This is a genomic window from Pigmentiphaga aceris (genome assembly GCF_008119665.1).
Lineage (GTDB): Bacteria > Pseudomonadota > Gammaproteobacteria > Burkholderiales > Burkholderiaceae_B > Pigmentiphaga > Pigmentiphaga aceris.
Window position 1 is genome coordinate 4,025,784 of record NZ_CP043046.1, and the last position, 115,343, is coordinate 4,141,126.

General features: G+C 61.7%; 100 protein-coding genes (2 of these 100 cut by a window edge). 56 read left to right on the forward strand and 44 right to left on the reverse strand.

Features of this window, described 5'->3' with window-relative positions; all coding sequences use genetic code 11:
- The 12 genes from FXN63_RS17420 to FXN63_RS17475 form a co-directional block, all read left to right on the forward strand.
- Nucleotides 1–114, forward strand: the 3' end of a protein-coding gene (locus FXN63_RS17420; protein ID WP_148816469.1) for a DeoR/GlpR family DNA-binding transcription regulator. The gene continues 663 nt to the left of window position 1, outside the view; 114 of the gene's 777 nt are visible here — the last part of the coding sequence; its start codon lies off the left edge, out of view; its stop codon occupies nt 112–114.
- A 20-nt stretch (nt 115–134) separates the two neighbouring features.
- On the forward strand, nt 135–1,544 hold the full coding sequence (locus FXN63_RS17425; protein ID WP_148819489.1) for an ethanolamine ammonia-lyase subunit EutB: 1,410 nt from the start codon (nt 135–137) through the stop codon (nt 1,542–1,544).
- Nucleotides 1,545–1,556: 12 nt separating this feature from the next.
- Nucleotides 1,557–2,456 carry an ethanolamine ammonia-lyase subunit EutC gene (gene eutC / locus FXN63_RS17430; protein WP_246164870.1) on the forward strand — a complete coding sequence of 300 codons (900 nt, stop codon included), beginning with the start codon at nt 1,557–1,559 and terminating at the stop codon, nt 2,454–2,456.
- 171 nt (nt 2,457–2,627) lie between these two features.
- Nucleotides 2,628–3,554, forward strand: a complete 927-nt coding sequence (locus FXN63_RS17435) for a LysR substrate-binding domain-containing protein (RefSeq protein ID WP_187394933.1) — start codon at nt 2,628–2,630, stop codon at nt 3,552–3,554.
- A gap of 189 nt (nt 3,555–3,743) precedes the next feature.
- Nucleotides 3,744–4,778 carry an ABC transporter substrate-binding protein gene (locus tag FXN63_RS17440; protein ID WP_148816471.1) on the forward strand — a complete coding sequence of 345 codons (1,035 nt, stop codon included), beginning with the start codon at nt 3,744–3,746 and terminating at the stop codon, nt 4,776–4,778.
- Nucleotides 4,779–4,871: 93 nt separating this feature from the next.
- Nucleotides 4,872–5,972, forward strand: a complete 1,101-nt coding sequence (locus FXN63_RS17445; protein ID WP_148816472.1) for an ABC transporter ATP-binding protein — start codon at nt 4,872–4,874, stop codon at nt 5,970–5,972.
- Entirely contained in the window at nt 5,969–6,838 is an 870-nt protein-coding gene (locus tag FXN63_RS17450) for an ABC transporter permease (RefSeq protein WP_148816473.1), read from the forward strand. Before FXN63_RS17445 ends, FXN63_RS17450 begins: the two co-directional genes overlap by 4 nt.
- A gap of 8 nt (nt 6,839–6,846) precedes the next feature.
- Nucleotides 6,847–7,641 (forward strand): ABC transporter permease, encoded by a 795-nt coding sequence (locus tag FXN63_RS17455; protein ID WP_148819493.1) that lies wholly within the window; start codon nt 6,847–6,849, stop codon nt 7,639–7,641.
- 119 nt (nt 7,642–7,760) lie between these two features.
- Nucleotides 7,761–8,897 carry an NAD(P)/FAD-dependent oxidoreductase gene (locus FXN63_RS17460; protein ID WP_148816474.1) on the forward strand — a complete coding sequence of 379 codons (1,137 nt, stop codon included), beginning with the start codon at nt 7,761–7,763 and terminating at the stop codon, nt 8,895–8,897.
- On the forward strand, nt 8,887–9,225 hold the full coding sequence (locus FXN63_RS17465; protein ID WP_148816475.1) for a (2Fe-2S)-binding protein: 339 nt from the start codon (nt 8,887–8,889) through the stop codon (nt 9,223–9,225). Before FXN63_RS17460 ends, FXN63_RS17465 begins: the two co-directional genes overlap by 11 nt.
- Nucleotides 9,215–10,591, forward strand: coding sequence for an FAD/NAD(P)-dependent oxidoreductase (locus FXN63_RS17470; RefSeq protein WP_148816476.1), 1,377 nt, complete (start codon nt 9,215–9,217; stop codon nt 10,589–10,591). The genes FXN63_RS17465 and FXN63_RS17470 overlap by 11 nt, the downstream gene beginning before the upstream one ends.
- A 31-nt stretch (nt 10,592–10,622) precedes the next feature.
- A complete protein-coding gene (locus FXN63_RS17475; protein WP_148816477.1) occupies nt 10,623–10,991 on the forward strand; it encodes a RidA family protein in 369 nt (122 codons plus the stop codon).
- A 53-nt stretch (nt 10,992–11,044) separates the two neighbouring features.
- Here the strand turns inward: FXN63_RS17475 and FXN63_RS17480 are convergent, their stop codons facing one another.
- Nucleotides 11,045–11,875 (reverse strand): haloacid dehalogenase type II, encoded by an 831-nt coding sequence (locus tag FXN63_RS17480; RefSeq protein WP_246164871.1) that lies wholly within the window; start codon nt 11,873–11,875, stop codon nt 11,045–11,047.
- 67 nt (nt 11,876–11,942) lie between these two features.
- Here FXN63_RS17480 and FXN63_RS17485 point away from each other — a divergent pair, with 67 nt between their 5' ends.
- The 3 genes from FXN63_RS17485 to FXN63_RS17495 all read left to right on the forward strand — a co-directional run bounded on the left by FXN63_RS17485 (nt 11,943) and on the right by FXN63_RS17495 (nt 15,010).
- On the forward strand, nt 11,943–12,776 hold the full coding sequence (locus tag FXN63_RS17485) for an aldo/keto reductase (RefSeq protein ID WP_148816478.1): 834 nt from the start codon (nt 11,943–11,945) through the stop codon (nt 12,774–12,776).
- Between the two features lie 7 nt (nt 12,777–12,783).
- The gene (locus FXN63_RS17490; RefSeq protein ID WP_148816479.1) at nt 12,784–14,013 is read left to right on the forward strand and encodes an MFS transporter; all 1,230 of its coding nucleotides are present in this window, start codon (nt 12,784–12,786) and stop codon (nt 14,011–14,013) included.
- Between the two features lie 178 nt (nt 14,014–14,191).
- Nucleotides 14,192–15,010, forward strand: a complete 819-nt coding sequence (locus tag FXN63_RS17495; protein ID WP_148816480.1) for a DUF72 domain-containing protein — start codon at nt 14,192–14,194, stop codon at nt 15,008–15,010.
- 143 nt (nt 15,011–15,153) lie between these two features.
- Here the strand turns inward: FXN63_RS17495 and FXN63_RS17500 are convergent, their stop codons facing one another.
- Both FXN63_RS17500 and FXN63_RS17505 read right to left on the reverse strand, forming a co-directional pair.
- Nucleotides 15,154–16,461 carry a hydantoinase/carbamoylase family amidase gene (locus FXN63_RS17500; RefSeq protein WP_425468623.1) on the reverse strand — a complete coding sequence of 436 codons (1,308 nt, stop codon included), beginning with the start codon at nt 16,459–16,461 and terminating at the stop codon, nt 15,154–15,156.
- Nucleotides 16,458–17,129 carry an orotate phosphoribosyltransferase gene (locus FXN63_RS17505; RefSeq protein WP_148816481.1) on the reverse strand — a complete coding sequence of 224 codons (672 nt, stop codon included), beginning with the start codon at nt 17,127–17,129 and terminating at the stop codon, nt 16,458–16,460. Before FXN63_RS17505 ends, FXN63_RS17500 begins: the two co-directional genes overlap by 4 nt.
- A 215-nt stretch (nt 17,130–17,344) precedes the next feature.
- Here FXN63_RS17505 and FXN63_RS17510 point away from each other — a divergent pair, with 215 nt between their 5' ends.
- Nucleotides 17,345–18,262, forward strand: a complete 918-nt coding sequence (locus tag FXN63_RS17510) for a LysR family transcriptional regulator (protein ID WP_148816482.1) — start codon at nt 17,345–17,347, stop codon at nt 18,260–18,262.
- A gap of 86 nt (nt 18,263–18,348) precedes the next feature.
- Here the strand turns inward: FXN63_RS17510 and FXN63_RS17515 are convergent, their stop codons facing one another.
- Nucleotides 18,349–19,869 (reverse strand): Fic family protein, encoded by a 1,521-nt coding sequence (locus FXN63_RS17515; protein WP_148816483.1) that lies wholly within the window; start codon nt 19,867–19,869, stop codon nt 18,349–18,351.
- Nucleotides 19,870–20,069: 200 nt separating this feature from the next.
- Between FXN63_RS17515 and FXN63_RS17520 the strand changes: the two genes are divergently transcribed.
- A complete protein-coding gene (locus FXN63_RS17520; RefSeq protein ID WP_148816484.1) occupies nt 20,070–21,266 on the forward strand; it encodes an MFS transporter in 1,197 nt (398 codons plus the stop codon).
- A gap of 112 nt (nt 21,267–21,378) precedes the next feature.
- Here the strand turns inward: FXN63_RS17520 and FXN63_RS17525 are convergent, their stop codons facing one another.
- Nucleotides 21,379–21,711, reverse strand: a complete 333-nt coding sequence (locus FXN63_RS17525) for a DUF4175 domain-containing protein (protein ID WP_148816485.1) — start codon at nt 21,709–21,711, stop codon at nt 21,379–21,381.
- Nucleotides 21,712–21,940: 229 nt separating this feature from the next.
- Between FXN63_RS17525 and FXN63_RS17530 the strand changes: the two genes are divergently transcribed.
- Entirely contained in the window at nt 21,941–22,513 is a 573-nt protein-coding gene (locus tag FXN63_RS17530) for a peroxidase-related enzyme (RefSeq protein WP_148819500.1), read from the forward strand.
- 152 nt (nt 22,514–22,665) lie between these two features.
- On the opposite strand, the gene FXN63_RS17535 is transcribed toward FXN63_RS17530, so the two are convergent.
- The 9 genes from FXN63_RS17535 to FXN63_RS17575 form a co-directional block, all read right to left on the reverse strand.
- Nucleotides 22,666–24,225, reverse strand: coding sequence for an efflux transporter outer membrane subunit (locus tag FXN63_RS17535; RefSeq protein ID WP_246164872.1), 1,560 nt, complete (start codon nt 24,223–24,225; stop codon nt 22,666–22,668).
- A gap of 13 nt (nt 24,226–24,238) precedes the next feature.
- Complete coding sequence (locus tag FXN63_RS17540) at nt 24,239–26,203, reverse strand: MacB family efflux pump subunit (RefSeq protein ID WP_148816486.1); 1,965 nt, start codon at nt 26,201–26,203, stop codon at nt 24,239–24,241.
- Complete coding sequence (locus FXN63_RS17545; protein WP_148816487.1) at nt 26,203–27,423, reverse strand: efflux RND transporter periplasmic adaptor subunit; 1,221 nt, start codon at nt 27,421–27,423, stop codon at nt 26,203–26,205. The genes FXN63_RS17540 and FXN63_RS17545 overlap by 1 nt, the downstream gene beginning before the upstream one ends.
- Before the next feature lie 169 nt (nt 27,424–27,592).
- Nucleotides 27,593–28,048: a cyanase gene (gene cynS, locus FXN63_RS17550; protein ID WP_148816488.1), complete on the reverse strand. Its 456-nt coding sequence runs from the start codon at nt 28,046–28,048 to the stop codon at nt 27,593–27,595.
- Nucleotides 28,049–28,159: 111 nt separating this feature from the next.
- Nucleotides 28,160–29,002, reverse strand: coding sequence for an ABC transporter ATP-binding protein (locus tag FXN63_RS17555; protein WP_148816489.1), 843 nt, complete (start codon nt 29,000–29,002; stop codon nt 28,160–28,162).
- A 60-nt stretch (nt 29,003–29,062) separates the two neighbouring features.
- Nucleotides 29,063–29,932, reverse strand: coding sequence for a nitrate ABC transporter permease (gene ntrB / locus FXN63_RS17560; protein ID WP_148816490.1), 870 nt, complete (start codon nt 29,930–29,932; stop codon nt 29,063–29,065).
- A gap of 73 nt (nt 29,933–30,005) precedes the next feature.
- A complete protein-coding gene (locus FXN63_RS17565) occupies nt 30,006–31,394 on the reverse strand; it encodes a CmpA/NrtA family ABC transporter substrate-binding protein (RefSeq protein WP_148816491.1) in 1,389 nt (462 codons plus the stop codon).
- Between the two features lie 124 nt (nt 31,395–31,518).
- Nucleotides 31,519–32,154, reverse strand: coding sequence for a response regulator (locus FXN63_RS17570; RefSeq protein WP_148816492.1), 636 nt, complete (start codon nt 32,152–32,154; stop codon nt 31,519–31,521).
- 89 nt (nt 32,155–32,243) lie between these two features.
- Nucleotides 32,244–33,443 (reverse strand): PAS domain-containing sensor histidine kinase, encoded by a 1,200-nt coding sequence (locus FXN63_RS17575; protein WP_246164873.1) that lies wholly within the window; start codon nt 33,441–33,443, stop codon nt 32,244–32,246.
- A 335-nt stretch (nt 33,444–33,778) separates the two neighbouring features.
- On the opposite strand from FXN63_RS17575, the gene FXN63_RS17580 reads away from it, so the two are divergent.
- Nucleotides 33,779–35,197, forward strand: coding sequence for a tetratricopeptide repeat protein (locus tag FXN63_RS17580; protein WP_148816493.1), 1,419 nt, complete (start codon nt 33,779–33,781; stop codon nt 35,195–35,197).
- Nucleotides 35,198–36,319: 1,122 nt separating this feature from the next.
- Here the strand turns inward: FXN63_RS17580 and msbA are convergent.
- Nucleotides 36,320–38,200 carry a lipid A export permease/ATP-binding protein MsbA gene (gene msbA / locus FXN63_RS17585; protein ID WP_148816494.1) on the reverse strand — a complete coding sequence of 627 codons (1,881 nt, stop codon included), beginning with the start codon at nt 38,198–38,200 and terminating at the stop codon, nt 36,320–36,322.
- 213 nt (nt 38,201–38,413) lie between these two features.
- On the opposite strand from msbA, the gene FXN63_RS17590 reads away from it, so the two are divergent.
- The 4 genes from FXN63_RS17590 to FXN63_RS17605 are packed head-to-tail and all read left to right on the forward strand — an operon-like array spanning nt 38,414 to nt 42,919.
- A complete protein-coding gene (locus tag FXN63_RS17590) occupies nt 38,414–39,391 on the forward strand; it encodes a glycosyltransferase family 9 protein (protein ID WP_148816495.1) in 978 nt (325 codons plus the stop codon).
- Nucleotides 39,388–40,533: a glycosyltransferase family 9 protein gene (locus tag FXN63_RS17595; protein WP_148816496.1), complete on the forward strand. Its 1,146-nt coding sequence runs from the start codon at nt 39,388–39,390 to the stop codon at nt 40,531–40,533. Before FXN63_RS17590 ends, FXN63_RS17595 begins: the two co-directional genes overlap by 4 nt.
- Nucleotides 40,530–41,600, forward strand: coding sequence for a glycosyltransferase family 4 protein (locus FXN63_RS17600; protein ID WP_148816497.1), 1,071 nt, complete (start codon nt 40,530–40,532; stop codon nt 41,598–41,600). The genes FXN63_RS17595 and FXN63_RS17600 overlap by 4 nt, the downstream gene beginning before the upstream one ends.
- Before the next feature lie 17 nt (nt 41,601–41,617).
- On the forward strand, nt 41,618–42,919 hold the full coding sequence (locus tag FXN63_RS17605; protein ID WP_148816498.1) for an O-antigen ligase family protein: 1,302 nt from the start codon (nt 41,618–41,620) through the stop codon (nt 42,917–42,919).
- Between the two features lie 116 nt (nt 42,920–43,035).
- Here FXN63_RS17605 and FXN63_RS17610 read toward each other — a convergent pair whose 3' ends face one another.
- From FXN63_RS17610 to FXN63_RS17625, 4 genes are all read right to left on the reverse strand, one after another.
- Entirely contained in the window at nt 43,036–43,899 is an 864-nt protein-coding gene (locus FXN63_RS17610) for a glycosyltransferase family 2 protein (RefSeq protein ID WP_148816499.1), read from the reverse strand.
- A complete protein-coding gene (locus tag FXN63_RS17615; RefSeq protein ID WP_148819506.1) occupies nt 43,896–44,699 on the reverse strand; it encodes a glycosyltransferase family 2 protein in 804 nt (267 codons plus the stop codon). Before FXN63_RS17615 ends, FXN63_RS17610 begins: the two co-directional genes overlap by 4 nt.
- A gap of 26 nt (nt 44,700–44,725) precedes the next feature.
- Nucleotides 44,726–48,217, reverse strand: a complete 3,492-nt coding sequence (dnaE, locus tag FXN63_RS17620; protein ID WP_148816500.1) for a DNA polymerase III subunit alpha — start codon at nt 48,215–48,217, stop codon at nt 44,726–44,728.
- A gap of 223 nt (nt 48,218–48,440) precedes the next feature.
- Complete coding sequence (locus tag FXN63_RS17625) at nt 48,441–48,743, reverse strand: DUF4148 domain-containing protein (protein WP_187394934.1); 303 nt, start codon at nt 48,741–48,743, stop codon at nt 48,441–48,443.
- 163 nt (nt 48,744–48,906) lie between these two features.
- Here FXN63_RS17625 and FXN63_RS17630 point away from each other — a divergent pair, with 163 nt between their 5' ends.
- The 6 genes from FXN63_RS17630 to FXN63_RS17655 all read left to right on the forward strand — a co-directional run bounded on the left by FXN63_RS17630 (nt 48,907) and on the right by FXN63_RS17655 (nt 54,436).
- Entirely contained in the window at nt 48,907–49,869 is a 963-nt protein-coding gene (locus FXN63_RS17630; RefSeq protein WP_148816502.1) for a LysR family transcriptional regulator, read from the forward strand.
- A 3-nt stretch (nt 49,870–49,872) separates the two neighbouring features.
- Nucleotides 49,873–50,778, forward strand: a complete 906-nt coding sequence (gene gluQRS, locus FXN63_RS17635; protein WP_148816503.1) for a tRNA glutamyl-Q(34) synthetase GluQRS — start codon at nt 49,873–49,875, stop codon at nt 50,776–50,778.
- A 75-nt stretch (nt 50,779–50,853) separates the two neighbouring features.
- On the forward strand, nt 50,854–51,471 hold the full coding sequence (locus FXN63_RS17640; RefSeq protein ID WP_148816504.1) for a flavin reductase family protein: 618 nt from the start codon (nt 50,854–50,856) through the stop codon (nt 51,469–51,471).
- A 141-nt stretch (nt 51,472–51,612) separates the two neighbouring features.
- On the forward strand, nt 51,613–52,650 hold the full coding sequence (locus FXN63_RS17645; RefSeq protein ID WP_187394935.1) for a DUF2157 domain-containing protein: 1,038 nt from the start codon (nt 51,613–51,615) through the stop codon (nt 52,648–52,650).
- Between the two features lie 23 nt (nt 52,651–52,673).
- The gene (locus tag FXN63_RS17650) at nt 52,674–53,849 is read left to right on the forward strand and encodes a DUF4401 domain-containing protein (RefSeq protein ID WP_187394936.1); all 1,176 of its coding nucleotides are present in this window, start codon (nt 52,674–52,676) and stop codon (nt 53,847–53,849) included.
- Entirely contained in the window at nt 53,846–54,436 is a 591-nt protein-coding gene (locus FXN63_RS17655) for a GDYXXLXY domain-containing protein (protein ID WP_148816507.1), read from the forward strand. The genes FXN63_RS17650 and FXN63_RS17655 overlap by 4 nt, the downstream gene beginning before the upstream one ends.
- A 199-nt stretch (nt 54,437–54,635) precedes the next feature.
- On the opposite strand, the gene FXN63_RS17660 is transcribed toward FXN63_RS17655, so the two are convergent.
- The 3 genes from FXN63_RS17660 to FXN63_RS26740 all read right to left on the reverse strand — a co-directional run bounded on the left by FXN63_RS17660 (nt 54,636) and on the right by FXN63_RS26740 (nt 57,779).
- Nucleotides 54,636–56,219 carry a DEAD/DEAH box helicase gene (locus FXN63_RS17660; RefSeq protein WP_148816508.1) on the reverse strand — a complete coding sequence of 528 codons (1,584 nt, stop codon included), beginning with the start codon at nt 56,217–56,219 and terminating at the stop codon, nt 54,636–54,638.
- A gap of 632 nt (nt 56,220–56,851) precedes the next feature.
- A complete protein-coding gene (gene cadR / locus FXN63_RS17665) occupies nt 56,852–57,313 on the reverse strand; it encodes a Cd(II)/Pb(II)-responsive transcriptional regulator (protein ID WP_148816509.1) in 462 nt (153 codons plus the stop codon).
- Between the two features lie 70 nt (nt 57,314–57,383).
- Nucleotides 57,384–57,779 carry a hypothetical protein gene (locus FXN63_RS26740; RefSeq protein ID WP_187394937.1) on the reverse strand — a complete coding sequence of 132 codons (396 nt, stop codon included), beginning with the start codon at nt 57,777–57,779 and terminating at the stop codon, nt 57,384–57,386.
- Between the two features lie 33 nt (nt 57,780–57,812).
- On the opposite strand from FXN63_RS26740, the gene FXN63_RS17670 reads away from it, so the two are divergent.
- Nucleotides 57,813–60,152, forward strand: a complete 2,340-nt coding sequence (locus FXN63_RS17670; protein WP_187394938.1) for a heavy metal translocating P-type ATPase — start codon at nt 57,813–57,815, stop codon at nt 60,150–60,152.
- 25 nt (nt 60,153–60,177) lie between these two features.
- Here FXN63_RS17670 and yaaA read toward each other — a convergent pair whose 3' ends face one another.
- On the reverse strand, nt 60,178–60,954 hold the full coding sequence (yaaA, locus tag FXN63_RS17675) for a peroxide stress protein YaaA (RefSeq protein WP_148816511.1): 777 nt from the start codon (nt 60,952–60,954) through the stop codon (nt 60,178–60,180).
- Between the two features lie 56 nt (nt 60,955–61,010).
- Between yaaA and FXN63_RS17680 the strand changes: the two genes are divergently transcribed.
- Entirely contained in the window at nt 61,011–61,457 is a 447-nt protein-coding gene (locus FXN63_RS17680; protein WP_148816512.1) for a YchJ family protein, read from the forward strand.
- 244 nt (nt 61,458–61,701) lie between these two features.
- Here the strand turns inward: FXN63_RS17680 and FXN63_RS17685 are convergent, their stop codons facing one another.
- Nucleotides 61,702–61,992 carry a hypothetical protein gene (locus tag FXN63_RS17685; protein ID WP_148816513.1) on the reverse strand — a complete coding sequence of 97 codons (291 nt, stop codon included), beginning with the start codon at nt 61,990–61,992 and terminating at the stop codon, nt 61,702–61,704.
- A gap of 297 nt (nt 61,993–62,289) precedes the next feature.
- Here FXN63_RS17685 and FXN63_RS17690 point away from each other — a divergent pair, with 297 nt between their 5' ends.
- On the forward strand, nt 62,290–62,895 hold the full coding sequence (locus FXN63_RS17690; RefSeq protein WP_148816514.1) for a M23 family metallopeptidase: 606 nt from the start codon (nt 62,290–62,292) through the stop codon (nt 62,893–62,895).
- Here FXN63_RS17690 and FXN63_RS17695 read toward each other — a convergent pair.
- The 4 genes from FXN63_RS17695 to FXN63_RS17710 are packed head-to-tail and all read right to left on the reverse strand — an operon-like array spanning nt 62,810 to nt 65,917.
- Nucleotides 62,810–63,514: a glycosyltransferase family 2 protein gene (locus FXN63_RS17695; RefSeq protein WP_148816515.1), complete on the reverse strand. Its 705-nt coding sequence runs from the start codon at nt 63,512–63,514 to the stop codon at nt 62,810–62,812. The genes FXN63_RS17690 and FXN63_RS17695 overlap by 86 nt on opposite strands.
- Nucleotides 63,511–64,140, reverse strand: coding sequence for an SAM-dependent methyltransferase (locus FXN63_RS17700; RefSeq protein ID WP_246164875.1), 630 nt, complete (start codon nt 64,138–64,140; stop codon nt 63,511–63,513). The genes FXN63_RS17695 and FXN63_RS17700 overlap by 4 nt, the downstream gene beginning before the upstream one ends.
- Nucleotides 64,137–64,898: a PIG-L deacetylase family protein gene (locus FXN63_RS17705; protein WP_148816516.1), complete on the reverse strand. Its 762-nt coding sequence runs from the start codon at nt 64,896–64,898 to the stop codon at nt 64,137–64,139. The genes FXN63_RS17700 and FXN63_RS17705 overlap by 4 nt, the downstream gene beginning before the upstream one ends.
- Before the next feature lie 17 nt (nt 64,899–64,915).
- Nucleotides 64,916–65,917, reverse strand: a complete 1,002-nt coding sequence (locus FXN63_RS17710) for an acyl-CoA dehydrogenase (RefSeq protein ID WP_148816517.1) — start codon at nt 65,915–65,917, stop codon at nt 64,916–64,918.
- Nucleotides 65,918–66,319: 402 nt separating this feature from the next.
- On the opposite strand from FXN63_RS17710, the gene FXN63_RS17715 reads away from it, so the two are divergent.
- Nucleotides 66,320–66,769 carry a PA2169 family four-helix-bundle protein gene (locus FXN63_RS17715; RefSeq protein WP_148816518.1) on the forward strand — a complete coding sequence of 150 codons (450 nt, stop codon included), beginning with the start codon at nt 66,320–66,322 and terminating at the stop codon, nt 66,767–66,769.
- Between the two features lie 493 nt (nt 66,770–67,262).
- Nucleotides 67,263–69,146 carry a DUF4214 domain-containing protein gene (locus tag FXN63_RS17720; RefSeq protein ID WP_148816519.1) on the forward strand — a complete coding sequence of 628 codons (1,884 nt, stop codon included), beginning with the start codon at nt 67,263–67,265 and terminating at the stop codon, nt 69,144–69,146.
- A 235-nt stretch (nt 69,147–69,381) separates the two neighbouring features.
- On the opposite strand, the gene FXN63_RS17725 is transcribed toward FXN63_RS17720, so the two are convergent.
- From FXN63_RS17725 to siaA, 8 genes are all read right to left on the reverse strand, one after another.
- The gene (locus FXN63_RS17725) at nt 69,382–71,466 is read right to left on the reverse strand and encodes a DUF6351 family protein (protein ID WP_148816520.1); all 2,085 of its coding nucleotides are present in this window, start codon (nt 71,464–71,466) and stop codon (nt 69,382–69,384) included.
- Between the two features lie 176 nt (nt 71,467–71,642).
- Nucleotides 71,643–72,881, reverse strand: a complete 1,239-nt coding sequence (locus FXN63_RS17730; protein WP_148816521.1) for an OpgC domain-containing protein — start codon at nt 72,879–72,881, stop codon at nt 71,643–71,645.
- Between the two features lie 235 nt (nt 72,882–73,116).
- Nucleotides 73,117–74,586 carry an AcvB/VirJ family lysyl-phosphatidylglycerol hydrolase gene (locus tag FXN63_RS17735; RefSeq protein WP_148816522.1) on the reverse strand — a complete coding sequence of 490 codons (1,470 nt, stop codon included), beginning with the start codon at nt 74,584–74,586 and terminating at the stop codon, nt 73,117–73,119.
- Entirely contained in the window at nt 74,583–77,198 is a 2,616-nt protein-coding gene (gene mprF, locus FXN63_RS17740; RefSeq protein ID WP_148816523.1) for a bifunctional lysylphosphatidylglycerol flippase/synthetase MprF, read from the reverse strand. The genes FXN63_RS17735 and mprF overlap by 4 nt, the downstream gene beginning before the upstream one ends.
- A gap of 149 nt (nt 77,199–77,347) precedes the next feature.
- Nucleotides 77,348–78,136, reverse strand: a complete 789-nt coding sequence (siaD, locus tag FXN63_RS17745) for a biofilm regulation diguanylate cyclase SiaD (protein WP_222863935.1) — start codon at nt 78,134–78,136, stop codon at nt 77,348–77,350.
- Nucleotides 78,136–78,516, reverse strand: coding sequence for a biofilm regulation phosphoprotein SiaC (gene siaC / locus FXN63_RS17750; protein WP_148816524.1), 381 nt, complete (start codon nt 78,514–78,516; stop codon nt 78,136–78,138). The genes siaD and siaC overlap by 1 nt, the downstream gene beginning before the upstream one ends.
- An 11-nt stretch (nt 78,517–78,527) precedes the next feature.
- Nucleotides 78,528–79,070, reverse strand: coding sequence for a biofilm regulation protein kinase SiaB (gene siaB, locus FXN63_RS17755; RefSeq protein WP_148816525.1), 543 nt, complete (start codon nt 79,068–79,070; stop codon nt 78,528–78,530).
- A 29-nt stretch (nt 79,071–79,099) separates the two neighbouring features.
- Nucleotides 79,100–81,097: a biofilm regulation protein phosphatase SiaA gene (siaA, locus tag FXN63_RS17760; protein ID WP_148816526.1), complete on the reverse strand. Its 1,998-nt coding sequence runs from the start codon at nt 81,095–81,097 to the stop codon at nt 79,100–79,102.
- A gap of 327 nt (nt 81,098–81,424) precedes the next feature.
- Here siaA and FXN63_RS17765 point away from each other — a divergent pair, with 327 nt between their 5' ends.
- Nucleotides 81,425–81,619, forward strand: coding sequence for a hypothetical protein (locus FXN63_RS17765; protein WP_148816527.1), 195 nt, complete (start codon nt 81,425–81,427; stop codon nt 81,617–81,619).
- Nucleotides 81,620–81,718: 99 nt separating this feature from the next.
- The gene (locus tag FXN63_RS17770) at nt 81,719–82,900 is read left to right on the forward strand and encodes an alpha/beta hydrolase (protein WP_148816528.1); all 1,182 of its coding nucleotides are present in this window, start codon (nt 81,719–81,721) and stop codon (nt 82,898–82,900) included.
- Nucleotides 82,901–83,011: 111 nt separating this feature from the next.
- Here the strand turns inward: FXN63_RS17770 and FXN63_RS17775 are convergent, their stop codons facing one another.
- From FXN63_RS17775 to FXN63_RS17785, 3 genes are all read right to left on the reverse strand, one after another.
- On the reverse strand, nt 83,012–85,444 hold the full coding sequence (locus FXN63_RS17775) for a TonB-dependent siderophore receptor (RefSeq protein ID WP_148816529.1): 2,433 nt from the start codon (nt 85,442–85,444) through the stop codon (nt 83,012–83,014).
- A gap of 129 nt (nt 85,445–85,573) precedes the next feature.
- Nucleotides 85,574–86,644 (reverse strand): FecR family protein, encoded by a 1,071-nt coding sequence (locus tag FXN63_RS17780; protein ID WP_148816530.1) that lies wholly within the window; start codon nt 86,642–86,644, stop codon nt 85,574–85,576.
- Nucleotides 86,645–86,759: 115 nt separating this feature from the next.
- Complete coding sequence (locus FXN63_RS17785; RefSeq protein WP_342791178.1) at nt 86,760–87,413, reverse strand: RNA polymerase sigma factor; 654 nt, start codon at nt 87,411–87,413, stop codon at nt 86,760–86,762.
- 188 nt (nt 87,414–87,601) lie between these two features.
- Between FXN63_RS17785 and FXN63_RS17790 the strand changes: the two genes are divergently transcribed.
- From FXN63_RS17790 to FXN63_RS17800, 3 genes are all read left to right on the forward strand, one after another.
- Nucleotides 87,602–88,111 carry a sigma-70 family RNA polymerase sigma factor gene (locus tag FXN63_RS17790; RefSeq protein ID WP_148816531.1) on the forward strand — a complete coding sequence of 170 codons (510 nt, stop codon included), beginning with the start codon at nt 87,602–87,604 and terminating at the stop codon, nt 88,109–88,111.
- A gap of 7 nt (nt 88,112–88,118) precedes the next feature.
- Complete coding sequence (locus FXN63_RS17795; RefSeq protein ID WP_148816532.1) at nt 88,119–89,174, forward strand: FecR domain-containing protein; 1,056 nt, start codon at nt 88,119–88,121, stop codon at nt 89,172–89,174.
- Between the two features lie 228 nt (nt 89,175–89,402).
- Nucleotides 89,403–91,811, forward strand: coding sequence for a TonB-dependent receptor (locus tag FXN63_RS17800; RefSeq protein ID WP_187394939.1), 2,409 nt, complete (start codon nt 89,403–89,405; stop codon nt 91,809–91,811).
- Nucleotides 91,812–91,875: 64 nt separating this feature from the next.
- Here FXN63_RS17800 and FXN63_RS17805 read toward each other — a convergent pair whose 3' ends face one another.
- From FXN63_RS17805 to FXN63_RS17815, 3 genes are all read right to left on the reverse strand, one after another.
- Nucleotides 91,876–93,816 carry a methyl-accepting chemotaxis protein gene (locus FXN63_RS17805; RefSeq protein WP_148816533.1) on the reverse strand — a complete coding sequence of 647 codons (1,941 nt, stop codon included), beginning with the start codon at nt 93,814–93,816 and terminating at the stop codon, nt 91,876–91,878.
- Between the two features lie 328 nt (nt 93,817–94,144).
- Complete coding sequence (locus FXN63_RS17810; protein WP_148816534.1) at nt 94,145–95,596, reverse strand: NAD-dependent succinate-semialdehyde dehydrogenase; 1,452 nt, start codon at nt 95,594–95,596, stop codon at nt 94,145–94,147.
- A gap of 194 nt (nt 95,597–95,790) precedes the next feature.
- Nucleotides 95,791–97,191, reverse strand: a complete 1,401-nt coding sequence (locus FXN63_RS17815) for a CoA transferase (RefSeq protein ID WP_148816535.1) — start codon at nt 97,189–97,191, stop codon at nt 95,791–95,793.
- Between the two features lie 165 nt (nt 97,192–97,356).
- Between FXN63_RS17815 and FXN63_RS17820 the strand changes: the two genes are divergently transcribed.
- The 14 genes from FXN63_RS17820 to FXN63_RS17885 all read left to right on the forward strand — a co-directional run bounded on the left by FXN63_RS17820 (nt 97,357) and on the right by FXN63_RS17885 (nt 112,608).
- Nucleotides 97,357–97,896 (forward strand): DUF6496 domain-containing protein, encoded by a 540-nt coding sequence (locus FXN63_RS17820; RefSeq protein ID WP_148816536.1) that lies wholly within the window; start codon nt 97,357–97,359, stop codon nt 97,894–97,896.
- Nucleotides 97,897–97,922: 26 nt separating this feature from the next.
- Entirely contained in the window at nt 97,923–98,126 is a 204-nt protein-coding gene (locus FXN63_RS17825) for a hypothetical protein (protein WP_148816537.1), read from the forward strand.
- 132 nt (nt 98,127–98,258) lie between these two features.
- Nucleotides 98,259–98,504, forward strand: coding sequence for a hypothetical protein (locus FXN63_RS17830; protein WP_148816538.1), 246 nt, complete (start codon nt 98,259–98,261; stop codon nt 98,502–98,504).
- A gap of 325 nt (nt 98,505–98,829) precedes the next feature.
- Nucleotides 98,830–100,143 (forward strand): MFS transporter, encoded by a 1,314-nt coding sequence (locus FXN63_RS17835; protein WP_148816539.1) that lies wholly within the window; start codon nt 98,830–98,832, stop codon nt 100,141–100,143.
- Between the two features lie 346 nt (nt 100,144–100,489).
- Nucleotides 100,490–100,579: a K(+)-transporting ATPase subunit F gene (gene kdpF, locus FXN63_RS17840; protein WP_148816540.1), complete on the forward strand. Its 90-nt coding sequence runs from the start codon at nt 100,490–100,492 to the stop codon at nt 100,577–100,579.
- The gene (gene kdpA, locus FXN63_RS17845; protein WP_148816541.1) at nt 100,579–102,387 is read left to right on the forward strand and encodes a potassium-transporting ATPase subunit KdpA; all 1,809 of its coding nucleotides are present in this window, start codon (nt 100,579–100,581) and stop codon (nt 102,385–102,387) included. The genes kdpF and kdpA overlap by 1 nt, the downstream gene beginning before the upstream one ends.
- A gap of 75 nt (nt 102,388–102,462) precedes the next feature.
- Nucleotides 102,463–104,568, forward strand: a complete 2,106-nt coding sequence (gene kdpB, locus FXN63_RS17850) for a potassium-transporting ATPase subunit KdpB (protein WP_148819517.1) — start codon at nt 102,463–102,465, stop codon at nt 104,566–104,568.
- Between the two features lie 104 nt (nt 104,569–104,672).
- The gene (kdpC, locus tag FXN63_RS17855; protein WP_148816542.1) at nt 104,673–105,332 is read left to right on the forward strand and encodes a potassium-transporting ATPase subunit KdpC; all 660 of its coding nucleotides are present in this window, start codon (nt 104,673–104,675) and stop codon (nt 105,330–105,332) included.
- A gap of 91 nt (nt 105,333–105,423) precedes the next feature.
- Complete coding sequence (locus tag FXN63_RS17860) at nt 105,424–108,222, forward strand: sensor histidine kinase (RefSeq protein WP_148816543.1); 2,799 nt, start codon at nt 105,424–105,426, stop codon at nt 108,220–108,222.
- A 231-nt stretch (nt 108,223–108,453) separates the two neighbouring features.
- Nucleotides 108,454–109,146 (forward strand): two-component system response regulator KdpE, encoded by a 693-nt coding sequence (gene kdpE / locus FXN63_RS17865; protein WP_148819519.1) that lies wholly within the window; start codon nt 108,454–108,456, stop codon nt 109,144–109,146.
- Between the two features lie 136 nt (nt 109,147–109,282).
- A complete protein-coding gene (locus FXN63_RS17870) occupies nt 109,283–110,083 on the forward strand; it encodes a TorF family putative porin (protein ID WP_148816544.1) in 801 nt (266 codons plus the stop codon).
- Between the two features lie 172 nt (nt 110,084–110,255).
- Entirely contained in the window at nt 110,256–110,588 is a 333-nt protein-coding gene (locus FXN63_RS17875; protein ID WP_246164876.1) for a hypothetical protein, read from the forward strand.
- Between the two features lie 15 nt (nt 110,589–110,603).
- Nucleotides 110,604–111,602, forward strand: a complete 999-nt coding sequence (dapA, locus tag FXN63_RS17880) for a 4-hydroxy-tetrahydrodipicolinate synthase (RefSeq protein ID WP_148816545.1) — start codon at nt 110,604–110,606, stop codon at nt 111,600–111,602.
- A 97-nt stretch (nt 111,603–111,699) separates the two neighbouring features.
- Entirely contained in the window at nt 111,700–112,608 is a 909-nt protein-coding gene (locus tag FXN63_RS17885; RefSeq protein ID WP_148816546.1) for a pirin family protein, read from the forward strand.
- 63 nt (nt 112,609–112,671) lie between these two features.
- Here the strand turns inward: FXN63_RS17885 and FXN63_RS17890 are convergent, their stop codons facing one another.
- Together FXN63_RS17890 and FXN63_RS17895 are read right to left on the reverse strand one after the other, a co-directional pair.
- A complete protein-coding gene (locus FXN63_RS17890; RefSeq protein WP_148816547.1) occupies nt 112,672–113,391 on the reverse strand; it encodes a hypothetical protein in 720 nt (239 codons plus the stop codon).
- Between the two features lie 35 nt (nt 113,392–113,426).
- The gene (locus FXN63_RS17895) at nt 113,427–113,933 is read right to left on the reverse strand and encodes a DUF1993 domain-containing protein (protein ID WP_148816548.1); all 507 of its coding nucleotides are present in this window, start codon (nt 113,931–113,933) and stop codon (nt 113,427–113,429) included.
- 163 nt (nt 113,934–114,096) lie between these two features.
- Here FXN63_RS17895 and FXN63_RS17900 point away from each other — a divergent pair, with 163 nt between their 5' ends.
- The 3 genes in view from FXN63_RS17900 to arsC are tightly spaced (at most 47 nt apart) and all read left to right on the forward strand, a layout consistent with a single transcriptional unit that may run on beyond the window.
- Nucleotides 114,097–114,651, forward strand: a complete 555-nt coding sequence (locus tag FXN63_RS17900; RefSeq protein WP_148816549.1) for a DUF7822 domain-containing protein — start codon at nt 114,097–114,099, stop codon at nt 114,649–114,651.
- 20 nt (nt 114,652–114,671) lie between these two features.
- Nucleotides 114,672–115,283 carry a glutathione S-transferase family protein gene (locus FXN63_RS17905; protein WP_148816550.1) on the forward strand — a complete coding sequence of 204 codons (612 nt, stop codon included), beginning with the start codon at nt 114,672–114,674 and terminating at the stop codon, nt 115,281–115,283.
- Nucleotides 115,284–115,330: 47 nt separating this feature from the next.
- Nucleotides 115,331–115,343 carry the beginning of an arsenate reductase (glutaredoxin) gene (arsC, locus tag FXN63_RS17910; RefSeq protein WP_148816551.1) on the forward strand. Its footprint extends 359 nt past the window's final position, so 13 of the gene's 372 nt are visible here — the first part of the coding sequence; it begins with the start codon at nt 115,331–115,333; its stop codon lies off the right edge, out of view.

Genomic DNA, 115,343 nt, shown 5'->3' on the forward strand with positions numbered 1-115,343 from the left:
ATCGCCTACTGCCCGGTGGAACGCATTCACACCCTTGTCACCGACAAGGGCGCACGTCGCATTGCTGCATTCGACACCTTGCGCAGCGTGATCCCGGACACCGTGATCGCGTGAGCCAACTCAAGGAACCCGGCATGTCGCACCGTCGCACCGCTTACCGCCACACTTTCGGCACCCAGACCTGGGCCTTCCAAGACCTGCGGGAAGTCATGGCAAAGGCCACGCCTGCCCGCTCGGGCGACTACCTGGCGGGCCTGGGCGCAACGTCTTCCGTGGAACGCATGGCCGCGCGCATGTGCCTGGCCGAATTGCCCTTGACGGTGTTCCTGAACGAAGCGCTGATTCCTTATGAAACCGATGAAATCACCCGCCTGATCATAGACAGCCACGACCGCGCAGCCTTTGCGCCGATCAGCAGCATGACGGTGGGCGACTTCCGCAACTGGCTGCTGTCGGATGCAGCCGACTCAGTCACCCTGGCCCGTGTCTGCAAAGGCATCACGCCCGAGATGGCCGCCGCGGTCAGCAAGATCATGCGCAATCAGGACTTGATTCTGGTGGCACGCAAATGTCGGGTGGTCACGCGCTTCAGAAACACCATCGGCCTGCCCGGTCGCCTGTCGGTGCGACTGCAACCGAACCACCCTACCGACGATCTTCAGGGCATCGCCGCGTCGATGGTGGATGGCCTGCTCTACGGTGCTGGCGACGCCACCATCGGCATCAACCCGGCGACCGACAGCATTCCGGCGTTGGTTCGACTGGTGCACATGATGGACGAGGTCATCAGCGGGCTGGAAATCCCGACCCAGTCTTGTGTGTTGACCCACGTGACCAACACCATCCAGATGATCGAACAAGGCGCGCCGGTAGACCTGGTGTTCCAGTCGGTTGCGGGCACGGAACAAGCCAACACCAGCTTCGGCATCAACCTGGCGGTGCTGCGTGAAGCACACGAGGCTGCGCGTTCACTGCGACGCGGTACGGTGGGCGACAACCTGATGTATTTCGAGACCGGCCAAGGCAGCGCGCTGTCGGCCAACGCCAACTTTGGCGTCGATCAGCAGACCTGCGAGGCCCGCGCTTATGCCGTGGCACGGGAATTTTCCCCGTTGCTGACCAATACGGTCGTGGGCTTCATCGGCCCCGAATACCTGTACGACGGCAAACAGATCATCCGTGCCGGCCTGGAAGACCACTTCTGCGGCAAGCTGCTGGGCGTGCCGCTTGGCTGCGACGTCTGCTACACCAACCATGCAGAAGCCGATTCCGACGACATGGACACACTGATGACCTTGCTGGGTGTGGCCGGGCTGACCTTCATCATGGGTGTGCCCGGTGCCGACGACATCATGCTGAATTATCAAAGCACGTCGTTCCACGACTCGCTGTATCTGCGCGAAGCATTGGGGTTGAAACGCGCGCCCGAGTTCGAAGCCTGGCTGGAGAAAATGCAATTGGCGGATGCACAAGGACGCGTGCAACCGGTCGCACCCGAGCACCCGGCGCTGCGTGCCATGCGCCAGCTGCGGCTGACGGCGTGAAGGGGAAACAGCATGGCAAACGCGCGCGAACAGAAAGACATGACAGGGTCAGCCCCCGTGATTGATTCCATCGGCATCGAATCGGGCACCCCGGACATCGACACCCAATCGCACACCAAAGCAGCTGGCCGGACCACCGCCGACCCGTGGCAAGACCTGCGTCGCCATACCGCTGCCCGCCTGGCCCTGGGCCGTGCCGGGGCCAGCATGCCCACCGATGAAATCCTGCGCTTCGGCTACGCCCATGCGCAGGCCCGCGATGCGGTCCACGTGGCATTGCAGGTAGACGAACTGACCAAGGCCTTGCAGGACGCAGGCATACCCAGCTTGCGTGTGCACAGCGCGGCCACCGACCGCGCGCAGTACCTGCTGCGCCCTGACCTGGGCCGGCGGCTGGACACCAACAGCGTCACACAGCTGCAAACCAGCGCTGCCGAACTGCCCGCCTGCGATCTGTTGATCGTCGTGGCCGATGGCCTGTCCTCGCTCGCCATTCACCGCAACGCCCTGCCCCTGATCCACGAGATTCGCGCCCAAGCCCCCGCTGGCTGGACGCTCGGCCCGGTGGTGATCGCCGAGCAAGGGCGTGTGGCCCTGGGCGATGAAGTTGGGGAATTGCTCGGCGCACGCATGGTGGCGGTCTTGATCGGCGAGCGGCCGGGCTTAAGTTCACCAGACAGCCTGGGTATCTACCTGACCTCGGCACCACGCGTAGGCCGACACGACGCCGAGCGCAATTGCATTTCCAACGTCAGGCCGGAAGGTCTGGATATTCCGCTGGCTGCCCGCAAGCTGTGGTGGCTGATCACCGCAGCCAAGGCGTTGGGTACGACGGGCGTGGCCTTGAAAGATCGCAGTGACGAGACCGCACTGCCGGCTGACGCCATGACTGCGCTGCCCGACCCCACGTAGGCGGTATTCCGCAGCAGGGAACGATTGCCACCAGCCACAGACAGACTGTCTGCGGTAAGTGATGCCTTCAACCCCAGCTGATCACCGCATTGATGCGCTGAGAAACGCAGACGATTACAGTGAGTTCTTACCCGCACTCACTTACCCGCCACTCAGCGAGCTCAATCCGTGATGAATCTCTCGCAGGTAGAAGCCTTTCGCGCGGTCATGCTGTCCGGTTCCACCACGGCGGCCGCGCGTGTTCTGCATACCTCGCAGCCCAATGTCAGCCGCTCGATTTCCCAACTTGAAAAGGCGATCGGGCTGCAGCTCTTCGAGCGCTCTCCCGGCAAGCTGACGCCAACCGAGGAAGGCCTGGCTTTTTTCGATGAGGTGCAGCGCAGTTTCCTGGGCCTGGAAAAGCTGGATGAAGCAGCTGGCAAGATCAAACGTTTCGGCACGGGTCTGCTGCGGATTGCGGCGGTGTCCACCATTGCGCTGGGTTTGTTGCCGCGTGCGATCAAGCGATTCACGCAAGTGTACCCGGATGTCGGCATCTCCATTCACATGGGGCATTCGTCGGTGATCGCACAGTGGATCGATGCACACATGTGCGACATGGGCATCGTGTCGCAGTTATCGAACCAGGCCATATCAGGCGAGCCAGATGTGCTGTATCGCATCAACAGCGTCTGCATGATGGCAAAAGGTCACAGGCTGGCCCAGAAGGCACTGATCACACCCGCCGATCTGGCTGGCGAGACGTTTCTGTCGGTGGCCAAACCCGACTGGGGACGCGCGCATGTAGACCGTATATTCGATGAGGCTGGCGTCACGCGAAAAATGAATGTCGAGACCTCATACGGCTCGATTATCTGTTCGCTGGTGGCGATCGACATGGGGGTAAGCATCGGCAACCCGCTGGCGACTCTCGACTATCAGAAAGACGCCATCGTCACGCGGCCTTTCGAGCCGGCAGTCACTTGCGAAGGTCTGCTGATCTACCCCAAAGGAAGACCGACCAATCGCCTGGTGGGCGAGTTCACCAAGGTGCTTCGCCAGCTTGCGCAGGAAGAGTGCGACGCGGTGCAAAAAAGACAGGACACAGCAGGCGTCTGAGGAGGAGCCTTGCCCCGTATATCCTCCGTGAATAGGCCGGCCCCAGATATCTATTGGACCGCATAGTGCCCCCCTCGATACAGTCACTTCACACCGCACCTCGCGGTGCCACTGTGTCGAAGAACATAGCTGAAACGACCCTCGACGCCGATGCCGGCAGGGGTTCTTTTTAATGTGGCGGGGACAAACATGAATAACAAAACATCGATCTGTGTGGCGTTTGCGCTGATGCTTGCGGGCGGCCACGCCATGGCACAACAGCAGAAAATCCTTTACGTAGGCGGCTCCGGCGGCAGTGTCCAGAAACTGTTCCAGGAAAAGATCATCCCCGCCTTCGAAGCGACGCATCCAGTCAAGATCAGCTATGTGCCAGGCATCTCAAGCGAGCTGGTCGCCAAGCTGCAAGCCCAGCGAGGCAGACAGGAACTGAACGTCGTGATGGTCGACGACGGCCCGATGTATCAGGCCCTGCAATATGGTTTTTGTGAGCCGCTGAGCAATCCTGCGGCCTATGCCGATATCTACGATACGGCGCGCTTCGGCCCCAACGCCATCGGCATCGGCCTGATTGCCACCGGCATTGCCTACAACAAGGCCACCTTCGACAAGAACGGCTGGGCCGCACCCAAGTCCTGGAACGACCTGACGGATGCGAAGTACAAACAGCGGCTCACGGCATCGTCCTTGTCCGGCACTTACGGCGTGCACACCTTGCTGATGTTCGCGCGCATCAATGGCGGCAGCGAAACGAACATCGAGCCGGGTTTCGACGCGATCGGAAAGAAAGTGGCCCCCAATGTGCTGAGCTGGTCATCGTCGCCTGCCAAGCTGGCCGAAATGTTCCAGAACCGCGATGTGGACGTCGCCGTCTGGGGAAGCAGCCGCACTCTCGCGCTGAAGAACACCGGTTTCCCGGTTGAATTCGTCTACCCCGCCGAAGGTGCTGCGGCGCTGGTCACCGCGGCTTGCGTCGTCGTGCAAAACAATGCGCCAGAGGCGTCGCAGGCCTTCGTGCAATTTCTGGTGACGCCCCAGGTGCAGCAGTGGCTGGCATCTGAAGGTTGGGGCCCCACCAACAGCAAAACCAAGCTTGCAGATGACGTAGCCAAGAACGTTCCCTATGGCCCCGATGACATCAAGAAACTCGTGAAAGTCGACTGGCAGGTCGTAAATCAGAAACGCGCGGAGTGGACCAATCGCTGGAATCGAACGATAGAACGTTGAACCGCTTGCTGATGCTCGTTTTGGTCAGCCGTTCCTCGTTCGCACGTTTCCCGTTCCCTCATTTTGCGGAAGGGGCCTCGGTCCCTGTATTCCATGAGCTTCCTGTCACTTCGATCCCTGAGCAAGACCTACGGCGGTGACGCCCAGGTCGTGCGTGGGCTGAACCTCGATGTCGAACGAGGCGAATTCGTGTCCTTGCTCGGCCCCTCGGGCTGCGGCAAGACCACCACCTTGCAGATGGTCGCTGGTTTCGCCGCGCCTACTGCAGGTCGCGTTTTCCTCGACGGTGTCGACATCACCGAGATGCGCCCGGAAAAGCGCGACATGGGCCTGGTGTTTCAAGGCTATGCCCTGTTCCCCCACATGAACGTCGCCGACAACGTTGGCTTCGGGCTTGAAATGCGCAAGCTGCCCCGAGCCGAAGCCGCCAAGCGCATTGCGGAGGCGCTGGAGATGGTCAGGCTGGACGGTCTGGGCAAGCGTTATCCCAGCGAGCTTTCGGGCGGTCAGCGCCAGCGCGTGGCAATTGCCCGCGCGCTGGCCATCCGTCCTCAAGTCTTGTTGCTGGACGAACCCATGTCCAACCTCGACGCAAAACTGCGCGGCGAAATGCACGTCGAATTGCGTGCCTTGCAGCGGCAGTTGGGCATCACCACCATTCTGGTGACGCACGACCAGGTCGAGGCCATGACCATGAGCGATCGCATCGCGGTAATGAGTCAGGGCAAGATCGCGCAACTGGGCACGCCCTTCGACGTGTACGACCGGCCCGCCTCGGGCTTTGCATCGAGCTTCCTGGGGCAGACCAATGTGATTGCCGGCCGCGTCACGGAAATGCGCGAGCACTGTGCAATCGTGCAGGCTGGCCCGTGCAGCTTGCGTATTCCGCACGCGGGCCACGCCGGGCAAGCCATCAGCGGCGAAGTCGGCGTGTATATCCGGCCCGAACGGCTGCGCCTGGCCCCCGCCGGTCAGGGCAGCCTCGCCGGCCGTGTGAAGACCCGGCTGTTCCTTGGCAACCTGTGGCTCTACGAAGTCGACAGCGTCCTTGGCAAGCTGCGCCTGACCTCGGCCAATCTGGGCGATCAATTGCCCGAAGAAGGCGAAAACGTCGGCCTGATCTGGCGCGATGAAGACTTGCGCGCGATTGCGAACGAAGTTTCTGGCCAAGTTCCAAGCGAGCGTGCCCAATGACTGACACTTCCGCCCGCGCAAGCGCGCCCTGGAGCCTGTCTTCACCCGCGCTGCTGCTGTTCATTGGCATCCTGCTGGTGCCGTTGCTGCTGACGGCCGTGCTGTCCTTCAATGCCTTCGATGGCATGCGTGGCATCCAGCCCGGCTACACCTGGGCCAACTACGTCGAGATTCTTGGCGACGGTTACTACCACGAGATATTCATTCGGACCGGCTTGATGGCCCTGGGCGTCACCGCCTTGTGCGTGCTGTTCGGGGTACCGGAGACAATCATCCTGGCCCGCATCCGCGCACCGTGGCGTGGCATGTTCCTGATCGTGATTCTGGGGCCCTTGCTGATCTCGGTGGTGGTGCGCACGCTGGGCTGGTCGATCTTGCTGGGCAACCAGGGCACCATCAACAATGCCTTGCAAAGCCTGGGCATCATCAACGAACCCTTGCGTTTTCTGTTCTCGATGCTGGGTGTGGTGATTGCGCTGACGCACGTGTTCCTGCCCTTCATGGTCATCGCCGTGTGGAGTGCGCTGCAGAAGCTTGACCCGCAGGTGGAGCATGCCGGCCGGTCGCTGGGCGCATCCTCAGTCACCTCGTTCCTGCGCATCGTGTTTCCGCAACTGCTGCCGGGCGTGCTGTCGGGAAGCATCATCGTGTTTGCCCTGGCGGCATCGGCTTTTGCCACGCCTTCGATTATCGGCGGGCGACGTGTGAAGGTAGTCGCCACCGCGACTTATGACGAGTTCCTCAATTCCTTGAACTGGCCGCTGGGCGCGGCAATCGCAGTCTTGCTGCTGCTGGCCAATATCGCGGTCATCGTGGGCTGCAATCGCATGCTCGAGCGCCGCTTCAAACAGGTGTTTTCAGCATGAAAGACGACATCGGACAAAACAGTTGGCTGGCGTTGCTGTACCACGCGTGCTTCGTGATCTTCATCATCGCCCCGCTGCTGGTCGTAACCCTGGTTTCCTTCTCGGACAAGGACTACATCTCCATGCCGTTTTCTGGCGCATCGCTGCGCTGGTTCCGGGCGATCTGGGATGCACCCGACATCATCAGCGCCTTCTGGCTGTCTCTGTGGCTGGGGCTCGGCTCGGCCACGATTGCGGCCGCCGTGGCGGTACCCAGCGCGATTGCCCTGGCACGTTATCGCTTCCGTGGACGCGACACGCTGACGGCCATGCTGATGTCGCCGCTGATGATTCCCCACATCGTCCTGGGGGTGGCCTTCCTGCGCTTCTTCTCGCTGACGGGTTTGAGCGGTTCCTTCATCGCCCTGACGCTGGTGCATGCCGTAATCGTTGTGCCCTATGCGCTACGCCTGACGCTGGCCGCGCTGATCGGCATGGACCGCGACGCGGAAAAAGCAGCCATGTCGCTGGGCGCAACGCGGCTCACCACCTTCAGGCGCATCTTGCTGCCCATGATCGTGCCTGGTGTGGCGGGCGGCTGGATGCTGGCTTTCATCCAGAGTTTCGACGAAGTCACCATGACGATTTTTGTGGCCACGCCAGGCACCAATACCTTGCCGGTCGCCATGTACAACCGGATCTCGCAGATGACCGACCCGCTGGTCACCTCGATATCCACGGTGATGATCTTCGGCACCCTGATTCTGATGGTTTTGCTGGACCGCACCGTCGGGCTTGACCGGGTATTGATCGGCAAGAAGTAGTCGGCAAGCCGCCACTCCCTTCCCAATTCATTCATCAATTACTTAACAGGCCAAGCCTGTGAACGGACCGCGTTCGTCCAAAACGAACGCAACCCGCCCCCACAGGCAAGGAGAACACCGTGCAAGCAGAAGAATTGATCGTCGTCGGCGGCGGCCTGGTCGGTGCTGCCATCGCCTACGGCGCAGCCCGGGCCGGTGCCCCCGTGACCTTGCTGGATCAAGGAGACATCGCCCACCGTGCCTCCCGAGGCAACTTCGGTCTGGTATGGGTACAAAGCAAAGGCGAGAAGCTGCCGCGTTATGCGCGCTGGAGTCGCGACGCCGTGACGCTGTGGCCTGCACTCGCCAAAGAGCTGCTCGACCTTACCGGCGTAGACGTGGCGCTGCGTCAGCAAGGCGGTTTCTGGATCGGCTTCAGCGATGCGGAAGTGCAAGCGCGCCAGGTCATGTTGGAGAAGATCAATACAGCGGTCGGCGGCATTCCTTATGAAATCCTCGACCACGCTGCACTGAAAGCGCGTCTGCCCGCCATCGGCAAAGGCGTTGCGGGCGGCAGCTTCTGCCCACTGGATGGCGATGCCAATCCGCTGTTGCTGCTACACGCACTACACGCCGGCCTGAAAGCGCGTGGTGCGCGTGTGATCTCGAGTGTCGACGTCACGCAGATCAAGCACCGCCCACAAAGCAGCGACTTCGAGATCACCAGCCAGGACGGCCAACGCTGGCATGCGCCCCGGGTGGCACTGGCTGCCGGACTGAGCAACACCACACTTGCTGCTCAAGTCGGCCTTCACGCACCGGTCTCGCCCAATCGCGGCCAGGTGCTGATCACCGAGCGCCTCAAACCATTTCTGCCCTACCCCACCAACAAAGCACGGCAGACCAACGAGGGCAGCGTGCAATTGGGCTACTCGGTCGAGGATGTCGGCCTTGACGATGGCACCACGGTGTCGGCCATCGAGGCGATCGCCAAACGCGCCATCACCACCTTCCCCATTCTTGGCAGTGTGCGCCTGGTGCGCGCCTGGGGGGCGCTGCGGGTGCTGACCCCGGACGGTTTCCCGATTTACCAGGAGTCCGCCTCGTGCCCCGGTGCCTTTGTGGCCACCAGTCACAGCGGCGTGTCTCTGGCGGCCGCCCACGCCCATGTGATCGGCCCCTGGATGGCGGGCCTGGCTCCCACGCCCGACGAGTTCGACTATTTTGCTGGGGAACGCTTCCTCGACCCCACGCGGAGTTTCTCAAATGCCCACTAAACCCTTGTTCAGTTCGGATGAGGCAACCGCCACCAGTCGCGTCACGGTGCAATTCGAGGACCGTTCGCTCAGCGTGCCCACTGGCATCAGCGTTGCCGCAGCCTTGCTGCTGAACGGCGTGGAGCCGTTCCGAACCACGCCCGTGAGCGCAGCGCCGCGCGCCGCCTATTGCATGATGGGTGTCTGTTTCGAATGCCTGGTCGAGGTAGACGGCATGCCCAGCCGCCAAGCCTGCCTGACCCCGGTAAAAGACGGCATGGTCGTCAGGCGTCAACACGGGGCGTCGGCGGTGGCCTTGCCCGAAGCAGGAGAAGACCATGGACGCTGACATCATTGATCTTGTCATCGTGGGAGCAGGTCCGGCCGGACTGGCCGCCGCTTGCGAAGCGCGCCAGTGGGGGCTGAGCGTGTGCCTGCTTGACGAACAAAGTGCCACAGGCGGACAGATCTACCGCGCGGTGGACGCCGCCAGTGCCAAGCGCCGCTCGGTGCTGGGCGAGGACTACGCGGCCGGGGCAGCGCTGACCGCTGCCTTCGCCAGCAGCGGTGCACAACACATTGCCGGGGCGGCGGTATGGAACGTCAGTCGCGACCGGAAGGTGAGCTTTCTTCGTCAAGGGGCCGCGCACTCGCTGCAAGCGCGACACCTCGTCCTGGCAAGTGGTGCCATGGAGCGCCCCTTCCCCATCCCCGGCTGGACGCTGCCTGGCGTGATGGGTGCAGGTGCCGCGCAGATTCTTTACAAGAGCGCAGGTGCCTTGCCCGCCGAACCCGTCGTGCTGGCAGGCTGCGGACCTTTGCTGTACCTGCTGGCAAGCCAATACCTGCAAGCCGGCGTCAAGCTGAAGGCAGTGATCCACACCACGCAGCACAGCGATTACCTGCGCGCGTCCTCGCATTTGGCCGGTGCCCTGCGTGGATGGCGCGACCTGCGCAAAGGCATGCGCATGCTGGGCCAGTTGCGGCAACACGGCGTGGCGGTCTACGCCGGTGCCGAGGCGCTTGCCATCGAAGGCACGGATCACGCCCAAGCCATCCGCTTCCGTCACAAGGGGCAATACCACCGCATTGAGTCGTCGCTGGTGTTGTTGCATCAGGGGGTGGTCCCCAACACCCAGCTCAGCTGGGCGCTGCGCGCGAAACATCACTGGGACGATGCGCAGCTGTGCTGGGTACCCGACACCGATGCCGACGGTCAGATCGAACAGACAGGCATCTACATCGCTGGTGACAGTCGCGGCATCGTGGGTGCCAAAGCCTCGGCCTCACAAGGTCGGCTGGCGGCGATTGCGATTGCCAACACCTTGGCGCGACCAGGAAACACCGCACGCGATGAGCGCGAGCGTGTGGTGCGCGCGGAACTGCAAAGCCAACTTCACATCCGTCCCTTCTTGGACGCGCTGTATCGCCCGCCAGCAATGCACCGCATGCCAGTAGAAGACTCGGTAGTTGTCTGTCGCTGTGAAGAAGTCACCGCCGGACAGATCAGAAAGTATGCCGAACTGGGCTGCCAAGGCCCGAACCAGACCAAGGCATTCGGGCGCTGCGGCATGGGGCCATGCCAAGGGCGACTCTGCGGCCTGACGGTGACCGAACTCATCGCCGATGCCCGGGGCGTATCGCCAGACACAGTTGGCTATTACCGCATTCGCCCGCCGATCAAACCCGTGACGCTTGGCGAACTAGGCAGCTGAGCTTTTTCTTAACTCGACGCAAGGAAATCAGATGAACGACATCACTCGCATTGCCACCGACAAGCGCCGCAGCCGCGCCGTGGTCTACAACGGCATGGTCTTCGTGGGTGGCCAGACCGCCGACGACCGCAGCCAGGATATTCGTGGTCAAACCCAACAGACGCTGGCCAAGATCGAGAAATTTCTGGCCGAGGCCGGCACCGACAAAAGCCGTCTGCTGACCGCCCAGATCTGGATCAAGGACTTGAAAGCTGACTTCGCCGGCATGAATGAAGTCTGGGATGCCTGGACGGCACCGGGTGCGGCATCCACCCGCGCCACGGCGCAGTGCGAAATGGGCGCACCAGATGTGCTGGTGGAAATCATTGTCACCGCCGCCGTCGGCAAGACGGCAGCCTGACAGCCAAGGTGTTTTAGTACTGGCTCAGTCGACCGGATCAGTGGCTGGGCCAGTCAGGCTGATTTACCGACCAGCAGCTGGTCTGCCAGATCAGTGAAGTCCGTCGCGATCACATCCCACTCGCTGTCCGCTTTCAAATCGGCTTTTTCATGTGACCCATATTCATCGGGTCGCGGCACAAATGCGGTGCTCAAGCCGCAAGACCGCGCTGCGCGCAGGTCGCTGTTGTGTGCCGCCACCAGGCAGACTTCAGCATGCGGCAAGTCCAACGCCTCGACCGCGCGCAGGTAGGCCTGCGGCGACGGTTTGTACGCGTGTGTGATCTCGGCTCCCAGCACCACTTCCCAAGGCAGCTTGGCATGGCGCGCCAGGTTCACCATCAGGGAAATATTGCCGTTGGACAGCGGCCCCAGAATGTAGTGCGGCTTCAAGCGGTCAAGCGCCGCCACCACGTCGGGCCATGCGTCCAGCCTATGCCATGCCTTGTTCAGTGACACCAGTTCCTGCTCGGAAATCGCGGCTTCTTCAATGCCGAAATACTGCAGCACGTAGGAAAGGTTTTCTCGGTGCAGCACGTCCAGACGGCAGTACGGCCGACGCCCGCTGCGAATTTCTTCCATCGACGGCTGATAACGTCCGCGCCACGCATCTGAAAACGCAATCGGATCGATGTCGGTGCGGCCCCACTTCTTCAGGAATGGCGCGGCTTCGCGGGCGATGCCGTTGCGCCAGTCGACCACCGTGCCAAAGACGTCAAAGACAAGGGCGCGGATCTGGGTCATGACGAGGCTCGGCTGGGGATTGGGGTCGAAGAATCTTAGCGTAGCGTGTGGTAGTCCCTCCACGCCTGTCGCATTAACGCCGCGTAAAACCAGCTTATTCATAGGGTTTTCCCGCAAACTTGCCTGTAAACGGCGTTACTCTTCACCCTGCAGCTTTTTGCCCCAGCCCATGACCTTCCCTACTCCCGACGTGCATCTGAACGACGGCCACCGGCTGCCCACGCTGGGTTTCGGTACGTGGCGGCTGAACGACGACGAGTCCTGTAGTTCGGTACAGCGCGCGCTTGCCGCAGGCTATCGCCTGATCGACACCGCCACCCGTTATGAAAACGAGGTCGGTGTGGGACGTGGCATCGAGGCCAGCGGCTTGCCACGTACCTCAATAGTGGTGACAACCAAGCTGCACGATGCCGATCACGGCTACGATGCCGCGCTGCGTGCCTTCGACGCCAGTGCAGCGCGACTGGGCCTGGATTACGTCGATCTCTATCTGATCCACTGGCCCCTGGCCGAACGCGATCTATATATAGACACCTGGCGTGCATTCATTCGGCTTCGCGAGGAAGGCCGGGTGCGTTCGATTGGCGTGTCCAATTTCGAAGCGCCGCATCTGGAACGCTTGATCGCGGAAACCGACGTCGCCCCTGCGGTGAATCAGATCGAACTGCACGTAGACTTCTCGCAGCCCGCGTTGCGCGCCTTTCATGCCCGCCACGGCATCGTTACGCAGTCCTGGCGTCCCTTGGGCAAAGGCAATCTGTTCGACCACCCGGTCGTCACCGCCCTGGCGCAGAAACATCAACGCAGTCCCGCGCAGATTCTGCTGCGCTGGCACGTCGAGCTTGGTTTGGTGCCTATCCCCAAATCAGGCAACCCGGCGCGTATCGCAGAAAATCTGGACATCTTCGGTTTCTCGCTAACCAGCGAAGACCTACGCACCCTTGCCACGCTCGACGGCGATCATCGCCAGGGCGAACACCCCGACCGCCATCTGGCTTTCTAGGATTTTCATGCACGGCCCCTTGCCCCAAGACACTTCCACCACCGACACCTCGGCACTTTCGCCGCGTGCCGTAGGCCTCGCCACGCTGGCGCTTTCCGTTGGCAGCTTCGGCATCGGCACCGGCGAATTCGCGATCATGGGTTTGCTGCCTCAGGTTTCTGGCGACCTGAACGTGTCCGCGCCCGACGTGGGCCACCTGATCAGCGCCTACGCCATGGGCGTGGTGGTGGGTGCGCCGCTGATTACCGTGCTGGCTGCCCGGGCTTCGCGCCGCATCTTGCTGTTTGCGCTGATGGCGGTGTTCGTGCTGGGCAATCTCGCCAGTGCGTTGGCACCTGGCTACCTGTCGCTGACTTTTTTCCGCTTCCTGACCGGGCTGCCGCATGGTGCCTATTTCGGCATTGCCGCGCTGGTGGCGGCATCGATGGTAGGACCGAAGAAACGTGGGCAGGCCATCGGCCACGTCATGTTGGGGCTGACGGTGGCCGCGCTGATCGGCAACCCCGTGGCAACCTGGCTGGGTCAGTGGCTGGGCTGGCGCTCGGCCTTTGCCACGGTGGCCATCATCGGGGCTGCCACCATCGGCATGCTGGCGGTTTATCTGCCTCGGCAAATCGGCCTGGAAACCAGCAACGCCGCCCGTGAACTGAGCGGGTTCGCGCGTGGCCAGGTGTGGCTGACGCTGGCCACCGGCGCCATCGGCTTCGGGGGCCTGTTCGCCGTGTTCAGTTATGTAGCGCCTACCGTCACGGAAGTGACCGGTCTGTCGTCGTCTGCCGTGCCAGTTGCACTGGCCGCCATCGGCGTCGGCATGATCCTGGGCAACCTCGCGGGCGGCTGGCTGGCCGACCGGGCGCTGATGCCCGGCATTGCGGCCATTCTGGTATGGAGCGCACTGGTGCTGGCCGCCTTCCCGTTCACCGCCCATCATGCCTGGCTGGCGATGATCAACCTGGTGTTGATCGGCACCACCGTGGGCCTGGGTCCGGCCTTGCAAATCCGCTTGATGGACGTGGCGGCTGATGCACAGACGCTTGCCGCCGCCATGAACCACTCGGCATTCAACCTGGCCAACGCGCTGGGTGCGTGGCTGGGTGGTGTGGTGATCACCGCAAACTATGGCTGGACGTCCACCGCGTGGGTGGGTGCAGTCTTGGCCGTGGGTGGGCTGCTGGTCTTCGGGGTAAGCGCCATGCTGCATGCAGGCGGCCGAGCGTCGAACCGCGTGGCAGCCTGATTAAGGTAGCGGGGCTGATGGGTATCGGCCCTTGCCTACTGTGATTTGCTCGATGTGTCTGATCGAAAAAAGCCTGCTGCGCATAGAAGCGAGAGCGTAAAACGCACAGGCAGGCGCAGGGAAAACCGATCACCGGTAGACGCCTGGGGATCAGTGCCAAGATCAGACGGAGCACATCATGGTCGCACGCAGCAAAGCGCGCACGCACATACGGGTGGGCATTGGCGGATGGACGTTTGCGCCGTGGCGCGACAACTTCTACCCCGCTGATTTAGCCCAGTCGCGCGAGTTGGAATACGCCAGCACGCAGGTAACCGCCATCGAAATCAACGGCACCTACTACGGCACGCAAAAGCCCAGCACCTTCGCACGCTGGCGTGACGAAACACCCGAGGATTTTGTGTTCTCAGTAAAAGCATCGCGTTACGCCACCAACCGCAAGGTGTTGGGCGATGCGGGTGAATCGATTGCAAAGTTCATCGGCAGCGGGCTGGCAGAGCTTGGCCCCAAACTTGGGCCGATTCTGTGGGAACTGGCTCCCACCAAGGTCTTCGACCCTGACGACCTACGCGCCTTCTTTGCGCTGCTGCCCGACAAAGTAGACGGCCTGCCGCTGCGCCACGTGCTGGAAGTACGCCACGAGAGTTTCATGTGTGCGGACTATGTGGCGCTGGCCCGCAAGTACCGGGTTGCCACCGTATTCACCGACTCGCCCAAATTCCCATCGTTTGCCGACGTGACCGGCGACTTTGTGTATGCCCGCCTGATGGACGCGAAGTCGAGATTGAAGGCAGGTTATGCGCCCAAGGCGCTGGACGCCTGGGCAGACACGGCACGCAGCTGGGCGCAGGGAAACTTGCCCGATGCGTTGACCTACGCAGCCCAGCCAGGCAAGACTACCAAGCCGCGCGACGTTTTTGTGTTCTTCATCAACGGCGCAAAGGAACGCGCGCCGGCCGCAGCGATGGCCTTGCTGACTCGGCTGGCGAAGGGTTGATGCCACAAACTGGATGATGCTGCCCCACGTATCAGGGCGGGTTTCCCGAGGGGCTTCGGCCCCAGTATCTGCGCAAGACGCTTGGTGCACCTTGGTGCGTCCAACGGCATATCGGCGTCGGCGCAGCCAAGGTGTCCTCCTAATCAACGTGCGATCAACGCCTCATGCAGCAGATCCACGCCTTGCATGAAATCGGCAACTTCCATGGCTTCATGCACATTGTGCGATCCATGCTCGTTGCGCACGAACACCATCGCAGACGGCACGCCGGCGTTGGCAAACACGGCGGCGTCGTGGCCCGCACCGCTGGGCAGGCGTTCGATAGGCGCACCCAAGGTCTGCCCGGCAGTTTCGATACGCGCGATCCAATCCGGGTCCATTGCGGCCGGTTCTGAGCGAATCAAGCCATCGAACTCAAACCGCACGCCCCGGCTCTTTTCCACTGCCCGGCATTCTTCCTGCATCAACTGATAAAAGCGCTCCAGCGTATCCACACTCTGGCTGCGCACTTCAAAGCTGAATTCCACCTCGCCCGGTATCACCGACACCGCGTGTGACCGGGCCGGCGTGCTGCACATGCCGGTGGTCATTACCAGGTCCATGCCCATCTGCAACAGCACACGCCAGTGTTCGTCCAGGCGCGACAGCAAGTCGGCCACGGCCAGCATGGCGTCCTTGCGCAACCAACGCGGCACGGCACCCGAGTGCCCCGTCTCGCCCAGGCAGCGCACCCGGTTGTGGCGGATGTTGCCGCGAATGCCGGTCACCACGGTCGCCGGCCAGCCACGCGCCACCATCACCGGCCCTTGTTCGATATGCAGTTCCAGGTAAGCCGCAATATCGGACGGAGCCAGCAGCGCTTCGCCACGTGCCAGCGCATCCACGTCTACGCCACTGCGCTGCATGGCTTCACCCAAGGTGCCCTGCCCGCTGCGATGACGCAGCGCCAGCGCACTGGCCGGCAGCTTGCCCAGCAGTGCCAGCGAACCGATATACGCCTTGCCGAACCAGGCGCTTTCTTCGGCGCGCAAAGCCAGCACGCGCAGCGGTGGGGCCTGTGTCGGATCGTCGCGCAGGCGGTCCAGCACCAGCATGCCGGCCAACACACCCGCCAAGCCGTCGAAGTTGCCGCCTTGCGGCACCGAATCCATATGCGAGCCGATCACCACCGGGGGCTCGGTGCGATGATCCAGCGGCAGGCGCAACCACAGGTTCTGGAAACGATCCCGCTCGGCCGCGAATCCCAGTTCGGCGGCGTACTGCTCGATCGCCTGGATGGCGTTTTCTTCGCCAGCACCATAGGTCTCGCGGGTGATGCCTTCGCCATCGCGTGTCAGCGCACCGATTTCGTCCAGCATCCGATTCACCAGTGCGGTCTGGTGCGAATAGGTGCCCGTTGCTGTGGGCAATGTAGCCACGTCGTCCTTCAACCCAACATCAGACACCATCATGCCCCCACCCCGCCATGCTCGATCGACCACTGCACCGGGTCGGCACTGAAGGCCGCCAAGGTCTGAATCTGCTCATCGCTCAGACCACCCGCCTCGATCAAGGCCGCATGCAGCTCGGCCCAATGCGCCAGCGAATGCAGGCCCAACTTGTGTTCGGCCAAGAGCGCACGCGCCCCCGGATAGATCGCATAATCGACGAACACCAGACAGTCATGCATCTGTGCCCCCGTGGCACGCAGCGCAGCCGTGGCCGCCACTTTCGAGCGCGCATCGGTCGTCACGTCATCCACATACAGCAGCTTTGCATCGGGCGGCAGCAGGCCTTCCAGCCGGGCCGCGTTGCCCCAGCCAAGCGGGCGCTTGCGCAAATACAGCATCGGCAAGTTCAGGCGCTCGGCCAACCAGGCCGCGAACGCAATGCCCGAACTCTCGGCACCCACCACGGCATTGATGCCCTGGCTGCGCACATGATCGGCCAACGCCGCGGTGGCCACATCCAGCACCACGCGACGGGCGGCGACATCGGACATCAGCAAGCGCGTGTCGATATACACCGGGCTGGCCCAGCCCGAGGTATAGATGAACGGCTGGCCACTGGAAATGCGCACGGCACCCAGGCGGACCAGTGTGCTGGCCACTTGTTCAGACGGAGAGGCAGACAAAGTCATTGGACTGGCCCGGAATCAGGATTGAAGACTTATAGTAGGCATGCCGAAAAGTGAATAGAAGTGCTCATCCGGCCCGCGAGCCGTTCCATTTGGAGATGGCTTCAGGTAAGGTGGATGCGCTTCATTTCTGTTGAAACCGATCGTCCAAGGCTTGGCTGACTGCCGTATTTCCAGGTGACGCAAACGCCCGTCGCCATTTCCGACTTACCGCCGCCATGAACTCGCCCTCATCCCGAAGCTTCCTGCGACAGCTCGACCTGGGCACGCTTGACCTGTTTCTGCTGATCATCGAAACCGGCAGCATTGCGCGCGCCGCCGAAAGCGGGCAACTGGTCGCATCCGCCGTCAGCAAACGCATTGCCGAACTGGAACACCTGGTCGGCCTGCCCTTGTTCGAACGCCACGCACGCGGCGTACACCCCACGGCCGCAGGCGAACGACTGGCCCGCCACGCCCGTACCCTGCTCAACGACGCGGACCGCCTGCGCCAGGACATCGCCAGCTTCTCTGGCGGCATCCACGGCAACGTGCGCGTATGCGCCAGCGCTTCGGCCGTTGAACAATTCCTGCCCGCCGACCTGGCCATCTTTGCTAACTCCAACCCCGACATTCGCATCGAACTGCGCCAAGGCAGCAGCCGGGTGGTAGCCAACGCCGTGTTGAATCGCAAGGCTGAACTGGGCATCTGCGGCCACTGCGAAGACGTTGCCCCGCTGCAATCGCGCCCTTATCGCATGGAGCGCCTGGTACTCGTCATGCCGCACGGCCACGCATTGGCCGACCGCGACACCCTGGACTTTGCCGAAGCGCTGGACTACGAACAGGTGGGCTTACGCGGCAGCAGCACCGTACAAGCCACGCTGAACCAGGTGGCCCGCAGCGCAAACCGTGTACTGCGACAGCGGCTGGAAGTCGACAGTCTGTCGGCCATGTGCCGGATGATCGAATGCGGCATCGGCATTGGCGTGATGCCCCTTGGCGCATTCCAGGCCATGGGCGAACAACGCCTGCACGCAGCAAGCCTGACCGACCCGTGGGCCGTGCGTGAACTGAATCTGCACGCGATTGATTTCGATGAACTGTCGGCAGCGGCGACGTGTTTTGTGGAGTGTCTGGCCGCAGATGTGGTGTGAACCAGGTTGACGAGAAAAAACAAAGCGGAAGACGTTGAAGCAGCCTCTGCACAACCGAAAGTTGCTGCTTGCCGGCTCCGTTTATTTCATCCTTCGAATGCCGAACGCACAGCCTCCACGACACGTTCAGCCCGAGCGGAATCATCCAGCTGTGGATACGCCTTCTTCAGCTTGCCGGACACCTGCCAGCCATTTTCTTTAAGCGAGCGGATCACGCGATTCGCGTCTTGGTCTGGCATTTCCAGCACATCCTTGAGTTGCGTCTGGGCACGCTGGAACATGACCAGCACCTGGGCCTCATCAGCCATCTCTTTGCGAACCGTGTGCGCAACCACTTGCGCCGTGTACAGGACGTGTTCGGTCAGGTCGGGATAACGCCAGGCAAACAGTGCATCCTTGTAGTCATCGAAAATCAAATTGCTCGACGTGCCATCCTCGTAGTGAACAAGATCACCAAATCGATAAGACGCTGCGTAGCGTTGCATCAATGGACGCGAAAACGCCTCTAGCGTACGGTCATAGCGCACCCGGAAATCCACTGAACTGGTTATGGTGGCTGACACTGGCAAAATCACGCCATCCGGCAGCGCTCGATCACGGATCAGCGTGTCATTGACCAGGAAGCGATGGATACGACCATTGCCGTCCCGCATCGGGTGGATATAAACAAAAGCAAAGGCAATTACAGCAGCGCGAGCCAGCGGCTCGGCACCCCGGGTTGCCGCCTCGAATGCACTCAGGCCTTCAAGCAATTGTGGCAACGTCTCGAAATTCGGGCCCACATAGTGAACGATGTCCTCACGCATGGTCGACTGACCGACGAAAACTGGAGAGCGTCGAAGCCCAAGCCCAACGGCATCATGACCCAGAATGCCCGCTTGCAAAGTGTGCAAACTATTGCTGCTCAGTGGATCTTCGATATGGCCACAGTGCTTGGCAATCACGTAGGCAAAACGCTGAACCCTGTCTGTCTTATCGGCTTCTTTCTCGATCAAAAAGCTAGCTCGCGATTCCTTAAACGTCAGCCAACTGGCCGTACGCATCAAGATATCGGCACCAAAGGCTTGGTGCAGTGCTCCCAATGCGGCATCAAGGTCGAATAGCAGTGCTTCCTGGACAATTTCGGTCCGGCGGACAAGCGGGCAAAAGGCCGCCGTGCCGGGTAGATTGTCGTTGATGCGCCAGCGCCGATTACGCACAAACTCAGTGCGGGTCAGATAGCACTGAGATGAAATAGCATCCACGTAGCCGCCATTGCTGACATCCGGCACATCCAGAAGCTCGCCAGTCAACCACTCGTACAGGAAACCCGTGCGACGAGCGTATTGACCGAAAGGTGCTTCGCGGCACCACGCTTCAATGGGTCCCGGACCGGTTGCAGCAAACAGGCGAGCGAAAAACTCGATGTGAATTTCTTCGTATTTGAGCCCGAACTCGAAATGCCCGGCGAAATCATCTGTCGGTTGATAGCTTGGGGGATATTTATTTGCTGTATGCCCATTGCTCTCGCGGCTTACCCGCGTCTTTCCAATCTCCGATTCGACACGCAGGGCTTGCACCAGCGCAATGCCGTAGCGATCAACAAGTGCCGTGAACCCTAGTTTCATCGCTGAATCCGCTAAGAAAAGACAAAAAACGATAACCCCAAGACCATTTTATGCAAAAACGCTAACCGAACAGACTAAAGACTTTTTGATGCGCTGCCCTGGCCTCAACAAGCCCGCGCACGTCCCTATCTCGACGGTGGTCAACTTTGCCGATAAGGTGAACGACCCACGCTGCACGCCAATCGCCCCCGAGGCTTCCCATGACAGACCCGCTCGCCCAGCACGCACCGTCCGCCCCACAGACCGTCGTGGCGGTGCGACCCAAGCGGGCGTTCTACGTGTTCTGTGGCCTTACCTTTCTGTCCTTCCTGACGACCTCGACCCTGTCTTATCTGTCGGTCATGCTGTCGTCGGTCGGCATGCAGCCCGAAGACATCGGCGTAGTGTTGGGATCACCCTTGATACCCGTGGTGGCGGGCGTGCTGTTCGCTGGCAAATTCATTCAGCGATATGGCGCGCTGCGTATTGCGATTGCAGGCCAGGTGCTCACATTGGTGTCGTTCCTGGGCATGGGCCTTGTGCTGGCCGACCCAACGGGCGCGACCATCGCGCGTTTCCTGCTTGGTCTGGGCTTCGGCCTGGTGTTCCCGGCCGCGCTGATCTATGCGCGCGGTCTGCTCAGCGGGCCGAACACGGTTTATTGGTTCGGCATCTTCACCAGCATGGTGCCCTTGCCGAACTTCATCGGCCCGCCGCTGGCCGAGTGGTATTTCATGCACTACGGCAGCAAGTGGTTCTTTGTCGTGTTCGCACTGCCCCTGCTCGCCAGCCTGGTGATGATGCGGTTTGTGAAGCGAGACGTGCCGGCTCCCAATACTGGCACGGCGGGTACGGGATATCTGCGTCTGCTGACGATGAAGTCTTTGTGGCTCCCCCATGCCGCCATCGTCATGGTCGGGCTGATGTGGGGCTTCATGCTGTCCTTCATGGCCCTGCTGTTGAAAGGTCAGGCCATCCCAGTGGCGTTCTTCTTCACCAGCGCCACGCTGGCCATGCTGCTGTCACGCTTCACCTTGATGCGATGGCTGGGGCGCATGCCGGCACGGTGGGTGGTCGCGGGTGGCTTGGTGTCGATGAGCGCAGGCTATCTTGCGCTGTCGATGTTGAGCTTGGATAGGTCCATCGTGGCCTTGGCCGGTGTCGTTTTTGGCGTCGGCTACAGCACCGCGTTTCCGGTGCTCAGCCTGTGGGTGGCAGACCAGTTTCCGTTGGCAGAACGCGGACAACCCATGGCCTTGTTCACCGCGGTTTTCCAGACGGCGATCTTCGGGGTGCCCTACCTGGTCGCAAGCATGTCGGCGGCTGGCATGAGCTTGTCACAGACGCTGCTTCCTTTGTCCGCACTCGCACTGAGTTTTGCGTTGCTGATTGTCCTGCTTTCGCCCAAGCGTTCATGATCCTGACCAGCCCTATTGTTGCCATGTCGCTTGAGCAAGCGCACGCCCAACAACTTACCCGGCAGACCACCACCTACCACAGCCTGGTGCCCGGCAATCACACATTGCCAGGCTATGCCCTGAGCAAGGCCAAGCCTCGCCAAGCCCGCCACAGTCCGAACGGCACCAGCAATACGCCGAGCCATCGCTGCCACTGCGGATCGAAGTGGAACATCGACCAGACGCCCAGCGCCGCAAGCGCAATGCCACCCACGATGTTCACCACGCTGCCAGTCAACCATTGAAGTTTCAGCAGGTGTCCGATCAGATCCAGGATTCGATCGGCGATTGCCAGCTTGAAGTAGTCGGTGACCACGTACAGCCCAAGCAGCAGCAAGGGAGCCACCGCAATGCCGATCAGCAGAAATAGCAGCAGGTCTGGCAGCAGGTCGATCAGCGTATCCATGAGGTCCCGATGGCTTGGCACGCCCTTGAATGCGGACGTGTGTTCACCATTCTAGTGGGGTGCACGCCCGTGGCTTGGCGGCACCGCCCGCTGGACTGGTATTGACCCGAGTTCCAGGCGCACCAGCCCCGTCGCATACTGGCCCGGCAGCCGTCGCCCCCATGTTTCGACGGCGAACCAGGAGTCTTACGTGTCTGCCCCCAGCACCAACGCTACCAGCACCACCCGCATGTCCCGCTTCCCCATGCCCGACATTGCCGATCTGCCCGAAGACCTGCGCACGCGCATTCTGGCCGTGCAGGAGAAATCCGGTTTTGTGCCCACGGTATTCCTTGCCCTGGCGCACCGCCCGGACGAGTTCCGTGCATTCTTCGCCTATCACGACGCCTTGATGGACAAGGACGGCGGGTTGACGAAGGGCGAGCGCGAGATGATCGTGGTGGCGACCAGCAATGCCAATGAGTGCCAATACTGCGTGATCGCGCACGGCGCTATTTTGCGCATTCGCGAGAAGAACCCGATGATTGCCGATCAGGTGGCGATCAACTATCGCAAGGCCGACATCACCGCTCGCCAGCGAGCGATGCTGGACTATGCGATGAAGGTGTCGCAGCGCGCGGCTGAAGTCAGCGAGGCTGATTTCGATGTACTGAAGTCGCACGGGTTCACCGAAGACGACATCTGGGATATCGGCGCGATCACGGCCTTCTTTGGCATGTCGAATCGACTGGCGAACATGGCCAGCATGAAGCCGAACCCGGAGTTCTATCTGATGGGGCGGGTGCCGAAGGCGGCGATCTGAGGGTTGGGCTTCTAGGCATCACGATTTGAAATCGCCGCACTTTCTCTCGACGACCAGCGACAGTCAGACGAAGTGAAGGTCAAGCGCAAGGCCATGATCGCCAATACACAAGGGGCACCAGTCGTGCCCCTTGTCACGTGCCCGATGAAAAACTACTTCATCGCCACCGGCAGTTCATCCACCGACGCCAGCGGCAGATTCCCACCCAGCGCCTGATACAGCGTGGCCTGGGTCGTCAGTTGCTGCAAGCGATTCGCAGCAAACGACAGTTCCGCGCTACGCCTGCGCTCCTGCGCATCCAGCCAGGGCTGCAAGGCCACACCGCCGCTGCGATAACGCACTTCGTACAGACGTTCTGCGTTGCGCTGGGCGTCCAGCGTGATCGCCAGATGCTCAGCGCGCTCTGCGTATTGTCGACGTGCCGACAGGCTGTTTTCCACCTCGGAAAACGCGGTGTACAGCGTCTGCCGGAAGTTGATCACTGCTTGCTGATACTGCGCTTCGGTCAACTGCGTGTTCAGTTTCATCTCCTGATACCGAATGAAAGGCAGCGACAGGCCCGCACCAATCGCCAGCACCGGATTGCGCAGCACTTCCAGCAAGGCGCTGCTCGACGTACCTAGCGATCCGGTCAGGGTCAGGCTTGGATAGTAGGCAGCACGGCTGGCATCACCGAAGGCCAGGGTTTCGCGCAGGCGCATTTCTGCTGCACGCAGGTCGGGACGACGGGCCAGCATGTCGGCCGGCAGGCCGGTGGCAATCGGGGGCAGTTCGTCCAGCGGCAATGACTGCGGTTCAGCATCTAACCAAGCCTTCAGGCTGTCTTCGCCGGGGGGTGCATCGAACAGAATGGCCAGCGCGTTACGTGATTCAGTGCGCTGCTGAACCAGCAAGGTGCGCGATGCCAATTGGCTGGCTACCGATGCTTCGGCTTCACGCAATTCCAATTGCGCCGAGGCACCTGCCTGGTACTGCGCCTGCACCAAGGCCAAGGTGCGGCGTGCGTAGTCCAGGCTGGCGTCGGTGCTGGCCAATTCGCCGTTCTGATACGCGATCTGCCAGTACAGCCCTGCCACGGTGCCCGCCAGCGCCTGGGCGGCAGACTGGCGGTCTTGTTCGGTTGCGTTGGCTTCCCAGGTTTGCGCGTCGCGTGTGTTGCCCAACCGGTTCCACATGTCGACTTCGTAGCTCAGCGAGACGCTGGCCCCGCTGCTGCGCCGGCTGGTGCCGGTGTTGAGCGGCGTCGACACACTGTTGCTGATACTCGAAGACGCCTGGGGCCACAGTCTGTTGGCAGCCAGACCGGCGTTCAGGCGGGCCTCGCGTACCCTCCATGCGGCAGCGGCCAGGTTGTTGTTGCGGGCCAGGGCGGATTCGACCAAGCGCGTCAATGCCGGGTCATTGAAGGCGCGCCACCAGGTGTCGATGGCGGGTGTCGCAACCGCAGATGCCGCATCACGTTGCGCCCAATCGGTAGGCGTCGAGACGGCCGGACGGGTGTAGTCGGTGGTGGTCGCGCACCCTTGCAATACCAGCAAGGCCGCCAACGCCAGACCCGACATCCACATGCGAGGGGTGGGTGCACGCCGCGCTGAGGCACGCGCGTTCAGCCCAGCAGCCCACCCATGCGGCGCGCCCGACAACGCGCCCTGGCCAGCGGTCGCGAACCCACCCGCCATGCCGTGCGATTCAATCCCGTTCAGACTATTCATATTCATACTCATCTCAATCCCGCGCCAAGGCATCGACCGGGTCCAGACGTGCCGCCGAACGCGCGGGCAGGAATCCGAACACCACGCCGATCAGCGTTGCGCACAAGAAGGCATACAGCATCGAGGCTGATGAAAACGCCATGGTGAAGTTGCTGCTGAAGCGCGCGAACGCCGCGCCAAAGCCAAGCGCCGTAGCAATCCCCAGCACACCGCCGATCAGGCAGACCAGCACCGCTTCGATCAGGAACTGTTGCTGGATGTCCGCCTGCCGCGCGCCGACCGCCATGCGCACGCCAATCTCGCGGGTACGTTCCGTCACGCTGACCAGCATGATGTTCATCACGCCGATGCCACCCACCAGCAGCGAGATCACGGCAATCGACGAGATCAGCAGCGTCATGGTCTGCGTGGTGCTTTCAATGGTCTGGCGAATGCTGTCAGTGTTCAGCACATAGAAGTCGACCCGCCCGTGACGGGCTTCCAGCAACTGGCTGATGCCCTGCTCGGCCGCTTCCATCGACGCATCGTCGTCCACCCGCACGGTGATGCTGCGCAAGTGACCTTGCCCGATCAAACGGCGCATGGCGGTCGTGTACGGCACAAAGACGTTCAGCGCTTCGCTGTTGCCAAAGGCACTGTCTTTCTTGGCCGTGACGCCGATCACCTGCACCGGCAAAGACCCCAGCAAGATCACCTGGCCCACGGGGTTTGCGATGTCGGGAAACAGGGTCTTGCGGGTGTTGTCGTCGATGACTGCCACCTGGCCCAGACGACGCACGGCGTCATCATCGAAGGCGGCCCCGTTTGCCAGCTCCAGCCCCTTTACGCGGAAGTACTGTTCCCCTACCCCGTTGACCGTAGCCGATGCCTCGATGCTGCGGTAGCGCGCCGTCACTGAACTGCTGACGTTGGGCGTCACGCTGTCCACATAACCTTGTTCGGCCAATGCATCGGCATCACCCGGCACCAGGGTGCGTATGCGCGCAGACCGCGTGTCTCCGAAGCCGGTGCCGGAGAACACCTCAATGGTATTGGTGCCGATGGAGCTGATGTTGGCCAGCACCTTCTGGCGCGATCCTTCGCCCAGTGCCACCACCGACACCACGGATGCAATACCGATGATGATGCCGAGCATGGTCAGGAAGGTGCGCAACCGGTGCGCATTCATGGCCAGCAAAGCCATGCGGAAGGCTTCTGTCAGGCGGTCGAAGAATGCGCCGACCCCGCCTGAACGAGCTTCCGCCAAGGGCTTGGCGGCAGGTGCGATATCGGCGGCACCGCTATCGGAAATCACCTCGCCGTCGCGCATCTCGATGATGCGCTGCGCATGGCGGGCCACCGACATATCGTGGGTCACGATGATGACGGTGTGGCCATCGGCATGCAGCTCTTCGAGGATCTTCATCACCTCAGCACCGGAATGCGTGTCCAGCGCCCCGGTGGGCTCGTCGGCCAAGATCACGCTGCCGCCGTTCATCAATGCGCGCGCAATCGATACCCGTTGCTGCTGGCCGCCTGACAGCTTGCCGGGCGGGTGTTCCAGCCGATCCGACAGGCCCAATCGGCCCAGCAGCGCCTGCGCACGTTCATGACGCGCGCCACGCGCAACGCCGGCATACACCGCAGGCACTTCCACATTGCCTTGCGCCGTCAGGTCCGACAGCAGGTGATAACGCTGGAAGATGAAGCCAAAATGTTCGCGACGCAGCGCGGCGAGTTCATCGGCATCCAGCTCGCGGACCTCACGACCGGCCACCCGATAACTGCCGCGAGACGGCCTATCCAGGCAGCCCAGCAGGTTCATCAGCGTGGACTTGCCCGAGCCTGATTGGCCGACAATCGCCACCATCTCGCCCGCTCGGATCGTGATGTCGATCTCTTTCAGCGCAGCAATCGTGGATTCGCCTGCGGGAAACTCGCGCCAGACACCTTGCAGCGACAGCAAGGGCGCGCTGTCCCTGGTCTGTGATGCAGCCATCAGAACATCCTCGGCGGGCCGCCGCGTCCCATGCCCGGCATGCGACCCGGGCCGCCTGCGGCACCTGCGCCTGCTGCGTCGCCCAACACCACGCGTTCGCCCTCTGCAATGCCTTCCAGCACCTGCACCATCACGTTGTTGTTGATGCCAACCTTGATGCGGCGTGGCGTGGCCGTGCCGTCGGCACCGATCACCCGCACCGTGTAGCCATCGCGGCCACGACGACCGAGTGCGCCAACCGGAATCAGCACCGTCTGCTTGGCTTCCGCACGCACGATATTGACCATCGCGGTCATCGAGATGCGCAGTTGCCGATCGGGATTGGGCACATCGAACAAGCCGTTGTAATAGATGGCGGTCGTGCTGCTGCTGGACGAAGTGCTGGAACTGCTGGTGGACGTGTCGCTGGCCGTGATGCTGTCGGTGGCCGGTTCAATGGTTCGCAGTTGGCCGGTATAGCGCTTGTCCGGCTCACCCAGAATGGTGAAAGACACGCGCTGCCCCACTTTTACGCGGGTAACGTCGGCTTCCGAGATATAGGCCTTCACCGTCATGGTGTCGAGCTGCGCCACCTTGATGATGGTGGGCGTCGACTGGTTGGCATTTACCGTCGTGCCTTCTTCGGTGACGATGGCCACGACCTGCCCGTCGATCGGCGAGGTGATCTGCGTGTAACCCAGGTTCAGCCTGGCGGTGTCCACCGTGATGCGCGCCTGCGCAACCTGCGCGTCCAGCGCGTCGATGTTGGCCTTGCTGGTATTGAATGCGGCTTCTGCGCTTTCCAGGTCGGCTTGCGGGCTGGCGTCAGCGCGACGGGTTTCCTGCTGGCGTTTCAAGGTCAGCTGGTTCTGCTGCAAGGTGGCTTGCGCGGCGCGGCGTTGTGCCTGCACATTGGCAAGTGCAGCCTCGGCATTTTTCAGCGCATTTTGCTGGGTCAGGGATTCGATCTCGGCAACCAGCTGGCCCGCCTTGACCTCGTCACCCAGCGCCACCTTCAAGGACTTGACCCGCCCGGAAGCCTGCGCACCCACGCTGACCTGCCGAAGCGCACGCAGCGTGCCGTTGGCCAGCACGGAATCTTCGATGTTGCCGGTCGTGGCGACGGCAGAAACGAAGGTGGGCGCAGGCGCGGCTTTGAGCATCGGCCACGCGAAGTAGGCACCGACCCCTGCCGCCACCAACACTGCGGCCATCAACAAACGAGAATGTGTCTTTTTCATGCTGCGCATTCTGACGGGAAAATGTGCAGCAAAGGTGAAGCGCCCGGACAATTTTCGGGTGCTCTAAAGGCAGATGCAGGCGAGCGTTTCGAGCGATCGGGCAGATAAAGAACGATCAACCAGACTCAGGAGAATGAGCTTGAAACCACTCGCCCCGCCAGCGCAGGCCTCAATACATCTTGTACGGCAGGAACTTGCCCGACAGCACCACATTCACCCGGTCACCCTTGGGGTCGGCCTGACGGTCGATGTCCATCGAGAAATCGATGGCGCTCATGATGCCGTCGCCGAATTCTTCGTGAATCAACTCCTTGATCGTGGTGCCGTAGACGCTGACGATTTCGTACCAGCGATAGATCAGCGGGTCGGTCGGCACGGGCGTCGGCAGCGAGCCCTTGTAGGGCACGATCTGCAACCAGGCGATGGCTTCGTCGTTCAGGTCGAATATGCCGCCCACTACGTCGGCCTGGGCCTTGGTCATCTGCATCTGGCCGAGGCAGGCGGCGGTTGTCCATGCCTTGCTCTGGCCTACTTGCGTGGCCACATCGGCCCATTTGATGCCCTTGCGGACTTTGGCCGACACAATCTGGCGGGTGACTTCACTGCGGTCGTAGATGGCGGACATGGCGATACTCCGGATGGAATCGGGTCTTGGAAATGAATGTGGACGTGAAGTGCTGGTGTTCGAAACGCAGGGGTTTGAAGCCGGCTGTTGCACACAGGCTTGGCAGAAAATTCAGGCGGGGAGCAAGCCCGGTGTGACCACTTGGGGCGCACCAAGCGCCCTGCCCTCGGCTTGGATCGTCTTTGAACGATTGACCAGGAAATCGACCAGGTGATTGCGGATCGGGTAGTACTGCGGGTCGTGGTGAACTGTGCTGCGGGTGCGGTCGCGGGGCATGGTGTTCTGCACGATCTCGGCAATGCGCGCCTGCGGGCCGTTGCTCATCAGCAGGATCTTGTCAGCCAGCAAAATGGCCTCGTCAACATCGTGCGTAATCATGAACACGGTCTGGTGCGTGGCCTGCACGATGCGCAGCAGTTCGTCCTGGATGGTGCCGCGTGTCAGCGCATCCAACGCGCCGAAAGGCTCGTCCAGCAAGAGCATTTTCGGTTCGATGGAAAAGGCGCGTGCAATGCCCACGCGTTGTTTCATGCCGCCAGACAAGGCGGCTGGTTTCTTGTCGATGGCGTGGGTCAAGCCCACCATGTCGACGTTGCGCACGACTTGTTCGTCAATCTGTTTGGCGTTCCATTCGGGCCAGCGCGATGCGACGGCAAAAGCGATGTTGCGACGGACTGTCAGCCAGGGCATCAACGCATGGCTTTGGAACACTACCCCGCGTTGCAGGCTTGGCCCGCTGACTTCCTGGCCGTCCATGATGACGGTGCCCGAGCTGGCCTGTTCCAGCCCGGCCAGCACGTTCAAGATGGTGGTCTTGCCACAGCCGGAATGACCAACGATGCAAACGAATTCGCCGCGCGCGATGCTGAAATCGACGGACTCGAATACAGGCGGTGCGCCGTGTACGTAGGACTTGGACAGGCCACGGACATCGAGGAAAGGTGTCTGTGTCATTGATGCCACCTGTTGTGATTCAAGCTGCCGTTATTCCGTCTGCCTTCATTCCACCAGCTGTTATTCCACATACGTCACCCGCTTCTGCAGCAGCACAAACAACCGATCCAACAACATGCCCACCACCCCGATCGTCAGGATCGCGAACAGCACGTTGGTCAGCGACAGGTTGTTCCACTCGTTCCACACGAAGTAGCCAATGCCCGTGCCGCCCACCAGCATCTCGGCGGCCACGATCACCAGCCACGCAATGCCCATGGAAATGCGCATACCCGTCACGATGGTGGGTGCGGCTGCCGGCAGAATCACTTGCAGCGCCCGGCGCAACGGCCGAACTTCCAAGGTGCGCGCCACGTTCAGCCATTCCCGGCGCACATTGGCCACGCCGAACGCGGTGTTCAGCAACATCGGCCACACCGAGCAGATGAAGATCACAAAGATCCCCGAGATCGACGAATCCTTGATGGTGTAGAGCGCAAGCGGCATCCACGCGAGCGGCGATATCGGTTTCAGCACCTGAATGAAGGGGTCGAGCGCCCGGTGCAGCATGGGTGACATGCCAATCACGAAGCCCAGCGGCAAGGCCACCAGCACGGCCAGCAAAAAGCCCAGCCCCACGCGCCCGAGCGAGTGCGCAACCTGGATGCCGATGCCCTTGTCATTCGGGCCGTTGTCGTAGAAGGGCGAAGAAAGCTGCGCAACAATGGTCTGGCCCAATTGAACCGGCGTGGGGAAGCCACTGGTCTTGGCTTCCTTCTCCGGGTCCTTGCCCAGCATCTTCTGGTATTCGATTTCCTCGGCCGTCATCTTCACGGCACTGCCGGCCCCCCCTTTCACCGGCAGCGTCGCCAGGTGCCAGCTGCCGATCAGCACAACCAGCAGCAGCACAGACACCAATGCGGCGCGAACGCGTTCAGACACTTGCTTCATGCGATGGCCCTCGCGGCTGAGGTGAAAGGGATGACCAAGGCAGCAGTCAAGGCGGCAGTCAATTCAGCAACGCTCACGTCGTCTTCCGAATCGCGAAGCTATTCACATACGCATCCGGGCTGGCCGGGTCGAACTCCTTGTTCATGATCTTGAACTTCGGATACGCGCCGCCTGCGGGGGCCTCCATGCCAAGCTCCTTCATCTTGGCGCGGGCGTCGGTCAGCAGGAACACCTGTTCGGCCAGCTGCTTGTATTGCACGTCGCCCTTCACATAACCCCAGCGTTTCATCTGGGTCATGATCCACACCGCCATCGACTGCCATGGCACCGGGTTGAAGTCGATGCGCTGGGGCACCGTCTGAATTTTGCCCAGGCCGTCTGCATAGCGGCCAGTCAGCACCTGGGTCACCACCGCTTCCGGCTGGTTCAGATAGGCCTGCGGGGAAATCACTTTGGCAATCAGGCCGCGATTCTCGGGTTTTTCCGCCATCGCAGCCGCCGTCAACACGGAACGGAACAAGGCGGCAAAGGTATTCGGATGCTGCTTGATGAAGGCTTCCGACGTGGCAAAGGTGCAGCACGGGTGCCCTTCCCACAGATCACGCGTCAGCAGGTGGATGAAGCCCACTTCGTCGTAGACCGCGCGCTGGTTGAAGGGATCGGGGGCCAAGTACCCGTCGATGTTGCCGGCACGCAGGTTGGCCACCATTTCAGCCGGCGGCACCACGCGGATCTGAATGTCGCGATCGGGGTCCAGGCCGTGTTCTGCCACGTAGTAGCGCAGCAGGAAGTTGTGCATCGAAAACTCGAAAGGCACGGCAAACTTGAAGCCCTTCCAGTTCTTCGGATCGCGGTTTTCCTTGTGTTTCATGGCCAAGGTGATGGCCTGACCATTGACGTTCTGGATGGTGGCCACGCGCATCGGTTCGGCGGTGGACCCGGCACCCATCGAAATGGCCAAAGGCATGGGCGACAACATCTGCGTGGCGTCGTATTCGCGATTCAGCATCTTGTCGCGGATCAACGCCCAGCCAGCGGTCTTGACCACATCGACGTTCAGGCCATTCTTGCGATAGAAACCCAACGGGTGCGCCATGATCAGCGGCGTGGCGCAGGTGATCGGAATGAAGCCGATCTTCAGGTCTTTCTTTTCCAGCGCGGCGGGTTCCTGCGCCATGGCTTGCATCGCGCCAATCGGCAGCACGGCTTGAATCGCGGAAATCGCGGTGCCTGCACCCACGGCCTGCAGGAATTTGCGGCGTACGCTGTCCTGCGGAAACAGCGCCTTGACCATCGCGGCCTCGACGTAGCGGGTCAAATAAGCCTGGTCATCATCGGCGCGCGCTTTCAGGGTGGCAATGGCACCGTCGCGATCATGCTCGCTGGCACTGGCATGGCGACCGCAGGCGCACCCGGACAATAGCGGGCGATAGGCGTCGTAAGGATCGTGGGCGGCAGGCATGCGAGTCTCCAGGGCAGGTCCGGACAGAACCGGGGGGCAAGGACCATGCTACGGAGTCGTGACGCGATGCAACATCGCGATTCCCGCCATAAACGTGTAGGGCTGGCACTACATTTGGGGGGGCCTACATCTCCACCAGTTGATGCCTGACCGCGTACATGGCGATGCCTACGTCGTTCTGCGCCCCGGTCTTGTCCAGAATCCGGCTGCGATACGTGCTGACCGTGTTCGGGCTCAGCGCAAGCTGCCCGGCGATGTCACCAACGCTGTGACCCGCGGCAATCAGCTCGAAAACCTGATATTCACGGCGCGACAAAGCTTCGTGCGGCGCGTTGGCAGATGGCTGCGCCAAGGCCATCGCCAGCATTTCGGCCTGCCCGGGCGCAACAAAAATGCCCCCGGTCGCCACCTTGCGAATCGCGCTGGTCAACAGGTCTGCCCCTGCACGTTTATTCAGGTAGCCGGCCGCCCCCAGGCGAAACGATCGACCGGCGTATTGCTTGTCGGGATAGGTGGACAGCATCAGCACGGGCTGGCGCGCGGCCTCGCGCTTGATCTGCACCAGCACGTCCAGCCCGTCGCGCTGCGGCATGGCGATATCCAGCAAGACCACATCAAAGCGATGTTCGCGCACCGCGCGCAGGGCATCTGCACCGTTGTCGCACTCGGCTGTCACCACGATGTCTTCCGTATCGGCCAGGATTTGCCGCAAGCCCTGGCGCACGATCAGATGGTCATCACACATCAATACGTTGATCACCTGCGGGCTCCTTCAGAAATCGAACAAAAAAATCGGCCGTTCGTGCCGCCGCACGCACACAGCCAGATGAATATGAGACACTCGTCTCGTTATGTGGCTGGAGTCCAGGGCACCGTCAGCACGACCCGTGTGCCGGCACCGGGTGCACTGGAAATCTCCACATCGCCACCGAAATGTCGTGCTCTTTCCCGCATGCCCCGCACGCCATAGGCGCGTGGCGCTGCGAAAGCGGTGCCCGCTGCGCCCACGCCGTCGTCACTGACGACAATGCGCAGCCCTTGCGCACTCCCTTTCACTTCGACACCGACACATTGGGCACGAGCATGACGGGCGATGTTGCTGAGCACCTCCTGAAAAATCCGAAACACCGCCGTTGCGCAGGCATCGTTGTCGTCAATGCTGGTTCCCGGCTCAAGCGACAAGTGCCAGTCGCAGGCCAGGTCCGTCGCGCCGGCGAATTCCTGAAACTGCCACTCCAGTGCCGCCAGCAGGCCTTGGTGATCCAGCAGGCTGGGACGCAGATCGGTGATGATGCGACCGACCTCATCGACCGCACCGTCGATCAAGCCCCCCATGGATCGGCATTTGTGCTGCAGCGGCTCGGTCGTTACCCGGCGCGCCATCCAATCGACGTCAAGCTTCAAGGCGACCAGCAGGCTGCCCAGTTCGTCGTGGATTTCGCGGGCGATGCGCGTGCGTTCGTCTTCGCGCACGGCGTGGGCATGCGCCGACAGTTCACGCAGCTGCGCCAGGGCCTCGGTCAGTTCGCGGGTGCGATCGGCCACTCGACGTTCCAGATCGGCATTGGTTTCGCGCAGCAGCGCTTCGGCGCGTTTGCGGTCCGAAATATCGACAAACGTGACCACCGCACCGCAGACCGCGCCGTCTTCCACGATCGGATAGGACGAATATTCAGCGGGAAAACTGGACCCATCGACCCGCCACAGCACTTCGGAATCGATGCGACACGCCTGCCCCTGCCAGAACGCGCGGAAGATCGGGCAATCGTCAATGCAGTAGTGACTGCCATCGGCATGGGTGTGGTGCATCAGCGCATGCATGTTGCAACCCAGCATGGCTTCAGGTTCTCGTCCCAGCAGCCGACCAGCCGCGCGATTGGCAAAGATGCAGCGCCCTTCCAGGTCGATGCCGCACATGCCGTCACCGGTGGATTCCAGCAGCAGCGACAGTTTGTCGCGCCAGGGTGCAGACCGGGCGAGGGAAAGATCAGAGGCGAGCATGGCAGGCAAGTCGATGGGCACGGCTATTCCGTGCAAGTCGCGTGCCATATGTCGGATCGTGCGAACCCGAGGCCAATTCACGCAAATTCGGCGCTAAATCACGTGAATGCGTGCCCCAATCAAACAAACTTGGATGCGAGCCACCCAAATATGGATCATTCGCTGCCTATAGCGCCCCGTTTGCGGCATTGGACGCCCCAGCGCAGTGCGAAATCAGGTGCGTGGACCATTTTGCGTAATGCTCGCCTGCAATATTCATTGCAAAATAATCTCGAAACGAGGCGTATTTTGTCGGATTCCGTCAGATTACTCAGGGGCGGATTGTGCGAAGCTTGACCCGGGGGGCAATCCCCCAGACTCCCATTTCTGCAAGGACAGTGCGCATGACATCCAACGTCTACGCCGAAGCCACACCATGTTTCGCGGAACGGGCAAGCCACCTGACTGCGAAAGACGATGCGGCGGCCGAGCAATGCTTTCATGAAGCCCTGCGGTTGGCCCCCGGCCTGCCGGAGCCCTATGTGAACCTTGGCATCCTGCACGAACGCAGGCAAGACTGGGAAAGTGCAGAACGCTATTACCGTCAGGCAATCGACGTAGATGCCAGCTGCGCCGCCGCGCATTTGAATCTGGGTAATCTGCTTGTCCATACCGGACGCACGGCAGACGCTGAAGTTTCATATTTTGAAGCTTTGCAATGCGACCCCACGGAGCCTCGCGCCTGGTCAAATCTGGGCACGCTGTTGAGTGAAGACCGGCGCAACGAGCAAGCCACCCGCGACGCCGAGGCCGAGGCCTGCTATCGCCAGGCGCTGAGCCTGTCTCCCACTTACGCCACCGCCCGGTTCCATTTGGCGTGCCTGCTGCTGCGCCAGGGCCGTTTCCAGGAAGGCTGGCAGGCTTTCGAGTCACGCCATCAGCCCGACAGCCAGTGGCGCACCCTGCCCTTGCCTGAATGGCGCGGCGAGACGCTGACGGGCAAACGTGTGCTGGTCTGCTGTGAAGATGGCTATGGCGACATGATCCAGTTCTGTCGTTATCTACCGTGGTTGAAAGCGCGCGGTGCGGCCAGGGTCACGCTGATCTGCCAGCCTCCGCTGGTACGTTTGCTGCGTACGCTGGAAGGCGTGGACGAGGTGTTCAGCCCCGGCAACATGCCCTCGACCAAGCGTTTTGATGTCTGGACGCTGCCGATGAGTTTGCCGGGTCTGTTTGAAACTGGTTTGGAGTCGATTCCCGATGTGGTGCCGTATTTGCAGCCGGTGACATCGCTGCACGATGAAGCGCCCGAGGTGAATGAGCGCCGGATGCGGGTGGGTTTGGTCTGGCAGGGTGATCCACGGCATTCCAATGATGCGCAGCGTTCTTTGCGACATTTACGGATGTTGTCGCGACTGGGTGATTTGCCGGATATTGAGTTTGTGAGTTTGCAACATGGCAAGGCGAGCCGTGAGATTCACGATTTGCCGTCTTCATTTACGGTGAATGAGGAACTTCCGCCGAATGCAGACTTTGCTGATATTGCGGCGTTGATTGACGATCTGGATTTGGTGATTGCGGTGGATACGGCGGTGGCGCATTTGGCTGGGGCTTTGGCGGTTCCTTGCTTTTTGTTGTTGCCGGCGCATCAAACGGACTGGCGCTGGATGAAGCGCCGTGCCGATACGCCGTGGTATCCCACAACGCGTTTGTTCCGTCAGCCGCCGTTTGCGAGTTGGGCTCCGGTGGTGGATGCGGTATTTATTGCTTTGCGGGATTTGCAGGCTGCGAGGGAGGCGGCGGCTGAGGTTGTTACTCAGTAAATGGAGTTAATGAGCCGGTTGCTGTTTGCTTGTGACGGATTATTTGTTCTTTTGCCAGTCGCGGGTGGTGGGGCCGGCTCGTCTGCCCCGCTTGACCTTGGCGTCGGGTCTCCGCCCTCCACCTCGTCCAGAAGGGCAGCCAATCCGGCCCCACCACCCACGCCTTCAAAGACGTTTGGTTAAAAGCAAATCCCGCCTTTGGGCGTGTGCCGTTTTTCTGGCTGCCGGGTGCTGGAATCGGTTCTCGGCATTCGTTGGCTACCATCCTTTAGCTGCTATGCGGCTGGCCTTGGGGATTGGCTGGCCAGGTCGCCACGAAGCGGTTTCTCCGGCTCTCGATTCGGTGGGTTCTTCAGCTGCCTTTTACGGCAGCGCCACTCAACGAAGTTGCGCGTCTGCTTGAGGGTGGGGTGACACCGAAGCGGGTGGCCGCCGCGTTACGGCATGCGGAAAGCTGCCGCGACGATCGTGGTGCTGGCGGCTGGTTTGATACAGGCGCTCAACGGACGTGTGAGGGCTTTTGGAAACGCCTGGCGGCATCAGCGTTAGTACTGCTCACACCGTTCGTCACCACGCCGAACGTTCAATGCACAGCCTTCAAAGCACCAACCGTCAACGCCCCGCCTTTTCGTCGCATTACCTGATGCGCGGCCACCCGCTTCCAAGTCACCCCACCACCAAGCAGGCACGCACATTTTCTTGCGTGGCGCTGCCCTGAAAGGCCGCTGATATACGGCCCGAGCCGTGAGCCGCTGAGTCGCTTCGTGGCGACCTGGGCAGCCAGTCCCGAAGGCCAGCCGCGTAGTGACTAAGAACGGTGGCCAACGCATACCGAGAACCAAGTCCAGCATCTGGCAGCCAGAGAAACGACAAACGCCCAAAGGCGGGATTCGCTTTTAACCAAACGACCTTGAAGGCGTGGGTGGTGGGGCCGGATTGGCTGCCCTTCTGGACGAGGTGGAGGGCGGGAGTCCCGACGCCAACGTCCAGCGGGGCAGACGAGCCGGCCCCACCACCCGCGACTGGCAAAAGAACACCACGCCGTCACGCAAAACGCGACTTGCTCAACAGCACTTAAAAGCCACGAGCAAGAACGCGAACGGCTGAAAAAATCCCTTTGAATCAGTCCTTGAACTGCATTCGATACAGCGACGCATACAAGCCATCCAGCGCCAACAGTTCAGCATGGCTACCGTGCTCCACGATCCGCCCCGCATCCAACACCACGATCCGATCTGCATTCAACACCGTCGACAGCCGATGCGCGATCACCAGCGTCGTGCGGCCCGCCATCAGCTTCTCCAACGACGATTGGACCTGCCGCTCCGACTCATTGTCCAACGCCGACGTCGCCTCATCCAAAATCAATACTGGCGCATTCTTGATCAACGCACGCGCAATCGCCAAACGCTGACGCTGGCCACCCGACAAGCGCGCCGCATTCTCGCCAACCTTGCTATCCATCCCCTGCGGCAAACCATCCACAAACTCCCGCAGATTCGCCGCCGCCAGAGCCTCATAAATCTCCTCACGACTAGGCGTCCGATTCGACCCATACCCCACGTTCGCCGCAATGGTGTCATCGAACAACACCACGTCCTGGCTCACCAAGGAAATGTTGCTGCGCAAGCTGGCCAGCGTCACATCATGGATCTCCATGTCGTCAACCAGAATGCGGCCTGAATCCGGTTCAACGAAACGCGGCAACATCGACACCAACGTGGTCTTTCCACTGCCGGAACGACCAATGAACGCCACGGTCTGGCCCGGCTCCACCGTGAACGACACGCCGTGCAAGGTAGGCTGATCGGCACCCGGATAACGGTGCACGACATCCTGATAAACGATGCGGCCGCGCACCTCAGCCGGCAGTGACTGCTTGCCGTTGTCGGCTTCGATCACTTCATCGATCAGCTGGAACACGCTTTCGGCGGCAACCAGCATGCGCTGCTTGGGGCCGGTCATGTTGGCCAGACGCTTCAGCGGGTCCAGCAACTGCAGCATGGCGGTGACAAACGCGGCAAAGCCACCGATGGTGATCTGATTGCCGCTGGACTGATCGAGCGCCATCCACACCACAATCGCCAAAGACAAGGCAGCCACAGTCTGGGTCAGCGGCACTGCTGCCGCGCCGGCCACCGTGTTGCGGATCGCGAAACGGCGCAGACGGTTGTTCACGTGCAGGAAACGGTCGTTCTCGCTCTCGTAGCCGCCAAACAGCTTGATCACGCGCTGACCGTCGATACCTTCGCTGACGATGCGCGTCAGTTCTGCGTTCATGGTCAGGGTTTCGCGGTTGATGCGGCGCAGGCGGCGCGATACGACACGAGTGATCAAGGTTGATGCCGGGATCAGCACCAGCACGATCAATGTCATCTTCCATGACAGATAGAACAGCACGCAGACCAGCGCGGTGGCGATCATGGTTTCGCGCACCAGGGTCGTGAAGACCTCGGTAGCGTATTGCATGACGGTGCTGGCATCGACCACGAAGCGATTCAGCAGCGCTGATGAGCCCATGCGCTTGAAATAGGTGTCGGGCAATCGCAGCATGCGGTCGAACATGTCACGACGCATGTCAGCCAGCACGCCGTTGGCAATCCACGACATCAAATAGTCGCTGCCGAAGGACAGCAGGCCACGGAACACGAAGATGGCGATGATCGCCAGCGGCGCGATCCACAAATAGTCGCTGCGGCCTTCGACAAATCCCTTGTCCAGCAAGGGTTTCATGGCAAGGGCAAGCAGCGGTTGCGTGGCAGCCACACCCAGCAGACAGCAGGTGGCCGCGATCAGCGCGGGCCAGCGGCTGAGCAGGCGGGTGTAGACACGCTTCCACAGTTGGCGATTGATCGGCTGGGAGGTCGACGATGGGTTCACAGGGGCGTTCTGCTTCAAACGAGGCTTGATGTCGGGCGTGGGCAAGGCGTCGGACGAGCACCCTTTGAACTGGAATTCAAAACCGACATTCAGAACAGGGACTCGACGACAGGCATCGCTCATCAGTGCCTGACACAAGCTTTGGACGGAATCGAAGCGCTGCTTCGACGGTGACGAGGCCCCTGGTGACGGGCCTACGTGAATGCTTCTTACGTCCGGTGAGCGCGCGCTGGCGCACAACATCCTACAATCCGGGCTCGCCATTGTACGCGGCGCAGTTCGGACACCTCCGAACCGGGCGTCGCGACCGGCTTCCCTCTTACGCTGGTTCCGTCGATTTCTATGCCTTCATCGGTCTACGTCAGACTGCCCAACTGGGTGGGCGACGCCTGCATGTGCCTGCCTGCGCTCGCGCTGTTGCAGGACGCCGGCCTGCCCCTGGTGCTTTGCGGCAAACCCTGGGCCCGCGATTTGTTCGCCGGGCTGGCTCCTGCCGCCGTGCTGCCGGTCGGCCAGGGCTTTCGCGCCGATCTGAAACATCTGCGCTCGCGGCCGACGCGGGGCACGCGCGGTCTGCTGTTCACCAATTCGTTTTCCAGCGCCTTGACGATGGGGCTGGCGCACGTCCCGGCAGCCGGGTTCCGGGGCGATGGACGTAGCCTGTTGTTGCGCTGGCCGGTGAGCCGACCCGCCCTCACCCACGAGGTGGAGTTCTTCTATTACCTGGCGCGCCAGGCGCTGGCCCGGTGGGGGGCGGATATCTCGGCCTTCCCCGAATCGCCACCGCCACGCCTGCACTTGCCGCTGACTACCGGCAACTACGGTGCCGCTACCCAGGCGCTGACGCTGGCAGGCATCGATGGACCGATTGTGCTGCTGTCTCCGACCGCCACCGGGCTGCATCACGGTCAGCCCAAGGCCTGGCCGCATTTCGAGGCATTGGCGCGTGCATTGAACGCAGCCGGCCACTGCACCGTCATCTGCCCGCCGCCCAATGAAATGGCGATTGCACAGGCAGCCGTGCCGTCCGCAAAGGTATTGCCGTCATTGCCGCTGGGCGGGTTTGCCGCCTTGGCGCAGCGCGCATCCCTGGTCATCTGCAACGATTCTGGCACCTCACACCTGGCGGCGTCGGTGGGTGCACGCCAGATCACCTTGTTCGGCGTAACGCGGCGCGAGCGTACTGGCCCTTGGTCGCCCGACGCGGTCTGCCTGGGCTCGCATGATGCGTGGCCCGATGTCGTCACCGTGGTCGAGCAGGCCATGCAAATGCTGGCGATGCCCGCCCCTGCGGAACAGGCATCGGCATCATGAGCAAGCGTCCGGCCCCCTTACCGGGTAGCGTGCTGGTGATCGCCCTGCGTTACATCGGCGATGTGCTGTTGACCACGCCGCTGGCGCACGCGCTGAAACAGCGCGACCCCAGCTGTCAGGTCGACATGCTGGTGTTCGAGGGTACCCAAGGCATCTTGCAGAACAACCCCGATCTGCGCGAAGTCATCACCGTTGCCCAACGGCCCGATAGGGACGCGCAGATCGCGCTGATCAAACGGCTGTGGCGGCGTTACGACCTGGTGCTGGTCACGCTGCCAGGCGACCGCCCTCACTTATATGGATGGGCAGCATCGCGCAATCGACTGGGTTTTGTGCCGGCCAGCGCTGGCCAGGCCTGGTGGAAGCGCTTGTTGCTGAAAAAATCGCTGGTGCTCGACAGCGTGATGCACCGGGTTGCCGAGGGCGAACGCCTGGGTCAGTTGATGGATCTGGTCGATGTGCGCACGGTAGTGCCGCCCACCGCACGCATGCAGCCGGCAGACTGGGCCGAGCGCTTGCGCCCGCACAGCCCGGCCGGACAGGATTTCGATCCTGCCCAGGCTTACGCCATCGTCCACCCGTCCCCGCGCTGGCGCTACAAGCAATGGCATGTCGAGGGCTGGCATGCGCTGATGAACGATCTGGTGGCGCGCGGCATGCGCATCGTGCTCAGCGGCGGGCCGGGCCAGGAAGAATCCGCCTATCTGGACCAGCTGACAGCCGCACTGCCCGCGCACGCGAAAGATGCCATCATCCGTGTGCAAGGCGTGTTGAGCCTGGGCGAACTGGCCGACTTGATGCACGGCGCGGCAATCTACATCGGGCCGGACACGGCAACGACTCACCTGGCTGCTGCCTGTAATACGCCAACGGTTGCGCTGTACGGGCCGACCGATCCGCGCGTCTGGGGTCCCTGGCCTGCCACGGGGCTGGATGTCGACTGGCAGAAAGCACAGGCGGAACAACATCGCGGCAAGGTCATTCTGATTCAGAATCCTTCCCTGCCCTGCATGCCGTGCCAGCAAGAAGGTTGCGAACGGCATCGCGGCAGCAGAAGTGACTGTCTGGACACGCTTCCGGCCAGTGAAGTGTTGGACGCGGTGCAGCGGTTGATGCACGTATCTGCCGGGAAGCACGCATGAAGATCGGAATTTCCTGCCATGGCTTCGGCCACGGCGGCGGCATCGAGCGCTACACCATGGACCTGGTCAACGGCCTGCATGCCCTGGGCATCCGGCCGGTTGTGTTCGCCAAATCCTTCGACACCAGCATCCCGGAATATGCCTGGATCGAGCCGGTGCGCATCAGCGTGCGCGGTTGGCCGGGCAAGCTGCGTGACCACGTGTTTTCGCATCGCCTGCAAAAGCTGAAGCGGCTGCACAACGTTGACTTGCTGATTGCCTGCAATCGCACCACGGTGTCGGATATTGCGATTTGCGGTGGCACGCATATCGGTCATATTCTCAACCGCAAAAAACCTGCGGGTTTCTGGGATCGTCGGCAGATCAACCTGGAACGTCAACACTATGCGCATGCCAGCGTGGTGGTTGCACACGCCGAATTGATGGCGGCGGAACTGCGCGAGCATTACCAGGTCGAGGATTCGCGCATTCATGTGCTGTATCCGCCGATTGATGCCCAGCGTTTTTCACCGGTCGATGCCGACGAGCGATTGCGTCTGCGCACAGCACTTGGGCTGCCGACCGATCGCGTGGTGTTCCTGTTCCCGTCGTCCAGCCATGTGCGCAAAGGACTGCCGCAACTGGCCGCCTACTTTGCACAAAGTACGCAACCGATTCTGCTGGCGGTGCTGGGACGCCCGGTCGACCAGACTTGGCCGAACGTGCAATACCTGGGCTATCACCCAGATATTGAAAACGCCTACCGCGCGGCGGACTACGCCATCCTGGCATCGCGCTACGAGCCCTTCGGGTTGGTCGGCCCCGAAGCCGTGTTGTGCGGCACCCCTGCCGTGCTGGCAAGCAATGTGGGCTGCACCGAGGTGCTTTCCGCCGACGCGGTCATGCGCTTCGAGCTGGATGATCCGGCATCGCTTGCCGCCTGCATTGGCGACGCCGTCGCCCGGGTGCAGCGCGGTGACGGTCGACTGACAGACCCGCGCAGCCACCTTTCCTATGATCCCGACATGGCTGCCCACGCACGCGCCATCTTGTCTACCGCGGGCGCTTGCCCGACGGTTCAAGCCTGAAGAAGAGTCTGTCCTGCATGCAAGTTCGATTACCCACTCGCCGCTCGGTCGACGCCCTTACCGGGTGGAGCGCAGCCATTGCCGTATGCCTGCTGCCCGCACTGACCTTGACGATTCGCGGCAGCGCCAATCGGATTCTGCTGGTTCTGTTGCTATGTGCGGCCATTGCAGCCGTCGTCAGCCACCGCACGCCTGACGCCCGCTTCGGTGCCTTGGCACGACGCTATTGGGCCTTGTATGCCGCCATGACCTCGCTCCTGGTGGCGGCGGCCGTCAGCACCCTCGCCTGGGGGGAGCGCGATATGTCGGTGCTGGACACACCTACCCGGGTAGCCGTGTTCGGCCTGGTGTTCTTCGCCGTGATGGGTGCACCTCGCAAGTTGCTGAAGCAGTTCCAATGGGGCTGCGTCATCGGTGCGATCGCTGCGGCGCTGATGCTGGCGGTGGCGCTGCAGGCCAATGGTGGCGAACGGCCCTTGCAGGTCGGCTTCACCAACCTGCTGGCCTTCAGCAACATCGCCTTGTTGCTTGGCCTGTTCTCGTTCCTGTCGATCAGCTGGTCCAACTGGCAGAGCAATGCCGGCAAGCTGTGCGTGCTGGTGAAGATCGGCGCAGGCACGGCTGGCCTGCTGGCGTCGTATGCCTCGGGTTCGCGGGGTGGATGGCTGGCCTTGCCGGTGATGGCACTGGTGTTGCTGGTGCAATATCGCGGGTCATGGCGCATCAAGGTGCTTGCCCTGCTGCTGGTCGTGACGGCTGTGCTTTCTGCGTATCACTTCAATCCGAAAGTGCAGATGCGCACCGCTGCCGCCCATACCGAGATCACGGAATATCTCGACGGGAAAAATCTGGATTCCTCGGTGGGCACTCGCCTGCAGTTGTGGAACGCAGCCTGGCTGACCTTCACCCAACATCCGCTGATAGGCGTCAGCCGGCAGAACTACAAGCAGACCATGTCGGAGCTGGCGCAGCGCGGTGTGCTGACACCCACTGCTGCCGCTTTCGGCCATTCTCACAATGAATTGATGTTCAACCTGGCGACGCTGGGCCTGCTGGGCGTGGCCAGCATGCTGTCGATCTGGCTGGTGCCGGCGGTGGTGTTTGCGTCGGCGGCGCGCAGCATGAACCCGGACAAGCGCATTGCCGGCACGATGGGCTTGTTTCTTACCCTTGGGTTCATGGTGTTCGGACTGACCGAGGTGATGTTCACGGTGTCCATGGTGGCGGCGTTCTATACCGTGGTGGCGGCTACGCTGCTGGCCATTATCGTGAAGGCGGATGAGGATGGCCGGGGCAAGTGGGATAACGCGGCGGCGTGAGCGGAAGTGGTGCCGCGCCAGTCGGTTAGAGATGCCGCGCGATTGGTTTTAAAGCCGCACCAGTTGGTTTGACATCTCCACTGGGCATCACACGCAACGAATGTGCGCTTGCCGGATCAAGCGCTTTTCAGCGATGCATGTCCTGCTGACACACCCGTCTGCACACCACTGATACCCCGCTCCGCCATCCGGCGCTTGCTGTCGATCAGCGCTTCCAGCCGAGCCACGTTCTCGGTCAGACGCGACCGGTCATTCTCTGCATGCCAAAGGTGGAATACACCCGTCGCAAAGCGCCCTTCCTTGCGCTGCACACCGGCATGCATCAGCCGGATGACCAAGTCGGAATCTTCCATTCCCCAGCCCTCGAACGCTTCGTCAAAGCCGTCCACCGCAAGCAGATCGTCTCGCCACACCGCCAGATTGCAGGTCTTGGCCCCTTCCCAGCGCTGCGGATAACGCTTGCGCCACGCCGCATGCAACGGCCGAGGCCATAAGGGCAGCAGGCGATTCAAGCCGCCTTTGAAGCGCTGGCGCAGCAGTTCGACCGGTCGCCACAAGGGCGATGCATCACCGGCTTGCAGCAATGCCTGTGTGTACTGCGAAGACAGCAGCACCCGGTTGCCCGCCACCAGCCAGCCGCGCTCGGCAAGTGCCGCGTGGCGAGCCGCGAAACTGGGGCGCAAGACACAATCCCCATCGACAAACACCACATAGTCGGACCGGCTTCGCACAATGGCCCGATTGCGGATCGCGGCTGCCCGGAAGCCCTCATCGGGATGCCAGACGTGTTCGATGCGCACCTTCGTATGCTTGCGCGCTTCCTCGATTACCGCCGCCGTTGACGCCCCGGAACCGTCGTCGGCCACCAGGATTTCGTCAAACGGGTGCGTCTGGGCCAGTGCAGATTGCAGCACCACAGCCAAGGCATCCGGCCGGTTGTAGGTCGTCACGACCAGGGCCAGGCTAGGTGTCTTGTTCATTTCTGCGGCTTCTCGGCATCCTGCGCAAGCAGGCGCTTCACGTAGCGGTAGTACGTGCCTTCCGCATTGGACACCGCCAGCATGAAGCCGTAGCGACCATCCAGAAACCCGGCCTTGATCACATAGGTGCGGAAAAATGCCCACAGCCCGTGCGTGATCGCGCTGGTCAACGACACCCGTTTGCCCCGCTCGCCCATGGCTTGCGCGCCGGCGGTGGAATAGCGGTTGACCTTGTCCAGCACCGTTTCCAGATCGCGGAAGCTGTAATGGATCAGCGACTGTTGCAAGCGGCCGATGCGCGCTTCTGGCACGACGGGAATCAGGCGCTCGTGTACCCGATGATCGGTGAAGTTTGCCTCGCCCCGTCGGAACAGGCGCAGCACTGGGTCGGGCCACCAGCCAGCGTGACGCATGAAGTGCCCGCAATAGGACGACAGGCGCGGCAGTTCGTACAAGGCGGGCGCGTTGTCGTCCGTGTTTGCCTGCTCGATGGTGCGGCGAATTTCTTCGGCCAGCGGTTCAGGCACGCGTTCATCGGCGTCAATCGACAACACCCAATCGCCGGTCGCAAGTGCCAATGCGCGGTTCTTCTGTGCGCCGAAACCGGGCCAGTCACGGGTGGGCACCACGTGCGCACCGAAGGCACGCGCGCGCACCACCGTGTCATCGGAACTGCCTGAATCAACCACGATCCACTCATCGGCAAATCGCAGGCTGGCCAGGCAGTCGCTGATGTTGGCCGATTCATTGTGCGTGATCAGAATCACGGACAGTCGCGGCCGCGATCCAGGCGCGGGCATCACACCAGCACCCTCAGTCGTCGTGCTCAATATGTCAGCTCCACGCCGTCGGGCTGCACCCACTTGCCCAGCTGCTGAATCAGCGTGTCGGACAAACGCACCCGCCACGATTCATCAAGCCTGACCACGCAGCGCGCATCGCCACGCGAATAGCGGATTTCGACCGGCGTACCGGGCAAGCCGTTTTCAGGTTCTGCACGGAACGGATTAAGCATCTGCCGCAGGCGATCAGCATCTGCATTGCCATTCAAGGTAATGCGCAGCGCACGTGCATTGGCCTCGCGCGCCAACTGCAGATCGAACAGATTTTCGGCCACGATCCGCGTGCCGCCCGAATATTCATCGTTGCTGACCTTGCCATGCACCACCAGCAACTGGTCTTCGCGCAGCTTGCTGCGATGCTGCTCGAACAGCTCGTTGAAGATCGAGATTTCCACCTGTGCCGTGCCGTCGTCCAGCACCGCAAACAGCATTTTTCCGCGACGGGTCATCTGCACCCGCACCGCCGTCAGCACGCCTGCCAGCCATTGCAATTCGCGGTTGGGCTGCATCTTGTTCAGCGGTGTGCGCACGAAGCGACGAACCTCATCGCGATACGAATCGAACAGGTGGCCGCTGAAGAAATAACCCAGCGCGAGCTTTTCCTGGGTCAATTGTTCACGCATGTCCCAGGGGTCGACCTTGACCAGCTCACCGGTCAGATCGTCATGGTCGTCGCCACCGAAGAGCGACACTTGGCTGGCGGCACGTGCCGCCTGTTCGGCACCTTCCATCGCCAGCGGCACAGATGCCAGCATGGCCGCGCGATTCGGTTCGATGGTGTCGAAAGCACCTGCCTTGATCAGGGCTTCGATGGTGCGACGGTTCACGCTCTGCTTGCTGACGCGACGGCAGAAATCGAACAGGCTCTTGAACGCGCCACCTTCCTTGCGGGCACGCAGAATGTCTTCCACTGCGCCTTGGCCCGTGCCTTTCACTGCACCCAGACCGTAACGCATGGTGCGCGGCGGCAGGCCCTTCTTGGTGTGCACGTCGGCAACCGGCTCGAAGCGGTAGCCCGAATAGTTCACATCGGGCGGCAAGACCTCGACGCCGTTTTCCTGCGCATCACGGCAGAACACCTGCACCTTGTCGGTGGCGTCCATATCGGACGACATGGTGGCGGCCAGGAACTCGGCCGGGTGATGGGCCTTCAGCCACGCGGTCTGGTAGGAAATCAGGGCGTAAGCGGCCGAGTGCGACTTGTTGAAGCCGTAGCCTGCGAACTTTTCCATCAGGTCGAACAGGTTCACCGCCAGCTTCGGGTCGTGGCCCTTTTGCTTGGCACCCTCTTCGAACATCACCCGCTGCTTGGCCATTTCCTCGGGCTTTTTCTTGCCCATGGCGCGGCGCAGCAAGTCGGCACCGCCCAGCGAATAGCCGCCGATGATCTGCGAGATCAGCATCACCTGCTCTTGGTAGACGATGACCCCATAGGTGCTCTTCAGCGTGCTTTCCAGGTCGGGGTGGAAATAATCCACCGATGCACGACCGTGCTTGCGATTCACGAAGTCGTCCACCATGCCCGATTCCAGCGGGCCGGGACGATACAGCGCAAGCATTGCGATGATGTCTTCGAAAGTATTCGGGCGCAGCTTCTTCAGCAGTTCCTTCATGCCGCGCGATTCGAGCTGGAATACCGAAGTGGTGTTGCCCTCGCTCAGCAGCTTGTAGACGGCCGGGTCGTCGAGCGACAAGGCCATCACATCGAAGTCGCGCTTGTTCTCGTTGAACTGGCGCACGTAGCGCACGGCCCAATCCAGAATCGTCAGATTTCGCAGACCCAAGAAGTCGAACTTCACCAGGCCGACGGCTTCCACATCGTCCTTGTCGAACTGCGACACCGCGCTGTTTTCCTGCCCCGGCTGGCAATACAGCGGGCAGAAATCAGTAAGCTTGCCCGGGGCGATCAACACACCGCCTGCGTGCATGCCGATGTTTCGGGTCAGGCCTTCCAGCGGCTTGGCCAGGTCAACCAGCGAGCGAACTTCCTCTTCCTGCTCGTAGCGTTCCTTGAAGGCCGGCTCGTCCTTCAGTGTGCGTTCCAGCGTCCACGGGTCCATGGGATTGAACGGGATCAGCTTGGACAAGCCGTCGCAGAACAAGTAAGGCATGTCCAGCACACGACCGGCGTCACGCACCACGGCCTTGGCACCCAAGGTACCGAAGGTGGCGATCTGGCTCACGGCCTGGCGACCGTACTTTTCCTTCACGTAGTCGATGACGCGTTCGCGGTTGTCCTGGCAGAAGTCGATGTCAAAGTCAGGCATCGAGACGCGTTCGGGATTCAGGAATCGCTCGAACAGCAAGTCATAACGGATCGGGTCCAGGTCGGTAATGCCCAGCGCATAGGCCACCAGCGAGCCTGCACCCGAGCCCCGGCCCGGCCCCACCGGTACGCCGTTGTTCTTGCCCCAGTTGATGAAGTCCTGAACGATCAGGAAGTAACCGGGGAAGCCCATCTGGATGATGGTCTTGCATTCCCAGCGCAGGCGTTCGTAATACTGCGCGCGCTTCGATTCCCGTTCCGCTTCGTCGGGGAACAGGAAGGCCATGCGCTTTTCCAGCCCTTCTTCCGACAGCTGGATCAGGAAGTCGTCCAGCGACACGCCATCGGGGGTCGGGAAGTCAGGCAACTGCGGCTTGCCCAGCACCAGGCTCAGATTGCAGCGCTGCGCAATCTGCACAGTATTGGCCAGCGCCGAGGGAATGTCGGCGAACTTGCGCTGCATGTCTTCAGACGTCAGCAGGTATTGTTCTTGGGTGAAGCGGCGCACGCGCTTCGGATTGCCCAGTTGCTCGCCCTCGGAAATGCAGGTGCGGGCCTCGTGCGCCATGAAGCCGTCTTGCTCCAGGAACTGGATGGGGTGCGTGGCGACCACGGGCAGTTGCGCCTGCACCGCCAGATGCAACGCGGCCTGCACGTAGCGTTCGTCACCATCGTGGCCCGCGCGCTGCAACTCTATATAGAAGGCCCCGGGAAAACGTGCCGACCAGACACGCGCAGCGGCGAGCGCAGCCGGCACATTGCCGTCTTCCAGCGCACGCCCCACTTCACCATTACGACCGCCGGACAGCACGATCAAACCCTCGCCCAGTTCCGCGAACCATTCGGGCAAGACCTCTGCGCGGCCCCGTTCCTGGTTGCGCAGGAAGGCGCGGCTGAGCAGTTCGCACAGGTTCAGGTAACCCTGGTGCGTACGCGCCAGCAGCAGCAGCCGATACGGTTTGGCGAGATCGTTCTCGTTGGTCACCCAGACATCGCAGCCGGCAATCGGCTTGACGCCCTTGCCGCGCGCCGCGTTGTAGAACTTGACCAGACCGAACAGGTTGGACAGGTCCGTCAGGGCGACGGCGGGCTGGCCCATCTCGGCCACCCGGCTGACCAGGTCGTCAATACGCACCGTGCCGTCGACAACCGAGAACTCGGAGTGGACGCGCAGGTGAACGAAGGGGGAGTTTTGCGCTACGGAAGACATCCGGCCATTTTAAACCGCGCGGCTGACTTTCGGCCGATACCTAGACAAAGCCTGCCAAAAGGCAGCGCGCGGCTGGATTCAGCGCGACAGGACAGCCATCGGACAGAAAAGGTTCAAATTATTTGCTGAAAGAAAAAAGCCCGTCATTCCTTTGGAATGACGGGCTCATTGTCATCAAGCGCATGCTGCGCCTGATGACACAAACATCGTGTCCAGAACGTGTTCAGCCTTCCAGCTCACCAACCTGAACGTTGCCTGCGATTCGCGCCTTGAGCGCCTCGGCAGCCACCTGCGCCCGGCTCAGTTGGCTGGTCACGGCAGCGTGCTGACCGTACTCGACATCCTCGCCCACTTCACCCATTGCACCAGCACGGCGGGCTGCTTGCAGTTCCGACACGACTTGCGCGCGGGTCTTCACGCTTTGCGCCTGTTCACGAATCTGGTCGGCGGGATTGGAGATTTCATCGGCGTAGGCGGACGAAGCAAACAAGGCAGCAACCAGGGCGACGGGGAACAGAACTTTCATGACAACTCCAGAAGTTATTAGGGGGCTTGCAGCGCTGCGGGGCAATCTGATTTGCGGCCGCGTCTGTGCATGGGCTGCATTGTGAGCGCGCCAATAACGGGGTTTGCGCCACGCAATTGACGAAACCATTGCAAATTTTTGAACGAACTACTATCGTGGTTTGATGTCGTTCGCCAATACCCTGACCCCCGATTCGGTTCTTATGGTCGATGCCATTGCCCGCCACGGCAGTTTTGCCAAGGCGGCGCGCGAACTGGGCAAAGTCCCGTCTGCAATCACCTATTCCGTGCGGCAGCTGGAAGAAAGCCTGGACGTGCTGCTGTTCGACCGCAGTGGTCACCGGGCCCGACTGACGCCTGCAGGCGAAGCGCTTTTGCGGGAAGGCCGCCACTTGGTGAACGCCTTCGACGCCTTGGCCGACCGGGTAAAACGGGTTGCCACTGGCTGGGAAGTGGAACTGCGCATAGCCGTCAATGCACTCTTTCCGATGGAACCCTTGTTCGATCTGGTGGAAGACTTTCAGCGCATCAACCAGCACACCCACCTGATCTTCAGCAGCGAAATCCTGCAAGGCAACTGGGATGCACTGGTATCAGGACGCGTGGACCTGGTGATCGGTGCCCACACCGAAGGCGCGCCCGGCCCAGGTTTTCCGTCACGGGCTCTGGGTGCTTTCAGCATGGCTTTCTGCGCAGCGCCGCATCACCCGCTGGCGCAGTTGCCGCAACCCATCGAACCCAGCGAGATCGCCCGTCACCAAGTGGTGATATTGGCCGACACCACGCGGCGCATGCCCGGACTGAACCGGGGCATGCATGCCAGTCGCAACAGCTTCACGGTGTCCTCCCTGCCTCATAAAGTGACGGCGCTACAGCGCGGCCTGGGCTGTGGATTCCTGCCCTTGAACCTGGCTGCTCCCCACATCGCAGACGGAACGCTGGTGCATTTGCGGCTGAATCGGCCAAGCGCGCCCGAACCACTGCTTTACGCCTGGCGCAGCCCTGCAGATGGCTTGGCGCTGAGCTGGTTCCTGCAGCGCCTGCAATCGCCGCGTCTGCGCGCTGCCTTGCTGTCCCAGGATGTTGCGCTGGACAATCCGGGCGCAGCCATTCCCATCAATAATTAGCCCATGTCGACACCCGCTTCCTACATTGGCCGCTTTGCGCCCAGCCCGACCGGTGCCCTGCATGCAGGCTCACTGGTGGCCGCAATGGCGAGCCTGCTTGACGCACGCGCCAGGCAAGGCACCTGGCTGCTGCGCATCGAAGATCTCGACACCCCACGCGTGGTGCCTGACAGCGACCGCCAGATCATGGCGCAACTGACTGCGCTGGGCATGCACTGGGATGGTGATGTGGTCTATCAATCGACCCGTGACGCGGCCTATCAGGCAGCGTTCGATCAACTGATTGCGGCCGGCCACATCTACGGTTGCGCTTGTACCCGCAAGGAAATTGCCGACTCGCTGATGTCCAGCCGAGGGGCTTTGCCGGTGGGCGAATTGCCCTACCCAGGTACCTGCCGGCACGGCTTGCCTGCCGGACGCAGTGCGCGCGCATGGCGCTTGCGTGTGCCCGATGGCGTGCACTGCTTTAACGACCGCTGGGTGGGTGAACAATGCCAGGACGTGGCGCGCGAGGTGGGCGACTTCGTCTTGCGGCGCGCCGATGGGCTGTGGGCGTATCAGCTTGCGGTGGTGGTGGACGACGCATGGCAAGGCATTACCGACATCGTGCGTGGGGCCGATTTGTTGGGGTCTACCGCGCGCCAGCGAGTGTTGCAGGAATTGCTTGGCCTGCCCTTGCCGCAGATGATGCACGTGCCGGTGGTCACCAATGAACTGGGCCAGAAGCTGTCCAAACAAACGGGGGCCACTGCGCTCGATCTGGACAATCCGCTTCGCACGCTGCAAAACGCCTGGTCTGCGCTGGGGTTTTCCCCGCTGCCGGCGCAAAATCTGCCAGACTTCTGGACCTCGGCGACACGCCAATGGGCGCAGCGCTTTGTGCCTGCGCACGGCCAGTCCGCTCTTTGACCGTGGACAGCGCGCAGCCCAAAGCGCTCGTCAATCACCTGGTAGCCTTTTCTGGCTCCTTCTCTGGAGAGTTCGGTGACGCAAGACATGCACTATTACGAACCTGCGGCCGGTCACGGCCTGGCGCACGACCCGTTCAACTCGATCGTGGGCCCGCGGCCGATCGGCTGGATCGCCACCCGCAGCCCCGAAGGTGTGCTCAATCTTGCGCCCTACAGCTTCTTCAACGCCTTCAGCTACACGCCGGCCCTGATCGGCTTTTCCAGCAACGGCTACAAGGATTCGGTGCGCAACGCCGAAGCCACCGGTGAATTCGTGTGGAATCTGGCCACCCGCCCGCTGGCCGAGAAAATGAACCTGAGCGCGTCGATTGTTCCGCACGAGGTCGACGAATTCGACTTGGCCGGCCTGACCCCGGTGGCCAGCCGCCTGGTGAAGCCGCCTCGTGTCGGCGAATCCCCCGTTGCTTTCGAATGCAAGGTCACGCAGATCGTCCGCCTGAAGAACAAGGACGGCGTGGACAGCGAATCGTGGATGACCTTTGGCGAAGTGGTTGCGGTACACATCGACAAGTCGCTGATCAAGGACGGCGTCTACGACACGGCAGCGGCTCGCCCGATTCTGCGTGGCGGCGGCCCGGAAGCCTATTTCGAGATCACTGAAGATCGCATGTTCCGCATGCGCCGCCCCTGATTCGTCCTGGGCTCTATGCGGGTCTGGACACGGTGCCGGGCCTGCGCGCAGATACAGCTTAAACAGCTGGATACAGGCTGCACGGTCGAGGCGGGGAAGCGGTCCCGTAGAATCGCCCCACCCCACCCTCCCGGCAACCCCATGCTCCACTTCCCCCTGCAACGTTGGTATACGGCCGCGACGCAGCGCAGCCGGATTGCCGATTGGACTGAGGCGGGTCACCTGACCCCAGCGGCAAGACGTGCGCTCGACACGCCTGCCAGCCCGAATACCGACCCGCTTGTAGACCCCTTCGTCGACCCCTGGCCCACCGCCCCCGACTGGCGCGCGGCACTCAATCTGGGCTTGCTGTGGCTGGGTGCCTTGCTGGCCGGCGTTGGCGTCATCATGTTCATCGCGGCCAACTGGGAACGCGCTGGCCCGATGCTGAAGATCGGCGGCATGGAAGTCCTGATGCTGGTCTGCGCCATCGCCGCCGTCTTGCTGCGCGGCCACGAAGCCGCCCGCAATGCCGCCTTGCTGACCGGCGCGCTTGCCACCGGTGGCCTGCTGGCCCTGGTCGGCCAGACCTACCAGACAGGTGCAGACACCGCAGTCTTGTTTGCTTATTGGTCGCTGACCATGCTGCCCTGGGTCCTGGTCGGCACCACACCAGTGCTGTGGCTGCTGTGGGCCACCGTGCTGTCATTTGCCACCTGGCTTGCCGTCACCACGTACGTCATGCCCGCGTACGTGCCCAAAAGCTTCGATGTCTTTATCGCGGTCGCCGCGCTCAACCTTGTGCTGCTGGCTGTGTGGGAATGGGCTGGCACGCGCATCCGCTGGATGAGCCATCGCATCGGTCCGCGTTACCTGGCGGCGATTGCCCTGGCCATGCTGTCATACCGTGCAATTGCCATGGGCAATGATGTGCATGATGTATTCGCCCTGCCTGGCTGGGGTCCCTGGGTGCTGGTGGTGGCGGTGCTGGGCGTGGTCTATTACCGACTGCGGCAAGACCTGATGATGCTGGCCTTGGTCGCGCTCAGTGTGTTGATGGTGGTCAACTGGTCGGGCACCCGCATCATGTTTGAAGAGGACTTTGTGCTGGGCCTGGTGGGCGGTGCCGTGCTGGCCATTGCCCAGGCCGCAGCCTATACCGGTGCCTTGCGCGCCATTGGCAAACGGTGGCGAGCATGATGGGCGATACATCGAAAGCAGCCATGCACGAAAAATCACCTGAAACCGCGATTGAAGCCACGCTTGAGGCAACACGCGAAGCAGCCCATGCGCGTGACCTCGCGCTGTGGCAGCGACTGCATGCGGCCGGATTGGTGAAGTCACCCTCCATGCCCGACCCGCGTTCGGAAACCCCGTGGTTTCTGCGCGCCATCACCGGTGCGGCGGCCTGGTTGGCGGCCTTGCTGCTGACCATTGCCCTCGGTTTCATGATGTTCGATAGCTTCAGCAAGATGCCGGAAACCGGCTTTGCCGCCGTCGGGGCCATGATCGCCCTGAGTGCAGGCGTATGCATGCGGGCAAACCTGGGCACCTTCCTTCTTCAAGGCCTGACGGCCCTGAGCCTGGCAGGACAGTTGATCGTGGCCTGCGGGCTGGTTCTGTTCCACGAGACCTCGACGGAACGCGCGCTTGCCGGCGGCACTGCCGTCTTCGTGCTGGCACTGGTGCTGTACCTGCTGAACCGGGTGAGCTTGCATCGCTTCATCTGCGGCGTTGCGATGGCTTTCTCGCTGTACTTCATGCTTGGCGGCAACCCGGTCAATAGCTTGTTCGACGGCAACGGCATGATGGTCGTCTCGGTCTTGCTGCCGCTGGTACTGAACTGCGTGGCCATCGGCCTGTGGCTGGCATCGCGTCCTGTCGGCGCACATCCAGGGCTGGCACCGCTGACCTGGGCCTTCACCTTGTGCGCCACGGCCATACCCATGATGGGCGTCTACTATGACTTTGAGCTCATGACGCTGACCAGGGGTGTGCTGCTCTTCAGTAGCGCCATGCCTGCACTGTTTGCCGCCTTGCTGATGTGGCCCAAGCGCGCTTTGGTCAGCCGCAAGATGATGGTGGCAGTGCCCGTGGTGCTGCTGGTGCTGTCGCCCTTCTGGCAGGGTATGCCGGGCATCGCGATGGCCGTCATGTGGATGCTGGGTGGCTTTGCGCTGGCTCGCCCGCTGCTGATGGCTTTCGGCCTGGCTTGCCTGCCGGTCTACCTGGTGCGCAACATTTATCTGACGGATCTGACCCTGCTGGACAAGGCCGTGTGGCTTGGCGGCGCGGGGGTCTTCATGCTGTTGCTGTGGGCCATCTGGCAGGCGGCCATCAGCCACCGCACACGGCAGGCTGTCGGTGTGGCGCACGCGAACCCGGAGTCTGCATCATGAAGCGCGCGGCAATCCTGTTGCTGGGTGTGTTGGCCACGCTGGTGGGCGTCAACATGACGGTGTGGTCTTTCGAGAAGCTGCGCACCGATGGCAGCGTGGTCTATCTGGAACTTGCGCCCAAGGACCCACGCTCGCTGATGCAAGGCGACTACATGGCATTGCGCCTGGACATCGCAAGCACGGTGCGTGATGCGCTCACCGAGATGGAATACGTCAAACAAGACGGGGACGACGCCGCTGACCTCAATGCGAAATCAGTAATGCGTAGCAACGCAGACGCCCAACCGGCCACCGGCGTAGTGGCAAGCGCTCCAATGCGTTCGGGTTTCGTGATCGTGCAGCCCGACCAGAAAAACATCGGCCGCTTCGTGCGTGTGCAGGCCGACGTGTCGTCACTGGCCGACAAACAGTTTGCGCTGCCGTTCCGACGCAGCCCGCAAGGGGTTCAGGTCGTGACCTCGGACTTCTTCTTCGCCGAGGGCCGGGCCCATGACTTCGATGCCGCCAGATACGGCGAATTCCGGGTCGATACCAAGGGGCGAGCCGTTTTGACTGGCTTGCTGGACGAGAACATGAAGCCTTTGTAATTGAAGGCCTTGTGGCTGGAAGCCCGTGACTTTTAGCCCGTAACTTCAAGCCCGTAACTTCAAGCCCGTAACTTCAAGCCCGTAACTTCAAGCCCGTAACTTCAAGCCCATAAAAAAACTCGACCGGATACATGATCCGGTCGAGTCCTTATCTAACAGCCTTGCTGTAACGCTTATTGTGGCAGCAATCAGCGTGCGCTCAGATCTTCTTGCCGCCGCCCAGCAGCGCGCCTACCTGGCGACGCGGTGCCGGCCGCGAGTAGGTATTTTCCGGTTCCGGCGTTGCGGTAGAAGCAGACACCGACGGCTCGTACGGCTTCAGGAAGAAGTCATCGATCACCGGCGGACGCGAGTCGTAACGGGAACGCGACGCCGACCCGCTGCTACGCGAATCACGCGGCGAACGCGATGCTGCACGATCAGCACCACGATCGGAGGAACGATCAGAACCACGGTCCGAACCACGCTCGCCACCAGCGGGCGATGCGCTGCGACCCATATCCGACGACGCGCCACGCTCACTGCTGCGCGGTGCACGCGCCGCACGATCCGGGCGCTCGGTACGCGTGCGCACTTCGGTGATCGATGCCGGAATGTCCAGCACCCCACGCGGAATCGTCGTCTTGATCAGCTTTTCCACGTCCAGCAGGAAACGCTCTTCCTCGGCCGTGAACAAGGCAATCGCCTCACCCTTGGCACCCGCACGGCCCGTACGACCGATACGGTGAACGTAATCTTCCGCGTTGTACGGCAGGTCGTAATTGATGACGCAAGGAACGCCCGCCACGTCCAGACCCCGTGCGGCAACGTCGGTTGCCACCAGCACTTCCAGCTCGCCGGCCTTGAACGCTTCCAGTGCCTTCATACGGTCGGCCTGGGTCTTGTCACCGTGGATGGATTCGGCTTTCACGCCGTCCTTTTCCAGCAGACGCGCCAGGCGTGCCGTGCCGATCTTGGTGTTCGAGAACACGATGACCTGCTTCAGGCCGCGCGACTTCACCAGATGCACCACGGCAGCGCGCTTGGATTCGCTGTCCATCTGGTACGCAACCTGGGTCAGCGTATCGGCAATCGCATTGCGCTTGGCGGTCTCGATCTCGACCGGTTCGGTCAAGTAAGTACGTGCCAGCTTGCGAATGTCGTTGCTGAACGTGGCCGAGAACAGCAGGTTCTGACGCTGCTTGGGCAGCAGCCGAATGATGCGTTCCAGGTCGGGCAGGAAGCCCATGTCCAGCATGCGATCGGCCTCGTCCAGCACAAAGGTGCTGACCTGGCTCAGGTTCACGTTCTTCTGTTCGATGTGGTCCAGCAGGCGACCGGGCGTAGCGATCAACACCTCACAGCCGCGACGCACGGCTTCGCGCTGCGGGCCGATGTCTACACCGCCGAACACCACGGCGGCACGCAGCGGCGAGAACTTGCTGTAGCGCTTGACGTTTTCGGCGACCTGGTCGGCCAGCTCGCGGGTCGGCGCCAGGATCAGCGCGCGTACCGGGTGACGTGCGGGCGACGCGCTGGTGTTGGCCGTGGCCATCAGGCGGTGCAGGATCGGCAGCGTGAACGCTGCGGTCTTGCCGGTGCCGGTTTGCGCGGCACCCATGACGTCGCGCCCGTTGATGATCACGGGAATTGCCTGAGACTGGATCGGCGTCGGCTTGGTGTAGCCCGTGGCGGCGATGGCGGTCAGCAGGTTCGGGTGCAGCCCGAACTCTTCGAAGCTGGCGGCGGACTCGGGCGCCGCATCAGTCGCGGCAATATCAGTAGAAGTTGCGAGGTCGGTCATTGATTTCCAGAGGGGACTCGCCGGAATTCGACACGTGGCATCCCGCGATGGCGGATGCTGCCAATGCCCGAACCATCGGTATCCATGAACAGGAATCACCCACACATGAAAGGAAGGTCCAGTCCCATGACGGTCGAGCCCCTTGAAGGTCGAGTCGCCAGAACGGTTCACTTGCTCTGTCCGGCCGGTGCAGGATGGGTCCTGCAACAAGGCAATGTGACAAGCGGCGCGACCTGCGCGCGGGGGAACCGGGATGCAGCATGCAGATGGCTACCGGTGGTCACGGTTCGCACGGCAAGCGCCCTGCGGGGAGTGACTGTTCAGTAGCGATTTTTCTGCGACTGCGCCGAGGACTGCGCCTAGGGATTCCAGACTATCGGGCTGAAGAAAAACGGCTTGAGAATCAAGAGTTTAGCGCATACACGTAAAAATTGCGCAATCTGTAAGCGAAGATCCCGATGGACGTGTGATGCAGGATACGTCTGCGTGGGTGTGCTTCCCCCGGCACGGCTGGGGTTTGTGCAGGTGGCAGCCGTTCTACGGTCAGCGCATGAAAACCCCATCCATACCGGTGAGTAACCTGGCCTGACTAGTGTCTAGGCCGTTGGTCCAGGCCGTTGGAAAAACCGTTTTCAACGGTGCGTGCGGCCCAGCGACCCATGCCGATGTTCGCCCGTCGGCGGGCACCAATCCGTATCCACCGCCGCCGTAAGCGCCTGCAAAGTGTCAACGCCACCGCCCTTGGCAACCGCTTGTCGGCACAGTTCACGCAGGGTTCTGAGCTGGTGTTGCAAAGACACCAGCTCGGTAATGCGGTCGGCAACGTGGCCGATATGTTCGTCCAGCACCGCATCGGCATCGGCCAGATCGCCATCGGGGGCGTCGAACAGCCGTAACAAGCGACGGATTTCGTCCAGCGTCATGTCCAGGGAACGGCAATGGCGGATGAACGCCAAGCGATCGACTTGCGAGGCATCGTAGATCCGGTAATTTCCTTCGCTGCGTGCAGGCTCGGCAAGCAATCCTTCGCGCTCGTAGTAGCGCACGGTTTCGACGGGGCAGCCGGCGCTGCGTGCCAATTCACCGATTTTCATGAGGAAAACTCCTTTGAAACGCTGCTGAGACCGAGGACTATACGCGGCGAAAAAATGAAGTGCAGTAGTGTCAAGAAAAGCTGCGAAAGAATGCCAAAGGGGACGCCAAAGGGTTTGACTCTGTAGTTACTTCAGGGTTTCCAATGGCAGCATGCAAAGCAAAAAACCGCTCCCCGCCGTCTCCGCGCATGACCAACGCCATGCACATGCTGATGCTCGCGTGCACGATCATGACCACGCTCATGATCACGCCCATACTCATGAGCATGTGCGTGAACCTGTGCATGCGTCTGGTCAAGCGTTTGAACGTGCGCCAGACCATTCGCATGCCCGGACGCACGCTCACACGCACGGGCATGACTGCTCCGCTTCGCACGATCATGCGCATCAGCACAACCATGCGCCGGAACCTGTTCGCGACCACAGTCACAGCCACGATCACAGCGCTGCCCACGATCACGCTCACAGTGCGTGCTGCACAGGCTCCGCAACGATTGCGATGCCCACATCTCGTCGGGCGAACCGCAGCAAGAGCCCCAATACCCCCCTGCCGCCCGGCACCACTCGCACCAGTTACCAGATCGAGCAGATGGACTGCCCGACCGAAGAGGCGTTGCTGCGCAAGGTGTTGCTGCCCATGCCCGGCGTGCACGGCCTGGACGTTGATCTGCTTGAACGGCGGCTGCATATCGCGCACACCCTGCCGGACACGCAGCCGCTGATCCAGGCGATTCGCGGCACCGGCATGGTGCCCGTTCCCTTTGGTGACACGGCAACTGTCGAAGACAAACCGCCCGCCACCGGGCTGGCTGCCCGCATCGGGCCGCATGCCCGCATGGCGGTGGCCGGGGTGCTGGCTGCCGGTGCCGAAGGGCTGGCGCTCTATTCTGGCCAGGACACCTCGCTGCCCGTGGTGGCACTTGCGCTATCCGCCATTGCGTTGGGCGGTCGACAGACGCTGTTCAAAGGGTGGATCGCGCTGCGCCACCTGACGCTGAACATTCACCTGTTGATGGCCTTGGCGGTGATCGGTGCTGCCCTGATCGGCCGCTGGCCTGAAGCGGCAATGGTGATCTGGTTGTTTGGCCTGGCCGAACTGATCGAGGCTCGCAGCCTGGACCGCGCCCGCGATGCCATCCGGGCATTGACGGCGCTTGCGCCGGATACTGCCCAGGTCGAACAAGCCAATGGCGACTGGGTGGCGGTGCCTGCCGCGCAAGTCAAAACCGGCGACCGGGTGCGTGCCCGTGCTGGTGAACGCATTGCGTTGGATGGCACCGTCGAAACCGGTCATTCGGCCGTCGATCAGTCCCCCATCACCGGTGAAAGCCTGCCCGTCGACAAGTCACCGGGCGATACCGTGTTCGCCGGCACTGTCAATACCCACGGCACGCTGGATTACCGGGTAACCGCGCTTGCCAGCGACAGCACCCTGGCGCGCATTGCGCGCGCCGTGCAGGAAGGCCAGGCGCAACGCGCGCCCACACAGCGTTTTGTGGACGTGTTTTCGCGCTATTACACCCCTGCAGTGATTGCGGCGGCGGTGTTGTTTGCGCTGCTGGCCCCGCCCCTTGCTGGCATGGCATGGCGCGAGGCGCTTTATCAAGCCCTGGTCTTGCTGGTCGTGGCCTGCCCCTGCGCGCTGGTGATTTCGACACCGGTCACCGTGGTCAGTGGCCTGGCGGCGGCCGCCCGCATGGGGGTGCTGGTGAAAGGCGGGCTTTATCTGGAACAAGGCCGCAAGCTGCGTCGGCTGGCTTTCGACAAGACTGGTACGTTGACCCACGGACGTCCGGCCTTGCGGGACATCGTTCCCTTGAACGGCCAGACACCCGACGCAATGCTGCGCCTGGCCGCAAGCTTGAACGCCTTGTCGACCCACCCGCTGGCTCACGCGATCGTGCAGGCGTATGCGGATCGGAACAATCAAGATTCGGTGGAAATTGCGGCAGATGGTTTGCCGCAGACAGCCAAGGTTTCCCGCGCCCCGGCTGCGAACGATGGTGTTTCGAACGTTGATAGCCCGAACGGTTATGGCGCAAAACCTCACGCCACAAACACCGCTACAGATTCCACGGCCCCCTTGCCTGTGGACAATTTCATCGCCGTCCCCGGTCAGGGCGTGCGCGGTCGCATCGATGGCCAGGACTACGCCCTGGGTAATGCCCGACTGATCGGCAGCTTGCTGGACGAACCGACCCGCGCGCGCATGAAAGTCATCGAACAGGCGGGGCAGACGGCCATCGTGCTGGCTGACGACAACAAGCCGCTGGCAATCTTTGCCGTTGCCGACACCGTGCGCCCCGACGCAATTCGCGCCATTGCAGATCTGCGTGCACTGGGTATCGAGGTGTCCATGCTGAGCGGCGACAGCCCGACAGTGGCAGCGGCGGTGGCGCGCGAACTCGGCGTATCCGATGCACGCGGTGGTCTGTTGCCACAAGACAAGCTGGACGCCATTGCCGGCTGGACCGCGCAGGGCAAGGTGGGCATGGTTGGGGATGGCGTGAACGATGCGCCCGCGCTGGCGCGTGCCGACATCGGCTTTGCAATGGGCGCAGCAGGCAGCGCTGCCGCCTTGGAAACCGCCGATGTGGCCTTGCTGGGCGACGAGCTGGAGAAATTGCCGCGCTTCATCGAACTGTCGCGTCGGACTTCCCGCATTCTGGTGCAGAACATTACGTTTGCGCTGGGCACCAAGGCACTGGTGTTTGGCCTGGCGCTGGCTGGGCATGGCAGCCTGTGGCTGGCGGTGTTCGCCGACACAGGAGCCAGCTTGCTGGTGGTGCTGAACGGCCTGCGCCTGCGTGGGGTGCGCAAGTCGGCAACGCCGTCCTAGCCACCCCAGCAAGCAGAACCTTGCATCAAGCCTGACGGCGGCGGAACACCAGGCGATCTTCTTCCGACACATCGGCGTCGAAGGCATAACCCTCGGCGTCGAAGTTCTTCAACGCTGCCGTGCCACGCGCTTTGTGGGTCACAACATAGCGCGCCATCAGGCCACGTGCGCGCTTGGCGTGGAAACTGATGACCTTGTATTTATCGGTCTTCCAGTCTTCGAACACACACTGCACCACACGTGCATCAAGCACCTTGCGATCGACCGACTTGAAGTATTCCTCGGACGCCAGATTGAGAATCACCCGGCCACCACCCGCATCGCTCAGGCGCTGGTTCAGATAATCGGCAATGGTGCGGTTCCAGAAGGCGTACAGCGTCTTGCCCTGATCGGTTGCCAGCCGTGTTCCCATTTCCAGGCGATACGGACGCATCAAATCCAGCGGGCGCAGCGCGCCATACAGACCGCTCAAAATCACCATATGATCCTGCGCCCAATCCAGTTGCGCGGACGTCAGGCTTGGCGCATCCAGCCCTTCGTACACATCGCCATTGAACGCCAGCACCGCGGGCTTGGCCGTGTCCGCCGAGAACTCGGGTTTCCAGTCGGCATAACGCGTGGCGTTCAGTTCCGACAAGGCCTCGCTCAAGTCCATCAATTCAGCAATATCGGCCGGCGTTTTCTTCTTCAACACCTTGATCAGCGCGGCGGCCTGGTCTACAAACAGCGGCTGAGTGTGTTTGGCGATGTGGGCAGGCGTGTCGTAATCCAGTTTCTTGGCGGGCGAGAGCAGGAGCAGCATGGCAAAATCGGGAAGCGGATGAGCCGCTACTGTAGACCACGCCGCCCTCCCGAGCCATGCCGCCTTCATTTTCTCCGCCCTCTTCCGTTTCCACTGCTGTGCCCCCCATCGCGCCTTCGTCCGCATGCCCTTGCGGCAATGCGCTGAGCTACGCCAAGTGCTGCGGTCGCTGGCATGCAGGAACACAACACCTTCAGGCCCCTGACGCCCAGGCCTTGATGCGCTCGCGTTACAGCGCATTTGTGCTGGACCTGAGCGATTACCTGCTTGCCACCTGGCACCCCGACACCCGGCCGGCACAGCTGGAACCGAACGAGCCAGGCCTGAAGTGGCTGGGCCTGTCCATCAAACGCCATGCCGTGCAAGACGCCGACCATGCCACGGTCGAGTTTGTTGCCCGCAGCCGTTTTCATGGACAAGCCAACCGGCTGCACGAATGCAGCCGCTTTGTTCGCATCGATGGACGCTGGTTCTATCTGGATGGCAGCTTCCCCGAGAAGTAAGCACTTCCCGTTCGCGGTGAGCTTGATACGGCTACATCAGCCAGATGACACTGCGCATGCAAGGATTGCAAACGATATTCTTGATGTTGATGTGCGAGACCACTGGGCTACCGGCCCAGGCAAACGTGTCATAAGCCGTTCGTCGGGACACGCTCGGGTCGCGCAAGCGAAACACCCGCGCTAGCGCTGGAGATTGAATCGAACCGTCTGGCGCACGCAATCGCCAGATGGCTGGTGACACAGATCAGGCATAAGGGTTGCTGTGGTAAGTGTGCCCACGATGCGTTTTTCGACGAGTCATTTGCTGCAGGCACCAGCCGCATGCAATGCCGTCCAGACTTGGAGCACTCAGATGACCCAGCAGAAAAAGCCGCAGGATCAAGATCCGCAGCAAACTTCGATGCAGAAACCCCAGTCGAACAAACAGCAACAGCAGCAAGATACGCAGCGTCATCAATCCGGCGCTGGACAGCATGACCAGCAAAATCAGGCCGGCCGTCATGAGCAAAGCAAGCAAGGCGGTCAGCAGCAGCAAGACAGCATGCAGCGCAAGCAGCAAGGCAGTGCAACCGAGAAATCGGGCAACTTCGCTGGCACACAGACCGGCAAGTCGGATCGCGGCTCGCAACAACGCTGATGCCTTGATTGACAACTTTCCAACGATGGTCTGAGGTAGATCTGGTTTGCTGATTTTGGCTGATGGCCCTGCTATGTTGAACTTAGTCCACTGACCTCAGCCCAATAAGCCAGACCACCAAAACCCTGACGGGGGCAATTGCCCCCGTTTTTTATTGTCCGCGCAGTACTGCGCATCGCATATGAAAAGGACTGGATGCGCTCGTTCGTTGCCTTGATCGCCACCTTGGTCATCGTCATTCTGGTGGGCGTTGCCACGTGGCCCTGGCTAGGCCCGAAGCTGGACTACATAAAATTTGCCATCCAGTTATCCAGCAGCGCCGCACCAGACTCGGTCGCCGTTCCTGTGGCCGGCGTCATGCGCCGCAATCTGGTGGATACCTGGGGCGGTGCGCGCAGCGGCGGTCGTCGCCATGAAGGCATCGACATTTTTGCGTCCCGAGGCACGGCAGTGATCGCCGCCACGGACGGACTGGTGGCGCGGATAGGTGAAAATCGATTGGGCGGGCGCACAGTCTGGGTATACGGTCCGGGTCGCCAACGTCATTACTACGCGCATCTTGACCGCTACGCTGAAGACCTGTCGGCGGGCGATCGCGTGGCAGTCGGAGATGTGTTGGGCTACGTGGGCGACAGCGGCAATGCACGAGGTACCCCACCCCATCTGCACTACGGCATCTACACCATGAGTGGGGCGATCAACCCCTATCCATTGCTCAAGGCGCTGCCGCCAACGGCCCCGGCAACCCCGACAAGCCGCCAACCAGCGTCGTCTCTCCCAGCATCCGCAGATAGTCGCTGAATCCGCCCGGTGCTCGTGCACGACGCCGGGCACTGGTGTACACACGTGGTGCCACGCTCCAGGCCACCCGTGCGCCCACGGCAAGTGACGCATCCACCAAGGCCACATCTTCGCCGCTGACCAGCGGCGGAAAGCCCCCAGCCGCCCGATAGGTATCCACGGCAATGCCCAGGTTGGCACCGTGTATGTGGTGATGACCGTCTGCGTGCACGTAGCGCGACAGATAACGCTCGCGGACCGCATCGGAATGTTCCGACCAGTCTTGCACCTCCACGCAGCCACACACCAGGTCGGCTTCCAGAGACAGCTGCATGACCAGCCAATCCGGTGCAACCAGCGAATCGGCATCGGTGAAGGCCAGCCAGCGTGCGCCGCGCGCCACCATCAACTCGGCCCCCAGCGCACGCGCGCGCCCGACGTTGCGCAGATCGGCTGACAGGACAGTGATGCCACAGGTGGCGGCAATGGAGGCGGAATCGTCGGTACAGGTGTCCAGCACGGCAACGATATCCACCTGTTCGCCTGCAAGCGCAGGCGCAATCGCCGCATGCCGCAAGGCGAACAGGCAGTCGGCAAGGGTGGCACTTTCATTGTGTACGGGTACCACGATGCCAATCATGCCAAGCCCTCCAACTGGGCGACCGAGCGCTTCCCCCGCACCCAGGCGTGCAGCAGGAAATCCGGCTCGGTATGGGTAGCCACCAGATTCAAGCCTGGTACGCCGCCCAGCATGCGATGCACGGTGGCGGCATCGGTGAAGGCATCCGCTATGGGGCGTGCCCAATGACAAGCGACCAGCGTGCCATCACGGCCAAGCGCCTTGTCCAGATGTGCCACCAAGGCGGTCAGCGATGCTTCTCTCAGGTAGTAGCCAAATTCACTGATCAGAATCAGGTCGAATGTCTCGTCGGGCCAACTGGCCGGGACACAGCGTTCTTCAACCGTGACATGCGGGAAAGCCTGCACACGACTTTGTGCAAGCGGCACGGCGCTGCGGCTGAAGTCGCACGCCAGCAAGCGATCGCAGCGTGGTGCCAAGGCTGCCGTCAGTTCACCGTTTGCACAGCCTGGCTCGAAGGCGTTGGCGTAGCGTTTGCGCGGCAACACCGCCAAGGTCAACGCACGCTTGCGTTCCTCGTACCAGCTGGTGCGGTAGGCCCACGGGTCTTCGTCTGCGACGAACATGCCGTTGAAATAGGCGGGATCGATGTCGGTGTTCATAGGCAATACACCTTCGGTGTTCATAGGAAGTACACCTCGAAGGGACGCAGCATTCGGGTCAGCGCCCAGTCCGGCAAGATCGGACCACGCCCGGTCGATGCGTCAGGGGTGATCTGACTGGTGAACGCTTGCAAGGCGTGCGCTTTGGCAGCGACATCCGCAGCGTTCAGTTCCAAACGCCTCGCAGTGGCCCAGGGCATGCGGGCGTCTTCGGGAAGCGCCCAATGCCATGCCCAGATCGGTACCTGTATCAATGCCGCACCACACTGCGCGGCAGCACGCCCGGCGCTGCGCCCCACGACTTCATGGTCGGGATGACCATCCTGATCCCAGGTGGCGAACACTACATCGCCCGGAGCAAGCTGGGCAAGCAAAGCTGCTGTCAACGCGTCTTCCTGGCCCCGCAGCCCGCCATCGGGCAGGCCCAGTCGAAGGACCTCGACGGGTGAACCGGAACAGTCAACACGCAGGCGTCGCAGCGCTTCCTGCGTCTCGTCACGACGCGTGGCGGTCAGGCGTGCCACCGGCCAGTCGGATGACTCGGGATGACTGCCTCCGCCGTCGGTGACTGCAATCAGCAGGCACGGATTACCCGCAGCCATGAGCTTGCGCAGCAGTCCGCCAGTGCCCAGTATTTCGTCGTCAGGATGCGGTGCCACGATCACCGCACGTGCGCCGGGTGGCACCAAGGCTTCCAGAGGAGCGGCGGCAATCCCACTTAAAGACTGCGATGCCGCCCAATCGGCGTCAGAGGTGCCCTCACCCACGATGCGTCGGGACATTCCATTGTTGGCAGGGTTTACAACATCCACGGCGAAGCTTCCTCTTTTGACACGGCGTCACCCAGTGACGCCAGATCGCGTTCAGCGTGACTCTGCCTTAAGAAGACCGGCAGATCGGCCATAAGCCGGGCGAAATGAAGATCGGTACAGAATGGCGTGGCACCCAGCGCACGGCCCACGTGCGTGATCACGCTGTTGCACGCGGCTTCCACCTGCAGCCGTGCCTGCATGACAGCCATGCGACAAGGCTGACGTGGATCGGCATCGATCTGCGTTGCCAAGGCCTTCAAGGTATTGGCCGCGCCGGCCAGCGAAACGTGTACCTCGCCCAGATGCGCAAGCCTGTGGGGATCGGCACCGGGTTTTATCTGTTGACGCAAGCAATCGCCAAGCCATTGCGCACCGCCCAACCAGCATGCAGCCACCCCTGCCCCGCCATGCCAGAAACCCGGACGGCCGGTGTAATCCCCGGGTGCGCCCACCGCATGACCCAGCGCCCGGTGGAATGTCAGGCGTCTGCTGTCGGTAGATGCCATGCCGACTGCGTGCCAGTCTTGCGCGTGCTGATCGATATTGCCCTGATCGAGTTCGACTGCAACCAGCTGCTGTCTGCCCTGCTTGTCCCACGCGGTGAGCAACGCATGTGTCACCATCGCTGCGCCTGAACACCATGCCTTGGTGCCATCGAGCAAGACCAGGTCGCCGTCTACCTTGGTGACTTTCAGCCGGGCATCGGGCGGTTCCGCGGCCCAGGTCGCCCACACACTGCCAGCCGAAGGCTTTGGTGCGCCCAGCTCGACCATGATCGCCAACGCGTCGGTATGCCCTTCGAACAACTTGGCCAGGGCCTGGCTCTGCGCCCCTACCGCGGCAAGCATCTGCCAACGCATCAAGGTCTGCCCATGACCGGGCAGCGGCAAGCTATCCGCGCCACAAGCAATCAGATGGAACAAGGCATCTGCCGGTGTCAGCGACACAACAGCGGTCAACGCAGCTTGCTGAGTGGAGTAAGGGGGCAATCGAATGTCCAGAAAAGATGGGCGCTGCATTGACCGGCGCGATCAGAGGAAAACCGTGCATTGCCGGTCAAAGCATTACCTGAATGCCAAAAAGCCCAGCGACTGATCGCATGACAACAGCAGGAGAAAAAAGCAGTACGAAAACGGCTGAACGCGGTTGAAAAAGATTTGAAAAAAATCCATTTCGCAAAATTTTCAGCACATGTTCCAAAAGGGGTAACTCATGCTCATCCGTGACGCTGGACCATTGACTTAATCAATGGCAAACAGTTAAGCAATTGGCATTCCCGACATTCGCCGACACTCAGGCCCGTTTCCTGCTCATGTCCCGATGTGAGGCGGTGCAAGGCTTTGCCCGCCCCCAGCTTTTTTTAACTTACCCATATCCCAAGGAAAACAATCATGGCCAAACAAGTCAGCGGTATCCTCAACGATCTGGTTGAAGTTTCAAAGAACGGCGAAAAGGGTTTTCAAGCGGCAGCCGAAGACGCAAAGAATCCTGAACTGAAGGCCCTGCTGTCGCGCCGCGCGCAAGATTGCGCATCGGGTGCCGCAGAGCTGCAGCAAATTGTTCTGCGTTTGGGTGACACGCCTGAAGACAGCGGCACCATCGCCGGCGCAGTGCATCGCGGCTGGACCAACCTGAAGGCTGCGGTTGCAGGCCGGACCGACCTGGCAATCCTGGAAGAAGTGGAACGTGGCGAAGACGTGGCCAAGGCCGCCTACGCCGACGCCCTGAAGGAAGCCCTGCCGGCTGACATTCAGGCTGTGGTGCAGCGCCAGTACGAAGGCGTGGTTCGCAACCACGACCAGATTCGCGACCTGCGTAACCGCCTGCGCGCAACCTCGTAATGGTGTGTTGACCGCAGGCTGACTGGCCGGGTGCCTCAGCACAGGCACGTGCCAGCAACCTGTACAGCGATGATCATCAACGTGATGATCATCAGCTGATTGCACGACAGACAAACCCCGATCTGCCCCCCAGCAGTCGGGGTTTGTTTTCGTTTGGGGCAATGCTGACGCCCCGCCTTACAAATATCTGAAAACAGAGCGCGCAGTTTTAAACCGCGCAAATAACCAAATTTATATTTGTTTTAGGTTTATTCATTAAACCCATTAATCCCCATGGGTTTAACTTTGTTTTCCGTGAGGCTCATTACGTAATCGAAATGCTCGGTTAGGATGAGCTGCCTCCATAACTCGTGGCAATCCCAACGCTGATCTTGGCGCGATTCGAAACGCCTGTATTCAAAATGCAGGTGCCCCGGCATGGAGAAGCGTCTGCACCCACCTGCAGCCAAAGCCACTGTTCGTATTAGCTCGTAAACCCATTGAGGATTTTACTATGGCGACCAGCACTGAATATCTGACTCAGGTCAGCAATCTTTATGTCGCGCTGTTTAACCGGGCACCCGACACCGAAGGCATGAAATTCTGGTCAGAGGCACTGTCTAACGGCGCAAGCCTGCCGACAGTGACCAAAGGCTTTTTGGCTGCCCCGGAAGGCCAGGGTATTTACGCCCCCGGCCAGACCAGCGCCCAGTTTGTCACGACGTTCTACCAGACCGTTTTCGGACGAGCCCCCGACGCAGGTGGTTTGGCATTCTGGATGGAAGCGTTGCAAAACGCCGGCGGTGTCGAATCGTCCGATGCCCGCGCGTCTCTGGTTAATAGCATCGTGAATCTGGTCAGCATGCCGCTGAACACGAAACCCGAAGGCCTGAGCGACGCGGACTATGCCACCACGGTTAATGACCGGGCACTGTTTGGCAATAAGGTTGCATACGCCACCTTCGTCGGTACGTACGACGATTCGATTGTTGCCCCGGGCAGCAGCCAGACATCGCTCTCCAAGATCACGGCGGATCCGGCCAGCGTAGCGGCGGCCGAGGCCAGCTTCGGTCAGCCGACCAATCCGGGCGGTGGCGGAGGTGGTGGCGGCGGAGGCGGAGGTGGAGGCGGAAACCCTGACCCGGTCGACGCCACGCCCATCGTCGGCACCACTGGCGATGACACGCTGACGGTTGTCAATGCAGCTTCGTTCACCAAGACCGGCTTCTCGGTCGACGGTCTCGATGGCATTGACACCCTGATCGTGCAAAAGGCCACGGGTGTCCTCGATGCCACCGACAAAATCGCCAACATCGAAATGCTGAAGGTCAGCGCCACCGGTGCCACCACCGTTGACGCCACGCACTTCGCTGGTGTGGGCAGCTTCGGCTCGATGGACTCCACCGCGTCGCTGGCCGTCACCCATCTGGCGGAAGGCCAAGGCACCACGGTGTCGGGTGCCAATGTCGACAGCAGCTTCGGCTTTGACGACGCGGCGACCGCAGCAACACTGACGCTTGCTGATGCACAGGGCGGTGCCGTGCATGTAACTGGCACGGGACTTACCTCGCTGGCCGTGACGGCAGGCGGTGCGGAAGGCGGTGCAGGCAACAGCCTCGTGCAGCTGGATGTGGCAGGCAGTGCCATCACCGCAATCAGCATCGACGCCACCAGCGCGCTCAACGTGGACAGCATTACCGGGGTCACGGACGGCACGCTGACAGTCACCGGCACGGCTCAGGTCGGCATCACGGCCGTCACTGGCATCACCTCGGTTGATGCCAGCGCCAACACCGGCGGCATCGCGATCTACGATATGGCAAACGCCAAATCGTTCATCGGCACCGACGCTGCCGACATCCTGGGCGTAAGCGGCACGCTGGCAGCTGACGCCACCATCAACCTGGGTGGCGGTGACGACCAGCTGGCGTTTGCGGTGGGCACTGCGTTCGATGCAAGCGGTCTGAAGGTCACTACCGGGGACGGCGCTGACACGATCGACGTCAGTGCGCTGACCCTGGCGGCTGAATCGGAAGAAAGCATGGCCGCGAGCACCGTGACCATCACGGACTTCGGTGCCGGTGACAAGATCGTGTTCAGCGCAGCGGAATCCTCTGCCGAAGGCGCGATCAAGGTGTATGACCTGAGCGCAAGTGATGCGCTGTACCTGGCAGCAGGTACCGCCATCGCGAACGCGGAGGCTGATCCGGCACCTGCCACCATTGCAGCCTTCCAGTATGGTGGCGACACCTACATCGTGGCAGACACGGCAAACGACGGCGCATACGGGATTGGCGACATCCTGGTGAAGCTGACGGGTACGCCGGATATGACCCAGGTCAGTCTGGTTGGCAACGCCGTGGCCTTCTCCGCGCCGCAAGAACCGGTGGTGGTATAGCCCGCGCAGGCTGAGCGCATGAAGCAGTGCACGTAGGCGGTGCACGGAAACAGCCGGGCGGACAAGCTCCGCCTGGCTGACGCTCTCGGCGCAGTATCCGGACGTCCATCAGTGGAGAGCTGGGCGTTTGTCTGTCGATACCCCCGCATGATTCCGATCAGCAACCAATATGTGGCAGGCGCCGTCAGCACTACGAGGACAAGGACCAAATCCTTGTCCTCTTTTTTTCGTGCGTTCAAGACATGCCAATGCGACGCCACGGATTGGCTGGTGCAGTCTGACCGACGCCTGGCTTGCTCCAGTCACACACGCCGGTGGGGAAAGCGCGTTTGATACGCACCAGGTCGGCTTCATCGGGCTGAACCCGATAATCAGCCGGATCAACGGGTTTCAGCTGGCACTTCAGAATATCGCCAACCAGCGGTGCCCCCGCCACGTAGTGCGGCCCGGCTGGCGTCGGGTAACGTGCGGCGCACGCCCCTTGATCCAGGTGCACCGTGCCTGTCGTGGCGGTGGCGATCTTGTCGCGTGTCATGCAGGTGTCCTGCAATCTTGCAGGACGATGGCGCGCGGCCTTGTCGAAGGCAGACCCTTTGCCCGGATCGTTGACGATGGCCGTCAGCCAATGATCCATCTCGGTCAGCGCGCGGCGCAACAAGGGGCTGTCGCTGGAGTACAGCCCATAGCGGTTGTCCTCGACAAACATCACGTGGTTCGGTGCCTTGCCGTGCTGCGCAATCAGGCGTTCACGCAGCGCAAACGAGTGATAACGCAGGTGCAGATCCCCTTCGGGCTGGTCATCCGCGTAAGCACGATAGTCGATGGTGGGCGTGGCACCCAGCATGCCCCGCCCCACCACCAGCCCATTGCGATACGAGGCGTTGATGGCTTCCACATCGCCCACGCTGCGCTCGGCAATCGGCACGCCGTCGCGGTTGTAGCCGCCGATCTTGGTGTTCAGATCAAGGAACTGATCGAGCGAGATCACCCCATCGTTGAGCGCCTTCAGGCCGTATTGCACCCCCACGTTGTCCAGCGGACGCAGCGCAAACCCACTGGTGGGATCACGCCCGACCAGGTTGACCAAGTGGGAAAACACATCCGAGCGCAATCCCTTGGGATTTTTCTGCGGATCGAACAGCGCGTCGCGCGGCAACACCGAAGGCACAAACCCCGACACCGCGATGCGCTTCACGCCCTGCTGAAAATCGGCGTTATTCAACACTTTTTCGGTGACGACCCCCGCCACCGCACGCTGCGCCTCGGGCGAGAACACCAGCGCATCGGGTTTGGCGAAATAGCGCCGCAGCAGGTTCATGTCTGCCAGCATCGGAATGGTGGACGCCAACAATTCCGGGAAGCTGCAACCCGGAATGATGCCGTCGAGCAATCCCGGATAGTTATCGGCAATCTGGTGTTGCTGGTAAGAGCCGCCCGAACAGCCCCAGCCGATTGTGAACAATGGCGGGCCAAAGGTGCGCACGAACTGCTCTTTGACCATGGCCATGGTTTCGGCAGCCAGGATCTCGTTGCAGTTGTTCCCGAACACGTTCAGCGACGACGACGCAATGGCGTAGCCCTGGCGGATCAGATCGCTGTTGAGCACGTCTCCCACTGACGAACCCTGGCGGTTCCATCCGCCATTGCACCCGCCACCAAACGCGTAGATCAACCGGTTGTTCCAGCCTGCCCAGGTGGTGGTCGGGTCAACAGGGCGATCAGAAAATGGGTCATGCAGCGCGGCAATCTGATAGATCGCCCGATTGATGGTGCCGGTTTCCAGGCGCAGGATGTATCTGACCTGCTTGCCGCCGATGTTCAGGTGCGCCACATCTGCTGGCGGCTTGGCAAGATTGCCAATGTTGCCAAGGGGTACCAGGCCCGATGCATCGCCATCAGTCTGATGATAGAAATAATCGACACGCGTCTGGATCGAACAGTTTGCATCCAGCGGCTCGCCCAGGAAAGTGCCGCCCGGCAGCGTGAAACTCGTGGTCTGGCAAACATATGGCGCTTCATGCGGCCCGGAAAAAACCGGCCCGCTGATCGGGTGGTTGACCATGCCCACCGAGCCTACCTGCTTACCCCGGTAGTGCACCGCCAAAGACACTGCGCCAAGCTGCAATCCCTTGAGCCGCCCGACCAGACGCGCTTCATTGCCGCCACGGCCGGCGGCAAACCGCTGCGTGACATCTGTCGTGCCCAGATAAATGCGCAAGTCATCGGGGTCGATATCGCTGGGAACCGGGATACGGATCAGCACATCGCCGCCAGACACCATATCCGCGCGCGAGGACAACACTTCCGGCTGAATACGCAACGCATCTGGCGCGACCGGCGACGCGATTGGATCAGCGACCGGATCGGGAACGGGTAATGGAGTTTTGACTTGCGCCAGCGCGCAGCTTGTGGTCCAGCTCAGGCAACAGGCCAGCAGCCACTTTGCCCAGGGTCTGCTTGCATCACCGGGCGCAAGAGAAACCGGACGCGCCGCCATCAATGCGGCGTCGACTGCCGAGGAGCTTGGACAGGCTGCACCGGTGCGCTGCCAAGCGGGGTGGGACGCGAAGCAACCGGAGATACGGAAGCAGGCGTGGATGCCGACGCAGCCGCAGCACGGCGCGCCTTGCTGCGCGACTCAGACCAGGCTGCGACTGCGATCACGGCAAGAATAGCCAAAACATCAACTGTCAGGGATACCGGCCATGCGGGTTCGCCACCACTTACGCCGTAGGCGATAGCCTCGGCACCCAGCGAAATCACCGCTGCACCAATGAAACAGTTCAGCCCGTTGCGCCCGATCATGGCGATCAGGCTCATGCGCTGGGCCACGCCTTGCAGACGCCCCCCACGGCAAACGCTATACACCAACCAGGCAACGGACATGAAGCTCAGCACCCTCAAGGTAGCGGCATTCGCCTTGGAGATCGGATAGAACGTGTCTTCCACCCACTGCGGCACGATCGCAGCATGCCATGCGGGATTGCCCCACAACATAGCGCAAAACGCGCCGAAAGCGGCGAAGCAGCACGCAGCAATGGTAATACGGCGACGTGCGCGATCCGACAAGTCTTCAGGTAATTGCGGGCGCAGACCGATCGACATGCCCAGCACGAAGAGCAGTTGCCATGCGAAGGGATTGAAGGTCCAGTTGCTGTTCGGTTGGGCGCTAGGCAGCATCGCACCCAAGGTCGGCGCGGCCAGCCACACCGTGAGGCTCAGCGCGAGCAATGCCACACCCGACTTGCGGCCAATGCGGATAAGCAAGGGCGTCAACAGCGCAAACAAGGCGTACATCGGCAAGATGTCAGACAGGAAAGGCTGGCGCTGGAGCGTGAAGACCTGGAACAGGAAAGACCACGGTGCAGCCACAAATGCCTCGACCTCGGTCGGGCCCAACGACGGAATATCGATGTGGCTGGCACGCAGAATCAAGCCGCACACGACCATGAGTGCCGCGGTGATCAGGAAAGCCACGTAGATTTCCCAGGCACGACGCAGAAAACGTTTGTCTGCGGTGGCAACCGAGCGGCGTCGCGCCAAGGCTGCATAAGACAGTGCGGTAACCAGGCCGGCCAGGAAGACGAAAACTTCGGCGGCGTCGGCAATTGCGTAGTTACGCAGCGTTATCTTGGCCAGTACGCTATTGGCGATATGGTCGACAACGATGAACAGGAGCACAAGGCCGCGGAAAAAATCCAGCTCAAGGAGCCGTGTAGGAGTTTTGGCATCCATGGTGACCTGCACAACCCATTGGGCGCGACTTTATTCGTGAATGTAAATTGACTATAGGTGCGCAGCCCGATTCCAGGCGCAAGCACCTGACGACCTAATGTAAACGGGCTGACATTTTGTGGGCGCAGGCCAAGCGGCCAGATTGCGCGGTTGTGCACCCCTATTGCGCTGCGCCAATGACAATCGGGCCGCATTGCGCGGCCCGATCAAGCTTTCTGCAGCGCGGTATCAGGCGTCAGGGACGCTTGCAGATTGCCTCACGCGGACCATCGCAATTGCGCGCAGCGTCAATGATTGCCGCAGCGACTTTGTCATTGTTGCCATCAAAGTGGTGGCCGCCCGGGAACTTCTTCAGCGCCATGCGGTTGACGTCGATCTTCGGGCACAAGCTGTCCTTGTCCTCTGCCCCATATACGCACTGCCCCAGGCCAATCGGGAAGCGATCGATTTCGGGCTGGATCGGCAAGCCCCCGCGGCTGGCAGATACCCAGTTGGTCAGCTTGAACTCGAAATCGGCACGCTTGCCCAGGCTCAGGAAAGTGGCTAAGGACACATGCTCAAGCGTGGCAGCAGGCAGACGGTTCACGATGAAGGGCAGCACATCGGCCCCTTGCGAGAACCCGACCAGCACCACACGACGCTTTTTCCACGCCGACAGGTAATAGCGAATCAGGCGATCAACGTCGGCAGCGGTGGATTCCGGTGTGCGTTTGCTCCAGAAGTAACGCAGGGAATCGAAGCCCAGCACCGGCACGCCATTGGCAGCCAGCGAAGCAGCCACTTCCTTGTCAATACTGGCCCAGCCACCATCGCCGCTGAGCAGAATCACCAGCATGTCGCTCTTGCCTGCGGTGGCGGGAATTTCGATGACCGGCAGATCCGCCACGGTAGCGGGCGGCATGGGGGTGTCGGGTGCGCGACCGGCGTTGACCTTCTGGTACAGCGCGGCAATCTGGGCCAAGGAAGCGGCATCCGGGGCCACGATCTTGTCCACGTTGGCCAACTGCGCACCCGGCACCTTGGCAATGAAGTCGCGTGCGGCTGCCTGTTTGCAGGCAGCGTCATCTTGCGGCGGCACGACTACCCAAGGCGACTGCAAGGGTGCCGGTTCGAACACCAGGCTCTTGCTGCCACGCGGCCGGTTGTTCGGTACATCCGGGCCTTCGTCATTGGTGCAAAGCGCCTTTTTCATCTGCAATTCCGGGCAGAAGCCCAGCGAGATGGTGCCCGCGAACAGTTTGGGCGATGCCTGCACCGACAAGGCATAGGCCAGGTTTGCACCGCGACCCGGCTGAGCCATGATCACCGGCTGGGTGTAACCCTGCAGCTTTTCATAGGCTTGAACCAGACGGCTCAGGTTCTCCAGGTCGCCGTCGGGAAACACGCACTTGCCGTCGTCGCCATCGAACTGCGAAAACACCTGTGCAGTATCGATACCCGCCACCAGCGCGCCTTGCGCAGCCAGGGTGTCGGCCAGTTGGCGATCGGCCGGCGTCCAGCCCTTGTCGCCCGAGAACAGCAGCGTGACGCCCTTGGGCGCACCTTCCGGTTTGATGATCTGAACATTCTTGAACCGGCCATGCGACAAGCTGTTGGCGGTCGGCGTATCTGCTGCCGAACCGATCACCGGATACAAGGCGGCAGTCGCCGTGGCAAGCACACACGCCGCGACCTGGCGGATACGCACAGTATTCATTCCGCTCATTTCGCGATTACTCCTTTCAAACCGCCGCCGATCAGCGCTGCCGTATCGGCCATCACAAACAAGGGCGCGAGCCCGCCAGGCGTTACCAGATAACGCGCTTCCCAGACCGGATCGAACTTGTCCTTGAAGCTGCGCAGACCACGGAAATTATAGAAACGCTCGCCGTACTGGAACATCAGTCGGCCAAAGCGGTGCCAACGGGGCGCAAGCTGGTGGCTGGTCATGCCCGACATCGGCGACATGCCCAGGCCGAAGCGTTGATATCCCAATCCCTTGAAATGCAGCATCAGCTTGGCAAACAGGAAGTCCATGGTGCCGGCGGGTGCGTCAGACGCCTGTCGCATCAAGTCGACCGTGACTTCGACACGCAACACTTCGGGCGACATCAGTGTGGCAAAAGCCACTGCGCGTCCGTGCTGGCGCACCAAGGCCACGGGCTGGCGCAAGATGTATTCGTCATCGAACGCCCCCAGCGAGAAGCTCTTTTCGCGTGCCTCGTGCTTGGCAAGCCAGGCGTTGGACACCGCGCGTAGCTCTTCCAGCACACCGGGCACATCGGGTTGCTCAATGATCTCGAAGCTCAGGCCCTCGCGTTCGCCACGGCTGACGCCATGACGCAGATTGGCGCGGCGTGGGCCTTGCAGCGAGAATTCGGGCAAGGACACGTAGGCATCTTCACCCAGCTTGTAGGCACGCAAGCCGGCATCCAGATACATCGGCAGGGTTTGCGGGCGAGCCTTGTAGAACGCCGCACGGCCACCGTGGGCGTCGGCCATCTCGATGAAGCGCCAGATCAGTTCGGGCCATTCACGTGCCTCGCCCACCGGGTCTGACAAGGCAATCCAGGACCGGCCCTGCTTGCCGTACATGATGAACGACTTGCCCGAGGCCGAGAACAGCAAGCTCTTGTCGCCCATCAAGGCCAGACATGCGTCAGCGGCAGGCTGCGCCCGGACCACGGCGGCCGCGCGCTGCAATTGTTCTTCGTCGGGTTCGGTAATGGTGCCCGAAGGCTGGCGGAACAACTGCCACAACCCCAGCGCCAAACTGAACATGGCCGCTGCCATCAGCGCCCGCATCGAGCGAGATGCATTGGCGTCAAAGGCGAACTGCCACCACATGCGATCGACGTAATCGACGTCGCGATAGGCAAAGAACAGAACCCAGGCGCAGGCTGCCAGCACACACGCCACCGCCACCAGCCAGCCCTTCTCGAAGGTCTGCGTGAACAACGAAGAACGGCGATAGAACTGCTTGCGCGACACGATCAGCAAGATGGTCAGGAAGCCGAGCATGCCAGCCTCGGTCACCGCAATGCCCTTGGGAACCGCCAACACGCCGGCCAGAATCGCCAGAACCAGGGTGCTCCACCAGGCAGCGTCCAGCCTGTGCACCAGGCCTCGCGCCACAAACAGCATGGCCACCCCGGCCACACTGCCGATCAAGTGCGCGGCTTCGACCAGGAACAGCGGCATCTGCAAAGCCAGCAGTTCGCTGGCGGCATCGTCACCGGTTGGCGTGACGCCCGACACCATCAGCATGATGCCGGACAGCGACGTGACGGCCGCCAGCAGGCCCGGCGTCAGGCGCACGGCGGCGCGTGCGACACGCGGCGCGGCCGAACTGCGACGCGCCTCGAAGCTGACCAGCATGACGGTGGCAACCAGCAGCGGCAGCAGGAAATAAATGCCGCGATACAGGATCAGCGCACCGGCGATCTCGTCGGCTGGCGCACGGCCCCCGCAGGCCAGCAGGATCACTGCCTCGAATACGCCCAGCCCGCCCGGTACGTGACTGATCACCCCCAGCGCCATGGCCAGGGCATAGAACGCCACGAAGGTAGGCAGATCCACCACATTGGCGGGCAGCAGGAACCACAGCGCTGCGGCGGCTGCGCTCAGGTCGGCGGCAGAAATAAGCAACTGGCGCACGGCCAGCCCCGGCAGCGGCAGGCGAACATGCCAACGCCCTGCGATCACCAGTTCACGACGCCACGAACACAGCCAGACAAAACCAGCCACCCCGAGGATGACCAGGATCGCCAGGCCACGGATCAGCGCGACCGGCATTTCCAGCATGGCGGCGGTTTCGCTCGCGCCCCACAGCAAGCCAACTGCCCCGAAGGCAGTCATGCCCAGCCCGAACGCGCCTGCATTGAACGCGATTGCCCGGGCAATCTTGCTGGGTTCGACCCCGGCAGCGGCGTACATGCGCATGCGCACCGTGCCGCCGGTGAGCACCCCCAGGCCAACCGTGTTGCCCAAGGCATACGCCACGAACGACGTCAGCAAGATGGTCGGTTTCTTTACCACCGCGCCTGCGTAATGCAGGCTGGAGGCGTCATAGCCAGTGAGAATCAGATAGCTCAGGGCCGTGAAGAACAGGGACAAGGCCAGGTCGGTGGGTGCCACCGCCATGGTGGCGGCCACCACCGAGGCATAGTCGACCTCGGCCAATACGGCATGCAGCGCATCGAAAACCAACGCGCCAAGCACGATGGCAATGATGGGTACCAGCCAGGGCTTGAGCGCATACCAGCGTGAGCGGGCTGGCGAAGCCAGCGCTTCGGCCGTTTTTGCGGCGATTTGGTCCGGCAGGTGTTCGTTTGTCATTCAGTCATTTCAAGCTGGCGTACTCAGGGCTGCCGCGTTGCGAGCGGCAGCATCAAGACTACCTGAGCACGGCACGCTAACCAAGCGCTCGCTTGCCGAGAAAGCGAGTGCAGGACAGCATGCGGTAACGATGGTAAATAAGAACGTTTTCAGGCGATCACCGTGCGGTCACGTCCTTGACGTTTTGCCGCATACAAGGCTTCGTCTACACGCTTCAACAGATGGTCGGGCGCTTCGTCGGGATCGTCGCCGCGCACAAGGCCAATCGACAGGCTGAGGCGGAAAGCATCCCCGTCGTCAGGCCCGGGCAAGGCGGAAACACGGGCGCGCAAGCGGGCAAGCGTGATCGTACTGGACTCGAGATCAGCCCCTGGAAGAATGATCAGGAATTCTTCGCCGCCCCAGCGACCGCATACGTCATCGGCGCGCAAGTTGTTGCGAAACAACTCTCCGAGCGCTGCCAACACCTTGTCACCTGCGTCGTGGCCATAGTTGTCGTTGATCGATTTGAAGTGGTCGATGTCAGCCATGGCCACACACACCGGCTCGCCGCCCTTGGCCAGCTTGCGCAAGTGGTCGCCAAGCAAACCCAGCATGAAGCGGCGGTTGGGCAACCCGGTTAACTCGTCGCGGCTGGACAACCACTGCAGGCGATCATTCACATCACGCAGCATGTGCTGGTACTGATCGCTGATACGAACGATCTTTTCCAGCTGCCGCAGCTTGCGCTGGTAGTTGACCGCGTAGCCCTGACCCCGCTCACGCTCGGCGTTCTGGTAGCGATCGGCAATATGCGAAATCCGATCGATCTGCCGCGACTGATCGAGATAACGCGTGTACAACTCTGCCAACGCGGCATGCAGGGGGTGCCCCTGATGCGCACCGTCGTCAAGCAGCGCGTTTATCTCTCGGGCGAGCGGATCATCGGATTTCATCATCAACGGTCTTGAGCAACGACCTCGAACGGGAAGGTGTAGTCCTCACGGAATTCTTCCGCCAGATTGGCCACCCCTTCGTTCTCGGGCTCGTAAAGCCACACAACACTTACGGCACGACCACCTTGATGCGCTGTTTCCAGCAAATCCAGGATATCGATCAGTGCACGGATGCTGCTGGTGTTCAGGTAAAGCAAGGTCAGCCGCAGGCTCAGCGGACGCTGGTCGGCGGCGAGATAGGCTTCGATCCAGTCGATGACCGGCTGGTAGAGTTCGAATGCATTCTCGGGGTAGGAATCCCCCGTCATTTCCAGCAGTCCGGATGCCCAGTCGGCCTTGACCGCGGGAATCGAGTCTGTACCGGCGACAGTGAGGTCGCGCATATTATTCCTCGTCAAATTGCTACGTGAAGACTGAAAAACGCCCGGCCAGCGTCAAGCGGCACCAGGGTGTATTTCAGCGGCTCGCGCGCCTTGCGCGCGAGATCAATCAATCCAAGGCCGGCACCCGTCTTGGCTCCCGGTTCGCGCGGCTGTCGCAGCTGCGTCTTGTAGGCAGCCTTAAGCGCCGCCGCATCCAGCAGGTTCAAGCCGTCCACGCGTGCAGCAAGTTCCTCGCCATCGGCCAGCTCCACCACGTTCCCGGCGCTGACCACGTAGCCGCCATCAGGACCATGCGACACCACCAGCGTAGCCTGTGCATCCGCACCCACCCACCCCTTGCGGCCGGTGTAGTGACGAATGTTCTGCGTAAGCTCGATGTAGGCCGAAAATACGTCACCGACCGCAGGGCGAGGTGCCGCCAGGCTTTCGAGGTGCAGGCGCAAGGCGTGCCCGATTTCTTCGATCAAGGTCGCTGAAAACGGCCCATTGAAGCAAAGCAGGATCTGCTGTTCGATGAAGACGTCGCGCAGCGACTGGACATCGATCCGCTTCATTTCATTCTCCATTAGATGCTCAGTCATACTCAATTACGCGGTTTGAAACGGAAGCTGAGCACGGTTATGTCGTCGCGCTGGACACGCGACCCCTGGTAGTCCGCCAATACCTGGGCGAACGCAGTGCGCTGTTCGGCCATCGGCAAGCGGGCCTGGGCAGTCAGCAGCTCGATGAAGCGCCGCCGACCGAAACCGAAACCCTTCTCTCCCCCCGCCTGGTCGAGATAACCATCGGTGGTGAGATAGTACGTGGAGCCGGGGTCAAGCGGCTGCACCTGATTCTCGAAACTTGGTGTCTTTCTGTCTGCAATACTTGCACGCGTTCCGGTCAATTCCTGGGCCGTCTCGCCATCACTGGAATACAAGGACAGACGCGCACCCGCAAAGGTCAGCGTGCCGGCGTGCAAATCGACCGCACACAGCGCGGCGTCCATGCTGGTGGCAATGCCGCGCATGGATTCGTCGTGCAGCATCATGGTGCGCACCACGTCGTCCATACGGGTCAAGACACGCGCCGGGTCATCCAACCCGATTTCGCTGACCGCGATATCAAAGGCGGTTCGCCCGATCATGGTCATCAGCGCCCCCGGCACCCCGTGGCCTGCGCAATCCACCACGCCCAGCAGGCACCTGCCCTCGCCTGCCCGGAACACGAAGAAGTCACCGCCGACCTCGTCGCGTGGCATCCACAGCAGGAAATGATCCTCACCGACCGATTCGGCCAGATGCTTGTGCGGCAGAATGCCCCGCTGAATCATGCTGGCGTAACGCAGGCTGTCCTGAATCGCGCCGTGGGCAGTCGTCACCTCGCGGTTGGCATTGGCCAGATCGCGGGTGCGCTCTTCGATACGGTGTTCAAGCTGCTGGGTGTGGCTGAGGATTTCCCCCGCCATGTGGCTGAAGGCCCGCGTGAGGTCGCCCAGCTCGTCGTCGCGTGAAGACGCCAGCAAAACCTGATAATTGCCGCCCGACATCTGGGCAACCGAGCGATGCAGGCGCGCGAGCGGATTGAGAATCGCCCGATCGATGGCGAATGTAAGCAGGATTGCCAAGGCCACCATGCCCGCCAATACGCAGATCGATAAGGTCAGCAGCAGTTTTTCATCAAGCACTGCTGCAGTACGCAAGTCCACGGCACCGATCACATACCAATCAAGTTCCGGCAGATAGGTGATGCCGGCAAGCTGCGGGCGGCCCTGCAACTGCAAGGCCACGGTCTGCACCTCTTCGCCACCATTGGCGCGCAATACAGTGAATGCCGCGTTCAAGCCATCCACGTCGCGCGCATCCACCTGGCGATAAATCGTTTTCTCGGACGCCGCCTTCGATACCGAGGCGTACTCGATCAGGCTGCGGTCGGGGTGGGCCTGGATCACACCATTGCCATTGACAATGATGTTGGTCACCCCCGCCTGGGTGGTGCTGACGAAGTCGGTCAGGAAACGGCTCAGGTCGATGCCGCTGCTGATCAGTCCGATGAAGCTGCCGTCAGCGCGCACCGGAACGTTGATCCAGACCTTGGCGACCTTGAGCTTTTCATCGACGTTGACGTTGAGCGAGTAATCCTGGGACGTGGCATTGGCAGCGGCGTCGCGGGTGGCAAAGTACCAGGCGTCACCGGCCTCGCCCGCTTTCAAGGTGTAGCTGGGTTGCGCCGGGTCGCGCTTGCCATCGTGCACGTAATAGTGCAGCGAGCGGTCCACCATGACGAAGTAGCTCTGGTCGGGAAACACACGACGGAAGCGCTCTGCGTCGGCCAGCAACGCTGCAAGACGCTCGGGATTGTCTTCGTCCTGCAGCCAGGCGCGCATGGCGGCCAATTCTGCAAAGCGTTGCGCCACCGCGACTTCGCGCGACAACACCGTGCTGAGCTTCTGCTTTTGCAGCAAGGCGTGCGCACGTGCAAATTCGGCACCAAACTGGCCGCGTATCGAATCGACAGCGTATAAGCCAGCCCCCAGTGCCGCCAGCAGCAGGACACCGAACAACGCCAACATGGTCAGCGCGGACTTCCATCTCAAGCTCAAAGCGCTATATCCCAAATGCCCGGAAACCCCGAGCCCTACATAAAACGCCCGCAGAACCAATGCGGGCGTCACACCTGTGAACTGCGCCTGACCGGACGCTGCTCGACGGTAGCAAACCGTCTATGTTCGCAAAAGTCAGCGAAAAAGGCGACAAGCAAATTGGGGACTGATCGACTTTTCCACAGTTGCTGTGGATAAGTCTGGGGATCGTGCACTAGCAACCTGAGAATTTTGAGCAACGATGCGGTTTTGGAGGTGGTGCCGCGCATACGAGCACGGGGCATGCAGCTTGCTGAAAAAACCACCACAACCTGACAGGAGATTGACATGGACCACGATAAAAAGCCCGATCCCGACCGTAGCCCCTTGCCGCCCACAACCGCGCGTACGCTGAACAATCGGCCAGATGATGCCAATCGTGCAGGTGCTGGCACCACTTTTCCGCCGGGCGTAGACCCGGAAGATGCGCGTGACCCTGGACGAATGACGCCGGAATCGACCAAGGTCGATAACCGGTCCTGAGCGAATCCAGACGGATTCCTGGGCGTGAAAGTTGCTCTAGTGCTGCACCCAGGTGAGCCATCATGTCTCACCGGCCTACCCGACCGGAGCATCAATGCCATGAATTCGTCCACCCATACGCACTGCGATCCGCGTGCGTCTTCGTCAGCTGCTGGTTCAGCAGCCAGACACGCGCAGTTGAAATCCTCCAGCCGAGGTCTTCGCCCCACGCTGATAGCCAGCAGCCTGGTTGCACTCGGCGCACTCGCTGCGTGCAGCACGCCTTCCGACCGCCCGTCGCCCCTTGCGAACGCGGTATCCAATACTTCGGCTGCACTGCGTGCCGACGATGACATGAAAACGGTGCTGGACACCTTCGCGTCGTTGAACCCCAAGGCAATCGAGAAAATCTCGGTGGAAGAGGCACGTGCTCAACCTACCTTTGCTGATGCAGTGAAAGGTACGGTGCTGGCACAGGGCCGCGACGCCACGCCAACCGCATTGGTGCCGGGGGTGAGCACCCGTGACGGCACTATTCCCAGCCCTGCCGGACGCTTGCCGGTGCGGGTATACACACCGCAAGGCCAAGGCCCCTTCCCCGTCATCGTCTATTTCCACGGTGGCGGCTGGGTACTGGCTGACCGCGAGGTCTATGACGGTGGCGCGCGCGGTTTGGCCAAACAAGCGAACGCGGTGGTCTTGTCGGTCGACTATCGGCGCGCACCGGAAGCCAAATTCCCTGCTGCCTGGGATGACGCGCTGGCCAGTTATCGCTGGGCCGTGAATAACGCGCGCGCCATCAACGGCGACGGACGCCTGGCTTTGGCCGGTGAAAGCGCGGGCGGCAACCTGGCGATGGCTACGGCAATTGCTGCGCGTGACGCAGGCATGGTGCAGCCCAAGCATGTGCTGGCGGTATATCCGGTTGCCCAGACCGGTAGCCTGAACACCCCGTCATACATTGAAAATGCAGCAGCCAAACCGCTCAATCGCCCGATGATCGAGTGGTTCCTGGACAAGCTGTTGCGCACGCCGGCAGACAAGCAGGACACCCGACTGGACTTGGTGAACGCCGATCTGCGTGGCTTGCCACCGGTCACCATCATCAATGCCCGTCTCGATCCTTTGCGCAGCGACGGTGCAATGCTGGAAGACGCGCTGAAAAAAGCGGGCGTGTCGGTCGAACGAAAGGACTATGCGGGCGTGACCCACGAGTTCTTCGGCGGTGCGGCTGTGTTGCAGAAGGCGCGTGAGGCGCAGGCGTATGCAGGTCAACGCCTGATGCAGTCGTTCGGACAGTAATTCGGACAGCAAGGCGCTGCTGATGGAAAGTCTCCCGCAGCAGTGAAAAGACGAGGCACCGGCACACGCATGTTCCGGTGCCTCGTGCATTTCATCATTGGATAGACATCGTCAGAACTTGCTGCGCAAGGTCAACATGGCACTGCGCGGCTCGCCATAGCGATAACCGTACTCGTCGTTGTAATAGCGCTTGTCGAAGACGTTGTTCACGTTAAGCGCCAACGAGGTGTCCTGGCTGATGCGATACCGCAGCTGGGCATCCCACACCACCCGGCCCGGCTGCTGGCGCAGGATGCTGTCGTAGTCATTTCCGCTGGTCTTGCTCTGCGCAGACACGCCGCCGCCTACCGTCCAATTGTTTGCCACCCCTGGCAAGTTGTAGCTGACGTAGGCGCGGGCGATGTGGCGTGGCACCACGGCGAAAGCCTGGCCTTCACGCGCAGTGGGTTGCCCATAGGCATCGCGGTCACGCACGTATTGCGCATCGGTATAGGTGTAGCTGGCCGATGCCTGCAACCCGCTCGCCAATTCGCCGGCAACTTCCAGTTCCAGGCCACGGCTTCGCACCTTGCCGCCGTTCACATAACAAAGTCCGGTTGTCGACAGGCCCGGGCAGCCCCCGGTCGGGTATCGCGGGTCGACCGCGTAGCGACCGGTCTGGTTGATCTGGAAAATCGCCGCCGATGTTGTCATGCGACCGCCGAACAATTCGCCTTTGACACCCATTTCGTAATTGCTGCCCAAAGCCGGGTCCAGTGCAGACCCGCTCGCCGTCATGTAAGAACTTTGCGGCTGAAAGATGTCGCTGTAGCTTGCGTAGGCAGACCATTGCGGGTTCAGTGCATAGACCAGGCCGGCGAAGGGCGTCACTTCGCGTGTCTGCTTGCTGGCGCTCAGTCGCACGCCCGCCGCATTGTCGAAGTTGGATTCGTACCAGCTCACACGGCCGCCCAAGGTCAATTTCAGGGGATCGGCAAGATGCAGCACCGCATTGCCGTACACGCCCCGATTGATCGTCGTGAAGCGGTTCACCAGTGCGCGAGCGCCAAACCGGGGGGTTGCCAAGCGGGTCTGATGTGGATCGCTCAGGTCGAAGAACTGCCCGGGGTAGGTCACGGTTGCGGCCTCATAGTCCCGGGTTTCATCTGCCGACGAGGCTCCCACCCGAAGTTCGTGCTGGCGGCCCAGCAGCGTCACGCGGCCCTGTACGTTCAGATCGAACGAGGTGCGATCGAAGTCATAGCGTGAATCGTTGGCATACATGCTGGACGTGCCTGCCGTGAACCGCGTGCCCCGGACGATGTTGGTCTCGTGCACCTTGGCTTCTTGCGTATTAACCGAGAACGTTGCCTTCCAGTCGGCATTGAATTGATGTTTGATTTCCGCGAAGACCTCATCGGTACCGCTCTCGTACGCCGACCATGCGGGGCCGACCGAAAAGCTGCGTGGCAGATTCAGGTCGATGCCGTTGCGCGACACGGGCAAGCCGGCGAAGACGTAGACGCCCGTCTGGTCATATCGCTGATGCCGCACTCCGCCCATCACCGTGGTGTCGGGCGCAATGTCCGCTTCGAGCACGCCGTACACAAGCGGTGTCTTCGATGTCGCCCGGTCGTAGAAATAGTTTCGGTCCTCATAAGCGACGACTGCGCGGCCACGCAAGGTACCGGCATCATTCAAAGGCCCGGTCGCATCCAGCTCGCCCCGCTTGTAGCCCCAGGAACCGACGCGTGCGGTCAGTTCAAGCTGTTTTTCGGCCAAGGGTCGCTTGCGCACCATGTTGACGGCACCGGCCGGGTCGCCCGCGCCCAGTTGCAAGCCCGCCGCACCGCGCAGCACTTCCACGCGGTCGATGGTTGCCATGTCCGGAGCCTGCCCCAGAATGCCGCCGAAGGTGCCCGCGGTCTGCAGGCCGTCGACCAAGGCCGCCGCGCTGAGCGAGAAACCGCGGATGGAATACCCGCTTTGCCCGCTGTTCAGAAAAATTCGGCTGACGCCAGGCGTCTTCATGACCACATCGTCGTAGCGATCCAGGTTCTGGTCGCTCAGGCGTTGGCGAGTCACTACTGCAACCGATTGCGGCGTGTCCTTCAGCGACTGCGCCATGCCGGTGATGGTGGCGGCACGCGCCGCATAGGAACCCGTGCCCTCGGACGTGGCGTCGCGCTCTACTTCTGCAATGATCGTCACGGTCTTGAGCGTGGTGTTCTGCGGCCCTGCGGCTCTCACAATGACGGCACTGCCTTCCACACTGGCACTCAGGCCAGTGCCGGCCAGCAGGCGGTCGAGTGCCTGCATGGGCGTGAAGCTGCCCGACACCGCCGGTGCTGTCTTTCCGGCCACCAGCGCCTGTTGCACGATGAGTTGGATGCGCGTCTGCCGTGCCCAGTCGTTCAGGGCTTCGGCCAGCGGCTGCGTCCTCAGACTGATCGTGACAGGCGTGTCGTTGAACGCGCCGACGCCTTGTGCATGGGCGGCCAGCGCACTGACGGCAAGTGCAAGGGCCAAGGCCAGGGGGGCCGGCTGCAGGGGGTGGCGACGCATGAGCTTCCTCTAAATGGTGAATAAAAATGCTTCCCACTCAGGTAGACGCATCAGTTCGCCGAACTACGGTAATACGCGGCAAGTTTTTTTCGGCAGCCCCGGCAACGCCCTTTTCTGCCGCCCTGCCTCTTATCTGGCCGAGACGATTTCCACCGTGTCGCCACGCGTTTGCAGCTTGACCGGCAGTGCGCTGGGCAGCACCCGGCGCAGCGTTTGCGCATCGCGCGGATCGAAGGTGCCGCTCAGGCGCAATGCACCCACTGCCGGGTCGCGTATCGACAAGCCGGTACTGCCGTAGCGCCCCAATTCGGCCAGGGCGTCCGACAACGGCGTGTCCACGAAACTGATGCGGTTGTCGCGCCAAGGGGCCACCCCTTCGCTGGACACCGAAGACACCGCCCCCAGCGCGCCCTGCGAATCACCCGACACCTGCTGGCCTGCCACCAGCAACACACTGCCAGGCGTATCGGACAAGGCCGCATCGGCGGTGTCCGTGCGGCGCGCCACGCGCACGCGCCCAGCCTCGACCGCCACGCGCACGCCATTGGCACCCGGCTGCTGCGGCGTATGGCGAACCGAAAAGCGGGTGCCGACCACCGCCACGTCCAGCGGCCCGGCCGACACCACGAAGGGCTGCGCGGCATTGGCCTGGACCGTGAACATGGCCTGGCCTTCGGCCAGCAGTACCTCGCGGCGATGCCGGTAGTAGCGCACCGTCAGTTGCGTGGCAGTGTCCAGCCGCAGCTGGCTGCCATCGGGCAGACGCAGCTCGATCTGTTGACCCTGGCGGGTGGCGAAGGCTTCGGTGTACACCGGCTGGGCCATCCAGTGGTTCCAGGCCAGCGGTCCCGTGGTCGCAAGTACGGCGAGCACAGCGGCGGTCGCGAATGCCGGCATCAGGAAACGGCGACGCGAGGGGGCCTCGATGGGTGTCTTGATCCGCGTGCGTTGCGTGGCTTTTTCCTGTTCAAGCCGCAGGCGCAGCGCGGCAACGGCATCTGCAGGGATCGCATCCAGCGCACGTGACTTGGCTTCCCACTGGGTGTAGGCGCGCGCATGTGTATCGTCTGCCGCAAGCCAGACCTGAAACCCACGTTCGTCCTCGTCGCGCCAGCTTTCGCCTTGGCGACGGACATACCAGTCCAGCACCTCCTGGCGCAGACCAGGCGCGGCGGGCGTGAAGGGCTGCGGCGCATTCATGGGCGAAAAACTTCCATCTTCTTGAGTAGACGCACGAGCAGCCTGGAACCCGGTATCGCAGCGCGAAAACAGGCCAACCCGGCAATGCCCACAAGGCGGCTGGCAACATGGCATGTCATGACCGGGACCGTCCTCGGCGTATTGGCGCAGGGGCATCGTCAGGCCGCCCTTCGAGCTGGTCAAAACACTGCCAGCACGCGTCCATCGCGATTTGCAGCTGCATTTCCACGGTGCGCACGGAAATACCCATGCGCGACGCGATCTCGGCATACGACAGGCCGTCGAACTTGAACAGGATAAAGGCTTCGCGGCACCGTGGCGGCAGTTGGTCGATGGTTGCCAGGACTGAAGCCAGCCCCTCGCGCGAGGCAAGGATTTGCTCTGGCTGCAGAGATGCCGACCCGGCAATGGCGTCGAGGTCAAAGGCTTCGTCAGCAGCGGTATCGAGCACTTCGCCACGCACATCGGCCCGGCGGTGCTGGTCAACCACCAGATTGCGCGCAGTGCGATACAGCAAGGCACGCGGATCGTGGATTTTCTGTCCCCGCTGCTCGGCCGCCAGCACCCGGGCGTAGCTTTCCTGTGCCAAGTCGGCCGCCGTGTGGCGGTCACGGACGGCCCGGAACAGGAAATTCAGCAGTTCTCGGTAATAACGGGCAACCACGGATCGGGCAAGGCCAGGAAAGATGACGAGGTCCGTCAGCAAACCGGCCCCTGTGACGACAAGGCCCGAGCTGGATAAGCGCTTCTGAACGGGAATGAATCTCATTCTACCGAAATTGCAGCACAAGTTGAACACTTCCCGGCATCAAACCCTGAGTCATAGCAGCCAAGCTGCGTGCCATATGCCTGGACAGCTGCCTGTCGGTGATATTGCCAAGCGCCCTTCAAACGCTACATAATTGATATTCATTCTCATCTAAATGCTTGGCGCGTTGGCTGCCAGCAGTGTCACCCATGCCCAGGCAACCCGCTCCATCTGCTTTGCAAGCGCTTTATTGCGATCACCACGGGTGGCTGCACGGATGGTTGCGGCAGCGACTGGGCAACGCATCCGACGCTGCCGACTTGGCGCATGACACCTTCGTGCGCATACTTGGGCGGGATCAACACGCCGCCATCCGGGAACCACGCGCATACCTGGCAACCATCGCAAACGGTCTGGTGGTCAGTCATTGGCGCAGACGCGAACTGGAACAGGCCTGGCTCGACACCTTGGCCGTGCATCCGCAAGCCGTGCTGCCATCGGCGGAAGATCGCGCGATCATCCTGGAAACGCTTGAGCAGATCGCGCGCATGCTCGATGGCCTGCCCGCACGTTGCCGGGAAATATTCCTGCTGTCCCAGATCGACGGCCTGACCTACCCGCAGATTTCCGCCCAACTTGGCGTCAGTGTGAATGTGGTGCAGAAGGCCATGACACGCGCCGTGGGCCATTGCTTCCAGATTCTGCTGCGCGACGACTGAACATCGCATGAGCCGATCATCTCAGGCAAGCCCGGCAGGCTACACAGACCAGAGCCAAACCCGAATCGAACCGCTCCCGCCAGCCGTTCGCGAACAAGCTATCTCCTGGTATGTGAAGCTGGCATCAGGCATGCAGTCCGTAGAAGACGAAGCCGCGTTCACGCGCTGGCATCACGCCCACACCGACCACGCTCGCGCCTGGTCACAACTGCAGAAAATGGGCGGCCGGCTGCGACATGGTGCGGAACTGCTCACCCCGTCGATTGCACATGGTGCCTTGCAGAAAGCAGCCCATGCCGGCGGCAGACGCCGGGCACTCAAGACCCTGGTCTGCCTGGGTATGGGTGGCACCGCGCTGTATCTGGTGCAAGAACAACTGCCTTGGCGTGCGTCCTTGTCCAGCCTGCTGGCCGATGTCAGCACCGCCACGGGCGAGCAGCGCACCGTGACTTTGGACGACGGCACGCAGGTGGCGCTGAACACCGCCAGTGCCATCGATGTGCGCTTCGACGCGCAGCAGCGCCGCATTATTCTGCATGCAGGCGAAGTGCTGCTGACCACGGGTGCCGACCCGGCGGGACGGCCGCTGGTGGTCGTCACCGCAGAAGGCACGCTGACCCCGATCGGCACCAAATTCCTGGTTCGCCACGAAGCCGTTCCGGGCTTGCATGCCTATACGAAGCTGGCCGTGGTGGAAGGCGCGGTCGAAGTCAGACCGCATGGCCAGCAAGGACAGCCCGTCATCGTCCGGGCTGGGCAGCAACTGCAATTCACGCGCGACAGCATTGCACCGTCGACCCCGCTGGACGAAAACAGTCTGGCCTGGGTCGATGGCATGTTCGTCGCAGCCAGCATGCGGCTGGATCACTTCCTGGCCGAGCTTGGCCATTACCGACCAGGCGTGCTGCGCTGGACGCCGGAAGTGGCTGGCCTGCGGATCACCGGCACGTGGCCGCTGCACGGTGCCGACGCCACGGACCTGATCCTTGATTCGATAGCGCGACGCCTGCCCGTGAAGGTGACCCGGTCGACAAAGTACTGGGTTCAGGTTTCTCTGCGCTGATGGCACGAACAGGTACGGAGCCCCTTGGATCTTCGCGCTTACAAATTCGTCGGCAGTTTTTTGTGTCTCGTGCGGCCTACCTATCAAGAAGCATCGATAGGGTCCTGACGGTTCCATGGTGCTTGAACATGATGACCCGCCTTCGCACAGGAATTTATGGCTGCCCCTTTCCACACATCTCAACACCTGCCCTCCCCGGCCACGCTTGCGCGCGCTCGGTCTACGCAAATGCTGAAACCCCTGGCCCACGCGCTGCTGTGGCTATCGGCTGGCATGACAACAGGGGTGCCGTTCCTGAGCGCGCAGGCGCAGACCGCCACCAGGCTTGAAGCCAGCCACGATTTCAAGCTTGCAGGCGATTCGCTCGATCAGGTCTTGGGCAATCTGGGGCGTCAGTCGGGAGCGGTGATTTCTGTCGATGCATCACTTACGGCAGGCATGCGAAGCCAAGGCTTGGCCGGACGCTACACCACCATGCAAGCGCTTCAGCGTGTGTTGACGGGTACCGGCCTGGAGCCAGTCAGGGATACCGTCGGCGAATACACCTTGCGCAGGCAGACTCCATCCGTAGGTGCCACCAGCACCACCACCTTGCACGAAGTCAGCGTGGTGGGCACGCGTCAGAACCCCAGCGCCTTGCCGGAAGCATACGCAGGCGGGATGACCGCACGCGGCGCACGCGCTGGCGTGCTGGGCAATCAGGACGTGATGGACATCCCGTTCAGCATGACCAGCTACACCGAGAGTTTCATTCGTGGCCGCAGCGCCAAGACCATCGCAGACACCGTGGCCTTCGATCCCTCGGTCATGGTGAGTCAGACCGGGGGCATGGTCGATTCCTACTCGATACGCGGCTTCCCGATAGCGGAAGGCAACGTGGGGGAAATCGCGTTCAACGGCGTCTACGGGATTGCGCCCAATTACCGCGCCTTCACGCCTTACATCGAACGCGTCGAAGTGCTCAAGGGAGCCACTGGCCTGCTGTACGGCGTCTCGCCCGATGGCGGCGTGGGCGGCGTCATCAACGTGGTTCCCAAGCGGGCCACGGACCAACCCATTACACGCCTGAGCACCAGTTTTGAAGAACGCTCAGTCGGTGGGCTGCAGCTTGACGTCGGTCGTCGATTCGGCGAGCAGCAGGAATGGGGTGTTCGCGTCAACGGTAGCCACGAGCAAGGCAAAACCGCCGTGGATAACCAGCGCCGCGAGATTTCCGTCGGCGCACTGGGTCTGGACTATCGCGGTGACAAGCTGTCGGTCAGCCTGGACCTGATAAATCAATACGAAGATTGGGATGCTCCGTCGCGCGTCTTTTCAATAGGCACCGGCATGGCAGTGCCTGACGCCCCCAACGGACGCAGCAACCCGGCCCAGACCTGGGGATGGTCCACGTTGAAAGACCGGTCGGCGCTTGTGGACCTTGAATATCGTGTGAACGACCAAGTAACCGTATTCGGCAACCTGGGCCACGGGTATTCCAAGGTCGACCGTCTGTTCGATCAGCAAATGGTGTTTTCCAACAGTGCCGGTGATTTCACCAGCACGCCGCGCTACGGCATCTTCGAGGTCAAACGCGACACGGCATCGGCCGGGGCGCGACTGGGGTTCACCACGGGCGCTATCCGACATCGGGCCACCATCCAAGCCACCACGCTGGACGTCACCAACTACCAGAACAGCACCGATGGCCGCCGGTTCTCGTCCAACCTGTATGCCCCGCTGCGCTTGCCTGCACAAGATGTTGCCGCCCCCGGTTCAGTGCCGCGCGTGGCGAAGTCTCAGCTCGATAGCCTGGCGCTGTCAGACACCTTGTCGATCCTGAACGACCGGGTGCAGATCATTGCGGGTGCCCGGTACGTGCAGATCGACGCGGACAACTGGGACCGGATCACCGGCGCGCGCACCAGCACCTATCAGGACAAGGCGTGGACCCCGGCGCTGGGCGCGATCTATCGCACCACGTCGTCCACCATGCTGTATGCCAGCTACATCGAAGGCTTGTCGCGGGGCGATGTGGCCCCGCAGACCGCGCGCAATGCCGGCGAGATGCTGTCTCCGTACAAGTCCAAGCAGTACGAACTGGGATTCAAGGCGGATTTCGATTCCGTCATGGCCACCGCCAGCCTGTTCCAGATCGTCAAGCCCAGCGCTTTCATCGAAAACGGGGTGTTCGGACAAAGCGGCGAGCAACGTAACCGTGGCCTGGAATTGGGCTTGCAGGGCGAAGCCACCAAGGGCGTGCGCCTGCACGGCGGCATTACCTGGCTGAATGCCGAACTGACCCAGACCGCAGACCCCGCCTTGCGTGGCAATCAGCCGGTGGGCGTGCCTCGCTGGCACACCACACTGGGGGCCGAATGGGATCTTCCGTGGGTGCCGGGCGTCACCCTGACCTCGGGCCTGATCTATTCCGGCAAGCAATACGTCAACCAGCAGAACAGCGCCAGCCTGTCCTCGTGGACCCGGGTCGATGTCGGTGCACGCTACGCAACGAACATCCACGGCAACGATGTGACCTTTCAGCTGGATCTGAAAAACGCCTTCGATCAGGCGTATTGGTCTGGTGTGTCGCAATGGGGTGCCTTTGCGCTTGGCTCACCCCGCACGCTCAGCCTGTCGGCCAGCGTGGCGTTCTGACATTTGCTGGCAAGCCGCCTGGCGGAAACCAAGGTCGCGTTGACGCTGGTTTCCGCCGTGACACTCAGGCTTTGAAACGTCCCACCAGGCTTTGCAGTTGCTCGGACAACTGCGCCAGTTCCTGCGAATCGCGGTGGGCGGAATGTGCAAGCGTTTCGACCAACTGCGCATCGTTCTGAATCTGCGCAATGTGCCCGTTGATGTATTCCGCGACTTTGTGCTGCTCTTCCGCCGCCGTGGCGATCTGACTGTTCTGGTCGCGGATGTTGTCCACCGTTTCGCGAATCTGCTCGAAGCTCTGGTTCGCCAGACTGATGCGCTCGACGCTGGACTGCGACATCGTCAGGCTGCTTTCCATCTGACGTGTCACTTCCTTGGTGCGCCGCGCCAGGCCGCCCAGCAGGCCGTCGATTTCACCGGTGGACGTAGCAGCACGCTGAGCCAGCGCACGCACTTCGTCGGCCACCACCGCAAAACCACGTCCTTGTTCACCCGCGCGCGCTGCCTCAATCGCCGCGTTGAGCGCCAGCAAATTGGTCTGTTCCGCAATCGAACGGATGGTGCCGAGAATCGTGTTGATGTTCTGGCTGTCCTTTTCCAGCGCCTGCAACGCCAGTGCGGACTGCTTCAGGTTCTCGCTCAAGCGCGTCACGCTGTCGCTGGCATCTTCGATCTGGGCCTGTCCGGCGTGTGCCTGGCGTTGACCGGCATCGGCGGAGCTTGCCGCCTCGCCACAGGAACGGGCTACTTCGTTGGCGGTGGTGACCATCTCGTGGAAAGCGGTCGACACCATTTCCACCGCACCACGCTGACGTTCGGCCATGTCGTTCATGTCTTGCGCCACGCGCGTCGACCCCTCAGAGGTCACGCGCAAGGCCGCCGACGATTCAACGATGCGTTGAACCAGCTGACGAATCGTGCCCAGGAACTGATTGAACCAGCCGGCGAGCACGGCCGTTTCATCCTTGCCCTGCACCGCAAGGTTGCGCCGAAGGTCACCTTCGCCTTGTGCGATATCTTCCAGACCATTCGTGACACTGCGAATCGGGTTGACGATCAGCTTTGCAAACACGGTGCCCAGGACAGCAAACACGGCTGCCAACACCAGCACGATCAATCCGATCTGCCATGCCAGTGCATTGGCCTTGGCCATGACTTCACTGTGTTCGATCAGGCCGATGAAACGCAGGCCCAGGCTTGGCGAGGCCCAAGCATTCGCCATGTAACGCTTGCCATCGATGACCACTTCGAGCAGACCGTTTGCGTTCGCCATCTTGGCGTAATCACCGCCCAGATCGGCCAGCGACTTGAAGTTATGCGCGGCGTTGCCGGGGTCGACCAGCACGTTGCCATTGCTTTCAGCCAGGATCAGGTAACCGCTCTGGCCGATCTTGATCTGCTTGACCAGGTCGGTCAGTTGCTTGAGCGATACGTCCAGTCCCACCACGCCAGCAAGATTGCCCTGCGCGTCGTTGACGGTTCGCACCGTGCCAACCAGCACCGCGTCATCACGCGCCCAGTAATAGGCGGCGGTGCGAAGCGTTTTACCTGGTGCCGCCACTGCGGTCTTGTACCAGGGGCGCACACGCGGGTCGTAAGCCTTGAGACTCGCGTCACGCGGCCAGCTGGAATAACCGCCATCGACCCGCCCGTATGACAGGTATGCCGTCGTGGGGTGCGACTTGGCAAAACGCTCGAAGATCGTTTCCAGCGTTTTATTGGTTTCCGGCAGGGGAATGCTGGCGGCATCTTCAGACGAATAGTTCTTCAGGGTCGGTGCCGCGACGATTTCGGGCAGGCTTGCCACGTATTCGACGGTCTCGTTGATGCCCTTGAAGAACATGCTCATGGCATTGTCGATCTGGCGGATCTCGCGGCTGCTGCCGTCGAGGAAGTCCGCCTCGGCCTGCGCACGCTGGTTGTAGATGATCACGGCAGCCACCAGCAGGATGGGTACGCACGCAATCGTGGCAAACGCCCAGGTCAGCTTCTGCTTGATATTCACTTGTGGGCTCTAGGATGAAGGTGGTCCGCGACAAGGCATATGCTTATCGCCAGGAAGGTAATCAGGTTATCGGCAGTCCAGATAGCAGCTTGAGGGCTGGCGCGATGGAAGGTGCGCGTGAGCGTGCGCCGGGATCTGCGGCAGGCAGATCGGCAGTTGACATACGTTGCGTATGTCTTTGGAGTGCGTGTAATGAACGCGTGCGTCAGGCAACTGCCTTTGCGTATCGGTTCAAGCCCCGCACCGTGGGTGCAAGGCTTGAAACCGACATCTATCTTTCAACCGATCTGGTGCTCCACAACCCAGTGGATCACCAGATCAACACCGATCAGACACCCAGTTCAGAGACGAACTTGGTGACCAGATAGGCGTCCAGGCCTTCGGTGCCGCCTTCGCTGCCGTGGCCGCTGTCCTTCACGCCACCGAAAGGCGTCTCGGGCAAGGCAATGCCGGAATGGTTGATCGACACCATGCCGCTTTCCAGCTCGTTACTGATGTCGATGCTGGTCTTCAGCGAACGGGTGAACACGTAGGATGCCAAGCCGAAAGGCAAGGCATTGGCGCGTTCCACCACTTCGTCGAAGCTGTTGAAGCGATACAGCGACGAGATCGGGCCGAAGGGCTCCTCATAAGCCACCAGCGCATCATCCGGCACGTCGACCAGGGTCGTCGGCGCGAAGAAGTAACCGGCGCGATCCAGCTTGCCACCACCCGACAGGGCACGTGCGCCACGGCTGACCGCATCGTCCACCAGGCGCGTCATGGCTTCCACGCGTTGCGACTTCACCAGCGGGCCCATTTGTGTGCCCTGCTCGCCACCGGCACCCACCACCAGCGAACGCACCTTGGCGGCGTAGGCTTCGGCGAACTTGTCATGAATGTCGTTGTGCACGTAGAAGCGCGACGGCGACACGCAGACCTGACCGGCGTTGCGGTGCTTCATGGCAACCGCGGTGTTCACTGCGGCATCGACATCGGCGTCGGCGAAGACGATCAGCGGGGCGTGGCCGCCGAGTTCCATGGTCGAACGCTTCATGTGCAGGCCGGCCAGCGAGGCCAGTTGCTTGCCCACCGGCACCGAGCCGGTGAACGAGATCTTGCGGATGATCGGCGACGGGATCAGGTGGTTCGACACCTCGGCCGGGTTGCCGTAGACCAGGTTCAGCACGCCCTTGGGCAGGCCGGCGTCGGCAAAGCAGCGCACCAGTTCGATGCAGGATGCCGGGGTATCTTCCGGTCCCTTGATGATGATCGAGCAACCGGCTGCAATCGCACCGGCGATCTTGCGCACGGCTTGGTTGACCGGGAAGTTCCAGGGCGTGAACGCGGCCACCGGGCCGATGGCTTCGCGAATGACCGAAGCACGCACCGAGTTGCCACGCGCCGGGATCACCCGGCCGTAGGCACGGCGGGCTTCTTCGGCATACCACTCGATGTGGTCCGGCGCAGCCTTGGCTTCCATCAGGGCTTCAGCCAGCGGCTTGCCCTGTTCCTTGGTGATCAGGCCGGCGATCAGCTCGGCACGTTCACGGGCGAAGGCGGCAGCGCGGCGCAGAGCCCAATAACGGTCGTGGGCCTGGGTGCGTTTCCACACACGGAAACCGCGTTGTGCGGCGGCCAGTGCGGCATCCAGCTCGCTGATACCGGCCAGGGGCAGTTCGCCAAGCACCGTTTCATCAGCAGGGTTGTAGACCTTGAGCGTTCCGCCCGAGGCCTGGAACACCCATTCACCGTCGATGTACAAACCCAGCTTCGCGTAGTTCTGCTTGTCGTCAGACATTGTGAAAATCCCGTTGGTTGAGGCTGCAACCCTGCCTTGATGCCAAGCGGCGCTGGCAGAGCGCGCACGTCTGCCATCGTAGCGCATGGATCAGGCGCGGCGATACCTAGATGCCGGCCAGGTGGCCATGCAATCCAGCAGACCATGAACCATGGTCACCACAATGCCAAGGCCGATTTTCCTGCCCCAGTGCATCACTGGGTGTTCCGTGCCGCATCGGGCCATGCGGCGGGTGCGCGGTGCAAGGGTCCGGCCGGCAGATGCCAGCGCATGCGTGCTTCGCCGACCGTTACCGGGGCAAGCAGGCGTCGGGCCGGCCCCCATGCCGTCGCCTCAAGCTCAAAGGCCAGATCGGCGCTGGTTTCCGGGGCCAGCGGTGCCGGCGGTGGGTCGATGTCGGGGGCATCCATCAGCAGCTTGGCGGTGCGCGCGAGCGACACCTGGGCGCGTGCGCCGGCACCGGTCGTCAGGCGTTCGGCCAAGCCTCGCAAGGCCGCAGCAGCCAACAAGTAGCCGGTGCCGTGATCCAGCCCCTGTACCGGCAGCGGAACCGGCTTGTCCTTGCCTGCCCAACGCATGCCGGCCTCGGCAATGCCGCAGCTCATCTGCACCAGGCTGTCGAAACCGCGTCGTGCTTGCCACGGCCCCTGCCATCCATAGGCATTGAGCGACACATCGACCAAACCCGGGCAATGCTGCTGCCGCCACTCGGCACCAAAGCCCAGGTTCTCCAGCGCATCGGCGCGGTAGCCGTGCAGGAAGACATCCGCTTCCGACAACAGCACCCCAAAGCGTTCGCGGTCTGCGGCAATCGTCAGGTTCAGCTGGGTGCACTGCTTGCCCAAGGTCATTTCCGGCACCAGGCCGGGCTCGTCCCACCACGGCGGATCGATACGCAGCACTTCCGCCCCGAAACCCGCCAGAAACCGGCTTGCGGTCGGCCCGGCCAGCACACGGGTCAGGTCCAGCACCCGCAAGCCTTGCAACGGCCGTGCAGGCGTGCCGCGCCACGGCGTTCGTGTCCCTGGCAATCCATGATTCCACAGCACCAGCGGGTCAGCACCCACCGCGATGCCCTGCGGATGGGCCAGCCATGCGGCGTGATCCCGCATGGCTGCCGCACAACCGCCCGCCTGAACCACCGCAGTTTCCAGCGCGTCTTTGTCCCACTGCGCCACTGACTCCGCCATGGTGTCGTAGCTGCGGCAGTCACCCAATACGCGCTTCGCAGCACGGCGGTGATGCGGGGCGTTGGTGTGCAGGCGAATCCAGCCGTCACGGGTGGGATAGTCGGCGGCAAGCTCGTCGCGCGCCGATGGCGGCGTCCAGTTCTGCGGGCGCAAGGACATGTCGAACCAGAACGACGCCAGTCGTCCATCCACCTTGACCTGCGATGCCATGCCGCCTTGCGCTTCGATCACCTCGGACAAGGCCAGTGCAGCCGATCCGACCGTGGCTTGCGCAAGCATAGACACCGGGAACGCCGACGGCAGACCCCCGGCCAGTGACAGTGACACATCATCGAGGCGCGCAGCATCCCCGCGCATGGCTTGCCAGATCTCGGGCAGGAAGATATCGGTGCGTGCGTCGGACATGCGGGGCTCCAGATCAGGAACACGAATCAGGGACAGTAATTCAGGACAAAAATCAGGAACACATTAGCGGAAACTCGACACCCGCGTCGGCAGCGCATGACGGCACACGACCGGCACACCATTTGCTGTCCCACCGACGGAGTCTTTTTTCATCAGGAGAGCAGCATGCCCGAGAAGAAAACCGTTGCCGCCGCGAAGCAGGACAAGCGCGCCGGCAAGTCCGCTTCGACCCAGGCCGGCGAGTTCGTGAAGGAACAGATCGACCACATTCGCGAAGGCAAACATGGCGCGCGCAACACCGAGCAGGCGATTGCGATTGGCTTGTCTGAAGCACGCCGCGCCGGCGTGAAAGTCGCCGCACCGTCAAAGCGCCCGGCGCCTGCCAAACGTGCCGAGGGCGAGAAGACACGCAAGAAAGCCAACACTGACCTCAAGCGCGGTGAACAACCCACCATGCGCAAATCGCCGACGCGCGTGCGTGCCAGTGTCCGGGCCTTGAAACGCGAAGGCAGCGCGCCCGCCTCGGGCGTGGCCTTGTCGCATCACGCCAAGCGGACGGCAAGCACCCGCACTGCAGCAGATCGTTCGGCGGCCGCCCGCAAGGGTGCAGCCACCAAGGGCGCGGCTGGCCGGTCCGAGGCCGCGAAGAAGGCTGCGCGTACACGTGCAGCAAACCGTGCCGCACAAAGCCAGGCAGCACGCTGAACTTTCATCCGATCAGGAGCACTTTCATGACGCAGAAAAAGCCAACCAAAACCGAACAGCCGGGTCAACAGCAGCAGGCGCAGGCCGATGACGTGTCGCGCGACGAACAACGCAGTCACGGCAGCGAACAGAATCGCAGCAAGAAAGACGGCCACACCAGCCAGATCGGCACCGGTGCCGATCAGCAGAGCGGGCGCAATCACGGGCAAGGGGCCCGGCGTCCGAACTGATACGCCATGTCTAACCACGCCACCGCAAATGTTGCGGTGCGTGGTATTGATGGAGATTCGCGCGCCCTCGATGGCCTATTGGTCACGAGGGCGCGCTACACTGCGGGCCGCCTCTTATGCTGTCGGTCTGCCATGTCAGGAAATCCGCCCTCGGCCGTTGCCGATTTTTTTGCCGCTTTCGAAGTAGCCAGCCAGTCGATGGAAGCTACCTTGCCGCTGCCCGGCAGCGAACAGGCCGCTGCGCCCGTGGTGGTTACCAAGGCACCGGCGGCCAAGAAACCCAGCACCACCAACAAGAAGCGCAAGAATGGGTTGGGCACGACGGGTGTCGACCTGGGTGGTCTGAATGCCGACTTGCCCTCTGCGTTTGGAAAGTAATTCGGCAAATAAGACGTTCAGCATCACAGGTCAGCCAGCGCGTTCTTCAAGCGCGCAACCAACGCCTTCGATCGCGTTCGCTCATCGAGCCTGACTGCACACGCAGGGCATCTTGCGTGAATTTCCTGCATGGAAATCAATGTATTGCGACCAATGCAATGCAGCGCGATGACCTGTCAACTATGCATACACTTTCATCAGACCGACACCCAGCGCGGTAAAGACGGCGTCGTTGCAGGCCTTTGCTGCAGTGCAAGGGATATCCGGGATATCCATGTGTATACATCGGCGCTAGCCTTGCCGGGCCATTAATTCCAGGACGAGCATGTCGACGCAAACCGCAACTCCCAATATTCCAGGTCCGCAAAGCGCCGAAGCCGATGCGGTCTACCGCAAGGTGGGCTGGCGCCTACTGCCACTGCTGTTCATCGGCTATGTCGCGGCTTATCTCGACCGCGTGAACGTCGGGTTCGCCAAGCTTGAGATGCAAAGTGCGCTGCAATTCAGCGACACGGTCTACGGCCTGGGTGCCGGGATCTTCTTCCTGGGCTATTTCATCTTCGAGATTCCCAGCAACATCATCCTGCACAAGGTAGGCGCGCGAAAATGGATCGCGCGCATCATGATCAGTTGGGGCCTGATATCGGCGGCGATGATGTTCGTCACCACGCCGATGTCCTTCTACATTCTGCGATTCCTGCTTGGGGTGGCGGAAGCAGGCTTCTTCCCCGGCATCATCCTGTACCTGACCTACTGGTACCCCGCCCATCGACGCAATCGCGCCACTTCGCTGTTCATGACGGCAATCGCGTTTGCCGGCCTGATCGGTGGCCCGCTGTCGGGCTGGATCATGCGTGACATGGCAGGCGTTGCCGGGCTGGGTGGCTGGCAATGGCTGTTCGTGCTGGAAGGTTTGCCGGCAGCAGCGCTTGGCCTGGTGGTGCTCAAGTATCTGGATGATCGCGTCAGCGAAGCCAAATGGCTGAACGCCAGCGAAAAAGCACTGATCGCGCGTGACATCGCGGCCGAGGCATCCACCAAGGCGGAAGCCAGCCCGTTGACCGTATTGCGCAATCCGCGTGTGTGGCTACTGGCCGGGGTGTACTTCTCGTTTGTGTCCGGTCTGTATGGCGTCAGCTTCTGGCTGCCGACCATCATCAAGTCGATCGGCGTTGCCGACCCCTTGCAGATCGGCCTGCTGAGCGCCATTCCGTGGTTCTTCGGCGTGGTCGCCATGTACCTGGTGGCACGCAATGCCGACCGGGTGCGCGAGCAACGCTGGCATGCGGCCATCGCCAGTCTGGTCGCGGCCATCGGCCTGGTGATCAGCGTAAGCTTCCATGCCAACCAGTTCATCGCTATGTTTGGCCTGACCGTGGCGACCATGGGCATCATGTCCACGCTGCCGGTGTTCTGGGGCTTGCCCACGGCGTTCCTGGGCGGTGCGGCGGCAGCGGCCGGGATCGCCATGATCAATTCCTTCGGTAACCTGTCGGGGTTCACCGCACCGATCATCATGGGCCGCATCGTCGATGCCACCAAGAGCACCGACATCGGGCTTTACATGCTGGCAGCCGTGCTGGTGGTGGGGGCGGTACTGGTCTTGTGTGTGAAGCCTGAAAAGGTCCAGAATATCTAAGCACTTTTTGGATTCAAGCGCAGTGTAGATCCAGGCACTGTTCCCACCGGGCACCCGTCCCATACAAACGCCGACCGCGCCTTGCCCGGTCGGCGTTTTGCATTCTGCACGCCGTTTTTACGCGCTTTTTATAGCGCCCCCGAGAACGTATATCCCGTTTTTACGCTGGTTTTCCTACGCTGCAAGCCTACGCCCGAGCCACCTGTTGTGGCTTGGCTTGCACGGGGAGCGAAGCTCCCGGGAGAACCAACGTGGACGCCGTCTACCTCATCACTTTCGCCTTCTTTGTCAGCCTGACATTCGGATTGGCGCACTTCTGCGACGACTTGCTGCAGGGAGAGCGCTCATGACCTGGCTCTACTTGCTTAGCGGCAGCGTTGCCGCCCTGCTGCTGGTCTATCTGGTGTTTGCCCTGTTCAAGCCGGAGAAATTCTGATGAACGCCGAATTTGTCGGACTGCTGGGTCTTTACCTGGCCGTCCTGTTTGTCATCGCCCCCTTCCTGGGGCGGTATATCCGCGTGGCGGTGGAAGGTGGCGGCGGAACGGGAGCCCGGTTCATGACCGCCTGGGGGCGACCGCTGGAACGCGGCTTCTACCGCCTGGCTGGCGTCAACCCGGATCGGGAAATGGGCTGGAAGCAATATGCTGTGTCGCTGCTGGCTTTCAGCGCGCTAGGCGTGCTGGTGCTGTATGCGCTGCAACGTCTGCAAGGCGGCCTGCCCCTGAACCCGGCTGGCCTGCCCGACATCTCGCCAGATTCCGCTTTCAATACCGCCATCAGCTTTGTCAGCAACACCAACTGGCAAGGCTACAGCGGCGAGGCGACCATGAGTTATCTGACGCAGATGCTGGCGCTTACCGTGCAGAACTTCGTGTCTGCCGCGACCGGCATTGCCGTGTTGTTTGCGCTGGTGCGCGGCCTGGTTCGCCATCAACTGAGCACCATCGGCAACTTCTGGGTCGATCTGGTTCGCATCACCTTGTACGTGCTGCTGCCGCTGTCATTGCTGCTAGCCGTGGCGCTGGTTGGCCAGGGTGTGATTCAGAACTTCGACGACTACAAAGTCGTGCAGACGATAGAAACCGTCAGCTACGACAACCCGCGTGTGGACGCAGTTGGCACACCGTTGAAAGACGCCCAAGGCGTTGCGCTGACCGACCCAGCCACCGCCAGCACGCAGAACATTGCGATGGGTCCGGTGGCGTCTCAGGAAGCCATCAAATTGCTGGGCACCAATGGCGGTGGCTTCTTCAATGCCAACTCTGCTCATCCGTTTGAAAATCCCACTGCATTAAGCAACTTCCTGCAGATGCTGGCGATCTTCCTGATCCCGGCTGCGCTGTGTTTCACCTTCGGAGAAATGGTTGGCAATCGCTGGCAAGGCGTGGCGATTCTGTCGGCAATGACGGCGCTGTTCGTGGTGTTTGCTGTCATCACCGGGCACTTCGAACAGCAGGCCAATCTGATGCTGGCCCAACCCGGTGTGGACGCGGTGCATTCCTCGCTGGCTCCGGGCGGCAACATGGAAGGCAAGGAAAGCCGCTTCGGCATCAGCGCCACCGCATTGTTTGCCGTGGTGACTACTGCCGCATCGTGCGGGGCGGTCAATGGCATGCACGACTCGCTGACGGCCATGGGCGGCTTGTCGCCGATGTTGTTGATGCAGCTGGGTGAAGTGGTGTTCGGCGGCGTGGGCTCGGGGCTGTACGGCATGTTGGCCTTCGCCATTCTTGCGGTGTTCATCGCCGGCCTGATGATCGGACGCACGCCGGAATACCTGGGCAAGAAGATCAACGCCTTCGACATGAAGATGATCGCCGTGGTGATTCTGGTGACGCCGCTGCTGGTGCTCACCGGCACCGCCATCGCCGTGATGACCAGTGCAGGCCAGGCCGGCGTGCTGAACCCGGGCGTGCATGGTTTCTCGGAAATCCTGTATGCGCTGTCTTCAGCCGGCAACAACAACGGCAGCGCCTTTGCGGGCCTGTCGGCCAACACGCCCTTCTACAACGTGTTGCTTGGCCTGGCGATGTGGTTCGGCCGTTTCGCGATCATCGTCGCGGTGCTGGCCCTGGCAGGGTCCATGGCCACCAAGCGCCGTATCCCGGCCGGCCCCGGCACCATGCCCACCACCGGCCCCCTGTTTGTCGTGCTGCTGATCGGTGCCGTGCTGCTGGTGGGTGCGCTTACCTACGTGCCGGCGCTCGCACTCGGCCCGGTTGCCGAACATCTTCAACCTTGATTGTCACGGAACACTGACATGAGCAAGTTCCATCATCCTGTCGCGACGACGGCCACGGCCGCTCGCGACGCTGATATGCCGTCGGCAATGCCTGCGGCCAAACCCTTCGGCCTGTTGTCCGGCGCGCTGCTGATGCCCGCACTGATCGACAGTTTCCGCAAACTTTCACCCGCTGCGCAGATCAAGAACCCGGTGATGTTTGTGGTGTACGTGGGCAGCATGCTGACCACCGTGCTGTGGATCATGGCCGTGCTGGGCGAGGCCGAAGCGCCGGCAGGCTTCATTCTGGCGATCACCATCTGGCTGTGGTTCACGGTGCTGTTCGCCAACTTTGCGGAAGCCTTGGCCGAAGGCCGTGGCAAACAACAGGCCGCTGCGCTGCGCGGTCTGCGCACCACCGTCATGGCGCGTTATTTGAAAGACTTCCGGCTTGCCGATGCCAAAGGCGCAAACGCCGATGCCTGGCGCAGCCGCACCACTGAACGTGCCTCGGCCGACCTGCGCAAAGGTGACGTGGTGCTGGTCGAAGCCGGCGGCACCATCCCTGGCGATGGCCTGGTGCTGGCTGGTTTGGCCTCGGTCGATGAGAGCGCCATCACCGGTGAATCGGCCCCGGTGATTCGCGAATCGGGCGGTGATTTCTCATCCGTCACAGGCGGCACGCGGGTCTTGTCGGACTGGATTTTCGTAGAGATCGTGTCCAACCCGGGGGAGAGTTTCCTGGATCGCATGATCGCCATGGTGGAAGGTGCCAAGCGCCAGAAAACACCGAACGAAATCGCGCTGACCATCTTGCTGGTGGGTCTGACGATTGTGTTCCTGCTGGTCGTGGCCACCTTGCTGCCCTTCTCGCTGTATGCGGTGAACGCAGCCGGTGCTGGTTCAGTGGTCACCGTGACCGTGTTGGTGGCGCTGCTGGTGTGTCTGATCCCCACCACCATCGGCGGCCTGCTGTCTGCCATTGGCGTGGCCGGCATGAGCCGCATGATGCAGGCCAACGTCATCGCCACATCTGGCCGTGCGGTGGAAGCCGCTGGCGACGTGGACGTGTTGTTGCTGGACAAGACCGGCACCATCACCTTCGGCAATCGCCAGGCCTCGAACTTCCTGCCGGCGCAAGGCGTGTCGGTGCAGGATTTGGCGCAGGCCGCACGCCTGGCCTCGATTGCCGATGAAACCCCGGAAGGCCGCAGCATCGTGGTGCTGGCCGACCGCGTGACGCAATCGCAGGCCGGGGCGGTCGATGGCGTGGCCGTGCCCTTCACTGCCCAGACACGCATGAGCGGGCTGGACCTGGGCGAGCGCGTGCTGCGCAAAGGCGCGGTCGATTCAGTGGCTACCTGGGTCATCTCGCAAGGCGGCACGGTCAGTGACGCCACCCGCCGCCTGGCCGACGACGTGGCGCGCCGTGGCAGCACCCCGTTGATGGTCAGTGACGGTGCGCGCGCACTGGGCATTGTCGAACTGAAAGACATCGTCAAACCCGATATCCAGGCGCGCTTTGGTGAGCTGCGTGGCATGGGCATCAAGACCGTGATGATCACCGGCGACAACAAGCTGACAGCGGCCAGCATTGCGGCCGAAGCCGGCGTGGATGATTTCCTGGCGGAAGCCACGCCCGAGGCCAAGCTGAAGCTGATTCGCAGTTATCAGGCTGAAGGTCGCCTGGTGGCGATGACCGGCGACGGCACCAACGACGCGCCGGCCTTGGCCCAGGCAGATGTGGCCGTGGCCATGAATTCCGGCACACAGGCCGCGAAAGAGGCCGGCAACATGGTCGACCTGGATTCCAACCCGACCAAGCTGATCGAGATCGTGGAAATCGGCAAGCAGATGCTGATGACACGCGGGTCGCTCACCACCTTCAGCGTGGCCAACGACGTGGCCAAGTATTTCGCGATCATCCCGGCGGCGTTTGCGGCGGTGTATCCGCAGTTGGGCGTATTGAACGTGATGCAGCTGACCACGCCCTCGTCGGCCATTTTGTCGGCCGTGATCTTCAACGCGTTGATCATTGTGGCGCTGATCCCGCTGGCCTTGAAAGGTGTGCGTTACCGCCCGCTGGGTGCCGCCGTGCTGCTGCGTCGCAACCTGCTGATCTATGGCCTGGGTGGCCTGCTGGTGCCCTTTGTCGGCATCAAGGCCATCGACATGATCCTGACCGTGCTGGGGCTGGCCTGAGATGCATGGGCGTGATGCTCTCATCTGATTCGGCCCAATTGCCTTGCCTCTGAAACTGTCGCGGGTGCCCCCAGGCATCCGCATCTTGAATACGGAACACTTCCATGAACAGCCCTACTCTTCCTATTCCCTCGGATGCCGGTCAACGAGGCACCCACGGTGGCACCCCCGCCCGCTTCCCCGAACGCAGCGGCGTGCTGCGCCCTGCCCTGGTCTTGTTCGCGGCCTTGACGCTGGTCACCGGCGTGCTCTACCCGCTGGCCACTACTGGCGTCGCCAAACTGATGTTTCCCTTCCAAGCCTCGGGTTCGTTGATCGAACGCGACGGCAAGGTGGTCGGATCGACCCTCATCGGCCAAGCCTTCAGTTCACCGCAATACTTCTGGGGACGCCCGTCTGCCACTGGCCCGATGCCCTACAACGCCAGCGCATCCAGCGGTTCCAACCTGGGCCCAACCAACCCGGCGCTGCGTGATGCCGTCGTGGCCAGAATCGAAGCGTTGCGCCAGGCAGACCCTGGCAATAGCGCGCAAATTCCCGTGGACCTGGTGTCGACCTCGGCCAGCGGGCTGGACCCACACATCAGTCCGGCAGCCGCCAACTATCAGGCGGCCCGCGTGGCGCGTCTGCGCAAGCTGTCGCTGGATAACGTCCATGCGCTGATCCAGGCGCACACCGAACGGCCCCTGATCGGTATATTGGGCGAGCCGGTGGTGAATGTGCTGACGCTGAATCTGGCGCTGGATGAAGCGAAGCAGCAATAAGCGGCGTGGTAGCTGGGGTTAGGAGATCCAGCCAAATCCGCCCATGCTTGATTTTTCCCCGGCCTGATATTTTCATTCGCATCCAACCACGATGGCCTCAACCAGCCCCGACCGCCCCGACCCTGACGCCTTGCTCGAACACCTGAACGCCGCCGACCGCAACGCGGCGCGCGGCAAGCTGCGGGTGTACTTCGGTGCGTCGGCGGGCGTGGGCAAGACCTACGCCATGTTGCAGGCGGCACGCGCCCAACACGCGGAAGGCCGCGACGTGGTGGCCGGCATCATCGAGACCCACAAACGGCGCGAAACCGAGGCGCTGCTGGTCGGCCTGCCTGTGCTGCCGCGCAAGCAGATCAGCTATCGTGGCCACACGCTGGAAGAATTCGACCTGGACGCTGCGCTGACGCGTGCGCCGTCCTTGATTCTGGTGGACGAGATGGCGCACTCCAACGCGCCGGAATCCCGCCATGCCAAACGTTGGCAAGACATCGAAGACCTGCTGGCGGCCGGCATCGACGTGTGGACCAGCCTGAACGTGCAGCACCTGGACAGCCTGAATGACGCGGTCAGCGGCATTACCGGTGTGCGCGTCTGGGAGACCGTGCCCGACACGGTCTTCGATGCGGCCAACGAGATCATTCTGGTCGATCTGTCGGCCGATGAACTGCTGCGCAGGCTGAAAGAAGGCAAGGTCTATCTGCCCGAACAGGCCCGTCATGCAGCAGGCAATTTCTTTCGCAAGGGCAATCTGTTTGCGCTGCGTGAACTGGCCCTGCGCCGCACGGCCGAACACGTTGACGATGACGTGCTGGAATATCGCCAGGACCGCTCGATCGATGCCGTGTGGCGCACCCGCGAAGCGGTGGTTGCCTGCCTGGCGGGCGACGCCGATGCCGACTACGTGGTGCGCAATGCGCATCGCCTGGCGCAGCAGCTGGAATGCGAGCTGCATGTGATCACCATCGAAACCTTGCGCGTCAAACCGCAAGGGGATGCTGCCCACGACCGCCTGCAAAGTGCGCTGGCGCTGGCCGATTCATTGGGTGCTCGCACCGAGACCCTGGCAGGCGGCGACATGGTAGATGCCGTGGTGCGTTACGTGCGCCGGCACAACGTCACCAAAGCGGTTGTCGGGCGCGGGCGCGCCGGTCGCTCGCCGGTGCTGCGCTGGTCCTTGTCGGCCTTGTTGTCAGCGGTGCTGGCACCCGGTTGGATCTGGCACCGCCATAGCTTTGCTGACCAGTTGGCAGCGGCCTGCCCCGGCATGGACGTGATCCGGCTGGGTGCCCCCACGGTTGCTGCCGCGCCCATTCCGCGCCGCGATCCCAGTACCGTGAACAACACGCCCGCGCCCAAGGCAGGCAAAAGCTGGGCTGCGTATGCGTGGGCGCTGCTGTACTGCGCCGTGGCCACCGGCTTGTCGGCGCTGGTCTTCCCGATCCTGCATCAGACCAACATCGTGATGCTGTTTCTGCTGGCGGTAGTCGTCGTTGCATTGCGCCACGGGCGCGGCCCGGCCGCCTTGGCTGCACTGATCAGCGTAGGTTTGTTCGACTTCTTTTTTGTGGACCCGATTGCCTCGTTCGGCGTGTCGGACGTGCAGTACCTGCTGACCTTTGTGGTGCTGCTGGGCGTGGGCATGGTGATCGGCCAACTGACCGCCGGGCTGCGCATGCAGGCAGAACGTTCGGTCAAACGCGAGGCCGATGCACGGGGCTTGTACGAATTCGCGCGCGAGCTGTCGTCGGTGCTGATGCCCGAACAGATCGTGGACTCTGCCGCCACCTTCATCCACGCCGCCTTCGGGTCGCGCTGCGCCTTGTACATCCTGGGGCCAGATGATCGACTGAAGCTGGCATCGCGTGAAGACAATGGCATGCAGGCGCTGGAATCGGCGCTGGCGCAGTGGGTCTACGACCACGGGCAGGCCGCAGGTGCAGGCACCAACACCTTGTCGAACAGCCCCTTGCTGTACCTGCCTTTGAAGGCACCCATGCGGGTGCGCGGGGTGCTGGCAATCGAGACGCCAGCCGGTGAATCGCTGGCCCGCCCCGATGCCCGGCGTGAACTGGAAGCCTATGCCACCCTGATCGCGATCGCGCTGGAACGTCTGCACTACGTGGAGGTTGCGCAGCAGGCGCTGGTCAATGTGGAATCGGAAAAGCTGCGCAATTCGGTGCTGGCCGCCGTGTCGCACGACCTGCGCACCCCGTTGACGGGTCTGATCGGCACGGCAGAAACCTTGATGCGCACCGCACAAGACCTGCCATCCAACGTTCAGGACGACCTGGCCCGGATGCGTGACCAGGCCCAGCGCATGCACGCGCTGGTGGTCAACCTGCTGGACATGGCGCGCCTGCAAAGCCGCGAAGCCCCGTTGCGGCGCGAGTGGCAGTCGATGGAAGAACTGGTGGGTGCGGCGTTGGCAGTCATGCGTGAGGCGCTGTTGCGCCACCCGGTGCGAATTGCCAGCTTGTCCGCGCTGCCCCTGGTGGAGTGCGACGGCGTATTGATCGAACGCGTCTTGTGCAACCTGCTGGAAAACGCCGCCAAATATGCCCCCGTCGGCAGCGCCATCCACATGGATGCGCAGGTCGATGGCGAACTGATGCGCGTATCGGTCACAGACCACGGCCCTGGTGTGCCGGAAGGGTCCGAGCGACGCATCTTCGACAAGTTCACACGTGGTGAACGTGAGTCGGCCACGCCCGGCGTCGGCCTGGGCCTGGCAGTATGCGAGGCCATCATCAGCGCGCATCAAGGCCGGATCTGGGTAGAGCGTGCGGACGGAGCCGGTGCCCGGTTTGTCTTCACGCTGCCGCTGGGCACGCCGCCTGCGATGCTGGCGGAACTGCCAGAGGATGTGGAATTGCCGAATGAACAGGCATGATGGATTGAGCGAAACTGGTCGAGCGAATCGGGCTGAACCTCTGTAAAACTGAAGACCAAGCTGACTCATAAAATTGGTGAATTACCTGGACACCAGACAGTTGGCAACACACCCGCCGAATGTCCAGGAAATGCAGAACGACGCATTGAAACGAGCACTGAAACAAGCACGGAGATCCACACAGCAATGAACACGCGGACGAGCACCACGGCGCTGGAAAAAACCGCGCCCATCAACGGTTACCAGCCCACCTTGCTGCTGATCGAAGACGACTTGAACATCCGGCGTTTCGTGCGCTCTGCATTGGAAGCCGAAGGCTGGGTGGTGTTCGAAGCCGAGACCGTCAAACGTGGCTTGATCGAAGCCGGCACGCGCCATCCTGATCTGGTCATTCTCGATCTGGGCCTGCCCGATGCAGACGGCATGACCTTGATCACCGAGCTGCGTGGCTGGACCGACGTACCGGTGCTGGTGCTGTCGGCCCGCAGCGCGGAATCCGACAAGATCGGCGCGCTTGATGCCGGCGCAGACGACTACCTGACCAAGCCTTTTGGCGTGGGTGAACTGGTGGCACGTGTGCGCGTGCTGCTGCGCCGACAGGTGCGGCTGGCGGGCGAACATTCGGCGGAAATCAACTTCGGCAACATCAACCTGGACTTGTCGCGTCGCACCGTGACCAAGGCGGGTGAACACCTGCATCTGACCGCCATGGAGTACCGGCTGCTGTCAGCCCTGGTATCACAGCGCGGCAAGGTCATGACCCATCGGGAATTGCTGCGCCAGGTATGGGGGCCAAGCCATGTGGAAGACAACCACTACCTGCGTATTTACATGGGCCATCTGCGCGGCAAGCTGGAGGCCGATCCGGCACAGCCCGTGTTTCTGCTGACGGAAGTGGGTGTGGGGTATCGGTTCGCGGGCTGACTCCAGGGGGAGCAGATTCGCTGCTCGGCTTTTACCTTTTTCTTATACAAACGCCCGGATTATTGTCTCGGCATTTATGCGCTTCTCTCTACTGTGGCGGCTCGCTTGAAACGCTTGTCACCTCAGGAAGAAATGCATGTCTTTGCCACGTATTCCCCAGCGCTTGGCCGCAGGTTTTTTTGTCGTCGCCGGTATCGCATTCAGCCCGTTTGCACTGGCCCAGTCAACGGCGACTGAACCTGGCTCAACCCCTGCCAGCACCTCGTCCGACTACACCCTGACCGCCAATCTGTCACTGGCCAGCGAGTACCGCTATCGCGGCCTGATGCAGACCAACAGCCACCCCGCACTGCAAGGCGGCTTCGATCTCAATCATGCCAGCGGTTTCTACATCGGCAACTGGAATTCCAACGTCAGCTGGCTGGACGACAGCAGCCCGGCGGTATCCGCGCCGCTGGAAATGGACTTCTACGCCGGTTTCAAGACCAAGTTGGCCAACGACGTGATGCTGGATGCTGGTGTCTTGCGCTACTACTACCCCGGCGACTATCCGACCGGCTACACCAGCCCAAACACCACCGAGGTGTATGCAAGCGTGGGTTACGGCGTGTTCAATTTCAAATACTCGAATGCACTGACCAACCTGTTCGGTTTCGCGGGCAGCAGGCATAGCCAGTACTACGACCTGAGCGCCAACCTGGACACCGGTTTCTGGGGCCTCACGGCCAATGCACACGTGGGATACCAGTATGTCCGCAACGTAGCCGACGCGTCGTATCTGGACTGGAAACTTGGTCTGTCCAAAGAACTTGCCAAGGGCTTGACGGTGTCACTGGCTTACGTGGACACCAACGCCAAGCGCAGCGTCTACACCAATGCCAAAGGCCGCTTCATGGGGCGAGAGGCCGCCTTGCTGACGCTTACCCAGGCTTTCTGATCGCTTGTGAAGGATCGTGCCCGGCACCGTAAACCGGGCACATCGCATTGACGCAATCTTTACGGTCAGCACGCGTTTCTTTGCGAGGGGTTTATGCGGCAATTCCTATATTGGAATCCTTATCCACTCGCCGATACGGTCACCGCAGATGCGGGGACCGCCGATCACAGACATGGCCTCACGACAGTTTCATCATCAGTCCACGTACTCCCCCTTGCTGATGGCGCGCCACGCTGCGCCGCAAGCACCGCTTGCCGAATCCGTCCAGCTGACGCTGCGTGTGGAAACGCGCGATGCACTGGGCGTGCGGCGCGCCTTGCATGCTGCACTGGGAGATTCCGTGGACATCTATGTGATGAAAGTCGACCACGCGCGCGCCTGCGTCACGCTGTCGCTGCGCACCACGCGCAGTGGTGTTGACAGCCTGATGCACGCGATCATGCGTGACCTGCCCGGTGCCGAATTCGGTCGTGTGCAGCCTTCGATCAGCGCGGCCACGCACTAAGTCATGACATATCTCATGACTGAAGTTTTTCCCACCCGACCGGCCCCTGCTTCGACGACATCTGCGGACAGCGAGGCCAGCCGTTCAAGCCTGCCATGCAAGGCTGAACGCGCGCAGTTCACCGGCATCTGGCTGCCCATGATCACCCCCATGCGCCACGGCAAGGTGGACATGGACGCCGCCGTGCAACTTGCCGATCACTATCGGCGTGCAGGCATCACGGGCCTGGTGTTGTTCGGGTCCACTGGCGAAGGCAACTTGCTCAGCACGGCCGAGAAGTTGGCCATGGTGCAAGCCGTGCAGACCTTGCCCGACGCCCTGCCCATCGTTGTTGGCATGGGCGGCGTCGACACCCGCAAGGTCTGCGATGACATCCGTCGCCTGGATCGCCTGAATCTGGCGGGTTACCTGGTGCCCCCGCCCTACTACCTGCGTCCCTCCGCAGACGGTATTGCCTGGCACTACCATCAACTGGCGCGCGCCACGCAGCGCCCCTTGATGCTCTACAACGTACCCAGACGCACCGGTGTTGCCATGGATGTTGCGACCCTGGAAACGCTGGCACGCGACCCGCAGTTTGCTGCCGTCAAGGAATGCGATCCCGACATGCTGGATACCCTGGTCCGACGCAATGCAATCCCCGTGCTGTGCGGCGAAGACGATGCGTTTCTCGACCACGCCCTGCGCGGCGGCCAAGGTGCCATTCCCGTCGTGGCGCACGTATTCCCCCAACGCATGGTGGAAGTAATGCGTCTGGCGCACGCGGGTCAGGCCGACACAGCGCGAAGCTTGTTCGATCCGCTGCGCCCCTTGATCCGGCTGCTGTTTGAAGAACCCAGCCCGGCTCCAGTCAAAAAGCTGCTCGCATCCCAAGGCTGGATTGCAGACGAGCTTCGCCTGCCCATGACACCCGCATCAGATGCACTAGCCGCCAGAATCGACAAGGCAATGCTGCGGATCGATGCGCCTTCCACAGAGCGGCAGCGCGCAGCTTCTACTCTCTTCAGCCAGTGAATTCAAGACACTTATAGGGCTGACGTCGGTATTGACGGTCAAGGTAAGATCGGCGCGGGCGCTTGCATCCAGGCGCCATCCAACCTGGAGCTTCGCCATGCTGACAATGGTCATCGATCCCCGCCGCGCCGACTTGGGTCACGGCCTGCTGGTGCAACGCATTCTGCCGTTCGCCAAACGGCGCATGGTCGGGCCGTTCATCTTTCTGGACCATGCCGGTCCGGTTCAGTTGCCCGCGCAGGAAGTACGCAAGGTGGATGTGCGACCGCATCCGCACATTGGCCTGTCCACGGTCAGCTACCTGTTCAGTGGCAATGTCACGCACCGCGACAGCCTGGGCGTCAAGCAGGTCATTGTGCCGGGCGAGGTCAACTGGATGACGGCCGGGCGTGGCATTTCCCATTCCGAGCGTTTCGAAGACCCGGCTGCGTTTGCCGGCCAGGGCCTCGAACTGCTGCAGTCCTGGGTGGCGCTGCCCGAAGCCGATGAGGAAACCGACCCCAGTTTCGATAACTACCTGGTCGAAGCGCTACCGGAAGCACGCGACGGCGATATCTGGATGCGCCTGATTGCTGGCGAAGCCTACGGCCTGCACAGCAAGGTGAAAACCCATTCGCCGCTGTTCTACGTGCATGCGGTGCTGCAAGCCGGTGCCAGCTTCACGCTGCCGCGTGGCTATGAAGAACGCGCCATCTACATCGCGTCAGGCAGCATCGAGGTAGGCGGCCAGCCGCACGTGGCCGGCCAGATGCTGGTGTTCGACCGTGTGGGAGACGACCCGACCCTGAAAGCCGGTACCGCAGGCGCGGTGCTGATGCTGCTGGGCGGTGATTCGGTTGGCCCACGCCACATCTGGTGGAACTTCGTGTCGTCGCGCAAGGAGCGCATCGAACAGGCCAAGGACGACTGGGAATCCGGCCGCATTGCGCTGCCGCCTGATGATGACGAAGAATTCATTCCGCTGCCGCACCAGGCAGCCCCGCCGCGCATCGAACCCTTGTCCTGATCTGATTCAGAACATAAGACACTGAACCGTCTGGCAACGGTTCAGCGTCTGATCAACGCTTTATCAACGCTTGATCAGCCCCATCCCATACCGAATACGCAACTGAGCCGCGAGCAAGGACACGTAGGCAGCCACTTCCACCAGCTCTTCCATTACCTGCAACTGTGGTTTGGGCAGATTGAAATCATGCCAGCCATGACCCTCGGTATTGGTCGACACCAAAATGGCGATGACGCTCAGCCCCAGCTGCAGCAAGGGAAACTGGCCATTGCGAATCAACTTCCATATGACCCGCCACAGCCGGTGGCGCAATATCAGGTAGGCGCTGACTGCCAGCAGCAAACCAAGAAACGGATAAACCGCCGGTTTGTACCAAAGCAGGCTGGACGAAAATCCCGGCCCTTCTTCATTGATATGAATGGGCTTCAGAAATACTGCGCCCCAGCTCAATTCACGGCCGATGAATATCAGCCAGAACGGGGCCACCATCAGCCAGAAACGATGTTCCACCCTGTCAACAGTGCGGGCGGCGTAGGCAATGGCAAGCATCAACCCGATCAACAACACGACGACCTGGATGTTTTCCACTGCGCCGTTCTCCCAGCCCATACGAGCCGGCATGACAAAGGACAGCGGATAACAGGATAAAAGGCCGAGAAGGACAAATCCGGTCAGCAGCCTGACCGGGTGAAGCAAAGCATTGCGATACATGAAAAAATTGGGGGACGATAAATCGACCCCCAATGTATTACATGAAGCTGTCATCCAGTTGTCATGTACCACTCGCTTTCAATACCGACGCAATATCACATCGATATTTACGGCTTGCCAAGGAAATCCATTTTGCCCAGCGGCACCCCATTGGCACGCAAAATCGCGTAGGTGGTGGTCAGGTGGAAATAGAAATTCGGCAGCGCAAAGGTCAGCAAATAGGCCTGCGCCGTGAACTGAATCGGCGCACCACCAATCTTGAGTTCGATCACACGGTCCGCACCCGCGTTGATCAAGGCCGAATCGACACTTTTCAGAAAATCGACGGTTTTGGCAATGCGTGCCTGCAGTTGCTCGATGGTGGTTTCGTCGTCTGCAAAGCTGGGGATCTCGATTCCTGCCAGGCGAGCCGCACAACCCTTGGCGGCATCGGTGGCGATCTGGACCTGGCGCGCCAGCGGGTACATGTCAGGGGCCAGCCGGGCATCGACCAGCGTCGCCTCTTCGATCCCGCTGAGCGCCACGTGCGCCGCCGCCTTGTCGAGCACGCCCGACAGATTTTCGAAACCACGCAGGAACACTGGAACGGAAGCTTGATAGTAGGAGAGAGACACGGAGATACCCCTGGCTGATGAATGCCAGCACTCTATGCGCCTTGCAGGACGCGGTCAACGCAGGTCACCGCAGACACGATGCGTAGGAATTTTTACCTGACCTTCCTAGCCATTGGACGTGCAAGCCGCTACAAACTCGACTCCCCATCCCTGGAGCCTGATCTTGGCCAACCGAAGCTACCTGTATTCCACCAACGTCGTACCCGACCACCACGCCGCTCCCGCCGAACGCAAGCGAATCGGCATCTCGGAATGGGCCTGGGACACCCCGCTGGTCTACAGGCTGCTGCTGTCGGGCAACCCACGGACCTGCCCCTCGACCATCTGGAATCTGCCCGAAGAGATTGCGATCGTGGGTGACTACGCACAAGGCGTGGAAAAGCTTCGCGCGTTTCTGTCACGCATCACCCTGCCCGACGCACAGCCGATGATCGCCGAGGCGCTGGCCTTTCTGGATGACACGGACAATCAGCAAACCTGGCTGGTGCTGGAATCCGGCGAGCTGTACGACATGGAAGACGATGACATGGCGCAGCTCAATGCGCGCATGCTGGCCAGCATCGAACAGGTAGACCAGGACGCGGAAGCCATGCTGACCGCCCTTCAGCCGGGCTACCGTGGCGGACCCGACAGCGCGCACCAGACATCGGAAGAAGCCTTGGCCGAACTCGGCCTGGATAACTGGTCGAACGTGCTCTACTTCGATCTCACCGACTGATTTTCACCCACGGAACCTCCATGATCGAAGTCCACCACCTGACCGAATCGCGCTCGCTTCGCATTACCTGGCTGCTGGAAGAGCTTGGCCTGGACTACCAACTGGTGGTGCACACGCGCGACCCGGAAACGCGCCTGGCACCGCCCGAACTGGAAGCCATCCACCCGCTGGGCAAGGCCCCTGTGATTCGTGATGGTGAACAAGTGGTCTTCGAATCGGGTGCCATCGTCGAATACCTGGTGCGCCGTTACGGCAACGGCCGTCTGGCCCCGGCAATCGACACGCCGGACTACTACCGCTACCTGCAATTCCTGCATTACGCCGAAGGCTCTGCCATGCTGCCGATGCTGCTGCAGATCTACACCCGCCGCCTGGGCGACGGCGTGGCAGCGCTGCAACCGCGCATCGACAGCGAAATGCAACGCCATCTTGGCTTCCTGAACAGTGAGCTGGCGGACAGGGAATTCGTCGTTGGCAATGAACTGAGCGGTGCGGACATCCAGTTGTCTTTCGTGGCGCAGTTGGCGCTTCGCCTGTGCGGAACCGATGCCTACCCCAACCTGACCGCATTCGTCGCCCGCATCGAAGCACGCCCCGCGTACCAGCGCGCCATCGAAAAAGGCGGTGCCTGAGCCCGCTCGGCACCCTTCTGAACACTCAAATCCCCTGCAGGCCCACCATGCACGACATCA

Bases quoted from the DNA above. Each gene is read 5' to 3' on its own strand.
- FXN63_RS17540 (WP_148816486.1), bottom strand. From the start codon at position 26,203: ATGGCTGCATCACAGACCAGGGACAGCGCGCCCTTGCTGTCGCTGCAA.
- FXN63_RS17530 (WP_148819500.1), top strand. From the start codon at position 21,941: ATGTCCCGCTTCCCCATGCCCGACATTGCCGATCTGCCCGAAGACCTG.
- FXN63_RS17580 (WP_148816493.1), top strand. From the start codon at position 33,779: ATGACATCCAACGTCTACGCCGAAGCCACACCATGTTTCGCGGAACGG.
- FXN63_RS17765 (WP_148816527.1), top strand. From the start codon at position 81,425: ATGGACCACGATAAAAAGCCCGATCCCGACCGTAGCCCCTTGCCGCCC.
- FXN63_RS17475 (WP_148816477.1), top strand. From the start codon at position 10,623: ATGAACGACATCACTCGCATTGCCACCGACAAGCGCCGCAGCCGCGCC.
- kdpF (WP_148816540.1), top strand. From the start codon at position 100,490: ATGACCTGGCTCTACTTGCTTAGCGGCAGCGTTGCCGCCCTGCTGCTG.
- FXN63_RS17660 (WP_148816508.1), bottom strand. From the start codon at position 56,219: ATGACCGACCTCGCAACTTCTACTGATATTGCCGCGACTGATGCGGCG.
- ntrB (WP_148816490.1), bottom strand. From the start codon at position 29,932: ATGAAGCAAGTGTCTGAACGCGTTCGCGCCGCATTGGTGTCTGTGCTG.
- kdpA (WP_148816541.1), top strand. From the start codon at position 100,579: ATGAACGCCGAATTTGTCGGACTGCTGGGTCTTTACCTGGCCGTCCTG.
- dnaE (WP_148816500.1), bottom strand. From the start codon at position 48,217: ATGTCTTCCGTAGCGCAAAACTCCCCCTTCGTTCACCTGCGCGTCCAC.
- FXN63_RS17785 (WP_342791178.1), bottom strand. From the start codon at position 87,413: ATGAGATTCATTCCCGTTCAGAAGCGCTTATCCAGCTCGGGCCTTGTC.
- FXN63_RS17770 (WP_148816528.1), top strand. From the start codon at position 81,719: ATGAATTCGTCCACCCATACGCACTGCGATCCGCGTGCGTCTTCGTCA.
- kdpC (WP_148816542.1), top strand. From the start codon at position 104,673: ATGAACAGCCCTACTCTTCCTATTCCCTCGGATGCCGGTCAACGAGGC.
- FXN63_RS17605 (WP_148816498.1), top strand. From the start codon at position 41,618: ATGCAAGTTCGATTACCCACTCGCCGCTCGGTCGACGCCCTTACCGGG.
- FXN63_RS17720 (WP_148816519.1), top strand. From the start codon at position 67,263: ATGGCGACCAGCACTGAATATCTGACTCAGGTCAGCAATCTTTATGTC.
- FXN63_RS17555 (WP_148816489.1), bottom strand. From the start codon at position 29,002: ATGACACAGACACCTTTCCTCGATGTCCGTGGCCTGTCCAAGTCCTAC.
- FXN63_RS17795 (WP_148816532.1), top strand. From the start codon at position 88,119: ATGAGCCGATCATCTCAGGCAAGCCCGGCAGGCTACACAGACCAGAGC.
- FXN63_RS17690 (WP_148816514.1), top strand. From the start codon at position 62,290: ATGCGCTCGTTCGTTGCCTTGATCGCCACCTTGGTCATCGTCATTCTG.
- FXN63_RS17670 (WP_187394938.1), top strand. From the start codon at position 57,813: ATGCCCACATCTCGTCGGGCGAACCGCAGCAAGAGCCCCAATACCCCC.
- FXN63_RS17505 (WP_148816481.1), bottom strand. From the start codon at position 17,129: ATGACTTTGTCTGCCTCTCCGTCTGAACAAGTGGCCAGCACACTGGTC.
- FXN63_RS17425 (WP_148819489.1), top strand. From the start codon at position 135: ATGTCGCACCGTCGCACCGCTTACCGCCACACTTTCGGCACCCAGACC.
- FXN63_RS17510 (WP_148816482.1), top strand. From the start codon at position 17,345: ATGAACTCGCCCTCATCCCGAAGCTTCCTGCGACAGCTCGACCTGGGC.
- FXN63_RS17465 (WP_148816475.1), top strand. From the start codon at position 8,887: ATGCCCACTAAACCCTTGTTCAGTTCGGATGAGGCAACCGCCACCAGT.
- FXN63_RS17835 (WP_148816539.1), top strand. From the start codon at position 98,830: ATGTCGACGCAAACCGCAACTCCCAATATTCCAGGTCCGCAAAGCGCC.
- FXN63_RS17775 (WP_148816529.1), bottom strand. From the start codon at position 85,444: ATGCGTCGCCACCCCCTGCAGCCGGCCCCCCTGGCCTTGGCCCTTGCA.
- FXN63_RS17470 (WP_148816476.1), top strand. From the start codon at position 9,215: ATGGACGCTGACATCATTGATCTTGTCATCGTGGGAGCAGGTCCGGCC.
- siaB (WP_148816525.1), bottom strand. From the start codon at position 79,070: ATGAAGCGGATCGATGTCCAGTCGCTGCGCGACGTCTTCATCGAACAG.
- FXN63_RS17600 (WP_148816497.1), top strand. From the start codon at position 40,530: ATGAAGATCGGAATTTCCTGCCATGGCTTCGGCCACGGCGGCGGCATC.
- yaaA (WP_148816511.1), bottom strand. From the start codon at position 60,954: ATGCTGCTCCTGCTCTCGCCCGCCAAGAAACTGGATTACGACACGCCT.
- FXN63_RS17810 (WP_148816534.1), bottom strand. From the start codon at position 95,596: ATGTCTGACGACAAGCAGAACTACGCGAAGCTGGGTTTGTACATCGAC.
- FXN63_RS17565 (WP_148816491.1), bottom strand. From the start codon at position 31,394: ATGCCTGCCGCCCACGATCCTTACGACGCCTATCGCCCGCTATTGTCC.
- FXN63_RS17445 (WP_148816472.1), top strand. From the start codon at position 4,872: ATGAGCTTCCTGTCACTTCGATCCCTGAGCAAGACCTACGGCGGTGAC.
- FXN63_RS17645 (WP_187394935.1), top strand. From the start codon at position 51,613: ATGCTCCACTTCCCCCTGCAACGTTGGTATACGGCCGCGACGCAGCGC.
- FXN63_RS17680 (WP_148816512.1), top strand. From the start codon at position 61,011: ATGCCGCCTTCATTTTCTCCGCCCTCTTCCGTTTCCACTGCTGTGCCC.
- FXN63_RS17595 (WP_148816496.1), top strand. From the start codon at position 39,388: ATGAGCAAGCGTCCGGCCCCCTTACCGGGTAGCGTGCTGGTGATCGCC.
- FXN63_RS17525 (WP_148816485.1), bottom strand. From the start codon at position 21,711: ATGGATACGCTGATCGACCTGCTGCCAGACCTGCTGCTATTTCTGCTG.
- FXN63_RS17815 (WP_148816535.1), bottom strand. From the start codon at position 97,191: ATGTCCGACGCACGCACCGATATCTTCCTGCCCGAGATCTGGCAAGCC.
- kdpB (WP_148819517.1), top strand. From the start codon at position 102,463: ATGCCGTCGGCAATGCCTGCGGCCAAACCCTTCGGCCTGTTGTCCGGC.
- FXN63_RS17830 (WP_148816538.1), top strand. From the start codon at position 98,259: ATGTCAGGAAATCCGCCCTCGGCCGTTGCCGATTTTTTTGCCGCTTTC.
- FXN63_RS17705 (WP_148816516.1), bottom strand. From the start codon at position 64,898: ATGTCCCGACGCATCGTGGGTGAGGGCACCTCTGACGCCGATTGGGCG.
- FXN63_RS17575 (WP_246164873.1), bottom strand. From the start codon at position 33,443: ATGGCACGCGACTTGCACGGAATAGCCGTGCCCATCGACTTGCCTGCC.
- FXN63_RS17885 (WP_148816546.1), top strand. From the start codon at position 111,700: ATGCTGACAATGGTCATCGATCCCCGCCGCGCCGACTTGGGTCACGGC.
- FXN63_RS17515 (WP_148816483.1), bottom strand. From the start codon at position 19,869: ATGAAACTAGGGTTCACGGCACTTGTTGATCGCTACGGCATTGCGCTG.
- FXN63_RS17535 (WP_246164872.1), bottom strand. From the start codon at position 24,225: ATGAATAGTCTGAACGGGATTGAATCGCACGGCATGGCGGGTGGGTTC.
- cadR (WP_148816509.1), bottom strand. From the start codon at position 57,313: ATGAAAATCGGTGAATTGGCACGCAGCGCCGGCTGCCCCGTCGAAACC.
- FXN63_RS17630 (WP_148816502.1), top strand. From the start codon at position 48,907: ATGTCGTTCGCCAATACCCTGACCCCCGATTCGGTTCTTATGGTCGAT.
- FXN63_RS17440 (WP_148816471.1), top strand. From the start codon at position 3,744: ATGAATAACAAAACATCGATCTGTGTGGCGTTTGCGCTGATGCTTGCG.
- FXN63_RS17780 (WP_148816530.1), bottom strand. From the start codon at position 86,644: ATGAATGCGCCGCAGCCCTTCACGCCCGCCGCGCCTGGTCTGCGCCAG.
- FXN63_RS17650 (WP_187394936.1), top strand. From the start codon at position 52,674: ATGCACGAAAAATCACCTGAAACCGCGATTGAAGCCACGCTTGAGGCA.
- FXN63_RS17450 (WP_148816473.1), top strand. From the start codon at position 5,969: ATGACTGACACTTCCGCCCGCGCAAGCGCGCCCTGGAGCCTGTCTTCA.
- mprF (WP_148816523.1), bottom strand. From the start codon at position 77,198: ATGACAAACGAACACCTGCCGGACCAAATCGCCGCAAAAACGGCCGAA.
- FXN63_RS17480 (WP_246164871.1), bottom strand. From the start codon at position 11,875: ATGAATAAGCTGGTTTTACGCGGCGTTAATGCGACAGGCGTGGAGGGA.
- FXN63_RS17735 (WP_148816522.1), bottom strand. From the start codon at position 74,586: ATGAGCGGAATGAATACTGTGCGTATCCGCCAGGTCGCGGCGTGTGTG.
- FXN63_RS17800 (WP_187394939.1), top strand. From the start codon at position 89,403: ATGCTGAAACCCCTGGCCCACGCGCTGCTGTGGCTATCGGCTGGCATG.
- FXN63_RS17790 (WP_148816531.1), top strand. From the start codon at position 87,602: ATGCCCAGGCAACCCGCTCCATCTGCTTTGCAAGCGCTTTATTGCGAT.
- FXN63_RS17495 (WP_148816480.1), top strand. From the start codon at position 14,192: ATGGTCGCACGCAGCAAAGCGCGCACGCACATACGGGTGGGCATTGGC.
- FXN63_RS17825 (WP_148816537.1), top strand. From the start codon at position 97,923: ATGACGCAGAAAAAGCCAACCAAAACCGAACAGCCGGGTCAACAGCAG.
- cynS (WP_148816488.1), bottom strand. From the start codon at position 28,048: ATGTCCGCCATCTACGACCGCAGTGAAGTCACCCGCCAGATTGTGTCG.
- FXN63_RS17655 (WP_148816507.1), top strand. From the start codon at position 53,846: ATGAAGCGCGCGGCAATCCTGTTGCTGGGTGTGTTGGCCACGCTGGTG.
- FXN63_RS17860 (WP_148816543.1), top strand. From the start codon at position 105,424: ATGGCCTCAACCAGCCCCGACCGCCCCGACCCTGACGCCTTGCTCGAA.
- FXN63_RS17485 (WP_148816478.1), top strand. From the start codon at position 11,943: ATGACCTTCCCTACTCCCGACGTGCATCTGAACGACGGCCACCGGCTG.
- FXN63_RS17870 (WP_148816544.1), top strand. From the start codon at position 109,283: ATGTCTTTGCCACGTATTCCCCAGCGCTTGGCCGCAGGTTTTTTTGTC.
- FXN63_RS17610 (WP_148816499.1), bottom strand. From the start codon at position 43,899: ATGAACAAGACACCTAGCCTGGCCCTGGTCGTGACGACCTACAACCGG.
- FXN63_RS17875 (WP_246164876.1), top strand. From the start codon at position 110,256: ATGGCCTCACGACAGTTTCATCATCAGTCCACGTACTCCCCCTTGCTG.
- gluQRS (WP_148816503.1), top strand. From the start codon at position 49,873: ATGTCGACACCCGCTTCCTACATTGGCCGCTTTGCGCCCAGCCCGACC.
- FXN63_RS17695 (WP_148816515.1), bottom strand. From the start codon at position 63,514: ATGATTGGCATCGTGGTACCCGTACACAATGAAAGTGCCACCCTTGCC.
- FXN63_RS17500 (WP_425468623.1), bottom strand. From the start codon at position 16,461: ATGATGGTGTCTGATGTTGGGTTGAAGGACGACGTGGCTACATTGCCC.
- dapA (WP_148816545.1), top strand. From the start codon at position 110,604: ATGACTGAAGTTTTTCCCACCCGACCGGCCCCTGCTTCGACGACATCT.
- FXN63_RS17615 (WP_148819506.1), bottom strand. From the start codon at position 44,699: ATGCCCGCGCCTGGATCGCGGCCGCGACTGTCCGTGATTCTGATCACG.
- FXN63_RS17490 (WP_148816479.1), top strand. From the start codon at position 12,784: ATGCACGGCCCCTTGCCCCAAGACACTTCCACCACCGACACCTCGGCA.
- eutC (WP_246164870.1), top strand. From the start codon at position 1,557: ATGGCAAACGCGCGCGAACAGAAAGACATGACAGGGTCAGCCCCCGTG.
- FXN63_RS17905 (WP_148816550.1), top strand. From the start codon at position 114,672: ATGATCGAAGTCCACCACCTGACCGAATCGCGCTCGCTTCGCATTACC.
- msbA (WP_148816494.1), bottom strand. From the start codon at position 38,200: ATGAGCGATGCCTGTCGTCGAGTCCCTGTTCTGAATGTCGGTTTTGAA.
- siaC (WP_148816524.1), bottom strand. From the start codon at position 78,516: ATGCGCGACCTCACTGTCGCCGGTACAGACTCGATTCCCGCGGTCAAG.
- FXN63_RS17715 (WP_148816518.1), top strand. From the start codon at position 66,320: ATGGCCAAACAAGTCAGCGGTATCCTCAACGATCTGGTTGAAGTTTCA.
- FXN63_RS17435 (WP_187394933.1), top strand. From the start codon at position 2,628: ATGAATCTCTCGCAGGTAGAAGCCTTTCGCGCGGTCATGCTGTCCGGT.
- FXN63_RS17730 (WP_148816521.1), bottom strand. From the start codon at position 72,881: ATGGATGCCAAAACTCCTACACGGCTCCTTGAGCTGGATTTTTTCCGC.
- FXN63_RS17700 (WP_246164875.1), bottom strand. From the start codon at position 64,140: ATGAACACCGAAGGTGTATTGCCTATGAACACCGACATCGATCCCGCC.
- FXN63_RS17545 (WP_148816487.1), bottom strand. From the start codon at position 27,423: ATGAAAAAGACACATTCTCGTTTGTTGATGGCCGCAGTGTTGGTGGCG.
- FXN63_RS17520 (WP_148816484.1), top strand. From the start codon at position 20,070: ATGACAGACCCGCTCGCCCAGCACGCACCGTCCGCCCCACAGACCGTC.
- siaD (WP_222863935.1), bottom strand. From the start codon at position 78,136: ATGATGAAATCCGATGATCCGCTCGCCCGAGAGATAAACGCGCTGCTT.
- FXN63_RS17820 (WP_148816536.1), top strand. From the start codon at position 97,357: ATGCCCGAGAAGAAAACCGTTGCCGCCGCGAAGCAGGACAAGCGCGCC.
- FXN63_RS17625 (WP_187394934.1), bottom strand. From the start codon at position 48,743: ATGAAAGTTCTGTTCCCCGTCGCCCTGGTTGCTGCCTTGTTTGCTTCG.